Origin of the sequence: Pseudomonas eucalypticola, assembly GCF_013374995.1 — a bacterium.
Lineage (GTDB): Bacteria > Pseudomonadota > Gammaproteobacteria > Pseudomonadales > Pseudomonadaceae > Aquipseudomonas > Aquipseudomonas eucalypticola.
In genome coordinates, this window is record NZ_CP056030.1 from 4,886,961 (window position 1) to 5,000,382 (window position 113,422).

A 113,422-nucleotide genomic window follows, 5' to 3' on the forward strand; every position below is an offset into this window, starting at 1 on the left:
GCAACGGGCGTGGTCAGCAACGCCTAGGCAATCAGGCGTTGCCAGCCGCCTTCATGCGTGCGGCCTGGGTGAAATCCAGCATGCGCTTGAGGGGGCGTACCGCGTTGGGGATCAGCGCAGGGTCGACGGAAATCTCGTTACGGCCTTCGCGCAGTGCCGTGAGGGTGCGCTCCAGAGTATTCATGGCCATCCAGGGGCAGTGGGCGCAACTGCGGCACGCCGCGCCATTGCCGGCGGTAGGCGCCTCGACGAAGATTTTGTCCGGGCACAACTGCTGCATCTTGTAGAAGATGCCCCGGTCGGTGGCCACGATGAACGTCTTGTTCGGCAAGCGTTGGGCCGCGGCAATCAACTGGCTGGTGGAACCCACGGCGTCGGCCAGCTCGATGACCGACTCCGGCGACTCGGGGTGCACCAGAATGGCAGCGTCCGGGTACAGCGCCTTCATGTCTTCCAGCTGACGCCATTTGAACTCTTCGTGAACGATGCAAGCGCCGTCCCACAGCAGCATGTCGGCACCGGTCTGCTTCTGGATGTAACGGCCCAGGTGTTTGTCCGGCCCCCAGATGATGGTCTCGCCGTTGTCCATCAGGCTTTCGACGATTTCCAGTGCGCAACTGGACGTCACCACCCAGTCGGCCCGGGCCTTGACCGCCGCCGAGGTATTGGCGTAAACCACCACCGTGCGTTCGGGGTGCTGGTCGCAGAATGCCGAGAACGCTTCTACTGGGCAGCCCAGGTCCAGCGAGCAGGTGGCTTCCAGGGTCGGCATCAGGATGCGCTTTTCGGGGGTGAGGATCTTGGCGGTCTCGCCCATGAACCGCACGCCCGCCACCACCACGGTCTGGGCGGGGTGGTTCTTGCCGAAACGGGCCATTTCCAGCGAGTCGGACACGCAACCACCCGTTTCCTCGGCCAAGGCCTGGATCACCGGGTCGCAATAGAAATGCGCCACCAGTACCGCATCCTGAGCCTTGAGCTCGGCGGCAATGGCGGCACGGTAGTCGGCTTCCTGCTCGACGGTCAGCGGTTTGGGCTGTTTGGCGTCGAGGTGGGCCTGGACCAGAAGGCGTTCGGAAATCTGCGTCATGTTGGCAAGACCTGCAGGCGCTTGTGCGCGAAAGTCGAGTATACCACCCGGCTTACGCGAGCCTGGGCGTTGTTTCCCTGGTGGTACAGACCGCCAGGCCGGGGAAGGCTACAGCCATCGGAATGAATTCCAAAGATTTTTTTATGCCAGCCTGCGGCGCAGCGCCTGGAGCCCGAGAGGCGGAGATAACAGGCCCTGTGGTCAGCTGACAAATGGACGTTGCCCATTCGGCACTTTTAATCATCCAGCGGTAGCCAAGATCGTGGCGCTGCGCTAGCCTCGGTTGTAACAGGACGTTTAAAGTCAGGATACACATAGAAAACCTGGCGCCCGGCCCTCGACAGGCCAGCGGCAACCGTCCTGTTGCCTGGCGGTAGCCTGCCCGCCGTTCCGCCCTCCCTTCGCACTGCCCACCTCATCGTGTTTGCCAATGCCGCCTGGCCAGTCAGCGCCGGGCCGGTCCGTGTCCTGTCGTCTAGAGAACCGCCCCCATGGCCCACGTCCCGAGTTTTCTGTCGGTGGTGTTTGTCGTTCGCAACCATGCCGATTTTCTTGAAGCCCTGCTGCTGGACGCTACTGAAGTGGTCAGCGCCATGGTTCGCGACTACGAGTTGATCGTGGTCGACAATGCCTCCACCGATGCCAGCATTGCCGTGCTCAAGCACCTGAGCGCCGAAACGGGCATCGCCAACCTGCAGGTCTACGCGCTGACCAAGGAAGTGGACATCGACACGGCCTCCTGGGCCGGCCTGGAAAACGCCCTGGGCGACCATGTGGCGGTGATCGACCCCATGACCGATGACATCCGCTACCTGCCCAAGCTACTGGACCAAGCCCGCCAGGGCGCCGATGTGGTCTTCGTATGCAACGAACAGCGGCCGCGCCAAGGGCCACTCTATCGCCTGGCATTCCGGGTGTTCCACTGGTGTTACCACCGCTTCAACGGCATCAACCTGGCCAGGGAGGCGCCCCCCTACCGGCTGATGTCGCGGGAAGTCATCAATTTCATCCTGCAACACCCGAAGCCCGTCATCGGCTACCGCCATTTGCCGGCGACTGGCGGTTTCGCCCGCGCCAACCTGCGCTACAGCCAGCCACCCCGGCCCCAGCCGCGCAAGCGCCTGCGGGACAACATCGACCGCGGCGTAGGCCTGCTGCTGTCCACTACCCGCGGGCCCATGCGCTTGGTTACGGCGCTATCGCTATTCGGTGCAGTCATGAACTTGATGTACTGCATTTACGTGGTTGCCATCGGCGTTTTCAAGACCGACGTAGCGCCAGGCTGGATCAGCCTGTCGCTGCAGCAATCGGGGATGTTTTTCCTGATTTCGCTGGTACTGATGGTGCTGGGCGAATACCTGATGAACATGGCCAGCGCCGGCCAGCAGGGCCCGGGATATCACGTGGCCCAGGAGTTCACCAGCGCCCGCGTGACCCGCCGTGAGCGCCTCAACATCGAGGAAGCCGCGGCGCCCCCCCTTGAGACGGGTACCGTCGTGACCGGGCGGTTCTCCTGATGAGTACTCACGCGCCACCCTACGACGCAGTCATCATCGGCGGCGGTTTCTACGGCGCCGCCATTGCGGTGTACCTGGCCGCCCAGCGCGGGTTCAGGCACACACTGCTGGTAGAACGCGAGCCAGCGCTGATGCTGCGCGCGTCCTATAACAACCAGGCGCGGGTGCACAATGGCTACCACTACCCGCGCAGCTACACCACGGCGTACCGCAGCCGGGTGAACCTGCCGCGCTTTGTGCGTGACTGGCCGCTGGCGGTCAGGCAGGACTTCACCAAGCTGTATGCCATCGCGCGGCACAACTCGAAACTGACCGCCCGCCAATTCGAGCGGTTCTGCCGCGACATCGGTGCGCCGGTGCAGCAAGCGCCGGCGAGCCTGCGCGAGCTGTTCCAGGCGCGCCTGATCGAAGACGTGTTCGCCGTGCAGGAGTATGCCTTCGACAGTACCCGCCTGGCGGAGTGGGCCTTGCGCGAGCTGGACCGTTTCGCGGTGCAGGTGCATTACCGCACCCGCGCCCTGGCTGTCGATAAAACCCCGGATGGGCTGCGGGTGCAGCTGGAAAACGAGCGCGGCGATAAGACCCACGTGGACAGCCGCTACGTGTTCAATTGCAGCTACAGCGGCACCAACCAGCTAGCGGGTGACTTCCCCGGGGTGAGCACGCCGCTGAAGCAGGAAATCACCGAAATGGCGCTGATGGCCATGCCTGCCCCCTTGGCAGGCCTGGGCATCACGGTGATGGACGGGCCGTTTTTTTCCCTCATGCCCTTCCCTGCCCGGGGCCTGCATACCTTGTCCCATGTGCGCTTCACCCCACACCTGAGCTGGCAGGACAAGCCAGGGCTGGACCCGTACCGCAAATTGCGCGACTACGCGCGCGTCAGCCGGGTGGACCGCATGGTGCGCGATGTGGCCCGCTACATCCCGGCGGTAGCCGATGCCCGGCACGTGGATTCGCTGTACGAAGTCAAAACCGTGCTGCAGCGCAATGAAGCCGACGATGGTCGGCCGATTCTCTTCGAACGCCACGCCACGTTGCCCGGCTGCTTTTCGGTGCTGGGCGGCAAGATCGACAACCTCTACGACGTGCTGGAGAAACTCGATGATGAAGCACTTTGAACTGTCGAAGCTCTGCACCCTGGTAGCGCTGCTGGTACTGGCCAGCATTTTCGTGACCCTGTCGGCACGTTCGGTGTGGATGGACGAGGCGATGCTGCTCAAGAACATCATCGCCATCAGCAACCCGGCCGACTTCGCGGCGCCCCTGCCCTTCTATGACCAGGCCGAGCCGGTACTGGCGTCGGTGTTCTTCAAGCTGGTCATGACGGTGTTCCATTACGATATCCGGCCCCTGCGCCTGTCGGTGCTGGCGGTGTCATTGCTGCTGGCCATTCCCGTCGCCTTGCTGTTTCGCCCCTATCGCTGGGGCGTGTTCGTGTTCCTGCTGGCGGTGATCGGCAATTCGTTCTCCACAGCCTTCCACTTCACCGAACTCAAGTTCTACTTCCTGGAAATGAGCGGCAGCTTCATGGCTATTCTGGCCATCCGCGAAGCCGAAGACCGCGACGACATCTACTGGACGCTGCTGGTGGCCGCGCTCATCAGCCTGCTGGGCTTTTCCACGCTGATCATCGCCGGCGGCTTGCTGGCGTATGCCTGCTGGTGGTTCGTGAGCCGCGACGACGGCAGCCAGCGCCTGTACAAGGTCGGCGGTTTCGTGGTCGCCGCTGCCTGCGTGGCGCTGTCGTATGTGTGCATGAAATACCTGACCACGTACCAGATCAGCAATTACAGCACCTACGCCAGCAGCGGCCCGGCGCAGGCGCTGGAAAGCGTGTTGCACGCGCTGCTGGGCGCCTATGGCAAGGTGCTGATGGCGGTGTCGGTCGTGTCGAGCCTGATGCTGCTGGTGTACCCGCCGCGCACCTTCATCCATCGGGTCAACCAGTTTTTCTGCGTGCTGGTGGTGCTGGTACTGGTGGGCAAAGTCGCTGGCGTCTACCCCGCCACCTACCCGCGCCACGTGATCTGGATGGTGCCCCTGAGCCTGGTGATCGACACTTTCGCCATTCTCACCTTTACCCAGGGCATGAGCAAAAGTCTCAAGGTGCTGGGCTGGGCATTGCTGGCGTTGCTGGCGCTACAAGCCGCCAAGGCCGTGCACAACAACCTGGACGGCGACAACTTTCAGTACACCGACAACAACGCCCTTTACCAGTACATCTCGGCCATGCCGCCGAGCGAGATTCTGGTACACCCCAACGCCCAGCCATCGCTGGAGTATTACCAACTGCTGGACCCGGGCCTTGCCCGCCAGCACTTTTTCACCCGCCTGGACGACACCACCCGGCGCCGCGACCCCAGTCAGGAAATGGCCACCATGGCCAACGACATCGACCAACTGCTCGCCCAGCGGCCCAGCGACTCGGTGTACTTCCTGACCTCGCACCTGGACCTGCAGCCAGGGGAAACCGGGGTGGGCAACCTGATGCAGGCCGCACTGGACAAATACCGTTGTGCCTACACCTCAGAACTGAGCGTGACGGATGCCGAATTGTTGCACCTCAATTGCCGAGGCCCCCTATGACCGCGACCCGCGATGCACTGATTGGCTACACCGGTTTCGTTGGCTCCACGCTACTTCGCCAGACTACCTTCGCCGCCCACTACCGCTCCACCACCATCGGCGAGATCGATCACCTGCCCTTCGACACCCTGGTGTGTGCCGGCGCCCCCGCGCAGAAGTGGCTCGCCAACCGCGAGCCGGAAGCCGACCTGCAGGCCATCGATTCACTGATCGAACACCTGCGCACCGTGCGCTGCAAAGTATTCGTGCTGATCAGCACGGTGGACGTCTTTTCCCACCCCATCGGGGTGGATGAATACACGACCGTGGACGAAACCGGCCTGCAGCCCTACGGCCTGCACCGTCGGCGCCTGGAAAAGTTCGTGGCCGAGCATTTTCCCTGCCACCTGATCGTGCGCCTGCCCGGCCTGGTCGGCCCTGGGCTGCGAAAAAACGTATTGTTCGACCTGCTGCACGACAACAACCTGACCGCCGTCGACAGCCGCGGGGTGTTCCAGTTCTACCCCATGGTCAATCTCTGGTACGACATCCAGACCGCCTTGCAGGCTGGCCTGTCTCTGGTACACCTGTGCGCCGAGCCGCTCAGCGTCGCCCGCCTGGCCCGCCAGGGTTTTGGTCGGGAGCTGGAGAACCACCTGAGCGCCTCGCCCGCCCGCTATGACCTGCACAGCCGCTTCGCCAACCTGTACGGCGCCGCCGGCCGCTACCCTTACAGCGCGCGCGACACCCTGCTGGCGGTGCGCGCCTATGCCCAGTCTGAACCGCGGGGCATTGCCCTGCCTGTGGAGGTACACGCATGAGGCTGGCCATTTCCAATATTGCCTGGGAGCGCGCCGAGGACATGGCCGTGAGCAAGTTGCTTCAGCAACTGCAAATCGACGCGATTGATGTCGCCCCCGGCAAATACTTTCCCAACCCCGCCCAGGCCTCCGAAGCACAGATCAGCCAGGTTCGGCGCTGGTGGCGTGCACGCGGTATCGAGATTTACGGCATGCAGGCACTGCTGTTCGGCACCCGTGGCCTGAACCTGTTCGCCGGCAGTGACAGCCAGGCAGCCATGCTCGCCCACCTCGCCGCCGTGTGCCGTATCGCCGCCGGCCTGGGGGCCCGGCGCCTGGTGTTCGGCTCGCCGAAAAACCGTGATCGGGCGGGCCTGGAACCTCAGCACAGCCTGGAAGTGGCGATGCGTTTTTTCCGCCGCCTGGGAGACATCGCCCATGACCACGGCGTGGTGATCTGCCTGGAGCCGAACCCCGCCTGCTACGGCGCCAACTTCATGCTCGACAGCCACGAAACCGCTCACATGGTGCGCCTGGTCGCCCACGACGCGATCCGCATGCAGCTGGACACGGGCGCCTTGACGCTCAATGCCGAGGACCCGGCCCGGGTGCTGCACGACCACGCCGACCTGATCGGCCATGTGCATGCCAGCGAGCCGCACCTGGTGCCCCTGGGCGAAGGCGGTACCGACCATGGACGGGTGCTGAGCGCCTTGCGCGGCTACCTGCCGGAACAGGTGGTGACCATCGAGATGCTCACGCCACCTGACCAACCCACCCTCCCGGTGCTCGAACGTGCCTTGCAGGCCGCCACCCGCCATTACCGACACCATGACAGCGGAGTACGTGCATGAAATGGGCAATCCTGATCCTGGGCATTCTGTCCAACGCGTCAGCCAGCGTGCTGGTGAAAATGGCGATGATGCCCCCGCGACGCTTCCCCTCGTTGGCCGAGCCCATGGCGGCATTGGCCAACTGGCCGTTCTGGCTGGGGCTGGCATTGTACGGCGGCGCTTTCCTGCTGTATGCCGCGGCGTTGGCCCGGTTGCCGCTCAACGTTGCCCATCCGGTGCTGACCGCTGGGGCCGTGGCCACGGTCGCCCTGTCTTCGGTGCTGCTACTGCGTGAACCCTTTCACTGGACCACCGGTGCCGGGGTCTTTCTGGTTATTGCCGGCGTGGCCTTGATCACCGCCCGGGTCGCCTGAGGTATTGCCCATGACATCTGCCCAATTCGTGCCCGCCGGCCTGGCGGCACGCCAGGTTCCCAACTACGAGCTGCCCTTGTGGCTGGGCCGCCAGCGCAACTGGTGCGTAGTCATTCCGGTCATCAACGAGGGCGAACGCATCCGTCATCTGCTCGAGCGCATGGCGATCATGGCCCTGGACCATCTGGCCGATATCATCATCGTCGACGGTGGCAGCCAGGACGGCTCCCTCAATAGCGCGCTGTTGAGCAAAACCCGGGTACGCGGGTTGCTGGTCAAGACCGGCCCGGGCAAGCTCAGCGCCCAGTTGCGCTGCGCGTACGCCTTCGCCCTGGACCAGGGCTACGAAGGCGTGGTGACCATCGACGGCAACGACAAGGATGATCCGCGGGCCATTCCCGACTTCATCCAGGCCCTGCGCCGCGGCGTCGATTTCGTTCAGGCGTCGCGGTTCATCGAAGGCGGCATAGCGGAAAACACCCCGCCTTCGCGCCACTTCGCCATCCGCTATATACACGCGCCCCTGCTGAGCTGGGCGTCGGGTTTTCGCTGGAGCGACACCACCCAGGGGTACCGCGCCTATAGCCGGCGGCTATTGCTGGATCCTCAGGTGGCGATCTTCCGCGATGTGTTCATGACCTATGAGCTGCTGGCGTACCTGTCGTACCGAGCGCCTCGGCTGGGGTACCGCTGCGTCGAGCTGCCCACCGTGCGGCGCTACCCCAAGGGTGAGGTGCCCACCAAGATCAGCAGCGTGCGCGGCAACCTGGCGGTGCTGGCCGTGCTGGCACGCGCTTGCCTCGGGCGCTATGACCCGCCCGCCACTTGAGCATCATCCAGACGCTCTATCTTTCGTGTAGACATTGAAACTGTCATGATGAAAACCAAACAACTTCGTACGCAAAAATACTGAACTTTACCTACCCTGACATTACTACTGATACCCACTCTTCAAGTTACTAATACATACATAAAAAACGTGCATCGAATGCCTGGACATGGCAGGCTTCCAGTCCCTGTTTATCCAGCGTTGAATGGCTACACGCCCCGCCGGCCCTGATTCCACACCGCCTGATATTCATCGCGCCGCCCTGTATTGGTATTTCGAAGGTAGTGCCATGTTTGATGTTGTTCCCGACGTACCGCTGGTCACGGTCATCATTGCGTCTTATAACCATGCGCCTTACATCGAGGCCAGTATCAACAGTGTGCTTCGCCAGACTTACCCGCGTATTGAACTGCTGGTCATCGATGATGGTTCGTCCGACAACAGCGTGGCCCTGCTTTCGCAGCTTCAGGCCGCGCACGGTTTCGACTTGCGGGTTCAGGCCAACCAGGGCCTGTCCGCGACCCTCAATGCTGCCATTGCCCGTGCCCGGGGCACGCTGATCGTTCCGTTTGGCTCCGACGACATCATGCTGCCCCATCGCATCGCCACCCAGGTCGAGTACCTCGAGGGCAAGCCTGAAGTGGGCGTGTGCTCGGCCAACATCGAGACGATCGACCATCAGGGCAATGTCATGGGCGCCCGGGAGCAGCGCAACCGGGACCTGCCGTTTCGACGCCTGGACTTCGACGACCTCTTCCTGGGCCGCAAGCCGGGCCCCGCGGCGGCCACCCTGATGTTCCGCCGCGAGGCGCTGGACAAGGTGGGCGGCTTCGACCCCGACATCCGCCTGGAGGACATCTACATCACCCTCTCGATCCTGCGGGCCGGCTATTGCATCGATGTATTGGGCGAGGTGCTGGCCCAATACCGGGACCACCCCACCAACACCTTCAAGAACGGTCGCTTCATGGTGGAAAACGTGCTGAAGACCTATGCCCGGTTCCGCGACCACCCCGAGTACGAAGCGGTGTGCATGCGGTTTCGCAACTCGATGTTCCTCAAGTACGCCAACCGCGACAAACCACTGGCCCGCACCACCTTGCGTGACATCCCCCTGCGCCACTGGAATCGCAAGACCGTGCGGGGCTTGTGGCGTTTGCTGGCATCGCGACGTTAGCGATGGCGCGGAACCAGGCAACGACCAGCCATGGTGCGTGATCAGCACAGGCGTCGCCTCGGGCTTGAGCGTTCACTGCCTGGATCGAACAACAGCACAGGTGCTCCACGGTCCCAGTCGATATCCAGGCAAGCCGGGTGGTCCAGCTTGCCCAGTTCGTCGCGCAGCCATCGGCACTCGTCAAAGCCGCTGGGGTCTGCGCCGAGGGTGTATTCAGCTCAGGTAATGCTGGCGGGTCAGGTGCCGCACCACTACCCTGCCCCCGGGCGCCAACGTAGTACCGAACGCAGCCTTGGCGCCGCATGTGAGTTGAACGTTCAAGGCATACTCCAGCTGCCCAGGCTCGCGCTGGGGTAGCAGCTCGATCTGCAGGTTCGCCAGCAATACATGCAGATATATCGCTCACTTACATATATTGCAATGTAACTACACACTGGAATATAACAAGCGACTATCAATAAAGTGGAAAACCAGGAACACTTCAAGGTCGCGCTGGCCGCTGCTGCGGGAGGCAGGCCATACGCGGTGGCCACGAATTCAGCCAGCCCAAAAAATGCAGACACAAAAAAAGCCGGAGAGTGCTGTGCACTTTCCGGCTCTTTTCTTCTTGCATATGGTGGGTCGTGTGGGACTCGAACCTACGACCAATTGGTTAAAAGCCAACTGCTCTACCAACTGAGCTAACGACCCGCTGTGTTGCATCGCTGGCGACTGTGTGTCTGTGTCGCTGCGTTGTGGTGCGTATAATACTGATTTCTAAGGATTATTCAACACCTATTTTAAAAAAAATTCAAAAATATCGCGTCGGGTCGTTCACGCCCGCTGCGGCGAAGCCTTCTGCGCGCAGGCGGCAGCTGTCGCACTTGCGGCACGCACGGCCCTGGTCATCAGCCTGGTAGCAAGAAACGGTGAGGCTGTAGTCCACCCCCCGGGCGATACCTGCTTTGACGATGTCGGCTTTGCTGAGGTTCTGCAGCGGCGCCTTGATACTGAAGCCCTGCCCTTCCACGCCGGCCTTGGTCGCCAGGTTGGCCATGCGCTCGAAGGCTTCGACGAACTCGGGACGGCAGTCAGGGTAGCCGGAATAATCCACGGCGTTGACGCCGATGAAGATGTCGCGGGCGCCCAATACTTCGGCCCAGCCCAGCGCCAGGGACAGGAACACGGTGTTGCGTGCTGGCACGTAGGTGACCGGGATACCTTCGGTGGGGCTTTCGGGCACGTCGATGCTGCTGTCGGTCAGGGCCGAGCCGCCGATACCGTTGAGGTTCAGGCCAATGACCTTGTGTTCCACCACGCCCAGGTCGCGAGCGACGCGGGCGGCGGCGTCCAGTTCGGCGCGATGGCGCTGGCCATAGTCGAAGCTCATGGTGTAGCAGCTGTAGCCTTCGGCTTTGGCCATGGCTACGACAGTTGCCGAGTCCAGGCCGCCGGAGAGCAGGATTACCGCTTTTTTGTCAGTCATGTCTGGTGTCCTTCAGGAAGATGGGATCAGCGGCCGGGCTCGTCGTTCCACAGCAGTTTATGCAACTGCACCTGGAAGCGTACGGGCAGGTTGTCGGCAACGATCCAGTCGGCCAGGTCAGTGGCGTTGAGTTGGCCTTTGCTTGGCGAAAACAGGACATCACTGACGCGACGGTCGAGCCCGTACTGGATAAGTTTGGAAACCGACCAGTCGTAGTCATCCCGCGAGCAGATCACGAACTTGACCTGGTCGTTGGGGGTCAGCAGCTCGATGTTCTCGTAGCGGTTGCGGTGGCTTTCCTCGGACGCTGGCGTCTTGAGGTCCAGGACACGGCTGGCACGGGTATCGACCTTGGAGATATCCAGGGCGCCGCTGGTTTCCACTGACACTTCGTAGCCGGCATCACACAGGCGTGCGATCAGCGGAATGGCATTGGGCTGGGCCAGCGGCTCGCCGCCGGTGACACAGACATAGCGCGGCTTGAACTGCGCCACTTGCTCCATGAGCGAGTCCAGGGTGCGGAGGGTGCCACCGGAAAAGGCGTAGGCGCTGTCGCAATACTGGCAGCGCAGCGGGCAGCCGGTCAGGCGCACGAAAACCGTGGGCAGGCCCGCGGTACGAGTCTCCCCCTGCAACGAGTAGAAGACTTCGGTAATGCGTAATGTGTCTTGCATAGGGTCCACGGGCATGACAGCTAAACAGGCTGACCGCCTCCGTTGGGCACTTCGATGAACCCGCCAACGCGCCGTTCAGGGAAGGGTATTGAAATAAAAGGGCATCAATTCTAACGAAAAAACCCGCGGCAAGCGCGGGTTTCTTCAAATCGGCAGTGCCGATTCACATTTTCTGCAGGTCACGCTGGGCCAGTTGCGCCGCTGAGGTGCCTGGGTATTGGCTGACCACCTGCTGCAGAATGCCCTTGACCCGGTCGGTATGACCCAGGCGGCGCTCCACGTCAGCCAGCTTGTACAGCGAATCCGGCACCTTGGCGTGCTTTGGGTATAGCTGGCTGACCTTGGCAAAGGCCTGACCGGCGCCTTGCAGGTCGCCCTTCGCCAGGTTCACTTCGCCCAACCAGTATTGCGCGTTGCCGGCGTACTGGCTGTTGGGGTACTTGCGCAGAAAGGCGGCGAACGCCAGGCTGGCCTTGTCGAAGTCCTTCGCCTTGATCAGGTCGAAGGCAGCATCGTAGTACAGTTTTTCCTTGGCCGGGTCACCCGGCTCGGTGCTGGCCGCAGGCGCCTGGGCGGCTGCTGACGGAGGCACCGGAGTACCGGCGGCGTTGATATCGCCACCGGCAGTAGAATTCTCGGAAGGCGCGGCGGCTGCAGGTGCAGAGCCGGTTCCAATGCGACGATCGAGATCCTGGTAACGCTCCAGACTCTGCTGTTTAAGCTGCTGGATATCGTTTTGCTGGACTTCGACCTGTCCGCGCAGACGCGCGATGTCTTCCTGCATTTGCTGCAGTTGCATGAACAGCTGACCCTGCGCCGAAACCGGGGCTTGCGCCCCGGAGTCAGCGTAGGCGCCGCTCGTGCCATAACCCGAAGGCGGATAGCTGCTGGTCCCATTGGAACCATCACCATCAACCACAGGAACCTCGGCCCATGCCACGAGTGGCAGGGCGAGAGCCAGAATAGTTACAGCACGGCGGCACGTTCGCATATCGAATTACTTACGCAGTTCGACGCGACGGTTCTGAGCCCACGACTGCTCGTCGTTGCCGGTGGCAACTGGACGCTCTTCACCGTAGGAAACGATTTCCAGCTGAGCTGGCGATACGCCTTGCAGAACCAGGTAGCGTTGAACGGCTTTCGCACGACGCTCGCCCAGAGCCATGTTGTACTCGCGGGTACCGCGTTCGTCGGTGTTACCTTCCAGTACGACGTGAGCGCCATTGGCTTTCAGGTCTTTAGCGTGGACGTCCAGAGCGCGCATGGCTTCTGGTTTCAGGTCCGAGCTGTCGTATTCGAAGTAGAAGGTGGTGATTGCGCGCAGAGCAGCTTCTTCGCTCAGGGAGCCATCAACGGCACCGGTGTTTGCGCCGTAACCAGCGTTAGGGTCAACAGCTGCTTGACCAGCGTTGTCGCCGCCTTTCGAAGAGCAACCTACAGCTACGGCCATGGCCAGAGCCAGCGCAGCAAATTTACCAAACTTCAGCATTTCCATCGTGAAACTCCTAATGAACCCCAATGTGTTAAGTAAAACGTAAAGCGCCGCGTCAGTTCAGGTAAGGGGACCAGGACGGTTCTCTGACTTCGCCTTGAGCGGTAGGAAGCGGGAGCCTCACGCGGCCGTTTAGCGACACGAGCATCAAGACTCCCCGGCCCTGCTGGCGGGTGGCGTAGATTACCATGGTGCCGTTGGGCGCAACAGTAGGCGACTCATCAAGACTTGAATCTGTGAGGATTTTTACACTTCCGCGCTCAAGATCTTGCGAAGCGACCTTGAAGTTGGTGAAACCGTCCTGGCGATGGATCATGACCAGGGTCTTTTCATCGGCGGAAAGTTTAGGGTTGGCATTGTAGTTACCGATAAAGGTAACGCGCGTGGCACCGCCACCGCCCAGCGACTGCTTATAGATCTGTGGCTTGCCGCCGCGGTCGGAGGTGAAGTAGATAGTACGACCATCTTTACCCCAGAACGGCTCGGTATCAATGGACGGATCGTTGGTCAGGCGGGTCAGGCCACGGGACGCCAGGTCCATGACGTAGATTTCCGGGTTGCCGTCCTTGGACAGCACGAACGCCAGCTTGCTACCGTCCGGCGAGAACGCCGGCGCACCATTGAGGCCTTCGAAGTTGGTGATCTGCTGACGGGCACCGGTATCGACGTTCTGCACGAAGATGCGCGGGCGCTTCTGCTCGAACGAAACGTAGGCAATGCGCTTGGCATCCGGGGCATAGCGTGGCGACAGGATCGGCTCGCGCGATTGCAGCAGGGTCACGGCGCGGGCACCGTCGTAGTCCGAACGCTGCAGGGTGTAGCGAGTGCTGTTGGTGCTGAAGCGCTCGGCCGTTACATAAAGGAGGCGAGTGGAGAACGCGCCCTTGATGCCGGTCAGTTTCTCGAACGACTGGTCCGAGATGTAGTGCGCCATGTCGCGCAGTTGATCAACGCTACCCGAAACGCTGCCGGTCAGGACCTGCTGCTGGGTGTTGACGTTGAGCAGTGCGTACGACACCTGCAGGCGGCCGCCCGAAGGGACGATGCTGCCGACCATGATGTACTGCGCGCCCAGGGCCTGCCAGTCGCGCCATACCACTTCACCTGGCTGCGATGGGGTGCTGATCATGTTCTGCTTGTCGATCGGCGAGTAGTAACCCGAGTTGCGCAGGTCATTGCCGATGATCAGTGCCATGTCCTCGGGCAGCACGGAGCCGCCCTGGAAACCGAAGGGCACGACGGCGATCGGGGTGGCCCGATCGCTGCCGCTGGTGACCATAATGTTCTTTTCATCTGCCTGGGCAACGGCTGCGACGCAGCACAATGCAACCAGCAGTCCTCGAAGAAGGTTAATCACAAGGCAAGGTCCTCAGGGGTGAATGTCATCTTGAAATTGCGGTAAGGGTTGAAATCACTCGGTTTCAGGCCCTGCATCTCGACCAGGCGACCGATGTTCTTGACCGCAGCCACTGCTGACGCATCGAACGGGCCATCGCCACTGGACTTGGCAACGGCGACGTTGGTAATGGTGCCGTCAGGCAACATGTTGATCTGCAGTACCACTGTCATGTTCTTGCGCGCGGACGGTGGGCGAGCCCAACCTTCTGCAGCGCGGGAACGGATCAGGTCGTCGAAGTTGCCGGCGGTCTGGTCGCCCTGCTCGTCCGCCAGTGCCTGCTGGCGCTGGGGTGTATCGGAGAGCAGATCGGCCAATGCCTGCGCCTTCTTGTCTTCAGCGGCCTTGCGGGCAGCTGCCTGTGCCTTTTTCTTGGCGTCGTCGGCCGCAGCCTTCTTCGCGTCCTCGGCGGCTTTCTTTTTCGCTTCCTGGGCAGCTTCGGCTGCCTTTTTAGCATCGTCCGCGGCTTTCTTCTTCGCGTCTTCGGCTGCCTTCTTCGCCGCTTCGGCGGCTTTCTTGGCGTCCTCCTCGGCTTTTTCCTTGGCGTCTTCCTCGGCTTTCTTCTTGGCGATATCGGCCTGCTCGGCTTTCTTCGCTTCGGCGGCCTTCTTGGCGTCGTCGGCTTTCTTCGCGGCGTCGGCCGCGGCGGCCTTGGCCTGGTCGGCGGCAGCCTTCTTGGCGTCATCGGCCTTCTTGGCTTCCTGGGCCTTTTGAGCAGCTTCTTCCTGCTTTTGTTCCGCGGCCTTCTCAGCTTGCTCCTGCTTCTCCTGCTCGACCTTCTTCTGCTCCATCTGCTCGACTTCGGTCTGCTTGGCAGCCGACTTCTTGGCCTCCCCGGCAATCTTCTGATTGGTCTGAGTGGTGGCCTGGCTCTTCGACTTCAGCTGGTACAGCGTAGCCTGGACGATGGGCTTGGCAGGGGGCAGATCCGGGGTCATGGCGAAGCTGACGAACAGCATGCCAAAAATGAGGATATGCAGGGCAATGGCCCAGACACTGGGCCAGAAATAGCTTTCCGAGGCGGAGGGCTCTCGTTGTCGCATCAGGGCGCCTCGGTAATCAGGCCAACGTTACCGACACCCGCCTTCTGCAACCCGCCCATGGCGCCCATCACGGCGCCGTAGTCCACGGACTTGTCGCCACGAATGAATACCTGGGTACGTTTGCCGCCTTCGTTGCCGGCGCGGATGATCTTGGTGACGGCGTCGGTCATGGCAGGCAGGGTCATTGCCTTGTCCTGGACCTTGTCGGCGTCGACTTCGCTGCCAAGGTTCCAGTAGTAGGTCTTGTCGGCCTTGATCGAAATGGTCAGGACCTGGGTGTTGTTGTCCTGGGGCAAGGCTTCGCTGGAAACCTTGGGCAGGTCAACCTTCACGCCCTGGTTGAGCATCGGTGCGGTGACCATGAAGATAACCAGCAGTACCAACATCACGTCGATGTAGGGCACCACGTTCATCTCGGCGACCGGCTTGCGTTTCTGGCGAACTCGGGCCATGGGTAATTACCTGCTCACTCTTCGCTGGTGTGCACTTTACGGTGCAGGATGGCCTGGAACTCGTCAGCGAACGTGTAGTAGCGGCTGATCAAGGTTTCGCTGCGGGCGGCAAAGCGGTTGTAGGCGATGACCGCCGGGATGGCCGCGAACAGGCCGATGGCGGTGGCCACCAGGGCTTCGGAAATACCCGGGGCAACGGTGGCCAGGGTGGCCTGCTGGGCGCCGGCCAGGCCGCGGAAGGAGTTCATGATGCCCCACACGGTACCGAACAGGCCGATATACGGGCTCACCGAGCCGACGGTGGCCAGGAACGGCAGGGTCTGCTCCAGTTTTTCTTCCTCGCGGGAGATGGCCACGCGCATGGCACGGCCAACGCCGTCCATGACCGCGTCAGGGTCCACACCCGGCTGCTGGCGCAGGCGCGAGAATTCCTTGAAGCCGGCGCGGAAGACCTGCTCCACGCCCGAATCCGGGTCAGGGTTGCTGCCGGCCTGGCGGTAGAGCTTGGACAGGTCGATACCTGACCAGAAACGCTCCTCGAAAGTGTCCAGTGCACGGCGGCCGGCACGGATCAGTGCGCTGCGCTGAAAAATCATGACCCATGAAGTGACCGAGGCGGCCACCAGAATCAGCATCACCAGCTGCACAACCACGCTGGCATTGCTGACCAAGCTCCACATGGAGGTATGGTCGACGACGTTAGCTTCCACGCTTAATCTCCTGCTATTGAGTGTGTACCCGGGCCGTCTGCGGCAGCGAAGGCCGCGCGCAGAGCTTCGGGAATGGCCCGGGGTTTGAAAGTATCGGCGCGCACGCAGGCCACCAAAAACTGCCCTTCGCAGAGCAGCGTCATATCCGCTTCGCGCCACACCTGCTGTTTGAAGCGCAGGCTGGCACGATTCAATTCAATTACTTGCGCGGTCACCAGCAGTTCGTCGTCCAGACGCGCTGGCACCCGGTAACTCGCTTCACTGGAGTGCACCACGAACAGCAGGTTCTCGCGTGCCAGAACCGACTGCACGAAACCCAGTTCACGCAGCCTTTCGGTGCGTGCCCGCTCCATGAACTTGAGATAGTTGACGTAATAAACGACGCCGCCCGCATCGGTGTCTTCGTAATAGACGCGACAGCGATGTGCGAACGACCCAACCCCATTTTGCGCGCGCATACTCTAGTGCTTACTCCTCAGGTTGCCAATCCGCCCAGGCAACTGTTTTTTCTTCGTTTTCGCGCCGTTCAGGTGGTGCAAAACCTCGTCTGCACCCTAGGACCGCAAAAACCTCAATTAAATCGCCACCATCGGCTTATTCGTCTTCTGGATCGACGAACTGTTCCACCACTGGCAGCTCGCCGAGGCGCCCCGGCACGTTGAGGCCGAAATGCAGGTAGGCGTGGCGGGTGACCACCCTGCCCCGCGGAGTGCGCATGATATAGCCTTGCTGGATCAGGTAGGGTTCCAGCACATCCTCGATGGTGTGGCGCTCTTCGCTGATAGCCGCGGCCAGGCTGTCGACACCGACTGGCCCACCGTCGAACTTCTCGATCATGGTCAACAGCAGGCGCCGGTCCTGGTGGTCGAAGCCGCGCTCGTCGACGTCCAGCAGGTTCAACGCCAGGTCGGCGATGGGCTTGGTGATGTGCCCCTTGCCGCGCACTTCGGCGAAGTCGCGTACCCGGCGCAACAGCCGGTTGGCGATGCGCGGGGTGCCACGGGCACGGCGCGCGATCTCATAGGCGCCTTCGTCCTCGACCGGCAAACCGAGAATGGTGCCGGAGCGGCTGACGATGGTGGCCAGGTCCGCGGTGCTGTAGAACTCCAGGCGCTGGACGATGCCGAAGCGGTCACGCAGCGGGTTGGTCAGCATGCCGGCGCGGGTCGTGGCCCCCACCAGGGTGAAAGGCGGCAGGTCGAGCTTGATGGAGCGGGCGGCCGGGCCTTCACCGATCATGATGTCCAGCTGGAAGTCTTCCATGGCCGGGTACAGCACTTCCTCGACGATGGGCGACAACCGGTGGATTTCGTCGATGAACAGCACATCATGCGGTTCGAGGTTGGTCAGCAGCGCGGCCAGGTCACCTGGGCGCTCCAGCACCGGGCCCGAGGTACTCTTGATCGACACGCCCATTTCCTGGGCAATGATGTTGGCCAGGGTGGTCTTGCCCAGCCCGGGCGGGCCGAAGATGAGGGTGTGGTCCAGGGATTCGTTGCGCCCGCGCGCGGCCTGGATGAACAACTCCATCTGCTCGCGCACGGTCGGCTGGCCGATGTATTCGGCCAGGCTCAGGGGGCGAATGGCCCGGTCCTGTTGTTCTTCCCGATCACGGCCCGTGGTGGCGGCGATCAGGCGGTCGGCTTCGATCACTTAAATCATTCCCTTCAGGGCGTGGCGAATCAGCTCTTCGCTGCTCAGGCCTTTGGTCTTGATGGCCGATACCGCCTTGCTGGCTTCCTGGGGTTTGTAGCCCAGCGAAATCAAGGCGCTGACCGCGTCCGCCTCGGCGGTGGCCACGGGCGCCGCGGTATTGGGGCCGGTAGGCATCAGCTCGAACATCGCCGGCGCGGTTTCCCAGGCCTTGAAGCGGTCCTTGAGCTCGACCAGCAGGCGCTCGGCGGTTTTCTTGCCCACCCCTGGCACCTTGGTCAGGGCAGAGGCATCCTGGGCCTGCACGCAGCGCACCAGCTCATCCACATCCAGGCTGGACATCAGTGCCAGGGCCAGCTTCGGGCCTACGCCGTTGAGGCGAATGAGCTCGCGGAACAGCTCGCGCTCGCGTTTTTCAAAGAAGCCGTAGAGTAACTGAGCATCCTCGCGCACCACCAGATGGGTGTGCAAAGTCACCGGCTGGCCGACCGGCGGCAGACGGTAGAGGGTGGTCATCGGCACTTCCAGCTCGTAGCCCAGGCCGTTGACGTCGAGAATCAGGTGCGGCGGCTGCTTTTCCGCCAGGGTGCCGCGCAAACGTCCAATCACTGTCCAATCCTATAGTCGCGATACCGGCAGGCAATGCCCGCCATCATTGCAGGCCTTACGCGGCATGCAAGTCAAAAATCTTCAGCAGATGATGCCAGTCACAACCGCAGGCGCCCGCCGCGGCTGCGCGCCGTGCTCAGGCCATGGGGAATCAGGCTTGAACGCGTGTGGGCGTGGGTCAGGGCAATGGCCAGGGCATCGGAGGCGTCCATCTGCGGCTTGGCCACCAGCTTGAGCAGGTGCATGACCATCATCTGTACCTGCTCTTTGTTGGCACTACCGGTACCGGCGACGGCCTGCTTGATCTGGGTGGCGGAATACTCGGCCACTTCCAGGCCTTCCTCCATGGCCGCGACGATCGCCGCGCCACGCGCCTGCCCCAGCTTCAGCGCCGAGTCGGCGTTGCGCGCCATGAATACTTTTTCAATGCCCATGGTGACCGGGCCATAGGTCTGGACCACCTCGCGCACGCCACGAAAGATGATCTGCAAGCGCGCCTGCAGCTCACCGCCACCGGTGCGGATGCACCCCGAAGCCACGTACTCGCAGCCGCGGCCGGTGTCTCGCACCACACCATAGCCGGTGACCCGTGAACCGGGGTCGATACCAAGAATTAACGTCATAAAGCCTGCAGCATGAAGGGCCGGAAAGCAGAAACCGGAGCGGCAAAGCCGCGCCCATTGGCGCGATTCTGCTGCTCCGGCCTCAAGAGTAGAACGTGGCGCGGGATCAGCCGAGCTTTTCCATCACTTCATCCGGGATCTGCGCGTTGGAATAGACGTTCTGCACGTCGTCCAGGTCTTCGAGCATATCGATCAGGCGGATGACTTTCTCGGCGCCTTCCAGATCCAGTTCGGCGCTGGTGCTGGGCACCATGACGATTTCCGCGTCGGTGGACTTGAAGCCCGACGCTTCCAGGGCATTGCGCACCGCATAGAAGCTGGCGAACGAAGTGAACACGTCCAGGGAGCCGTCTTCATGGGTGGTGACATCATCGGCGTCGGCCTCCATGGCCGCTTCCATCAGCGCGTCTTCGTCAGTGCCGGCGGCAAAGGAAATCTGCCCCTTGCGCTCGAACAGGTAGGCCACCGAACCGTCGGTGCCCAGGTTGCCACCGGACTTGCTGAACGCGTGGCGCACGGCCGCAGCGGTGCGGTTGCGGTTGTCGGTCATGCACTCGACCATCACCGCCACGCCGCCCGGGCCGTAGCCTTCGTAGGTGAGCTCGACCATGTCATCGGTGGCGGCCGCGCCCGTACCACGGGCCACCGCGCGGTCGATGATGTCGCGGCTCATGTTAGCGCCCAGGGCCTTGTCCAGGGCCAGGCGCAGGCGCGGGTTGGAACCCGGGTCACCACCGCCCTGGCGGGCAGCGACGGTCAGTTCGCGAATCCACTTGGTGAAGATCTTGCCTCTCTTGGCATCCTGACGCTCTTTGCGGTGCTTGATGTTCGCCCACTTGGAATGGCCAGCCATAACAACTCCGTAATTCTTCTGTAAAACAATTGCAGATGTTTCTGTGGGAGCGGGCTTGCCGGCGAGCTGTTCAAGTCTCCAACACCTCGCTGGCAAGCCAGCTCCCACAAAAACAGCGTTCCCCAGGGAAATAAACCTGTCTGCCATGTGAAAAGCGCATCCGAAGATGCGCTCTGGTTCAGCTCTTACTCAGCCTTGGGCTGTTCGCGCAGGCGAATGTGCAGCTCGCGCAGTGCCTTGGCGTCCACCAGGCCTGGGGCCTGGGTCATGACACAGGCGGCGCTCTGGGTTTTCGGGAAGGCGATCACTTCGCGGATCGACTGGGCGCCGGTCATCAACATCACCAGGCGGTCGAGGCCGAAGGCCAGGCCACCGTGGGGCGGCGCGCCGTATTTCAGGGCGTCGAGCAGGAAGCCGAACTTCTCTTCCTGTTCCGCTTCGTTGATGCCCAGCAGACGGAACACCGCCTGTTGCATCTCCTTGCGGTGGATACGGATCGAACCGCCACCCAGCTCGGTGCCGTTCAACACCATGTCGTAGGCGCGCGACAGGGCGGTGGCCGGGTTGGCCTCCAGCTCTTCGGGCGAGCACTTCGGCGCGGTGAACGGGTGGTGCAGCGCGGTGAAGCTGCCGTCTTCGTTCTCCTCGAACATCGGGAAGTCGACGACCCACATCGGAGCCCACTCGCAGGTGTGCAGGTTGAAGTCGTTGCCCACCTTCAGACGCAGCGCGCCCAGGGCCTCGCTGACGATCTTGGCCTTGTCGGCACCGAAGAACACGATGTCGCCATCAACGGCGCCCACGCGGTCCAGGATAGTGTTGAGCGCGGCTTCCGGGATGTTCTTGACGATAGGCGACTGCAGGCCTTCGACGCCCTTGGCGCGTTCGTTGACCTTGATGTATGCCAGGCCCTTGGCACCGTAGATGCCGACGAACTTGGTGTAGTCGTCGATCTTGCTGCGCGGCATGCTGGCACCGCCGGGCACGCGCAGGGCGGCAACGCGGCATTTCGGGTCGTTGGCCGGGCCGCTGAACACCTTGAATTCCACGTCCTTGAGCTGGTCGGCAACGTCGACCAGTTCCAGTGGGTTACGCAGGTCCGGCTTGTCGGAACCGTAGCGGCGCATGGCTTCTTCGAAGGTCATGTGCGGGAACTCGCCGAATTCCAGGTCCAGCACTTCCTTGAACAGGTTGCGGATCATGCCTTCGGTCAGGCCCATGATGTCTTCCTCGTTGAGGAAGCTGGTCTCGATGTCGATCTGAGTGAACTCAGGCTGACGGTCGGCACGCAGGTCTTCGTCGCGGAAGCACTTGGCGATCTGGTAGTAGCGGTCGAAACCGGCCACCATCAGCAGCTGCTTGAACAGTTGCGGCGACTGCGGCAGGGCGAAGAAGCTGCCGGCGTGGGTGCGGCTCGGCACCAGGTAGTCGCGCGCCCCCTCGGGGGTGGCACGGGTCAGGATCGGCGTTTCGACGTCCAGGAAGCCGTTTTCGTCCAGGAAGCGACGGATGCTGGTGGTCATGCGCGAGCGCAGACGCAGCTTCTCGGCCATTTCCGGGCGGCGCAGGTCGATGAAGCGATAGCGCAGGCGGGTTTCTTCACCGACATCGGAGAATTCGTTCAGCGGGAACGGTGGGGTTTCCGCTTCGTTCAGCACTTCCAGCTCGTAACCCAGCACTTCGATCTGGCCGGAAGCCATGTTCGGGTTGACGGCGCCGGCAGGGCGCAGGCGCACCTTGCCGGTGACCTTGACCACGTATTCGCTGCGCACGCGGTCGGCGGCGGCGAAGGTATCGGCGCGATCCGGGTCGAAGACCACCTGGGCCAGACCTTCACGATCACGGATATCGAGGAAAATCACCCCGCCATGGTCGCGACGGCGGTGGACCCAGCCGCAAAGGGTGATTTCCTGACCGTCCAGGGTCTCGTTCAGTTGGCCGCAATAATGGCTGCGCATCATGATGGTGGTTTCGCTTCTCGTATTCGGTATTCGGAAAAAGGCTTGCTAGCCCTGGCTGGGCTAATAGTGCAAGACCCTGCGGGTGCAGTTCAACTCAATCGGCCTTGTCGCCGCCCGCCAGATTCTTTTTGCTGCCGGTCTTGAAGTCGGTCTCGTACCAGCCGGTGCCGCTCAGACGGAAGCCAGGCATGGAAAGCATCTTCTTCAGCTCGGGGGCCTCGCAGGCCGGGCAGTCGGTCAGGGGCGACGCACTGATTTTCTGGATGACTTCCATCTGGTGACCACAGGAAGCACATTGATAGTCGTACATGGGCATGGGAATGTCTCGGCAAACAAGTACACGGCACGGCCGCGCCACGCGGCAAAGCGCGGGATTATATCCTTATACCGCGCGACTTGCAGCCGTGGCGACACCCCGAATGTCGCGCCACCCGTGCCCTCGCTCAATGGGCGGTGCCTTCGCGCTGCAGCAGGTGCACCACGCAGACCACGCGAATCAGCCCGCTGAAGTTCTTGACCCCGCCGTGGCGCAGGTGCACCTCGCGATCCACGTGGGACAGTATGGCATTGACCGAGCAGCCGTTGGCCGAGGCAATGCGGTCGAGAATTTTCCAGTACACCTGTTCCAGCCGCAAGCAGGTGGCGAAGCCATTGAGCCGCACCGAGCGAGAGAGCGGCTGCGCCAGCCCCATGTTGAAATCGGCGACGAATGGGTCGTCGCAAATCTTGCCCGCCGCCGACGGCAGACGAACACTTCGAGTCATTTCTCTAGTCATGATCAGCACCACATCCTTGTGTAAAAGTGCACGTGAAAAGAACACCTGTAGTTCATCATTTCCCTGAGCCTATGAAGCCCTAACTAAATACCCACAACTAGCGGAACCGACACTTCCCTGTGTAGGAACTCATCACCATGACCCTGTATAAGTTTACCGGGGTAACCCGGCCATGCTGCTCCAACCGCGCACCGCCGGGCGTGGGCGGCGCTATTGGCAGCGTAACGATGCACCTGCCCGGGTAATGCCCCCCCTACCCTTTAATACGACCGCCTACAGCCGCAATGACTAGCGCAAACGTTTGTTTCGCAGGGGCACCGTGACCGTCCGGGCCGCTGATTTGAGTAGGCCCACGCTTTGCTGTTAAATAGAAGCCCTGCGCTGTACACACCTTTATTACGTGTGCCCGTGCAGGCTGTGCCTGCCCCGTGAACTGCGTCTCATTTTGTCCCGATGCGCACCGTGGCGCGCCAGCTCTTCCTCGTGATCCGTCTGAACGTGAGTTAAATAAAATGTTGAAAATTGTCCACCTCCTGACGGGCGCCGCAGCCTTGCTGCTGTCAGTCATACCGAGCCTGCGGGCCGAAGCGGTACCCTACCTGCAACAACCCGATGCCATTTACCTGGCATTCTTCGGCCTGCTCAACCTGATCCTTGCCCCAGTGATTCCCTACTGGAACAAAGGACCACGTCATCAACTGCAAAACCTGGTCAGCGTCCTGCTGGTTCTGGCCGTGGTGCTGCAAACCGTCACCTTGCTGGCACCTTTGGGCAACATCGCCGGTTTCGCCGCTATCCTGCCAAGCCTGGCCTGCGCCCTGGTGGCCGTGCTGCTGCACCTGGCGATCAGCTTCTATACCACCAGCCCCGCCGCCGCGGCGCCTTCGTACGACATGAGCAACCGCGATACGGGCACCGTGAAGTGGTTCAACACCTCGAAGGGCTTTGGCTTTATCTCCCGCGACTCCGGCGACGATATCTTCGTGCATTTCCGGGCCATTCGCGGTGAAGGCCATCGCGTACTGGTCGAGGGCCAACGCGTGGAATTCTCGGTCATGAACCGTGACAAGGGCCTGCAGGCCGAGGACGTGATCGCCGCTTCTCCGCGACGCTGATCCGCCCTGAAAAAAACCCGCGTTCAGCAGCAGAACGCGGGTTTTTTATTGCCCCAAACGTCAATAATGAGGGGGCGGTGCTTCCTGCTCGCTCAGGCCAAACTGCCCGACCATTTCCTCCTGGCGCTTGAGCAAGGCTGCCATCTGCAACTGCAGGCGCTCGACCTGGCGCTGCTGCTGCACCAGTTCGTCATTGAGGGTCTGGAGGGTGTCATCCTGGAAAGCCAGGCGACTTTCCAGCTCCATGACGCGGGCTTCAAGCGTCATGGTCAGCCTCCAGAAACACGAAATCACTCGTCAGTACTTCACCCAGTTGTGCGCGGACCTTGGCCAGTTGTTCCACGTCATAAGGTTTGGCAGCAACTTTTCCCCATACCGGCGCTGGCCAGGCAGCGTCATCGGTGCGCCGTACTATTACATGCATGTGCAACTGGGCAACCACATTGCCCAGGGTCGCCACGTTCATCTTATCGGCGGCATACACCTCTTTCAGAACTTGCGCCAGAAACGTGGTTTCCTGCCACAACTGAAACTGGTCGGTGTCATTGAGCTGAAACAGCTCGCTGATAGCCTCCCGGCGAGGCACCAGAATAAACCAGGGATAATTGGCATCATTGCTCAGCAGCAGCCGGCTCAGGGGAAAGTCGCCAATGACGTGAGTGTCCTGGTGCAGGCGCGAATCTAAAGAAAACACCGCGAGATCTCCGGCAAGGTGAAAATTTTTTTAGCACGACCAGCCAGGAGGCTGCATGCACATACAGGATACCCGCGATTGGTCGGCGCTTCACGGACTACCGCTGCACTGTGTCCCACAACGATGTGGTACGGGGCATCGCGACGCACCAGGATGGAGCGCGCCGCACCAAAAACAGCCGATCGCCTCGTCCTCTTCCCACCCCTGGCGCGGTCGCTTGAGCGCGGGCGGAGTGCACCGTTCGACGGGCGGATTCCCCACGGCTTCACTCAGGTTTGCCAATGTTCGACGCTCGACTAGGCTGCGAGGGGCAACCGCTACTTTTCGCACCAAAACGGCCCAGAGTGAGTAATGCCAGTGCGCCATTCATCCGCCAAGTTCCCACCTGCCCCTGCCATCGGTAACGTTCCAGCACAGCGCCAGCGAGCCACACGATCATTTTCGCAACGTCAAGTTCCCTGGCCCACCCCCATTTTCATTAGCCGCGGCCGCCCTCAGGAAAAAAAAGTGAAAACTTTGTCATGGCCTGGCACGTTTGAGCACGCTTGTTGCATTCGTACCCATCCAAGTCAGCAGGCGCCCCGGGATGGGGTGACTCACGACATATAACAGCAGCTGCACGGACGCCCGAGGTGTTTCGTCAGGCAGGAGGCTAGAACTTTTTTATCTATGCCATGCCCTTGAAAACAGCGCTGTAGTTGTGCAGCTTGTTGCACCCAAGCTGTGGTTTGCGACAGGGATGGAAGTTTTTGCGACGGGCACGTAAAGAAACTGCAAGATTGAGCTGAGAAGTATCGCCCTAAAGCGTCAGCGTGATATAAGTTGCGCCGACACAAAAAGAAAGAGCCGCCCAGATAATAATTCAGGTGGGACGGCAGTACTCTTCCTAAAAACCAAAGGAGCAAATCACGATGAAAGTGATTAAGTGGAGCGCAATCGCACTGGCAGTTACCGCGGCTAGCACGCAGCTGGCCAGCGCCGCAGCATTCGTTAGCGATCAAGCGGACTCCAAGGGCTTTGTCGAAGACAGCACCCTGAACCTGCTGCTTCGCAACTACTACTTCAACCGTAACAAAACCGGCGGCGCGGTGGATGACAAAGACTGGTCCCAGGGGATTCAGGGCGTGTTCACCTCAGGCTTTACCCAAGGCACCATCGGTGTCGGTTTTGATGCCTTTGGCTACCTGGGCCTGAAACTGGATGGTGGCGCAGGCCACTCGGGTTCCGGCAACCTGACCTACGATACGTTCGTCGATGCCGACGGCGACACCGTCCCGGGCAAGAACCATGACAGCTACGGCAAAGTCGGCGCCGCGATCAAATTCCGCGTGTCCAAGACCATGCTGAAGATTGGTGACCAGCAGCCGTCCACCGCCCCCGTATTCGCCGCAGGCGGTTCGCGCCTGACGCCGCAGACCACCAGCGGTTTCTCCCTGATGAGCAGCGAGATCAAAGGCCTGGATCTGGAAGGCGGCCACTTCTATTCGGGCACCAGCCCGAACACCACCAACCGTGACGGCGAACTGTGGGCCACCTACGCCGGTGTTGCCGCGAAATCCGCTGATTACGCCGGTGGCAAGTACGCGATCAACGATAACTTCACCGCCTCGCTGTATGGCGCGAAGCTGGAAGATATCTGGAACCAGTACTACACCAACCTGAACTACGTATTGCCGCTGACCGATACCCAGGCAGTGACATTCGACTTCAACTACTACCGCACCACCGACACGGGCAGCGCGAACGCCGGCACCATCGACAACAACACGTTCTCGCTGTCCGCCGCCTACTCGTTCCTGTCGGCGCACACCGTTACCCTGGGCTTCCAGAAAGTCAACGGCGACACCCCGTTCGACTACATCGGGTTTGGTGACAAGAACAGCGGTGGCGACTCGATCTTCCTCGCCAACTCCGTTCAGTACTCTGACTTCAACGGCCCAGGCGAGAAATCGTTCCAGGCGCGTTACGACCTGAACATGGCCACCTTCGGCGTACCTGGCCTGAGCTTCATGGCCCGTTACATCCACGGTGACGACATCGACGGCACCAAAATGGCCGCTGATAGCCCGTACGCCGCCTACGGCTACGGCGCCGACGGCAAGCACCACGAAACCAACGTCGAAGCCAAGTACGTGGTACAGGAAGGCCCAGCCAAAGACCTGTCCTTCCGTATTCGCCAAGCGTGGCACCGTGGCAACGCCGACCAGGCCGAAGGCAACATCGACGAGTTCCGCCTGATCGTCGACTACCCACTGTCGATCCTGTAACCCCAGGGTCTGCTCAGCGGTATATAAAGAAGCCCGGCCCGTGCCGGGCTTCTTCATTTCAGGGACAAGGCCCTGGCCCACATGCCCTGTACGTCGCAAGGCGTGCACCGTACAATGCCCAGCCTCTATAAAATTCAGCAACAGACACGGCCTATCATGCGCACCAGTCAATATTTGCTCGCCACTCAGAAAGAAGTCCCCAACGACGCGGTCGTCATCAGCCATCAGCTGATGCTGCGCGCCGGCATGATCCGCAAGCTTGCCTCGGGCCTGTACACCTGGCTGCCGATGGGCCTGCGCGTGATGCGCAAGGTGGAAAACATCGTGCGCGAGGAAATGAACGCCGCCGGCGCCCTGGAAGTGCTGATGCCTGGCATCCAGCCTGCCGAGCTGTGGCAGGAATCCGGCCGCTGGGAACAGTACGGCCCTGAGTTGCTGCGCCTGAAAGACCGCCACAACCGCGACTTCTGCGCGGGGCCTACCCATGAAGAAGTGATCACGGACCTGGCCCGCAATGAGTTGAACAGCTACAAACAGCTGCCCATCAACCTGTACCAGATCCAGACCAAATTCCGTGATGAGATCCGCCCACGCTTCGGCCTGATGCGTGGTCGCGAATTCATCATGAAGGACGCCTACTCCTTCCACGCCGACCAGGCCTCGCTGCAGCAGACCTACGACCGCATGCACCAGGCGTACTGCAACGTGTTCACCCGCCTGGGCCTGAAGTTCCGCCCGGTGGAAGCCGACAACGGCTCGATCGGCGGCGCTGGTTCCCACGAGTTCCATGTGCTGGCCGAGTCCGGTGAAGACGACATCGTTTTCAGCGACACCTCCGACTACGCCGCCAACATCGAGAAGGCCGAGGCCATCGCGCGCGAGAAAACCCGTGGCGCCGCCACCGAGGAACTGCGCCTGGTGGACACGCCGAACGCCAAGACCATCGCCGAGCTGGTGGAAAACTTCGGCCTGGCCATCGAAAAAACCGTCAAGACCCTGATCGTTCACGCGGCCGAAGAAGGCAAGCTGATCGCCCTGGTGATCCGCGGTGACCACGAACTGAACGAAATCAAGGCCAGCAACCACCCGCTGGTGGCCAGCCCGCTGGTCATGGCCAGCGACGCCGAGCTGCGCGACGCCATCGGCGCCGGTGCCGGTTCCCTGGGCCCGCTGAACCTGCCGCTGCCTTGCATCATCGACCGCTCGGTGGAAATGATGAGCGACTTCGGCGTGGGCGCGAACATCGACGACAAGCACTATTTCGGCGTGAACTGGGAGCGCGACCTGCCGGTACCGGAAGTCGCCGACTTGCGCAACGTGGTCGAGGGCGACCCGAGCCCCGACGGCCAAGGCACCCTGGTGATCAAGCGCGGTATCGAAGTGGGCCACATCTTCCAACTGGGCACCAAGTACAGCGAAGCGATGAAGTGCCAGGTGCTGGGCGAGAACGGCAAGCCGGTGACACTGACCATGGGCTGCTACGGCATTGGCGTGTCCCGCGTGGTAGCCGCGGCCATCGAGCAGAACAACGACGCTGGCGGCATTATCTGGAATGACACCCTGGCGCCCTTCCAGATCGCCCTGGTACCGCTGCGCTACGAAACCGAGCAAGTGCGCGAGGCCACTGACAAGCTCTATGCCGAATTGACCGCCGCCGGTTATGAAGTGTTGCTGGACGACCGCGACAAGAAGACCAGCCCGGGCATCAAGTTCGCCGACATGGAACTAATCGGTATTCCGCACCGCATCGTGGTCAGCGACCGTGGCCTGGCCGAAGGCAACCTGGAATACAAGAGCCGTACCGAAGGCGAGGCCCAGGCCATCGCCGTCGCCGACGTGCTGTCGTTCATCCAGGCACGCGTGCGTCGCTGATCAGACGCGAGAAACCATGGCCAAGCGAAGTAGCGTAAAACTGAAGGGCACCGTGCTATGCGGCGCCCTGTTGCTGGGTGGTTGCGCCAACCACATGTCCCAGCGCAGCGAGCATGACGAGCGGGTCGAGCGCAAGCTGCTCGACCACAGCCTGCAAATCGACGCGGGCACTCCGGCTTCCCTGGAGCTGCCTCAGCGGCGGGTACGCATCCACGAACAGAAGACCTTCGAGGTCACCGAGTTCGAGGTTACCCGCCGTTACGACCGTTTCACGCCCTATCAACCCTGGCGGGAGGTCTACGAGATTCCGCTGGGCGCGGTGGCGGTGGTGGCCGGCGTCGGCGCCAATGTGCTGAATGTGTTCATGTTCGGGCAGCTGCCCGACAGCGTCACCAAGGACTGGATCAGTTACGGCTTCGCCGGCCTCAACCCCTTCATGAATGTGCAATCCAACGGCCGCGCCCAGCAGAACCTTGCGGGCGTGGACCAGGCGCAGAAAGACAAGCGCGTGGAAACCACGAGCCTGCCCTGGAGCGAACAGCCTGTGGAAGTCCAGTCCGGGAAGCAGACTTACGAGCTGACCACCGACAGGAATGGCGTGCTCAAGGTCAACTTGCTGGACAGCCCGTTTGCCGACCAGGACCTGAAGAACGTCAACCAGCTGAAGATCAGCGTGGAGGATGCCGACGACAACGTTCGGGCCGATGCCACCCTGGGGGTGAGCAGCGACCTGCGCGGAAAGCTGGCGCAAGCGCGGGCCTTGATCTACGACGACCTCGAAGGTGAGGACGTGAGCCAGTGGGTGCACCGGGTCAAGCGCTTGTCGGACCTGGGCATGGAGGAAGAAGCCAGCGAGCTGGAGCAAAGCCTGATCGAGCTGACCCGCAACGACCCGGAACTGCAACAGCAATTCCTGCGCTCGCTGACCCGCGACGCTGGGCGGCTAGTGGCTGACCCGGGTATGTGACCGAAGGTTGGGCGCCTTCGCTGAAGGCCCGACCGAAGCTTCCAAAAAGGCGCTGCGTGACGCCGGGCTACGTTGTACTGAACAGCTCCAGCTGCTCATGTGCACCGCGCAGATCCTGCAAGCGCACGCCTATCCCCAACAGCCGAACCGGCTTGCCACCCCGAGCCACGGCCTGGCTCAGCAGCTGTTTGTAGCTGTCCAGATCCCGCCCCGCCCCGGCCTGCTCCAGGGTGGTCTGGCTGAAGTCGTGGAACTTGACCTTTACGAACGGCTTGCCCGGCCGGTAGCTGCTATCGATGCGGGCCATCCGGCTGGCGAGGGTCTCCATCAGCTCAGGCAGTTTAGCCAGGCAGGCAGCGATGTCCGGCAAATCGGTGTCGTAGGTGTTTTCCACACTGATGGACTGGCGGCGGCTGTCGTTGTGCACCGCCCGCTCGTCAATGCCGCGCGCCAGGCTCCACAGCCGTTCGCCGAAACTACCGAATTCCCGCACCAGCGCCAGCTTGCTCCAGTCCCGTAATTCCAGGCAGGTGCCGATGCCCAGGCGTCCCAACTTGTCGGCGGTGACCTTGCCTACCCCGTGCAGTTTGCTGACCGGCAACGCCGCGACAAATGCCTCTACCTGAGGCGGCGTGACCACGAACAAGCCATTGGGCTTGCGCCAGTCGCTGGCGATCTTGGCCAGGAACTTGTTAGGCGCTACCCCCGCCGACACCGTAATGTGCAAACGCCGCGACACCTTGCGCCGAATGTCTTCGGCAATGCGCGTGGCGCTGCCGGAAAAATGCGGGCACTCGGAGACGTCCAGATAGGCTTCGTCCAATGACAACGGTTCGATCAGGTCGGTGTATTCACGGAAGATGTTGTGAATCTCCCGTGACGCTTCTTTATAAGCGTCCATCCGAGGCTTGACGATGGTCAGGTCCGGGCACAGCTTCAAGGCATGGCGCGACGACATGGCTGAGCGCACGCCGTAGGCACGCGCTTCGTAATTGCACGTGGCAATCACGCCACGACGCTCTGCGGAGCCGCCCACTGCCAACGGCTTACCGGCGAGACTGGGGTCGTCACGCATTTCGATGGCGGCATAGAAGCAGTCACAGTCGATGTGGATGATTTTGCGCTGCGTCATGACCCTGCGGTTTCTGTCTATATAAAGAGGCGATTCGTACAAGCTCCTCGCTAGTATCGCACCCGACTGGCGAGGATGGCAGGCTTGGCGCACGCCACACATTTATTTTCTCAATCGCCGAGCAGTGGTCGATAGGGCTGAAACCCACGGCCCGCCTGCCTCGCAGCCCTTTTCACGCTCGCTAACCGCTTGAACGGCAAGACTTTTCTTGAAATTAACGTTTGACAGCCTGCGGGAATTCGGTAGAATCAACCCCACAGACGCGGGATGGAGCAGTCTGGTAGCTCGTCGGGCTCATAACCCGAAGGTCGTCGGTTCAAATCCGGCTCCCGCAACCAAACATCAAAAAAGGCCAATCGAAAGATTGGCCTTTTTTGTTTCTGCCTGTATCACCTTGGCGCTTCCGCCCAGGCCGCCCTGGCCGAAATGAAAATGTTCAACGGCTTCAAACACTTGCCGCACCTGCGACAAGTCGCCACAGCAAGAAAACAAGTGTTGACACACTCAGCATCTGCTGTAGAATCCGCCCCACACAGACGCGGGATGGAGCAGTCTGGTAGCTCGTCGGGCTCATAACCCGAAGGTCGTCGGTTCAAATCCGGCTCCCGCAACCATATACGAAAGAGGCCACTCGCAAGAGTGGCCTTTTTTCGTTTGGCCGCAGAAATAATTCGGGCACAAAGCTGCCGTATCGTGGTCCACCCTTGCGTGGCCAGGTGGAAGAAACATGAAACTTCCCCTATAGATAAAGCGTCCGAGCCCGATAAATGGTCAAACGGGTTAATATATTCCGAATTATTTTTGTATAGGGATTGGTAACTTGACTGGATACCTTCATCCTGTTGCGCACAATCCACGAGGTGATTGATGCGCCCCGACTCGCCAGAACTGCCTGATACCGTGACTGCCCCACATCCGTTGAATCCCAGCAAATTGCGCTGGCTGGAACTGCTGAGCAAGTACCGCCAACCCATCGGCCTGGTCGTGACCCTGTTGCTGTTTGGCATCGCCCTGATCGCCTGCCGCCACCTGCTCAGCGAACTGGACATCTACGCGCTGCATGACTCGGTCATGAGCACCCCCACCGCTTCACTGCTGGGCGCGCTCGCCGCCGCGGCCGCCGGTTTCGTCATATTGCTGGGTTACGAATGGTCGGCCAGCCGCTATGCCGCCGTCGACCTGCCGCGCAGAACGTTGATCCTCGGCGGTTTCACCGCCTTCGCCATTGGCAATGCCATTGGCCTGTCCCTGCTGTCCGGCGGCTCGGTGCGCTACCGCCTGTATGCCCGCCATGGCATCGGTGCCGCGGAAGTGGCACGCATGACCCTGTTTGCCAGCCTGTCCCTGGGTTGCGCGCTGCCGCCGCTCGCGGCCCTGGCTACCCTCAGCAACCTGCCTGCCGCCTCCACTGCCCTGCACATGGCACCCGGGCTGCTGGGCACCATTGCCGGCACAGTCATCGCGCTGACCGTGCTGCTGGCAGCGGGCATCTATCGGCGCCGCCTGGGGGAACAGCCCATTGCCGATAACCTGCTGGTGAAGGTCGGCCGCCGCACCTTGCGCCTGCCAGGCGTGCGCCTGACCCTGCTGCAACTGGTGATCACGGCCCTGGACGTACTGGCCGCGGCCACGGTGCTGTACCTGCTGCTGCCGGAAGCCCCACCGTTCGGCGCATTTGTCTTGGTGTACCTGCTCGCCCTGGCGGCCGGCGTACTCAGCCATGTGCCCGGCGGCGTCGGCGTGTTCGAGGCTATCCTGCTGGCGGCGTTCGCCAACGAACTGGGCGCCGCCCCCCTGGCCGCCGCGTTACTGCTGTACCGCTTGATCTACGTGATGCTGCCGCTGCTGCTGGCCTGCGTGGTGCTGCTGGCCACTGAAGCCAAGCGCTTCTTCTTTGCCCAGCAGGCCATTCGAGTGGCCTCGGGCATGGCCGCCCCGATCCTGGCGTTGCTGGTGTTCCTGTCGGGCGTGGTGCTGCTGTTCTCCGGCGCGACCCCGGAAATCGATACCCGTCTGGAGCACCTCGGCTTCCTGATTCCTCACCGCCTGATCGACGCCTCGCACTTCGGTGCCAGTCTGATCGGCGTGTTGTGCCTGCTGCTTGCCCAGGGCCTGCGTCGGCGGTTGTCCGCCGCCTGGATGCTGACCACTACCCTGCTGCTGGTGGGTGCGCTGCTGTCACTGCTCAAGGGCTTCGACTGGGAAGAGGCCAGCCTGCTGATTCTCACCGCCGCCCTGCTGGCGATCTTTCGCCGCTCGTTCTACCGCCCCAGCCGCTTGCTGGAGTTGCCCTTCTCGCCGTTCTACCTGATGGCCAGCGCTTGCGTCGTGGGGGCCTCCATCTGGTTGCTGCTGTTTGCCTACCAGGACATTCCCTACAAGCATCAGTTGTGGTGGCAGTTCACCCTCGACGCCGATGCCCCGCGGGGCCTGCGCTCGGCGCTGGGCAGCGCGGTGCTGCTGGTGATCGTCGCGCTGACCTGGCTGCTGCGCACCGCTCGCCCGGTCATCCACCTGCCCGACAGCGAAGAGCTGAGCAAGGCGGCGAAGATCCTCATGACCTCCGACCAGCCGGACGGTGGCCTGGCGCTGACGGGTGACAAGGCCCTGCTCTTCCATCCCAATGACAACGCCTTCATGATGTACGCCCGCCGCGGGCGCAGCCTGGTGGCGCTGTACGACCCCATCGGCTCTACCCAGCAGCGCGCGGAAATGATCTGGCAGTTCCGCGATCTGTGCGACTTCCACCACGCGCGCCCAGTGTTCTACCAGGTACGCGCGGAGAACCTGCCGTTCTACATGGACATCGGCCTGACGGCGATCAAGCTGGGGGAGGAAGCCCGCGTCGACCTGGTGAAGTTCGACCTGGAAGCCAAGGGCAAGGAGATGAAAGACCTGCGCTACACCTGGAACCGCGGTAGCCGCGACGGCCTGTCGCTGGAGATCTACGAAGCCGGGCAAGCGCCGCTGGAAGAGCTGAAGGTGATTTCCGATGCCTGGCTGACCGGCAAGAACGTGCGGGAAAAAGGCTTCTCCCTGGGCCGGTTCAGCCCGGAGTACCTGCAGCATTTTCGTATCGCGATCATCCATTTCGAGGGACGCCCCGTGGCGTTCGCCAACCTGCTCGAGACCCACAGCCACGAGCTGGCCAGTCTCGACCTGATGCGCGCGCACCCCGAGGCACCCAAGCTGACCATGGAGTTCATGATGGTCGGCTTGATACAACATTATAAGAGTCATGGTTACGCACGCTTCAGCCTGGGCATGGTGCCGTTGTCGGGCCTGCAGCCGCGCAAGGGCGCACCGCTGACCCAGCGCCTGGGTTCGATGGTGTTCCGCCGCGGCGAGCAGCTCTACAACTTCCAGGGCCTGAGGCGCTTCAAGGATAAATTCCAGCCCGACTGGGAACCCCGTTACATGGCCGTGCCAGCCGGACTCGATCCGCTGGTGGCACTGGCTGACACTGCCGCCCTGATCGCGGGCGGCCTGACAGGATTGGTGAAACGCTGATGATTCGACGCAACTGGCGTAAATGGCTGGCGGTCGTGGTGGTAGTGATCGCTGGCGCCGCGGCGGTCTACTGGTACATGAACCGCCCCGCCCCCGCGCCCCTTCTGGAACAAGTGAAACTGGACGACGGCAATACCGCGACCCTGGTAACGCCGGGTACGCGCATCAAGGCCCGCGTGGTGCTGTCGGTGCCGGCCGAACAGGCCCTGAGCGACAAGCAACTGACCGACCTCAGCAAGGACGGCTCGGCGCAGCTGGTGCAGGTGCTGCTGGCCAAGTCCGACTGCGACGAGCAGGAGAACGACATCAAGGCCGCGACCCAACATCTGGACGGCCCTGTCACGCTCTTCAGCGGCATCGGCTCCGGTGCTGCCGAGGCCTGGGCCTGGCTGGCCAAGCAGACCGACGACAAGGCCACGGCCGTGTCGGTGGGCTTCAGCCTGGAACAGCCCGGCTGCGCTACCCCACTGCCGAAGAAAGCCGAGCACGGCCACTGGGTCGTGGCCTGGAACGACAACCCGGATGACGCCAGCGCCTCGTTCGTGCGCGACACCCCCAATGCCGAGACAAGCATCAGCGACTACGACATCCACCTGCCTCAGGTGCTGAAGAACGAGCTGACCAAACTGCTGGTAGGCGACAGCAAGGACGCCCTGAGCATGCCCGTGGTGGAAGTGCCGGCAGGCCAGGCCACCGATACCGTGACCCTGTTCCTGTCCGGTGACGGCGGCTGGCGTGACCTGGACCGCGACGTGGCGGGCGAGATGGCGAAGATGGGCTACCCGGTGGTGGGCATCGACATGCTGCGCTACTACTGGCAGCACAAGACCCCGGAGCAGAGCGCCGAAGACCTGTCGGCCCTGATGCTGCATTACCGCCAGAAGTGGGGCACCAAGCGCTTCATCCTGGCCGGTTACTCATTTGGCGCCGACGTGCTGCCGGCGACCTACAACCGCCTGCCGGCCGATGACCAGAAACGCATCGACGGCGTCCTGCTGCTGGCCTTCGCCCGCAGTGGCAGCTTCGAGATCGAAGTGGAAGGCTGGCTCGGCAACGCCGGCAAGGAAGCGCCTACCGGCCCCGAGATCGCCAAAATGCCGCAGAACAAGATTCTGTGCGTGTATGGCGTGGAAGAGGCCGACGAGACCGGTTGCACCGACGCCAAGACCTACACCGGCGAGACCTTGAAACTGCCAGGGGGCCATCACTTCGATGAAGACTACCCGGCACTGGCCAAGAAGCTGATCGATGCCATCGAGAAGCTGCAGGGCAAGCCAGCGGTGGCCAAGGCCGACTGAGCTCAACCTGGGCAATGAAAAGCCCCCGCACCGGTGAAGGTGCGGGGGCTTTTTTGTGCCTGCCGGGATCTGCTCGGGAAAAGAGCGATGCGCAGTCTTACATCTCTACCTGGGTACCCAACTCGATCACCCGGTTCACCGGCAGCTTGAAGAACCGCAGGTTGCCGTTGGCGTTCTTGAGCATGAAGGCGAACAACCCCTCGCGCCAGCGCGCCATGCCCACCAGCTTGGACGGGATGACCGTCTCGCGGCTGAGGAAGTAGGTGGTGCGCATAGGGCTGAAGTCCAGGTCGTCCAGGTGGCACAGTTTCAGCGCCGCCGGTACGTCCGGCTCGTCCATGAAACCGTAGTGCAGGATGACGCGGAAGAAGCCCTCGCCATAGGACTCCACCTCGAACCGGCGGTTGGCCGGTACCCGCGGGTCGTCTTCGTTGACCACGGTCAGCAACACCACCTGCTCGTGCAGCACCTGGTTATGCAGCATGTTGTGCAACAACGCGTGGGGCACGGCGTCGGAGCGTGCGGTGAGGAACACCGCGGTGCCCTGCACCCGGTGCGGCGGTTGCACGCGGATACTGCTGATGAAGATCGGCAACGGCAACGCGCCCTCGTCGATGCGGTCCACCAGCAGCTGCTTGCCGCGTTTCCACGTGGTCATCAGGATGAATAGCGCACTGCCGGCCAGTACCGGAAACGCGCCGCCCTGGACGATCTTGGGCACGTTGGCTGCGAAGAACATACCGTCCACCAGCAGGCACACACTCATCACCGGCACCGCGAAGAAGGGCGGCCACTTCCACATCAGCAACATCACCGCCGACACCAGGAAGGTGGTCATCAGCATGGTGCCGGTCACGGCCACGCCGTAGGCCGAGGCCAACGCGCCCGAAGACTCGAAGCCCAGCACCAGCAGGATCACGCCACACATCAATGTCCAGTTCACCGCGCCGATGTAGATCTGCCCCTGCTCGTCGCTGGAGGTATGCTGGATATGCATGCGCGGAATGTAGCCCAACTGAATGGCTTGCTGGGTCAACGAGAAGGCGCCCGAGATCACCGCTTGCGAGGCGATGACCGTCGCCACCGTGGACAAGCCGATCAGCGGCAACAACGCCCAGCTGGGCGCCAGCAGGTAGAACGGGTTGCGGGCGGCTTCCGGGTCGGCCAGGATCAGCGCCCCCTGACCGAAGTAGTTCAGCACCAGCGCCGGCAGCACCAGGATGAACCAGGCGCGGGCGATGGGCTTGCGGCCGAAATGGCCCATGTCGGCATACAGCGCTTCGGCACCGGTCAGTGCCAGTACGACCGCGCCCAGCACCGCCACGGAAATACCGAAGTGGCTGGCGAAAAAGCGCACGCCCCACAGGGGGTTGATGGCCTTGAGCACTTCAGGCTGATGGGAAATGCCATAGGCCCCCAGGATGCCCAGCACCACGAACCAGGTCACCATCACCGGGCCGAACAGTTTGCCGATACGTGCCGTGCCGTGGCGCTGGATCAGGAACAGGCCGATCAGCACCACCAGGGCCACCGGCACCACCCAATGGCTGATGCCATCGAAGGCCAGCTCCAGGCCTTCCACCGCCGACAACACCGAGACCGCCGGGGTGATCATGCTATCGCCGTAGAACAGCGCCGCGCCGATCAGGCCGCACACCACCAGCATGCCGCTCAAGCGCGGGTAGCCCGCCGATGCCCGCCGCGCCAGGGCGGTGAGCGCCATGATACCGCCCTCCCCCTGGTTGTCGGCGCGCAGCACGAACAGCATGTATTTGATCGAGACCACCCAGATCAGCGACCAGAAGATCAGGGATAGAATGCCCAGGACGCCATCATGATTGCTGGGAATCCCATAGCCACCGGAGAACACCTCCTTGAGGGTATACAACGGGCTGGTACCGATATCGCCGTAGACTACCCCGACGGCCGCCACCAGCATCGCGATCGGCTTTGCCGCCGAATGCCCTGTGCCTGCCTGACTACTTGCCTGAACCATCAACCACTCCTACAACCTTGGACTTTGGGTGTTTCAAAATGCTGCGAGACTCAACGCGGCGAAGCATAGCGCAGCACTCGTCGTATTTCCCTCCATAAAGCTGGTCAAGTGGCTTTCTCATCGCTAGAATTGCGCACTTTTTGATCAGAGGCGCGTAAAGTGCCCGTCAGGGTTGCCACGAGCAGCTCTAATTAACACCGAGGTTAGTCATGTCCACCACTCCCGCGCCGTCCGCCCCCAAGGTAGGATTTGTGTCACTCGGGTGCCCCAAGGCCCTAGTCGACTCCGAACGCATCCTCACCCAGCTGCGCATGGAAGGCTATGAAGTCGTTCCGACCTACCAGGACGCCGACGTCGTGGTCGTCAATACGTGCGGCTTCATCGACACCGCCAAGGCCGAGTCCCTGGAAGTGATCGGCGAAGCCCTGGCCGAAAACGGCAAGGTCATCGTCACCGGCTGCATGGGCGTGGAAGAAAGCGCGATCCGCAACGTGCACCCCAGCGTGCTGGCCGTGACTGGCCCGCAGCAGTACGAGCAGGTCGTGACGGCCGTGCACGAGGTGGTTCCGCCGCGCCAGGACCACAACCCGCTGATCGACCTGGTGCCGCCACAGGGCATCAAGCTCACCCCGCGCCATTACGCCTACCTGAAGATTTCCGAAGGCTGCAACCACAGCTGCAGCTTCTGCATCATCCCCTCGATGCGCGGCAAGCTGGTCAGCCGCCCGGTGGGCGACGTGCTGAGCGAGGCCGAGCGCCTGGTCAAGGCGGGCGTCAAAGAGATTCTGGTGATTTCCCAGGACACCAGCGCCTATGGTGTCGACGTCAAGTACAAGACCGACTTCTGGAACGGCCGCCCGGTCAAGACCCGCATGCTGGAACTGTGCGAGGCCCTGAGCAGCCTGGGCGTGTGGGTGCGCCTGCACTACGTGTACCCGTACCCGAACGTCGACGACATCATTCCGCTGATGGCCGCTGGCAAACTGCTGCCGTACCTGGACATTCCGTTCCAGCACGCCAGCCCCAAAGTGCTGAAGCTGATGAAGCGTCCGGCCTTCGAAGACAAGACCCTGGCGCGCATCAAGAAATGGCGCGAGCAGTGCCCGGACCTGATCATCCGCTCCACGTTCATCGTCGGCTTCCCCGGCGAAACCGAAGAAGACTTCCAGTACCTGCTGGACTGGCTCACCGAAGCTCAGCTGGACCGCGTCGGCTGCTTCCAGTACTCGCCTGTCGAAGGCGCCCCGGCCAACGACCTGGACGCCGAAGTGGTGCCCGATGACGTCAAGCAGGACCGCTGGGACCGCTTCATGGCTCACCAGCAGGCCATCAGCGCCGCGCGCCTGCAGATGAAGATCGGTAAAGAGATCGAAGTGCTGATCGACGAAGTGGACGAACAAGGCGCCGTGGGCCGCTGCTTCTTCGACGCCCCGGAAATCGACGGCAGTGTGTTCATCGAAGGCGCCGAAGGCCTGAACCCTGGCGACAAGGTCATGTGCCGCGTGGTGGATGCCGACGAGTACGACCTGTGGGCCGAACGCCTCTAAGCGCCTTGCTGCGCTGAAAAACCTGCCCCTGCGGCAGGTTTTTTTATGCCTGCACGTTGCCCGGCGGCCGCGCCCGGTGCCTGCACCGTGCAGCCTGCTGACGCGGCCTGAGGGCCACTGCTACAGTTAAGGGAGGATCAAGGAGCGACCGACATGGGCAAACATTTGCTGGTACACACCCCCCGCGCGAACGACTACCCGGAGCTGACGCAGGTCTGGGAAGCCTCGGTGCGGGCCACGCACCATTTCCTTCCTGACAGCTACATCACCCTGCTGCGCGGCCTGGTAGAGAAACACTACCTGGATGCGGTGATGCTGATCTGCTGCAAGGACGCGCGCCAGCGCATCACCGGCTTCGCCGGGGTGGCGGCGGGCAAGGTCGAGATGTTGTTCATTCACCCCGACTTCCGCGGCCAAGGCATTGGCACGCGCCTTCTGGACTTTGCCTTCGACCACCTCAACGCCGACCAGTTGGACGTCAACGAACAGAATGAACAGGCCTTCGGCTTCTACCTCAAGCAAGGCTTTGAAGTGATAGGCCGCTCCGAAGTCGATGGCATGGGCCAGCCCTACCCGCTGCTGCACCTGCGCCGTGCCCAGCGACAATCTGCACGGGCTTAACGGGCGCAGGGCGGTTACACTAGCGCCCTTCTTTTGTCACGGCCCCTGTCATGTCTGATCCCATTCGCCTGTCCAAACGCCTCATCGAACTGGTGGGTTGCTCCCGCCGCGAGGCCGAACTGTTTATCGAAGGGGGCTGGGTGACGGTGGACGGTGAAGTCGTCGACGAACCGCAGTTCAAGGTCGACACCCAGGTGGTGGCCCTGAGCCCCGACGCCAAGGCTGAACAGCCAGAGCCAGTGACGCTGTTGCTGCACCAGCAAGCCGGCCAATCGCTGGAACAGGCCCAGGCCGACCTGGTGGCTGCCAACCTGTCGCCGGAGCACAGCTACAGCAAGCGCCCGCTCAAGGGCCACTTCCTGCGCCTGACCTGTGGTGCCGAGCTGCAGCCGGGCGCCAGTGGCCTGCAGGTATTCACCCAGGACTGGAAGATACTGCGCAAGCTGACCGCCGACGCCGCCAAGATCGAACAGGAATACGTGGTTGAAGTCAGCGGGCAAATGTCCGAGCACGGCCTCAACCGCCTGGCCCACGGCGCAACCTACAAAGGCAAGCCGCTGCCGGCGGTCAAGGCCAGCTGGCAGAACGAAACGCGCCTGCGCATCGCCATGAAGAACCCGCAGCCGGGCATCATCGCGCTACTGTGTACCAGTGTCGGCCTCACCGTGGTAGGCATGCGCCGCATCCGCGTGGGCGGCGTGTCCCTGGGCAAAGTCCCGGCGGGCCAGTGGCGCTATCTGGCCGGCAACGAAAAGTTCTGACCCTCTTATTTACGCAACACTCGGGATTTACACCATGATTCACAACGATGTACTGCGCAGCGTGCGCTACATGCTCGACATCAGCGACGCCAAAGTGGTCGACATCATCAAGCTCTCCGGCCTGGAGGTCAGCAAGGCCGATGTCATCAATTACCTGAAGAAAGATGAAGAAGAAGGCTTCGTGCACTGCCCTGACGTGGTGATGGCGCACTTCCTCGACGGCCTGGTGTTCTTCAAGCGCGGCAAGGACGACACTCGTCCGGCCCAGCCGATCGAAACGCCGGTAACCAACAACATCATCCTGAAGAAACTTCGCGTAGCGTTCGAGCTCAAGGAAGATGACATGCACGCGGTGCTCAAGGCGGCCGATTTCCCGGTCTTCAAGCCAGAGCTGAGCGCCCTGTTTCGCAAGGTCGGGCACAACAACTACCGCCCGTGCGGCGACCAGTTGCTGCGCAACTTCCTCAAGGGCTTGACCCTGCGCGTGCGCGGCTGAATCATTAAGGCCCCCTCGCCCCTGTTGTGCGACTGAGCCCATCAGGGCGAGCCCCCCCTATTTTGTCGTGTTCCGGAGTTCGACATGTTCAAGCGTCTATTGCTTATCGTTGCAGTGGCGTTCCCGCTGATTGCCACTGCCGGCCAGGCCCCCTGGTACAAATGGCAGAGCATCACCCAGAACGGCGCCATGGTCTGCTCGCAAACCAACCCTGGCGCTGGCTGGCAGCGCATGTCGGGCCCCTATGACAATGCCGGTTGCCGCTGACACCCCCCATGACTTATAGCGTTGAGCCCATCGGCTTCGTCCGTTCCTGCTTCAAGGAAAAGTTCGCCATCCCCCGCCAGCCGCAATTGGCACCCACTGCCCGGGGGGTACTGGAGCTGGTACCGCCCTTTGACCAGGGCGACGCAGTACAGGGCCTGGAGCAGGTCAGCCATGTATGGCTGCTGTTTGTGTTCCACCAGGCACTGGAAGACAAACCGCGCCTGAAGGTGCGGCCGCCACGCCTGGGTGGTAACAAAAGCATGGGGGTGTTCGCTACCCGCGCTACCCACCGGCCCAATGGCATCGGCCAGTCGGTGGTACGCCTGGAGAAGGTCGAGGCTGGCAAGTTGTGGCTGTCGGGTATCGATCTGCTGGACGGCACGCCTGTGCTGGACATCAAACCCTACGTGCCCTACGCCGACAGCCTGCCCCATGCCCGCAACGACATGGCCAGCAGTGCGCCTGTGGCGATTGCGGTCGAATGGGCGGACGCAGCCCTGGTGCAGGCCCATAGCCACGCCACGCGCCTTGCAGAACCTCTGGTGGCATTGATCGAACAGTGCCTGGCTCAAGATCCGCGCCCTGCGTATCAGGTGCCTACGCCTGCGCGGGAATATGGAGTGCGGTTCTGGGACGTGGACGTGCGCTGGCATTATCCGCGGCCCGACACCCTCCGCGTGCTGGAAGTGGTTGCCGCTGAGCCGTAGCAGCGTACCGATACAAAAAAACCGCCACGAAGGCGGTTTTTTTTATTGAGCAGCGCTTACTTCTCGACGAAGGCGCGCTCGATCAGGTAGTCACCTGGCTCACGCATGCGCGGCGAAACGGTCAGGCCGAAGCTGTTGAGCACTTCGCTGGTCTCGTCGAGCATGCTTGGGCTGCCGCACAGCATGGCGCGGTCGTCCTGCGGGTTGATCGGCGGCAGGCCGATGTCGCTGAACAGTTTGCCGCTGCGCATCAGGTCGGTCAGGCGGCCTTCGTTTTCGAACGGCTCGCGGGTCACGGTTGGGTAGTAGATCAGCTTGTCGCGCAGCGCTTCACCGAAGAACTCATTCTGCGGCAGGTGCTCGGTGATGAACTCGCGGTAGGCGACTTCGTTCACGTAACGCACGCCGTGGCACAGGATGACCTTCTCGAAACGCTCGTAGGTTTCCGGGTCCTGGATGACGCTCATGAACGGCGCCAGGCCGGTGCCGGTGCTCAGCAGATACAGGTGCTTGCCCGGCTTGAGGTCATCGAGTACCAGTGTGCCGGTGGGCTTCTTGCTGATGATGATCTCGTCGCCTTCCTTCAGGTGCTGCAACTGGGACGTCAGCGGGCCATCGGGCACCTTGATGCTGAAGAATTCCAGATGCTCTTCCCAGTTCGGGCTGGCGATGGAGTACGCGCGCATCAGCGGGCGGCCGTTGGGCTGCTGCAGGCCGATCATCACGAACTGACCGTTCTCGAAGCGCAGGCCCGGGTCGCGGGTGCACTTGAAGCTGAACAGGGTGTCATTCCAGTGGTGGACACTGAGTACACGTTCGTGGTTCATGTTGCTCATGTACGGGGGCTCCTCAGAAAACGCGTGCGCCGAACGAGAGCGCGATTGCGCAATATTCTAGCGGCAGCGACAATATCTGTTAATTGAATTATCAAGATATGGGTTATCGGTTATATCGATATGCGATTTACTCTACGTCAGCTCCAGGTTTTCGTCGCCGTGGCCCAGCAGGAGAGTGTCTCCCGTGCCGCCAGCCTGCTGGCGCTGTCGCAGTCCGCCGCCAGTACCTCCATCACCGAGCTCGAGCGCCAGTCCAGTTGCCAGCTGTTCGACCGCGCCGGCAAGCGCCTGAGCCTTAACGCCCTGGGCCATCAGTTGCTGCCCCAGGCCGTCGCGCTGCTGGACCAGGCCAAGGAAATCGAGGACCTGCTCAACGGCAAGTCCGGCTTTGGCTCGCTGGCCGTGGGTGCCACCCTGACCATCGGCAACTACCTGGCCACGTTGCTGATCGGCAGCTTCATGCAGGTGCACCCTGAAAGCCAGGTCAAGCTGCATGTCCAGAACACCGCCAACATCGTGCACCAGGTGGCCCATTACGAAATCGACCTGGGCCTGATCGAAGGCGATTGCAGCCACCCTGACATTGAAGTACAGCCATGGGTGGCCGACGAACTGGTGGTGTTCTGCGCCCCCCGGCACCCCTTGGCCACGCGCGGCCGGGCAACGCTGGAAGAACTGACCCGCGAAGCCTGGATCCTGCGCGAGCAGGGGTCCGGCACACGGCTGACGTTCGACCAGGCCATGCGCCACCATCGCTCGTCATTGAACGTGCGACTCGAACTGGAACACACCGAAGCCATCAAGCGAGCCGTGGAGTCCGGCTTGGGCATTGGCTGCATCTCACGGCTGGCGCTGCGCGATGCTTTCCGCCGCGGCAGCCTGGTCGCGGTGGAGACCCCGGACCTGGACCTGACCCGGGAGTTCTTCTTCATTTGGCACAAGCAGAAATACCAGACCCAGGCCATGCGCGAATTCCTGGAACTGTGCCGCGCGTTCACGGCAGGGGTGAAACGCAGCGACGAGATCGTGCTGCCCGCCATCCCCTGATCAGAGCAGAATAACGCCCCACACCACGGCGATCATGCACAGCACCACGAACTGGGCAGCGCTACCCATGTCCTTGGCATTCTTGGACAAGGGGTGGCGGTCCAGGGAAATACGGTCGATGGCCGCTTCCACTGCCGAGTTGAACAGTTCCACGATCAGCGCCAGCAGGCACACCGCGATCAGAATGGCGCGCTCGGCGCGGCTGACATGCACCATGAAGGCGATGGGCACCAGCACCACGTTGAGCAGCACCAGTTGGCGGAACGCTGCCTCGCCTACGAACGCGGCGCGCAGGCCGTCAAGCGAGTAGCCAGTGGCGTTGAAGATACGTTTCAGGCCGGTCTGGCCTTTATATGGGGACATGAAGAGTCAACTGTCGCAAAGTAAAAAAGGGACGCTAATGGAGTCTGGGTCAAAAAAGCGTGAAGGCACTATGCCTCAAGTCGACGAAATTGACTCAAGTTGTTGCAACAACAACGCCGCCTGTGTCCGGGTGCGTACGTTGAGCTTGCGGAAGATGGCGGTGACATGGGCCTTGATCGTGGCCTCCGACACGCTCAGCTCGTAGGCGATCTGCTTGTTCAACAAGCCCTCGCAGACCATGGTCAACACCCGGAACTGCTGCGGCGTGAGGCTGGCGAGGCCCTCGCTGGCGGCCTTGGCTTCAGCCGAAACACTGACCGCTTCGAACGCCTGCGGCGGCCACCATACCTCCCCTTCCAGCACAGTGCGTACCGCCTCCTGAATGACTTCCAGGGGGCTGGATTTGGGAATGAAACCGCTGGCGCCAAACTCGCGGGCGCGCACTACCACCGCGGCTTCTTCCTGGGCAGACACCATGACCACCGGCACCTGGGGGTATTGGCCGCGCAACAGCACCAGGCCGGAGAAGCCATAGGCACCGGGCATGTTCAGGTCCAGCAGCACCAGGTCCCAGTCGGCCTTGGTCGCCAATTGGGCTTCCAGCTCGGCGATGGTCGCCACTTCCACCAGGCGGGTATCGGGACCCAGTCCCAGGGTCACGGCCTGGCGCAAGGCGCCGCGAAAAAGAGGGTGGTCATCGGCTATCAGGATGTCGTATGTGGCCATCGATCTAATGATCCTGTTCTGTGCAGGCGCGCAGGAGTCGGCGCCTGCCGAGGCAACTCGGGCTTATTTTAACGCCAACTCACGGAAAGATTGGCGGTTGTGACCTATGGGGTGCCCGAATCGGCGCCAAGGATGCCGGGGCCTGACAGGGTGGTCAAGTTCGATGCTTTACGGCTAAAGTCGCACCCCTCGTTTCACACCGCGCCTGGCCGCCGGTTCATTGCCGTGGCCGGGCCACGCTCGTCCATTACAAGAGACCCCCCATGCGTCGCCAAGCCTTGCGTGCAGACCTGCTGATGTTGTTGACCGCCATGATCTGGGGCTCGGGCTTTGTCGCCCAGACCGCGGGCATGCACCACATCGGCCCCTTCCTTTATTCGGGCCTGCGCTTTGCGCTGGGCTCGTTGTGCCTGCTGCCACTGGTGCTGGGGAACGGCAACGCCGAAGCCCCCCGTGAGCCATTCATGACCCGCGGCTTGTGGCTGGGGGGCGTCCTGATGGGGCTGGCCCTGGCGCTGGGTATCAACCTGCAACAGGTGGGCTTGCTCTTTACCAGCGTGACCAATTCCGGCTTCATCACCGGCCTTTACGTGATTGTAGTACCGCTGCTGGGGCTGTTGCTGGGCCACAAGACCGGCACCGGCACCTGGCTGGGCGCCGCGCTGGCCGTGGTCGGCATGTTCCTGCTGAGCGTGGGCGACAACTTCCAGGTGTCGTCGGGGGACTGGTTGCAACTGGCTGGCGCGTTCGTCTGGGGTGGGCATGTGGTGCTTGTGGGCCTGTTTGCCAGCCGCCACGACCCGATTCGCCTGGCGTTCCTGCAGTTCGCCACCTGCGCGGTGGTCAGCCTGGTGCTGGCGCTGGTGATGGAACCTGTCGAGCCAGCCGCCATCATGGCCGCGGGCCCCGCCCTGCTCTACGGCGGCATCGTTGCCGTGGGCATCGGCTACACCCTGCAGGTCGTGGCGCAAAAACACGCCATTGCTTCCCACGCGGCAATCATTCTGTCACTGGAAGCAGTATTTGCCGCCATCGCGGGGGCCTGGCTGCTGGGCGAAGCGCTGCAACCGCGCGGCTACCTGGGATGCGCACTGATGCTCGCGGGCATGTTGATCGCCCAACTGTGGCCCCAGCGCCCACCCGCTGCCGTGACGGCCTAACGCACTGCAGCTGCCAGGCGAGCATGGACGTCGTCCAGGCCGCTGAGCGGGAGTTGAAACTTGGCGGCCAGGTAGTGGCCAGTGAACACATCCAGCCAGGTGTCCAGCACCGTGGCGGCCTGCTGGTCGCCCGCCAATTCCAGACACAGGGCGGCGACCTCCGCCGTGCAGAAGTGGTCGTCGCGCTTGGAGCGCCGCAGCTTGTATCGCGAAAGCTGGTCGCTGGCCAGGCTCAGTACCGGAAAGCGTTCCAGATACGGGCTTTTGCGGAACATCTTGCGCGCCTCGGTCCACGTGGCATCCAGGAGGATGAACAGCGGGCGTTTGCTTTCCAGGGGCTGGACCTCGGTCACCACACGCTGCGGCGCCACGAACTCGCCCGGAAAAACAATGTAGGGCTGCCATTGCGGGTCATTCAGCAGTGCCAGCAGTTGCTCGTCCACCGTGGTGCGTGACCAGGCGAAGGCGTGGGTATCGGCCAGCACATCGGCAATCAGCCAGCCGGTATTGGATGGCTTCAAGGGCTCCACATCATGCATCACCAGGCACACGCCCGAATGCGCCGCCACGGTGGGCCGGTATTGGCACAGGCAGTACTCGAAAATCACGCGGCAACCGGGGCAGCGCGGCGCACGGGAACCACGGGAAACGAAAGGCTTGAGGCACTGGGCCAGGCGCGCACTGCGCAGGCGGGAAACAGCATGGGGCATGGTGACAAATGGCTCGCATGGGCATGACCGGCATGGCCGCCAGCCTGAAAGACCGAGAGTTTATCAGAGCTTGCACTGCCGAACCGGCGGCTTTGCCCCTATAATCAGCGGCTTTATGAACGCACGGGCCGGTCGCTGGTCCAACAGCCAGTCACCGAATCAGGAGAGTTTCATGCTGCGCTTTATCGCCCCCCTCACCCTCGCACTGGTGCTGCCGGCAGCAGCTCAAGCTGCATCGCTGCAAGAGTTCGAGCTGGGCAAACTGCTTCAGCAGGTCGCCGAGCAGAGCAACCTGGGTACGCCGCGTGAGGTCAACGAGAACATTCTCGACCAGGGCTACACCGTGGAAGGCAGCGAGCTGGTCGACCACCTCAGCGTGCAGCAGGGTGAAGCCGAGAAAATGCGCGCCAACCCCGAGGCCGTGCGCGTGCAACTCGGCCGTAGCGTGTGCAGCAACAAAGGCTACCGCGATTTGATGAACAAAGGCGCGGCGATGCGCTACGAGTTCACCGAGAACCACACCAACCTGGCCGTCACCACCCAGCGGTACACGGCGGAGCACTGTGCACTGCTCAACGGCAAGGCGACCAAGAAGAAGTAATCATCCGGCTCGTTCGCGCCGCTGTGCATCATCGGCGCGCAAGTCGGCCAGCAGCGCCTGCATGTAGCTGGAACGGCGCTGCCCACCTTCCAGCCGACGCAAACATTCCTCTTCCAGCGTCACGTGATTGGCTTGGGCCGAACGGCTCAACATTCCAAGCAGTTCGTTGTTCAATTCCAGGCTGATTCGCTTCATCCTTGCCTCCCTGCGGACGACATTATTTCGCCATCCCTGTCTCATCAGTAAATCAGACCTTCCAGGGCGATGGATCCATTCAGACGAACGGTTTGCGGGCAATATCTTTCATCAATCCATCCCTTGCCCGCGGTGACTTCCCAGGCCCATCATCAAGCCAGCGCACACCCCCGGCAGGGTCTAGAGTTACACCATACTCCTGCGCCGCTGGGCTCGAAGAGGCCACCCCAGGGCGCCACGCTCCAGAACCACTGCCTCGACCGCCCCTCGCGGGCTTACTGCAATGTCCAGCCATTAACCTGGACAGCCAGCGACACAAGCAGTGTCGCGGCCAGCCGAACTGCTCGGCACCGGCCAAAGGCTCATATGCAGAAGGAGACGTTTGAATGCCTTACGAACCCAACGAATTCCTGTCCACCCACTTCAGCAGCAACGGCCTGGACCTTACCCGGCAAGTCGACACCCAACTGAGTATCATCGCCCCCAACAGCCCCAACCTGGCGCTCTACCGCGACATGATGCTGACCGTGCTGCGCATGGCCCAGGACGACCGCAACCGCTGGAACGCCAAGATAACCCTGCAGGCACTGCGTGAACTGGAACATGCCTTTCGCGTGCTGGAACACTTCAAGGGCCGCCGCAAAGTGACGGTCTTTGGCTCGGCGCGCACACCGCTAGAACACCCTCTATACGGCCTGGCCCGAGAACTGGGCGCCGCCCTGGCACGCTCGGACCTGATGGTGATCACCGGTGCTGGCGGCGGCATCATGGCCGCCGCCCACGAAGGCGCAGGCCTGACTCACAGCCTGGGCTTCAATATCACCCTGCCCTTCGAGCAACACGCCAATGCCACCATGGAAGGCAGCGACCAACTGCTGCCTTTTCATTTCTTCTTCATCCGCAAGCTGTTCTTCGTCAAGGAAGCCGACGCGCTGGTGCTGTGCCCTGGCGGCTTCGGCACGCTGGACGAAGCACTGGAAGTACTGACCCTTATCCAGACCGGCAAGAGCCCACTGGTGCCAGTGGTACTGCTGGACGCACCTGGCGGCAGTTTCTGGCAGGACTGCCTGGACTTCATCGGCAAACAGCTACGCGACAACCACTACATCCTGCCCACAGACTTGAAACTGCTGCGCCTGGTGTACAGCGCCGAGGAAGCCGTGGACGAGATCAACGGGTTCTACGCCAACTTCCATTCCAGCCGCTGGCTCAAGAACCTGTTCGTGATACGCCTGAAGCACGCCTTGAGCGACGACGCTCTGACGCAGCTACAGCAGGACTTCGCCGACCTGTGCCTGAGCGACACCTTTCATCAACATGCTTACGACGACGAAACCCATGAAGAGCCGCAGTTCAGCCACCTCACTCGCCTGGCCTTTACCTTCAACGGCCGTGACAACGGCCGGTTGCGTGAGTTGGTGGACTACCTGAACCAACCTGCACACTGGGGTGCGGCCCCTGCCACCAGCGTGCCGGCCACTACCAGCACGCGCCCTCGGCAACCCATGAAGGCGACCTGATCAGTCGTCGATGCTTCGGCCGCTCAACAGGCGGCCGATCATCTCCAGCGGATAGCCCCGGTAGCTCAAGAAGCGAGTCTGCTGGGCGCGGCTGCGTGGATCGGTCGGCAACTGCCCGGCAAACTTGCGCCGCCAGACATCCGCCAACTGGGCAGCCCAGTCGAAATTGCTTTCACGCAATGCCTGCTCGATATCCGCCCGTTGCAAGCCACGTTGGCCCAGTTCTTCACGGATGCGCACAGGTCCATACCCGGAGCGGGCACGGTAGTTGATAAAACTTTCGAGGTAACGGGATTCGGACAGCAGTCCCTCTTCCGTCAGACGGTCAAGTTCCTGGTCGATCATTTCGGGGCAGGCGCCGCGCTGACGCAGTTTACGCGTCAGCTCTACCCGACCGTGCTCGCGTCGCGCGAGCAGGTCCATGGCGCTCCGTCGCACGGCGACGGGGGTATCCAGTATGACGGACATGACGTACTTAGAAATCGACGTCTGCGTCTACCATTTCGTCTTCGGCATCCGCTTCAACCGCGGTTGCTTTCTTGGCATCAACGCCGCCGGTCAGCAGCTTGTCACGGATCTGCTTCTCGAGGGCCGCACCGATTTCCGGGTTATCTGCCAGGAATTTGGCCGAGTTGGCCTTGCCCTGACCGATCTTGCTGCCCTGGTAGCTGTACCAGGCACCGGCTTTTTCCAACAGGCCGTGGGCAACGCCCAGGTCGATGATTTCGCCGTTGAGGTAGATGCCCTTGCCGTAAAGGATCTGGAATTCAGCCTGACGGAAAGGCGGTGCCACCTTGTTCTTGACGATCTTCACGCGGGTTTCGCTACCGACCACTTCGTCGCCTTCCTTCACCGCGCCGGTGCGACGGATGTCCAGACGGACCGAAGCGTAGAACTTCAGTGCGTTACCACCGGTAGTGGTTTCCGGGCTGCCGAACATCACGCCGATCTTCATGCGGATCTGGTTGATGAAGATGACCAGGCAGTTGGCGTTCTTGATGTTACCGGTGATTTTGCGCAGCGCCTGGGACATCAGGCGAGCCTGCAGGCCCACGTGCATGTCCCCCATCTCGCCTTCGATCTCGGCCTTCGGTACCAGGGCTGCCACGGAGTCGACGATGATCACGTCAACGGCGTTGGAGCGCACCAGCATGTCGGTGATTTCCAGGGCCTGTTCGCCGGTGTCCGGCTGGGAGACCAGCAGGTCATCGACGTTCACGCCCAGTTTGCCGGCGTATTCAGGGTCCAGGGCGTGCTCGGCGTCGACGAACGCACAGGTAGCGCCCATCTTCTGAGCCTGGGCGATCACCGACAGGGTCAGGGTGGTCTTACCCGACGATTCCGGGCCGTAGATCTCGACGATACGGCCTTTCGGCAGGCCGCCGATGCCCAGCGCGATGTCCAGGCCCAGGGAGCCGGTGGAGATAGCAGGAATAGCCTGGCGGTCGTGGTCACCCATACGCATCACGGCACCCTTGCCGAATTGACGTTCGATCTGACCCAAGGCCGCAGCCAAGGCTTTCTTCTTGTTGTCGTCCATTAAAGTCCTCTCTAGAAATCAATTAGGCCTGATGGCCGAATAACTGTATAAGTAGCCAGTATTATTCCACAGGGATCGTTGCACGCCTACCCCCGTGATGAGATTTCTGCTGCTACAAGACGTATCAGCCCCTCTAGCGCGGCCTTTACCGTTTGTCGGCGGACCTCGTCGCGGTCGCCGGCGAACTGTTGGCGCTCGCACACCACCTGCCGCCCCTGTGCCCAGGCGAGCCACACGGTGCCCACCGGCTTGCCCGGCGTACCTCCGTCCGGCCCGGCGATGCCGCTCACGGCCACCGAAAAATGCGCGTCGCTGCGCTCCACCGCGCCCAGCGCCATGGCCTCGACCACTTCGCGACTGACCGCGCCAACCTGGGGAAACAGTGCAGGCGGTACACCCAGCTGGGCGGTTTTCTGTTTATTGGAATAGGTGATGTAGCCGGCCTCGAACCAGGCGGAACTGCCCGCAATGCGCGTGATCGCCTCGCCGATACCGCCACCGGTGCAGGACTCGGCGGTGGTGACCTGCTGGTTCAGGCGCTTGAGGCCTTCACCCAGCGACTGCGACAGTTGAGTGATCGGATCCATCGAAATGCTCCATGGCGACAGGGGGGATATGCGTTACCGTACACCACCGCCCACACGCCCGACACCCTCAGTCGCCACGCTCGGGCAAGCGCTTGCGGCGTGTGCCGCTTGCCAGGCCCAGGCGCTTGACCAACCAGCGCTCGTAGATCCCCACGGCCAGGTCCGCGCCCGCCATGGCGGTCATGCAACCCAGCGCGCTGGCCGACCACAGTGAAAGGCCCGCACCGTAGAGCAGCATGGTGCCGGCGAGACCGCAGGCCATGCACGCTCCCGAACGCATCAGCACACGCCGCAGCAGATGCCAACCCTGTGCGCCTTCCTTGTCCGCGCGCCACATTTCACCTGTCACCCCGCCGAGCAGCGCCAGCATCAGCACCAGCCACACAGGGACTTCCTGAAGAAAAGCCTGGTTCAGTTGCATGTCTTGTCCCTCCTGGCTAGACCGTTAGAGGGGAGATTATGCACTGATGCATATTTTTACAATGCGTTTTTGCATTTATTTGATGGATGGGTGGCAAGCGCCTGGATGGGTACCTTCAGGGCTCGGCAATATCAGACCATGCGCTCAGCCGCGCATCACCGCGCATACATCCCCCACCAGAACACGTGCCCCAAAATGGCAATCTGCTCATCCTGCATCTGCGCGAAGGTATAGTCCTCGTCCGGGTGTTCGTCCCGGTTGAAGCTGCGCAGCCGTATGCCAGTGGGCAAGCGGTACAACTGCTTCACCCGCAGCTGGCCATTGTGGTTGATCGCGTACAGGTCGCCGTCGACGATGTCGCCAATGCCGCGCTTGCCAGCATTCACGCCCACGGTGGCGCCGTCGCGCAGCACCGGCAGCATGCTGTTGCCGCGCACGGTCACGCATTTGGCCTGGTCGAACTGCACCCCGTTGTGACGCAGGCTGCGCTTGCCGAAGCGCAGGCTGGCACGCTCGCTTTCCTCGATGACGAACCGCCCGGAACCGGCCGCGAGTTCAACTTCGCGTAGGAAAGGAATGGAGACCTCGTCGTCTTCCACCGGGGTGTCGTCGTCCCACAGGCTGATGTCACGCAATTCGGCATGGCCACCGGCTGCCAGGCTCGCGCGCCCGCGCAGCTGGTCAGTGCTGACGCGAAAATATTCGGCCAGCTTGGCAATGTGCTTGTCGGCGGGGTCGACGATCTTGCCGCTCAGAATGCGCGACAGCGTGGACTGGGGGACTCCCGTGCGGCGGTGCAACTCCGTGGCGGAGAGGCCGTCGCGCGCGAGCAATTCCTTGAGGACGTAGGCTACGTTTCGTGTGTGCATGCCCTGCATAGTGCGCGGCCCAGCCCGGGTTTGTAAATGCTCCAGTGCATTTTTGCCTCATGGAAGGCATATTGACGCCATCGGGGGGCGGCACCGCTGAAAAAATCCCTGTAGTATTCGCCGCTTGCCTTTTGTCACACCGCCACCGCGAGCCAAGTTTCTGCATGAGTGATCTTTCCAGCCACACCCCCATGATGCAGCAGTACTGGAAGCTGAAGAACCAGCACCCGGACCAGTTGATGTTCTACCGCATGGGCGACTTCTACGAAATCTTCTACGAAGATGCGAAGAAAGCGGCCAAGTTGCTGGATATCACCCTGACCGCTCGCGGCCAGTCGGCGGGGCAGTCGATCCCCATGTGCGGTATTCCCTACCACGCCGCCGAGGGCTACCTGGCCAAGCTGGTGAAGCTCGGCGAGTCGGTGGTGATCTGCGAGCAGGTGGGTGACCCTGCCACTAGCAAAGGCCCGGTGGAACGCCAGGTGGTGCGCATCATCACCCCGGGCACGGTGAGTGACGAAGCACTGCTGGACGAACGCCGCGACAACCTGATCGCCGCCGTGCTGGGCGACGAGCGGCTGTTCGGCCTGGCGGTGCTGGACATCACCAGCGGCAACTTCAGCGTGCTGGAGATCAAGGGCTGGGAAAACCTGCTGGCGGAGCTGGAGCGTATCAACCCGGTTGAACTGCTCATCCCCGACGACTGGCCCCAGGGCCTGCCTGCGGAGAAGCGTCGTGGTTCGCGCCGTCGCGCGCCATGGGACTTCGAGCGCGACAGCGCGCACAAGAGTCTGTGCCAGCAGTTCTCCACCCAGGACCTCAAGGGCTTTGGCTGCGAGAACCTGACCCTGGCCATCGGCGCCGCCGGCTGCCTGCTGGGCTACGCCAAGGAAACCCAGCGCACCGCCCTGCCCCACCTGCGCAGCCTGCGCCATGAGCGCCTGGATGACACCGTGGTGCTGGACGGCGCCAGCCGCCGCAACCTGGAACTGGACGTGAACCTGGCCGGCGGCCGCGACAACACCTTGCAATCGGTGATCGACCGCTGCCAGACCGCCATGGGCAGCCGCCTGCTGACCCGCTGGCTGAACCGCCCGCTGCGTGACCTGAAAGTGCTCCAGGCGCGCCAGAGCTCCATCCGCTGCCTGCTGGAAGGCTACCGCTTCGAAAGCCTGCAACCGCAGCTCAAGGAAATCGGCGACATCGAGCGCATTCTGGCCCGTATCGGCCTGCGCAACGCGCGCCCGCGGGACCTGGCGCGCCTGCGCGACGCCCTGGCCGCGCTGCCGGACCTGCAAATGGCCATGGCCGACCTGGAAGCGCCGCACCTGGCGCTGCTGGCTACCATCGCTGGCACCTACCCGGAGTTGGCCGACCTGCTGGGCAAGGCCATCATCGACAACCCGCCTGCGGTGATCCGCGACGGCGGCGTGCTCAAGACCGGCTATGACAGCGAGCTGGACGAATTGCTGGCACTGAGCGAGAACGCCGGCCAGTTTTTGATTGACCTGGAAGCGCGGGAGAAGGCTCGTACGGGCCTGGCCAACCTGAAGGTCGGCTACAACCGTGTGCACGGCTATTTCATCGAACTGCCCAGCAAGCAGGCCGAGCAGGCGCCCGCCGACTATATCCGTCGCCAGACCCTCAAGGGCGCCGAGCGCTTCATCACCCCGGAACTCAAGGCGTTCGAAGACAAGGCGCTGTCGGCCAAGAGTCGCGCCCTGGCCCGGGAAAAGATGCTGTATGACGCGCTGCTGGAGAACCTGATCGGCCACCTGCCGCCCCTGCAGGACACTGCCGCGGCGCTGGCCGAGCTGGACGTGCTGAGCAACCTGGCCGAGCGCGCGCTCACCCTGGACCTCAACTGCCCGGTGTTTGTCGACGAACCCTGCATGCGCATCAACCAGGGTCGCCACCCGGTGGTCGAGCAAGTATTGACCACGCCGTTCGTCGCCAACGACCTGGACCTGGATAACAACACCCGGATGCTGGTGATCACCGGCCCGAATATGGGCGGTAAATCCACCTACATGCGCCAGACCGCACTGATCGTGCTGATGGCCCATATCGGCAGCTTCGTGCCGGCCGCCAGTTGCGAGCTGTCACCGGTGGACCGCATCTTTACCCGGATCGGCTCCAGCGACGACCTGGCCGGCGGGCGCTCGACCTTCATGGTGGAAATGAGCGAAACTGCCAACATCCTGCACAACGCCACGGACAAGAGCTTGGTGCTGATGGACGAAGTGGGCCGCGGCACCAGTACCTTTGACGGCCTGTCGCTGGCCTGGGCTGCCGCCGAGCGCCTGGCGCAACTGCGCGCCTACACGCTGTTTGCCACGCACTATTTCGAACTGACGGTGCTGCCGGAAAGCGAACCCCTGGTCGCCAACGTGCACCTGAGCGCCACCGAACACAAGGAACGCATCGTGTTCCTGCACCACGTACTGCCAGGGCCTGCCAGCCAGAGTTATGGCCTGGCCGTGGCGCAGCTGGCCGGCGTGCCGAATGCCGTCATCGCCCGTGCCAAAGAACACCTGGGCCGCCTGGAAACGGCGAGCCTGCCACACGAACCCCTCGCCAGCGCCCCGGGCCAACCCCAGGTACCGCACCAGAGCGATCTGTTCGCCAGCTTGCCGCACCCGGTGCTGGAACAACTCAGCAAGACCGACGTTGATGGCCTGACGCCACGTCAGGCAATCGAATTACTCTATACACTGAAGACACGGATCTAACGCAGCAGCGTGCAAGCTGATAGAATCGCGCGCGGTTTGGGAATGCCACGGGCTCCTAGCCTGGTCCGCCGGCTGACCAGCCCAAACCGAGCGGCCCTTGCACAGGGGCTTCGCTGCCGCCTTGAGGAGATATTTTGAAATGACCTTCGTCGTCACCGACAACTGCATCAAGTGCAAGTACACCGACTGCGTAGAAGTCTGTCCGGTGGACTGCTTTTACGAAGGCCCGAACTTCCTGGTTATTCACCCGGATGAGTGCATCGATTGCGCGCTTTGCGAGCCTGAATGCCCTGCCGTCGCGATCTTCTCTGAAGACGAAATCCCTGCCGGGATGGAGAACTTCATCGAGCTGAACGCTGAACTGGCAGAAGTCTGGCCAAACGTCACCGAGCGCAAGGACCCCCTGCCGGACGCGGCGGAGTGGGACGGCAAGACCGGCAAGATCGAGCACCTGGAACGCTGAGGCGCTGGCGATTGCCGGAAGGCCCCCTCGTGGGGCCTTTTTTGTTCGGGCTGGCTGGCAAACCTGCTTGCGCCAATAGCCCCCAGTCGAATTTCAGGCAAAAAAAAGGGGCGGTTTGACCCGCCCACCTTTTTGTCCCTATTCCCTGTATTCCTTGTCATCGTCCTGATGAATCGCTTCTTGCGATGTCCTGACCTTCTTCCTTGAAAGCCTGTGCCGAATCCTTGGCACGGGTTCGATATTAATGGAATGGGCCCGCCGTTCAAGCCGCCAAACTTTTCAGGAAAAGTCGTTACCCGGCGGAAATACCTCAGATTATCCAAGGAAAACAACAGGATACCGGCAGCGTCGGAGAACTGTTGACAGCCACGCCGCACAATCGCTTACAGAACCTGTACGCGATCACGCACAGGCACGTCAGCCGCACACATGAAAACGCCCCGAACCAGTCGGGGCGTTTTCATGTGTGCGGCCAGGCGGTTACTGGAACAGTGACTCGCTGGACAGGCCGTTCTTCTCGAGGATCTCGCGCAGCCTTTTCAGGCCCTCTACCTGGATCTGCCGTACCCGCTCCCGGGTCAGGCCAATTTCCAGGCCTACGTCCTCAAGGGTGCTGCTTTCATGGCCGCGCAGGCCGAAGCGGCGCACCACCACTTCGCGTTGCTTGTCGGTGAGTTCCGACAGCCATTGGTCGATGCTCTGGGACAGGTCGTCGTCCTGAAGCAGTTCACAGGGGTCGGTAGGGCGATCGTCCGTAAGGGTGTCCAACAGCGTCTTGTCCGAATCCGGCCCCAGGGACACGTCCACCGAGCTGACACGCTCGTTCAGGCCCAACATGCGCTTGACCTCGCCCACCGGCTTCTCCAGCAGGCTGGCGATCTCCTCCGGGGAGGGCTCGTGGTCGAGTTTCTGGGTCAGTTCACGCGCCGCCCGCAGGTAGACATTGAGTTCCTTGACGACATGAATCGGCAACCGGATGGTCCGGGTCTGGTTCATGATGGCGCGTTCGATGGTCTGGCGAATCCACCACGTGGCGTAGGTGGAAAAGCGGAAGCCGCGCTCGGGGTCGAATTTCTCCACGGCGCGAATCAGGCCCAGGTTGCCTTCCTCGATCAGGTCGAGCAGGGACAGCCCACGGTTCACGTAGCGACGCGCGATCTTCACGACCAGGCGCAGGTTGCTTTCGATCATGCGCTTGCGGCCAGCCGGATCGCCTTTTTGCGACAACCGCGCAAAATGCACTTCTTCTTCCGGAGACAGCAGGGGGGAAAAGCCGATTTCATTCAAATACAGCTGTGTCGCATCCAGCGCACGGGTGTAATCGATGTACTTGTGTTGCTTGAGCGTTGTCGATTGTTTGGCCTTGGCACGAACAGAGGGAATCGCCGGTTCTTCATCCGCCTCCGCGTCCAGGACGATGCCGGTTTCCATAAGGAGCACCTCATCGTCGATGTCAAACTCCGGCGCTTCTTTGTTGAGAGCCATTTTTTATAATCCCTTGTTGAGTTCGACCTCAAGCTCAAGCGCCGCGCATATCCTTGGCAGCGCTGAAGCCTGTCCCCGCTACGTCGCGGAACAGGCTCGGCAACACGTCATCGGCGCGGCAGGAATTGCAGCGGGTCTACAGGTTTGCCCTGGCGGCGAATTTCAAAATGAAGCTTCACCCGGTCGGTACCCGTGGAACCCATCTCGGCAATTGTCTGCCCGGCCTTGACCTGCTGCCCCTCCCGAACCAAGAGCCTGCGGTTGTGACCGTAGGCGCTGACGTAGGTATCGCTGTGCTTGATGATGATCAACTCGCCGTAGCCCCGCAAGCCACTCCCGGCGTACACCACTGAACCATCAGACGCAGCAAAAACAGGCTGTCCCAATTCCCCGGCGATATCAACGCCTTTATTCAAACTACCGTTTGAAGCAAATTTTCCAATCAGGACACCATTGGCAGGCCACGTCCACCCGCCGGCGATCTTCTCTCCGGCCGGCACCGGCACGGGCTCTGGAACCGTGGCCGGAGCGCTCTGCGCCGGAGCTTTCTGGTTCTTGTCGCCCGGCACCGGGGTAAAGATGATGGGCCGACGAGTGACGGTGAAGGAGCCACCCGTGGAGGCGGATGTCTCAGTTTTTGTAGTGGAAGTCGCTACAGTCGGGGCACGCCCATCACCGAAGCGAATGGTCTGCCCCGGATGAATGGTATAGGGCTCCGGGATGCTGTTGCGCGCCGCCAGGGCCTTGTAGTCCCAGCCGTAACGGAAGGCGATGGAGAACAGGGTGTCGCCACGCTTGACCCGGTATTGCCCCGTGGTGACCGGCTGGCGCTCGGACGCCGCCGACGCGCCGGCCGAGCCACCATTGCTGCGGTCAACGACCCGCACGCCGCCCGAAGGGCTGCTGGAGCAACCGGCCAATGTGGCTGCGAGGGCGAGGCCAATCACCAGAAGCTTGTAGCTCGATAGTCCTGCATGCTGCCGATTGACTGTGGGACTCACCCGCCGCTCCCTTGAAAATGGTGGCTGATAGAAAAATAGACTGTTGTGTCGCAATTATAACCATCCACTCGGACTTTACTGACCCATTCGCGTTACAACCTGTGAAGGCTGCGCTGTCAGACACATACCCTGCGGAAGAATTCACCCGGCGCGGGAAAACCGCTCAGGCCAGCGGCCCGTTGAGCAGCGGAACGAAGCGCACAGCACCCAGCACATGCCGGGAGAACCCGTGCTCTTCGCGCACGATCAGCATCAATTGCTGAACTTCGCCCGCCCCTACCGGTATCACCAGGCGCCCCCCCGGCGCCAACTGGTCGAGCAACGCCTGGGGCACGTCCGTGGCCACGGCCGTGACGATGATGCCATTGTAGGGCGCCAACGCTGGCCACCCCTCCCAGCCATCCCCCCAGCGGAACACCACGTTGCGCAGGTTGAGTTCCACCAGGCGCTCCTTGGCGCGGTCCTGGAGCACCTTGATGCGCTCCACGGAAAACACGCGCTCAACCAGCTGCGAGAGCACCGCGGTCTGGTAGCCGGAGCCGGTACCGATCTCCAGCACCTTGTCCAGCGGGCCGGCTTCCAGCAGCAGCTCGCTCATGCGCGCCACCATGTAAGGCTGGGAGATAGTCTGGTTATGGCCGATGGGCAATGCCGTGTCTTCGTAGGCACGGTGCGCCAGGGCCTCGTCGACGAACAGATGGCGGGGGGTTCGGCGGATCACATCCAGCACGCGGGTGTTGCTCACCCCTTCCTCGTACAAGCGCTGGATCAGCCGCTCACGGGTGCGCTGGGAGGTGAAACCGATGCCGCGCCGGGTCAGGTCGTCTTGTTCACGCATCAGCGCAGCCCCTCCAGCCAACCTTCCAGGCTGGCGAAAGCCGGGCTGAAGGTGCGATCCAGTTGCAAGGGCGTGACTGACACATACCCCTGCATGACCGCATGGAAATCGGTGCCGGGGCCGCCGTCCTCGGCGTTGCCCGCCGCGGCGATCCAGTAGCCCTCGCGGCCACGTGGGTCGACCACCCGCACCGGCGCCGCCGCACGGGCACGGTGGCCCAGGCGGGTGAGCTGAATGCCACGGATGCGGTCCAGCGGCAGGTTGGGAATGTTCACGTTCAGCACGGTGCGCGGCGGCAGGTCGAGCTGTTCGTGGGCCTGCACCAAGTGGCGGGCATACCAGGCCGCGGTGGCGAGGTTGTCCGGCTCGCGTGACAGGAACGAAAAGGCAAAGGCGGTGCGGCCCAGGAAGCGGCCCTCCAGCGCGGCGGCGACGGTACCCGAGTACAGCACGTCGTCGCCCAGGTTGGCACCCAGGTTGATACCGGACACGACCAGGTCGGCCGGGTCGGCCAGCAAGCCGTTGAGCCCCAGGTGCACGCAGTCGGTGGGGGTGCCGTTGACGCTGATGAAGCCATTGGCCAACCACTGCGGGTGCAGCGGGCGGTCCAGGGTCAGCGAACTGCTGGCCCCGCTACGGTCCTGGTCCGGGGCGATCACCGTGCATTCGGCGTAGTCGGCCAGTGCTTCGTAAAGCGCGGCCAGGCCGGGGGCGGCGACCCCATCATCGTTAGAAATCAGAATACGCATGGGCTGTCCGTGTGCCCTGCAGGCAGCAGATCGACGAGCTCGCGCACCACGACGGTGGCAAAGCATCCGGCCGGCAGGACGAATTCCAATTGCAGAATGTCAGGCTCTGGATAATGCCACGCCAAACCGCCGATGGGCAGCCGCAGGATGCGTCGTTCGTGCGCCATGCCCGCTTTTGCCAGCCATTGACCAAGCGGCGCCAGCGCTGCACCGACATTCTGTTCCAATGCATGGATGGCGCCAGCAGCCGGCGAGTCACCTTCGCCCCACATCGGGCCGGTAGGGTGCAGGTCGAGAACGGCCAGGCGCGGGTCGCTGCACTCGGCCTCACCGGCCGGGAAGAAGCTGCGGCTGTCGGTGAACGCCAGCAGGTCGCCGACCTGGGCCTGGTTCCACGTGCCATCGGCCACCCTTGCCGCCAGCACCTGGTTGAACAGGTAGCTGCGCGCCGTGGACAGCAACCGCGAGCGCACGTTGCGCTGCTCGGGCAGGGCCTGGCGCTCGGCCCACTGCCGAGCATCATGGACGTTGCCACCTTGGAAACCGAAGCGCTGGGTACCGAAGTAATTCGGTACGCCAGTCTGGCTCAATTGCTTCAGCCTGGCGTCCAGCGCCTCGCGGTCGGCCTGCAGCGCGGTCAGGCGCAGGGTGAAGCCATTGGCAGCGTGAGCGCCGCGCTGCAGCTTGCGCTTGTGCCGGGCCACCTTGAGGATGCTCAAGGTCTCGTTTTCGGCAGCACGCAAGTCAGGGTCGGCCTTGCCCGGCAGGTGCAGGCTGAACCACTGCCGGGTCAGCGCCTGGCGGTCCTTCAAGCCGGCGTAGCTGACGGTGCGCAGCGGCACGCCAGCGGCCTTGGCCAGGCGCCGGGCCGCTTCCTCGGTGTTGAGGTTGCGCTTTTCCACCCACAGCCAGAGGTGCTCGCCCTCCCCGGCCAGGGGAATATCCAGCACCTCGTCGACCTGGAAATCTTCGGCGGTGGCTTTCAGGACGGCACGGCCCAGGGCAGGCCCGGCGGCGCAGGGGCCCAGCAATTCGAATTCAGTCATGCTGGCAGCAACAAGGCCACGGCGTGAACCGCGATCCCTTCCTCACGGCCGGTGAAACCCAGCTTTTCGGTGGTGGTGGCCTTGACGTTGACCTGGTCCAGTTCGACCTGGAGGTCTTCGGCGATCAGGCTGCGCATGGCGTCGATGTGCGGCGCCATCTTCGGCGCCTGGGCCACGATGGTGGCGTCGACGTTGCCGACTTTCCAGCCTTTGGCCTGCACGATGCCGACCACGTGGCGCAACAGCACACGGCTGTCAGCCCCTTTGAACTGGGGGTCGGTGTCGGGAAAGTGCTTGCCGATGTCACCCAGGGCTGCGGCGCCGAGCAAGGCATCGCTCAAGGCATGCAGCAGCACGTCGCCATCGGAGTGGGCGAGCAGGCCGAATGTGTGAGCGATGCGAACGCCGCCCAGGGTAATGAAATCGCCGTCAGCGAAACGGTGCACATCGTAGCCGTGGCCAATACGCATAGAAAGAAACGCCCTGAATGAGACAGGGCGTGATTCTACCTGCTTTACGTAACAACGGGGCTGCAAAAAGCGGCGCCAGGCTGCCGCTGCGCGGACGCGCCCGGCCCCCGGGGCCGACCTACACCAGCGCCTTGGCGTGATAGCGCAGGTGGTCGTCGATGAAACTGGCGATGAAGTAGTAGCTGTGGTCATACCCCGGCTGCATGCGCAGTTCCAGGTCGTGGCCCGCCGCCTTCGCCGCCTGCACCAGCGCTTCGGGCTTGAGCTGGTTTTCCAGGAAATCGTCGCGGTCACCCTGGTCCACCAGCAGCGCCAATGGCGCCTTGGCTTCGCTCAGCAACACCGAGGCGTCCCACTCGCGCCAGCGCGAACGCTCTTCACCCAGGAAGCGGGAGAACGCTTTCTGGCCCCAGGGGCAATCCATGGGGTTGCTGATGGGTGAGAACGCCGACACCGAGCTGTAGCGGCCCGGGTTGCGCAGGGCGCACACCAAGGCCCCGTGCCCACCCATGGAGTGGCCGCTGATGGCACGACGGTCCGAGGCGGGGAAATGCGCCTCCACCAGCGCGGGCAGCTCGTCCACCACGTAATCGTGCATGCGGTAATGCTGGGCCCAGGGCTGCTGGGTGGCATTGAGGTAGAACCCCGCCCCCAGGCCGAAGTCCCAGGCACCGTCCGGGTCACCGGGTACGTCAGCGCCGCGGGGGCTGGTGTCGGGCGCCACGATGATCAGCCCCAGCTCGGCCGCCAGCTTGTGGGCACCGGCTTTCTGCATGAAGTTCTCATCAGTGCAGGTCAGGCCCGAGAGCCAGTACAGCACCGGTAACTTGCCGCCCTGCTCCGCCTGCGGCGGCAGGTACACCGCGAACACCATGTCACACCCCAGCACCTCGGAGCGATGGCGGTAACGCTTGTGCCAGCCACCTGCGCTTTTCTGGCAGGAAATATTGTCCAGAGTCATAGATTTTCTCCAGCGTCAGGCTTCAAGCCTCAAGCCACAAGGGGCGTGCGCCCGTTGCGGCTCCTGGCTTGCAGCTGCTCCTCAGAAATGGATGACGGAACGAATGCTCTTGCCTTCGTGCATGAGGTCGAACGCCTTGTTGATGTCTTCCAGGCCCATGGTGTGGGTGATGAAGGTATCCAGGGGGATCTCGCCCTTCTCGGCCATGTCGACGTAGCTCGGCAGCTCGGTACGGCCACGCACGCCGCCGAAAGCCGAACCGCGCCACACGCGCCCGGTGACCAGTTGGAACGGCCGGGTGGAGATTTCCTGGCCCGCACCGGCCACGCCGATGATGACGGATTCGCCCCAGCCCTTGTGGCAGCATTCCAGTGCGGCGCGCATCAGTTGCACGTTGCCGATGCACTCGAAGGAAAAGTCCACGCCGCCGTCGGTCATGTCGACGATGACTTCCTGGATCGGACGGTCGAAGTCTTTCGGGTTGACGCAGTCGGTGGCGCCCAGCTGGCGCGCGATTTCGAACTTGGCCGGGTTGATGTCGATGGCGATGATGCGGCTGGCCTTGGCCTTGACCGCACCGATCACAGCCGACAGGCCGATGCCGCCCAGGCCGAAGATGGCCACGGTGTCACCGGGCTTGACCTTGGCGGTGTTCAGCACAGCGCCGATACCGGTGGTGACGCCGCAACCCAGCAGGCAGACTTTCTCCAGCGGTGCTTCTTTCTGGATCTTGGCCACGGATATTTCGGGCAGCACGGTGTATTCCGAGAAGGTCGAGGTGCCCATGTAGTGGAACAGGGGCTTGCCGTTGTAGGAGAAACGCGAGGTGCCGTCAGGCATCAGGCCCTTGCCCTGGGTGGCGCGCACGGCCTGGCAGAGGTTGGTCTTGCCGCTCAGGCAGAATTTGCACTGCCGGCATTCGGCGGTGTACAGCGGAATCACGTGGTCGCCCACGGCAACGGAGGTCACGCCTTCGCCAATGGCTTCAACGATACCGCCCCCTTCGTGACCCAGGATCGACGGGAAGATGCCTTCCGGGTCGGCGCCGGACAAGGTGTAGGCATCGGTGTGGCAGACACCCGAGGCGACGATACGCACCAGGACTTCACCCGCCTTGGGCATGGCCACGTCGACTTCGACGATTTCCAGCGGCTTCTTGGCCTCGAATGCTACCGCGGCACGGGACTTGATCATCGCAACCTTCTCCTCAACTGTTCAGTAAGACATCCAGTGTAATTCATGCACCGATGATGAATAATCAGGACAAAGGCAAAACATTATTGCCACACAGGGACAATCCATGAGCGACAACCGCTGGGACGGCATCGATGAATTCGTCGCCGTCGCTGAATGCAGCCAATTCACGGCCGCCGCCGAGCGTCTGGGCATTTCCTCCTCGCACATCAGCCGGCAGATCGCCCGGCTGGAGGAGCGTCTGCAAACCCGCCTGCTGTACCGCAGTACCCGGCGGGTGACGCTGACCGAAGCCGGGCAGACCTTCCTGCAGCATTGCCAGCGCCTGCAGGACGGCCGCGAAGAAGCATTGCGCGCCATGGGCGACCTCAACAGCGAACCCAAGGGGCTGTTGCGCATGACCTGCGCAGTCGCCTATGGCGAGCGCTTTATCGTGCCGCTGGTGACCCGCTTCATGGGCCAGTACCCGCAGTTGCGCGTGGACATCGAACTAAGCAACCGTACCCTGGACCTGGTGCACGAGGGCCTTGACCTGGCCATTCGCCTGGGGCGCCTGCAGGATTCGCGGCAGGTGGCCTCGCGGCTGGCGCCACGGCGCATGTACCTGTGCGCCTCGCCGACCTACCTTGAGCGCTATGGTCGCCCCCACAGCCTGTCGGAGCTGGCGCGGCACAATTGCCTGATCGGCAGCACAGACCAGTGGCCGTTGCAGAATGACGGCCGTGAGCTGACCCAGCGGGTACAAGGCAACTGGCGCTGCAACAGCGGCCAGGCCGTGCTGGATGCGGCGCTGCAAGGGATGGGCTTATGCCAGCTACCTGACTATTACGTGCTGGAGCATCTGAAGACGGGCGCGCTGGTGTCGCTGCTGGAAGCCCATCAACCGCCGAATACCGCGGTGTGGGCGTTGTACCCGCAGCAACGGCATCTGTCGCCGAAGGTGAGAAAACTGGTGGATTTCCTGAAGGCAGGATTGGCGTCAAGGCCGGAGTATCAGGGTGCCTGAACAGAGCCCTGCCCACCCCGCAGGGGCTGATTGCCCCCCGCGGGACCAGGCGAAGCTCGAGAAGCCGTCACCGTGATCGTTGCGCCCAACGCTGGCGCAGCCAGTCGAGGTCTTCGGGGCGGGTGACCTTGAGGTTGTCCGAACGCCCTTCGATCAAGCGGGGGGATTGCCCCGCCCATTCCATGGCACTGGCCTCATCGGTAATCGCCACATCCGCCACCAGGCTGTCAGCCAGTGCCCGATGCAAGGCGCCCAAACGGAACATCTGCGGCGTGTAGGCCTGCCAGATGGTGCTGCGGTCAATGGTCTCGGCCACACGCCCATTGGCATCGGCGCGCTTGAGGGTGTCCTTGGCGGGCACCGCCAGCAGGCCGCCCACCGGGTCATGGGCCAGTTCGCCCAGCAGCTTGTCCAGGTCGCTGCGCGCCAGGTTCGGGCGTGCCGCATCATGCACCAGCACCCAATCGTCTTCGCTGGCACCTTGGGCGTGCAAGTGCAACAGGGCATTGAGCACCGAATCGGCACGTTCGGCGCCGCCAGGGGCACGCTGGATACGTGGGTCGCGGGAACTGGCCAGGTCAGGCCAGTAGGGGTCGTCTTCAGCCAGGCTCACTACCAGGCCTTTCAGGCCAGGGTGGTCGAGAAAGCAGTCGAGGCTGTGTTCAAGAATGGTTCGTCCGCCCAGGTGCAGGTACTGCTTGGGCCGGTCGGCTGCCATCCGGGCGCCAACGCCCGCAGCAGGAATCACTGCCCAGAAGGCAGGCGAGGAATAAGTCATTGGGCCAACTGATAAAGGGTTTCACCGTCCTTGACCATGCCCAGTTCATGGCGAGCCCGCTCTTCAACGGTCTCCATGCCCTTTTTCAGCTCGGCCACTTCCGCATCCAGCACGCGGTTGCGCTCCAGCAAGCGCTCGTTCTCGGCGTGCTGATCGGCGATCTGCTGCTCCAGGCTCGTGACCTGGGCCAGGCTGCCATTACCCACCCACAGGCGGTACTGCAGGCCACCGAGCAGCAAGAGCAGGACAAGGAACAACCAATAAGGACTGCGCATCAAGGTATCCAGTGGAAATAAACGGCCGTACTGATGGCACGAAGCCTGGCTAGGCCAGGCTTTGTGCTGTACAGCGCTTGCTTTGTACATCTAAAGCTTAGCCGCGAAACTCGGCACGGCCACGATAGACTGCCTTGGCGCCCAATTGTTCTTCAATACGCAGCAATTGGTTGTACTTCGACACGCGATCGGAGCGGCACAGCGAGCCGGTCTTGATCTGGCCAGCAGCGGTGCCCACGGCCAGGTCGGCGATGGTGGAGTCTTCGGTTTCGCCCGAACGGTGCGAAATGACCGCCGTGTAACCGGCCGCCTTGGCCATCTGGATGGCTTCCAGGGTTTCGGTCAGGGTGCCGATCTGGTTGAACTTGATCAGGATCGAGTTGCCGATGTGCTTGTCGATGCCTTCCTTGAGGATCTTGGTGTTGGTCACGAACAGGTCGTCACCGACCAGTTGCACCTTGTCACCCAGCTTCTCGGTCAGCACTTTCCAGCCAGCCCAGTCGGACTCGTCCAGGCCATCTTCGATGGAGATGATCGGGTAGCGCTCGGTCAGCCCTTTCAGGTAGTCGGCAAACCCTTCGGCGTTGAAGGTGTGACCTTCGCCAGCCAGGTTGTAGACGCCGTCTTCGTAGAATTCGCTGGCCGCGCAGTCCAGGGCCAGGGTCACGTCGGTGCCCAGGGTGTAACCGGCGTTGGCCACGGCTTCGGCGATGGCCGACAGCGCGTCTTCGTTGGATTTGAGGTTCGGCGCGAAACCGCCCTCGTCACCCACGGCGGTGTTCAGGCCACGCGCCTTCAGCACAGCCTTGAGGTGGTGGAAAATCTCGGTGCCCATGCGCAGGCCTTCGGAAAAGGTCTTGGCGCCTACCGGCTGAACCATGAATTCCTGGATGTCGACGTTGTTGTCGGCATGCTCGCCACCGTTGATGATGTTCATCATCGGTACCGGCATGGAGTAGACGCCTGGGGTGCCGTTCAGGTTGGCGATGTGCGCGTACAGCGGAATGTCCTGGTCCTGGGCAGCGGCCTTGGCGGCAGCCAGGGAAACGGCGAGGATGGCGTTGGCGCCCAGCGAAGCCTTGTTCTCGGTGCCGTCGAGCTGGATCATCGCGTGGTCCAGGGCCTTCTGGTCGGAAGGATCCTTGCCCAGCAACAAGTCACGGATGGGGCCGTTGATGTTGCCAACGGCCTTCAGCACGCCCTTGCCCATGTAACGGCTCTTGTCGCCATCACGCAGTTCGAGTGCTTCACGCGAACCGGTGGAAGCACCGGACGGCGCGCACGCGCTGCCGATGATGCCGTTGTCGAGAAGCACGTCGGCTTCCACTGTGGGATTGCCACGGGAGTCGAGAACTTCACGACCTTTGATGTCGACGATTTTTGCCATTGTTATAAGCACTCCAAATTTGACCAAAACGACACTGCTGAGGGAAATCTGTTGTGGCCGAAGGCTCAATACGGCAGGCAGGCCTTCGGTCGACAAGGCTCTGGCCCGAGCGGGCCAGAGTGAATCGAGAGGTACTTTACCGGAAAAAAGTTGTTACGCGGTTTCTACCGTCGGAAAACTTTTAACCAGATCGTCCAGGGCCTTGAGCTGGGTCAGGAACGGTTCCAGCTTGTTCAGGCGCAGCGCGCATGGGCCATCGCACTTGGCGTTGTCCGGGTCCGGGTGGGCTTCCAGAAACAGGCCCGCCAGGCCCTGGCTGAGGCCGGCCTTGGCCAGGTCGGTGACCTGGGCACGGCGGCCACCGGCCGAGTCGGAACGCCCGCCGGGCATCTGCAGGGCATGGGTCACGTCGAAGAACACCGGGTACTCGAACGCCTTCATGATGCCGAAGCCGAGCATGTCCACCACGAGGTTGTTGTAGCCGAAGCTCGAACCACGCTCGCACAGGATCAACTGGTCGTTACCCGCTTCTTCGCACTTGTTCAGGATGTGTTTCATTTCCTGAGGCGCGAGGAACTGCGCTTTCTTGATGTTGATGACCGCGCCGGTCTTGGCCATGGCCACTACCAGGTCAGTCTGACGCGACAGGAAGGCCGGCAGCTGGATGATGTCGCAGACCTCGGCGACCACGGCGGCCTGGGCCGGCTCGTGGACGTCGGTGATCAACGGCACGCCGAAGGCTTTCTTCACGTCTTCGAAGATGCGCATGCCCTCTTCCAGGCCAGGGCCGCGGAACGAGGTCACGGAAGAACGGTTGGCCTTGTCGAAGCTGGCCTTGAACACATAGGGGATACCGAGCTTCTCGGTCACCCGCACATACTCTTCGCAGACCTGCATCGCCATGTCGCGCGACTCGAGCACGTTCATGCCACCGAACAAGACGAAAGGCTTGTCGTTGGCGATCTCGATGTTACCTACACGGATGATTTTCTGCGCCATGCTGTTTCGTTCCCTGATCAGGCTTTCTTCTGGTGTTGGGCCAAGGCCGCCTTGACGAAGCCGCTGAACAGCGGGTGGCCGTCACGCGGGGTCGAGGTGAACTCGGGGTGGAACTGGCAGGCCACGAACCATGGGTGGTCCTTGGCTTCGACCACTTCCACCAGGGCGCCGTCGCCGGAGCGGCCGGACACCACCAGACCAGCTTCGATCAGCTGCGGCAGCAGGTTGTTGTTGACCTCGTAGCGGTGACGGTGACGCTCGACGATGACTTCCTTGGCGTAGCACTCGAATACCTTGGAACCGCTGACCAGCTGGCAGTCCTGCGCGCCCAGGCGCATGGTGCCGCCCAGGTCGGAGGCTTCGGTACGGGTTTCGACGGCGCCGGTGGCGTCTTCCCACTCGGTGATCAGGCCCACGACCGGGTGGCCGCTGGTGCGGTCGAACTCGGTGGAGTTGGCGTCTTTCCAGCCCATGACGTTACGGGCGAACTCGATGACCGCCACCTGCATGCCCAGGCAGATACCCAGGTAAGGCACCTTGTTCTCGCGAGCGTACTGCACGGCAGTGATCTTGCCTTCAACGCCACGCAGGCCGAAGCCGCCCGGCACCAGGATGGCATCGGCGCCTTCCAGCAGGCCGGTACCCTGGTTCTCGATGTCTTCGGAATCGATGTAGCGCAGGTTGACCTTGGTACGGTTGCTGATGCCGGCATGGCTCATGGCCTCGATCAGCGACTTGTACGCGTCCAGCAACTCCATGTACTTGCCGACCATGGCGATGGTCACTTCGTGCTCGGGGTTGAGCTTGGCGTCGACGACCTTGTCCCACTCGGACAGGTCGGCACCGCCGCACTGCAGGCCGAAGCGCTCGACGACGAAGTCATCCAGGCCCTGGGCGTGCAGCATGCCCGGGATCTTGTAGATGGTGTCAGCGTCTTCCAGGGAGATGACCGCGCGCTCTTCGACGTTGGTGAACAACGCGATCTTGCGGCGCGACGATACGTCCACGTGGTGGTCGGAACGGCAGATCAGCACGTCAGGCTGCAGGCCGATGGAGCGCAATTCCTTGACCGAGTGCTGAGTAGGCTTGGTCTTGGTCTCGCCAGCGGTGGCGATGTACGGAACCAGGGTCAGGTGCATCAGCATCGCGCGCTTGGAACCGATCTCCACACGCAGCTGGCGGATGGCTTCCAGGAACGGTTGCGACTCGATGTCACCCACGGTGCCACCGATCTCGACCATGGCCACGTCGGCGTCGCCGGCGCCCTTGATGATGCGGCGCTTGATTTCGTCGGTGATGTGCGGGATCACCTGGATGGTAGCGCCCAGGTAGTCACCACGGCGCTCCTTGCGCAGCACGTGCTCGTACACGCGGCCGGTGGTGAAGTTGTTGTTCTGGGTCATGGTCGTGCGGATGAACCGCTCGTAGTGGCCAAGGTCCAGGTCGGTCTCGGCGCCGTCGTGCGTGACGAACACTTCACCGTGCTGGAAGGGGCTCATGGTGCCCGGATCGACGTTGATGTACGGATCCAGCTTCAGCATGGTGACCTTAAGCCCCCGCGCCTCCAGGATGGCCGCCAAAGATGCCGAAGCAATGCCTTTCCCCAATGAAGAAACAACACCGCCCGTGACGAAGATGTAGCGCGTCATGAAAAACCCTAGAAGTCTGCGTTAAAGCGGTCAGAGCCGCCGGGGAAAGCGAAGGAAGGCCGAAGCCCCCGACGGCCAAAAACGGTTTGGCAATCGGCAACCGCCGTGTTTGCTGGGCAAGCACAGAAGTTGTATCAAGAAGGGAGCGTAGTCTACCGGAAACAGGCTTTCATCTCAAACGTTGTGCGTTCGTCGGTGGCAGCCAGCGCAAATCCACGCCGTTGCCGCCAATGGCTGGCAGGTTCGCCACGGCAGTCAACTGGCCATCCACGAACAGCAGGGGCAGACGCCCGCGTACGAAGGGTGGCAGGCCGGTTTCGTTAAGCAGGCGCTTGAGGTCGCGGCGGCCACGGCCAGGGGTATGCATCACCTCGCCGCCCTGGCGATAGCGCACCTGCACCCTGCCCTGCGGCGCCAGGCCGCACAGGCGCACCTGGCCGTTGCCAGGCAAATCCAGAGGCTGGGCCGGCATCGGCCAGTGCACCTGCCCCTGGGGCTCTGCCCGCCACAGCTCGCTCAACCACCACAGCCGCCCCCCCGCACGCAGCAGACGGCCATCGCCCAGGGCCCAGACGGGCGTGGCCGACGGGGCGGCGTCGCGCAGTTCCGGCCAGCTCGCCCAGTGCTGGGTGTCCGGCAAGCGGGTGAAGCCTGCCAACCAATGCTGCAATGCATTGCGCTGGCGCGCGTCGGAGAGCGCCACCAGCGGGGCCAGCTCCAGCGACGGCACGTTCAGCCAGGGGAAGGCGCCTGGCGTGGCGGCAGCGCGCAGGTCACCTTCGGCCAGCTCCGCCAGCAACCCCTGCGCCTCAGCCATGTGGCTGGCTGCACGGGCAAGGGTTTGCGCGGCCTGGGGCCAGCGCCCGGTAATCAGCGGCATCACGTCCTGGCGCAGGTAGTTGCGGGCGAAGCGGGTGTCGGTGTTGGAGGGGTCGTCCACCCAGTCAAGGTGGTGCGCCTGGGCGTAAGCCTGCAACTGCGTCCGCGAAATGTGCAGCAACGGCCGCACCAGGTGGCCCACGCCCAAGGCCCTCTGTTCTGGCATCGCCGCCAGGCCGCGCACCCCTGCACCGCGCAACAGGCGAAACAGCAGGGTTTCGGCCTGGTCATCGCGGTGCTGGCCAGTGAGCAGCACCTCCCCTGCGCCGAGCGCCTGCTCGAATGCCTGGTAGCGCGCAGTTCGCGCCGCGGCTTCAAGGCTGGCGCCAGGCGCCACCTGCACCCGCACCACCGTCAGCGGCACACCCAGGGCATCGCACAGACGTTGGCAATGCTGCGGCCAGGCATCGGCCGCGGCCTGAAGGCCGTGGTGGACGTGAATGGCGTGCAACGGGGGAAAGGTGTCGGTGCGGGCCAGGGTGGCCAGTTGGTGCAGCAGGACGGTGGAGTCGAGGCCGCCGGAAAGGGCCACATGCCAGCGTGGGGCGGTGCGCCAGGGCGCGAGGCGATGGAGCATGGCGTGGGTCATTTCAGGCTCCCCTCTTGTGGTGACCCTGACGCAGCCCCGTAGCAGCGGACCTGGCCGCGTCCTGGCCCCGCGGAGTGCCAGGCACACCGCATGAAGACTGACGCGGCCAGGTCCGCTGCTACGGGCGCGGGTGGCTTACAGGCCGTAGCTCATCAGGCGGTCATAGCGGCGCTTGAGCAGCGCGTCCATGTCCAGTTCCTTGAGCATGGCCAGTTGCGAGGCCAGTTCCTTGCGGATCAGTGCCGAAGCCGCCGCCGGGTCGCGGTGGGCGCCGCCCAGTGGCTCCTGGATGACCTTGTCGACGATGCCCAGGCCTTTGAGGCGCTCGGCCGTGATACCCATGGCCTCGGCAGCGTCCGGGGCCTTGTCGGCGGTCTTCCACAGGATCGAGGCGCAGCCTTCCGGCGAGATCACCGCATAGGTGGAGTACTGCAGCATGTTCAGCTGGTCGCACACGCCGATGGCCAGTGCGCCGCCCGAACCACCTTCACCGATCACGGTGGCGATGATCGGGGTTTTCAGGCGTGCCATGACACGCAGGTTCCAGGCGATGGCTTCGCTCTGGTTGCGCTCTTCGGCGTCGATGCCAGGGTAGGCGCCCGGGGTATCGATGAAGGTCAGGATCGGCATCTTGAACCGTTCGGCCATTTCCATCAGGCGGCACGCTTTGCGGTAGCCTTCCGGGCGCGGCATGCCGAAGTTGCGGCGAACCTTTTCACGCACTTCCCGGCCTTTCTGATGGCCGATGACCATCACGGGCTGGTCGTCCAGGCGCGCGATACCGCCGACGATGGCGGCGTCGTCGGAGAAGTGGCGGTCGCCGTGCAGCTCATCGAACTCGGTGAAAATGTGCTGGATGTAGTCCAGGGTATACGGGCGGCGCGGGTGACGCGCCATGCGCGCGATCTGCCAGCTGGTCAGGTTGCCGAAAATGCTCTCGGTCAGGGTGCTGCTCTTGTCTTGCAGGCGCGAGATCTCGTCGCTGATGTTCAGCGAGTTGTCGTTGCCGACCAGGCGCAGTTCTTCGATCTTGGCTTGCAGGTCAGCGATCGGCTGTTCGAAATCAAGAAAATTCGGGTTCATAGGCATCCGTCTTGGGTCGACGGCCAAGCGGCCGGCCGGTTGATCCGTTTAGGCGCCCTACCCTACGGGAAAGGGCGCATTGAGGTCGAGTTTAACGATCTGGGTCGAGTCTAGTCACCTTTGACTGGCTCAACGATATTGCAGGAAGACGTTCTCACGCCCGAACTGGTCACGCAGGGCTTGAATCAAACCATCACCCGGGTCGATGCGGTAGTCCTCGCCAAACTGCAGCAAGGCCTTGGCGTCGGGGCCGGTGTACTCCATGGTGATCGGGCAGGCACCGCGGTGGCGCTTGCACAGGTCGCCCAGCCAACTGAGGCGGTCGCCCTTCAGGGCGTCGGCGTGCACCTTCAGGCGCAGGCTCTCGGCCAGGTTGGTGCGCGCGTCTTCCATGGTCATCACGCGGTTGACGCGCAGGCGCAGGCCACCGGAAAAGTCGTCGTTGCTGACCTCCCCTTCCACCACCACCATGGCATCGGTCTGCAGCAGCGACTGGGCGGCCATGAAGGCATCGGCGAACAGCGACGCCTCGATACGCGCCGAGCGGTCGTCGAGGGTGATGAAGCCCATCTTGTCACCCTTCTTGTTCTTCATCACCCGCAGGTTGATGACCATGCCCGCCACCGTCTGCGCACCGCGCGCCGGCTTGAGGTCGATGATGCGCTGGCGGGCGAAGCGGCGGATCTCGCCTTCGTATTCGTCGATCGGGTGCCCGGTGAGGTACAGGCCCAGGGTTTCCTTTTCGCCGCGCAGGCGTTCCTTGAGGGTCAGTTCCTTGGCCTTGCGGTGGCTGGCATAGACGTCGGCATCCGCTTCCACGAACAACCCGCCGAACAGGTCCGAGTGGCCGCTGTCATGGGTGCGCGCGGTCTGCTCGGCGGCCTTGATGGCTTCTTCCATGGCCGCCAGCAACACCGCGCGGTTGCGGTCGATGTTGGCCAGGTAGGCCTTGGACTCATCATGAAAATACGGCCCCAGGCGGTCCAGGGCACCACTGCGGATCAGGCCGTCCAGGGTGCGCTTGTTGACGCGCTTGAGGTCGATGCGCTCGCAGAAGTCGAACAGGTCCTTGAAGGGGCCGGCCTGGCGAGCCTCGGTGATGGCTTCCACCGGGCCCTCGCCCACGCCCTTGATCGCGCCCAGGCCATAGATGATGCGGCCTTCGTCGTTCACCGTGAACTTGAACTCCGAGGCGTTCACGTCCGGCGCGTCGAGGCGCAGCCTCATGGTGCGCACTTCCTCGATCAAGGTCACGACCTTGTCGGTGTTGTGCATGTCCGCCGAGAGTACCGCGGCCATGAACGGCGCCGGGTAATGGGCCTTCAGCCAGGCGGTCTGGTACGACACCAGGCCGTAGGCGGCAGAGTGGGATTTGTTGAAGCCATAACCGGCGAACTTTTCCACCAGGTCGAAGATGTTGCCGGCCAGGTCGGCGTCAATGTTGTTGTTGGCGCACCCTTCGATGAAGCCGCCGCGCTGCTTGGCCATTTCCTCGGGCTTTTTCTTGCCCATGGCCCGGCGCAGCATGTCCGCGCCACCCAGGGTGTACCCCGCCATCACCTGGGCAATCTGCATCACCTGTTCCTGGTACAGGATGATGCCGTAGGTGGGCGCCAGTACCGGCTTGAGGCCTTCGTACTGGTAGTCCGGGTGCGGGTAGGCCAGTTCGGCACGGCCGTGCTTGCGGTTGATGAAGTCGTCCACCATGCCCGATTGCAGCGGGCCCGGGCGGAACAGCGCCACCAGTGCGATCAGGTCTTCCAGGCAGTCAGGCTTGAGCTTTTTGATCAGCTCCTTCATGCCCCGCGATTCAAGCTGGAACACCGCCGTGGTCTCGGCCTTCTGCAGCAGGCTGTAGGTCGGCTTGTCGTCCAGCGGAATGAAGGCGATGTCCAACGGCGCCTCGCCCACCTTGGCGCGGTCGCGGTTGATGGTCTTCAGTGCCCAGTCGATGATGGTCAGGGTACGCAGGCCGAGGAAGTCGAACTTCACCAGGCCGGCCGCCTCCACATCGTCCTTGTCGAACTGGGTCACCAGGCCGTCACCCTCCTCGTCGCAATAAATGGGCGAGAAGTCGGTCAGCTTGGTGGGCGCGATCACCACGCCACCGGCGTGCTTGCCGACGTTACGGGTGATGCCTTCGAGCTTGCGGGCCATTTCCCATATTTCCGCCGCTTCCTCGTCGGTCTTGAGGAAGTCGCGCAGGATTTCTTCCTGCTCGTAGGCCTTTTCCAGGGTCATGCCCACTTCGAACGGGATCATCTTCGACAGGCGGTCGGCCAGGCCGTAGGACTTGCCCTGCACCCGCGCGACGTCACGCACCACCGCCTTGGCGGCCATGGAACCGAAGGTGATGATCTGGCTCACGGCGTTGCGGCCGTATTTCTCGGCCACGTAGTCGATCACCCGGTCGCGACCGTCCATGCAGAAGTCGACGTCGAAGTCGGGCATGGAAACCCGTTCCGGGTTGAGGAAACGTTCGAACAGCAGGTCGTATTCCAGCGGGTCGAGGTCGGTGATCTTCTGCACGTAGGCCACCAGCGAGCCGGCACCCGAACCCCGGCCCGGGCCTACTGGCACACCGTTGTTCTTGGCCCACTGGATGAAGTCCATCACGATCAGGAAATAACCGGGGAACCCCATCTGGATGATGATATCCAGCTCGAAATTCAGCCGGTCCACGTAGACCTGGCGCTTGGCTTCGTAGTCTTCGGTGGTGTCGCGTGGCAGCAGCACCGACAGGCGCTCCTCCAGGCCGTCGAACGAGACCTTGCGGAAGTACTCGTCGATGGTCATGCCATCGGGAATCGGGTAGTCGGGGAGGAAGTGCTTGCCCAGCTTGACGTCGATGTTGCAGCGCTTGGCGATCTCGACGGTATTTTCCAGCGCCTCGGGCAAGTCGCTGAACAGCGCATGCATTTCCTCGGCGCTTTTCAGGTACTGCTGGTCGCTGTAGTTCTTGTTGCGGCGCGGGTCGTCCAGCGCCCGGCCTTCACCGATGCACACGCGGGTCTCGTGGGCCTCGAAGTCTTCCTGGCGAATGAAGCGCACGTCGTTGGTGGCCACCAGCGGCGCGCCGCACTTGTCGGCCAGGGCCACGGCGGCGTGCAGGTATTCTTCGTCGTTGGTGCGGTTGGTGCGCTGGATTTCCACGTAGAAGCGGCCGGGGAACACCGCCATCCACTCCTGCAGCAGCGCCTCGGCGTCCTGGGGGTTGCCACCCAGCAGCGACAGGCCGATCTCGCCCTCCTTGGCCGCGGACAGGCAAATGACGCCCTCGCTGGCCTCGGCGACCCACTCGCGTTCGATGATCACCTGGCCATTGCGCTGGCCGTCGATGAAGCCGCGGGAGATCAGCTCGGTGATATTGCGGTAGCCCTGGGCGTTCATGGCCAACAGGCTGATACGGCTCAGCGGGCCGTCGGCGTCCTTGTTCGCCAGCCACAGGTCGGCACCGCAGATCGGCTTGATGCCGCCGCCCATGGCCGTCTTGTAGAACTTGACCAGCGAGCACATGTTGTTCTGGTCGGTAACCGCCACGGCCGGCATGTTCATGCCGGTCAGGGCCTTGATCAGGGGCTTGATGCGCACCAGGCCATCGACCAGGGAATATTCGGTGTGCAGGCGAAGATGAACGAAAGAAACCGACATGGTGATCCTATGGGTGCACAAAACAACAAAAGCGGGATTGTAGCGTAATGGGCTTGGTTTGAGGGTTTGCGGTGTCGGGGGGGCTGTGCATGGCCCGGCACACACCAGAGGCAACGGCTGGGGCTGTCAGCTGTCCGCCAGATCAGCGTCCAGCATCGCCCGTGCCTCGTAAGCCTGACGGACAGGCGCAAACGAGCGCCGATGAATCGGCGTAGGCCCCAAACGCGCCAGCGCTTCCAGATGAGCGGCCGTCGGGTACCCTTTGTGCCCACCCATGCCATAGCCGGGATAGATCAGCTCAAACGCAGCCATCTCCCGGTCACGGCTCACCTTGGCCAGGATCGACGCCGCCGCGATGGCCGGCACCTTGGCATCGCCCTGCACCACGGGAGCGCTGGGCACCGCCAGTTCCGGGCAGCGGTTGCCGTCGATCAATGCCAGTTTCGGCGTCACGTGCAGCCCCTCCACCGCGCGCTGCATGGCCAGCATGGTGGCGTGCAGGATGTTCAGCTCGTCGATTTCGTCGACCTCGGCGCGCGCGATGCACCAGCTCAGGGCTTTTTCGCAGATCTCGTCGTAGAGCTTCTCGCGCTTGGCCTCGGTGAGTTTCTTGGAGTCATTGAGGCCAAGGATGGGCCGGTTCGGGTCGAGGATCACCGCCGCAGTGACCACGGCGCCGCACAGTGGGCCGCGGCCGACTTCGTCGACGCCGGCCACAAGGTCTTCGACCAGGGTGTAGTCCAGGCCCATTTGCAGTTGATTGCTCATTATTTCGCCAGCAGTGCCAGCACCCCGTCGGCGGCCTGGTTGGAGGCATCGCGACGCAAGGTGCGGTGAATGTCATCGAAGCCCTGGGTCTGCGCTTCACCCCCTTCCAGCAAGGGTAGCAAATGATCGACCAGGGCCTGGGGGGTGGCGGCGTCCTGCAGCAACTCAGGCACCAGCAGACGCTGGGCCAGCAGGTTGGGCAGGGACACGTAAGGGCTTTTCACCAGGCGCTTGAGGATCCAGTAGGTCAGGCCCGCCAGGCGATAGGCGACCACCATGGGGCGCTTGTACAACAGCGCTTCCAGGGTCGCGGTGCCGGACGCTATCAAGACTGCGTCGCAGGCCGCCAGGGCTCGATGGGACTGGCCATCCAGCAAGGTCAGCGGCAGCTCGCGGCCTGCCAGCATGACCTCCAACTGGGCACGGCGCGTGGCGTTGGCGCAAGGCAGCACGAAGCGCATATCGGGCCGTACGGCGAGCAGACGCTGGGCAGCGTCGAGGAACAGCTCGCCCAGGCGCCCTACTTCGCCCCCGCGGCTGCCAGGCATCAACGCCACCAGCGGGCCGTCACCCGGCAGGGCCAGCTCGGCACGGGCCTGAGCCTTGTCGGCGTGCAACGGGATGGTGTCGGCGAGCGGGTGGCCGACGAAGCGCACCGGCACGCCTTTCTCTTCGTAGAACCGTGCCTCGAACGGCAGCAGCGTGAGCATCAGGTCGCAACCTTCGCGAATCTTCAGCACGCGCTTCTGCCGCCAGGCCCACACGGACGGGCTGACGTAATGCACGGTCTTGATCCCGGCCTGGCGCAGTTTCAGCTCCAGGGTCAGATTGAAGTCCGGTGCGTCGATACCGATGAAGACATCGGGCTTGCGCTCGATCAGGGTCTGGATCAGTTGCTTGCGACGCCCCAGCAACTCACGCAGGCGCCCCAGCACTTCCACCAGCCCCATCACGGCCAGGCGCTCCATGGGAAACTCGGAGACCAGCCCCTGGGCTTCCATCAGTGGCCCGCCCACGCCCATGAACTCGATGTCCGGGTGCCGGGCCTTGAGCGCCTGCATCAGGCCGGCACCCAGGATGTCACCACTGGCCTCGCCTGCCACCAACGCGACGCGCAACTTGCCTGGCAACGCCATTAGCGGGTAATGCCGCGGGTCGAGGTCTGGATGGAGCGCAGGAACACGTCCACTTCCGGGTATTGGGCAGCCGGCGCGGCCAGCTCGGCGATAGCCTGCTCCACGGTCAGCCCCTGGCGGTACACCACCTTGTAGGCGCGGCGCAGGGCATGGATGACCTCGTCGCTGAAACCGCGGCGGCGCATGCCTTCGAAGTTCATGCTGCGCGCCTCGGCCGGGTTGCCGAACACTGTCACGTAGGCGGGCACGTCCTTGCCGATGGCGGTACCCATGCCGGAAAAGCTGTGGGAGCCGATGTGGCAGTACTGATGCACCAGGGTGAAACCGGAGAGGATGGCCCAGTCATCCACATGTACATGGCCGGCCAGCGCAGTGTTGTTGACCAGGATGCAGTGGTTGCCGATGACGCTGTCGTGGCCGATGTGGGCATAGGCCATGATCAGGTTATGGTCACCCAGGGTGGTTTCAGCGCGGTCCTGAACGGTGCCACGGTGAATGGTCACGCCTTCGCGAATGACGTTGTGGTCACCGATGACCAGGCGCGTGTCCTCGCCCTTGTACTTGAGGTCAGGGGTGTCTTCGCCTACCGAGGAAAACTGGTAGATGCGGTTGTGCTTACCGATTTTGGTCGGCCCCTTGAGAATCACGTGGGGGCCGATGACCGTCCCCTCGCCGATTTCCACGCCAGCGCCGATGATCGACCAAGGGCCGACCTCGACGCCGTCAGCCAGGATGGCCGAAGGGTCGATGATGGCGCGAGGGTCAATCAAACTCATAGTTTACGTTCCGCACAGATGATTTCAGCCGAGCACACCGGCTTGCCGTCCACCGAGGCCTGGCACTCGAATTTCCAGATCTGACGCTTGCAGCTGATGAACTTGGCTTCCAGGATCAGTTGGTCACCCGGCAGCACCGGCTGGCGGAAACGCAGCTTGTCCGAACCCACGAAGTAGTACAGGGTACCGTCAGCCGGCTTCACGTCCAGCATCTTGAAACCAAGAATACCAGCTGCCTGGGCCATTGCTTCGATGATCAGCACGCCCGGCATGATCGGGTGCGCTGGGAAGTGGCCGTTGAAGAATGGCTCGTTGATGCTGACATTCTTGTAGGCGCGAATGCGCTGTGCCTCGACGTCCAGCTCCACTACCCGGTCCACCAGCAGGAACGGGTAACGGTGAGGCAGGTATTCGCGAATCTCGTTGATGTCCATCATTTCGGGGGGAAGCCTGTATAAAAGATAGGGAGCGCGCGACTGACGCGCAGCACTCCTATTGCAAATCAAGGAGGCAGTTTAGCGGCTGTGCACACTTGATATGGAAATGGTATCAGCCATCAGATGATGCTTTGTCGTCCGGGGTCACGGACTGGACACGCTTTTCTACCTGTTTCAAGCGACGGAACATGTCGTCGATCTGTCGCAGGCGGGCCGCGCTCTTGCGCCACTCACCCGCTGGCTGCATCGCCGTGCCCGAGGAATACGCCCCAGGTTCGGTGATGGAATGGGTCACCATGGTCATGCCGGTAATGAACACTCCGTCACAGATGTCGATGTGGCCTACCAGGCCAACGCCGCCTGCCAGCATGCAGTTCTTGCCGATCCTGGTGCTGCCGGAAATACCGACGCACGCGGCCATGGCGGTGTTATCGCCGATCTGCACGTTGTGGGCGATCTGGATCTGGTTGTCGAGCTTGACGCCATTGCCGATGACGGTATCGGCCAGGGCACCGCGGTCCACGGCCGTATTGACGCCGATTTCCACGTCATCGCCGATGCTGACGCCGCCGATCTGGGCGATCTTGTTCCACACGCCTTTCTGGTTGGCGAAGCCGAAGCCTTCACCGCCCAGCACCGCGCCGGACTGGATGACCACACGCTTGCCGATGCGGACATCGTGGTACAGGGTCACGCGCGGGGCCAGCCAGCCACCTTCGCCGATCACGCAACGGGCACCAATGAAGCAGTGGGCACCGATGGCCGTGTCGGCACCGATCTGCGCGCCGCTCTCGATGACCGCGAAGGCACCGATGCTGGCGCTTGGGTGCACCACCGCGTCAGGCGCCACCACGGCGCTGGCATGAATGCCAGCCGCTGCCTTGGGCTTGGGGTCGAACAGGTGGGAAACCCGGGCGTAGGCCAGGTACGGGTCCGGCACAACCAATGCCGCGCCTTCATAGCCTTCCGCGTCCGCGGCCTTGAGCAGCACGGCGGCCGCCTTGCAGTCAGGCAGGAATTTGCGGTACTGGGGGTTTGCCAGGAAGCTCAACTGACCTGGGCCGGCCTCTTGAAGAGTCGCCAGCCCAGTGATGTCGGTGTCCTCGCTGCCCCGCAGGGTGGCACCGAGGAACTCGGCCAATTGGCCGAGTTTCAGGGTTGCAGTCATGATCAGCGCGCTTTGTTCATGCGCTCGATGACTTGGCGAGTGATGTCATATTGCGGTTTGACATCGATCACTGCGCCGCGCTCGAGCACCAGGTCAAAGCCGCCATTCTTGATGACTTCTTCAACGGCACCGTCCAGCTTCGGTTTCAGTTGTTTCAGCATGTCGCGGTCAGCATTGGCCTTGGCTTCGTTCAGTTCCTTGGACTGGAACTGGAAGTCGCGGGCCTTTTGCTTGAAGTCCAGTTCCAGCTTCTCGCGGTCGCCTTGTGGCAGCTTGTCGCCGCCGCTGACCAGGCGGTCCTGGATGCCCTTGGCACTGCTTTCCAGCGCCTTGAGCTTGGTCAGTTGCGGGCCGAATTTCTTCTCGGCGTCCACGGCGTATTGCTTGGCCGCGTCAGACTCCAGCAGGGCCATCTGATAGTTCAGCACGGCAATTTTCATGTCAGCGAACGCGGGGGTAGCGGTAGCGGCCAGGGTGGCAGCCAGAAGAACCATTTGAGTCAACTTACGCACGATGCACTCCTACAGAAACTGTTGTCGGTCGGGCAGACCTCAGAAGGTCTGGCCCAGGGAGAATTGGAAGATCTGGGTTTCGGAATAGTCCGGCTTCTTGATCGGCGTCGCCAGGCTGAAGCTCAGAGGACCCAGCGCGGTGACCCAGGTCACGCCCAGACCGACGGAGGCGGCCATTTGCGAGAAGTCGACGCTTTCGCAGTACTTGGACGACGAGGAGCAGTTGGTGTCGAAGGTGCTACCCATGTCCAGGAACAGCGAGGTCCGCAGGGAGCGCTGGTCTTTCACGAACGGCATCGGGAACAGGACCTCGGCACCGCCAGTGATCAGGACGTTGCCACCGAAGGCTTCCGGGTCCTGGTCAGGGTCGGCGATGGTACCCGGGTACTTGCCCGTGCTCGGCGTGCTGCGCGGGCCCAGGGTACTGTCCTTGAAGCCACGTACCGAGTTGAAACCGCCCGCGTAGTAGTTCTCGTAGAACGGCAGGCCCTTGGTATCGCCAAAGCCGTCGCCGTAACCCAGTTCAGAGTGAAGGCGCAGTGTGTAGGTATCGGTCAGCGGGGCGAACAACTGGCCACGGTAGTCGATCTTGTAGAACGACAGGTCGCTGCCAGGCGTGGTCGTCTCCAACGTCAGGCTTTGCGAGTGACCGCGAGTCGGCAGCGTCCCCTTGTTCAGGGTCGAGTCGGACCAGCCCACGGAGGCCTTCAGGTTGGTGAAGCTGTCGCCTTCCCGGTTGATGAAATCGAAAATCTCGTCAACGGTGTAGTCACCGGTGCTGATGGTGTCGCGCTGCAACGTCAGGCCGTAGGTCATGCGCGACGTTTCGCTGATCGGGTAGCCGAACGTCACACCAGCGCCGTAGCTGTCCACCGAGTAGCTGGAGATATCGACGTCGAGGTCGCTGTAGTCGGTCTTGCGGTAGAACGCGTTGTAACCCAGGCTGACACCGTCCGGCGTGAAGTACGGGTCGACGTAGCTGAAGTTGTAGCGGGTCTGGTACTCGGACTTGGTCAGGCCGATGGACACCTTGTTACCGGTACCCAGGAAGTTGCTCTGACTGATCGAACCACCCAGGATCAGGCCGGCGCTCTGGGCGAAACCGACACTGGCGGTGATCGAACCGGAGGCTTGCTCTTCCACGGAGTAGTTCACGTCGACCTGGTCATCCACGCCCGGAACGGCCGGGGTCTCGACGTTGACTTCCTTGAAGTAGCCCAGGCGCTCCAGGCGGGTCTTGGACTGGTCGATCAGGTAGGTCGACGCCCAGCCACCTTCCATCTGGCGCATTTCACGGCGCAATACCTTGTCATCGGTCTTGGTGTTGCCGCGGTAGTTGATGCGGTTCACGTAGGCGCGCTTGCCCGGGTCGACCACGAAGGTGATGTCCACGGTGTGGTCATCGTCATGGGGGGTAGGCACGCCGTTGACGTTGGCGAAGGTGTAGCCGTCGTTACCCAGGCGGCGAGTGATCAGCTCCGAGGTGGTGGTCATCAGCTTGCGCGAGAACACCTGGCCTTTCTGCACCAGCAGCAGGGCCTTGACCTGGTCTTCCGGCACCTTCAGGTCGCCGGACAGCTTGACGTCGCGAACGTTGTACTTCTGGCCTTCGTTGATGTTGACCGTGATGTAGACGCTTTTCTTGTCCGGGGTGATGGACACCTGGGTAGAGGTGATGTCCATGTTGATATAGCCGCGGTCCAGATAGTAGGAACGCAGGCGCTCAAGGTCACCCGACAGCTTCTCGCGGGCGTACTTGTCGTCGTTCTTGAAGAACGACAGCCAGTTGGTGGTCTTGAGCTGGAACTGGTCGGTCAGGTCTTCTTCGGAGAATACCGTGTTGCCCACCACGTTGATGTGCTGGATGGCAGCGACGGTACCTTCGTTGATCTTGATCTTCAGGCTGACGCGGTTACGCGGCTGCGGCACCACGTCGGCGTCCACGGTAGCCGAATAACGGCCCTGGGCCACGTACTGGCGCTGCAGTTCGTTGCGCACACCTTCGAGGGTGGCGCGCTGGAAGATCTCGCCCTCGGCCAGGCCGGACTGCTTGAGCCCCTTCATCAGGTCTTCGGTGCTGATGGCCTTGTTGCCTTCGATCTCGATGCTGGAGACCGACGGGCGCTCGACTACACTGATAACCAGGACGTTGCCGTCGCGGCCCAGCTGGATATCTTGAAAGAAACCGGTCTTGAACAGCGCGCGAGTGGAATCCACCAGGCGTCGATCATCCGCTTCGTCGCCCACGTTCAATGGCAAGGCACCAAACACGCTGCCCGCGGATACCCGCTGCAAGCCGTTGACACGAATATCAGAGATTTTGAAGGACTCGGCGTGAACTTCGGTGACCATCAATGCGGCAAGAACCGCAGTAAGCAGCAGACGTTTCATGAAGTCCTTTCTTATTCCAACTGGCAATAAGCAAACTGCCGCAAAGGCGGCAGGTTCGCAATTGAGCGAAGCTTTACAGTCGACCCAAATCGTTGATCAGGGCAAGCAACATCACCCCGACTACCAAACTGATACCGATCTGGATCCCCCAACCCTGTACCCGATCCGACACCGGGCGACCACGCACCCATTCGATCAGGTAGAACAGCAAGTGCCCCCCATCCAACACGGGGATGGGCAGCAAATTCAGAACCCCAAGGCTAATGCTCAGATAGGCGAGGAAATTCAGGAAATCCCCAACGCCCGACTGGGCTGAAGCGCCCGCCACTTTAGCAATGGTTATCGGTCCACTCAAGTTTTTTACCGAGAGCTCGCCGAACAGCATTTTCTTCAACGAATCAAGGGTCAGCACGCTCATGGTCCAGGTACGCCTGGCGCCCTCGCCAATGGCGGCGACCGGGCCGTAGCTGACTTCGCGGGTCATCTCGGCGGGCCATTGCACCGCCTTCACACCGGCGCCCAGGTAGCCCGCGGCGTCCTTGCCTTCGCCCCGCGAAGCCAAGGTAACGGGCACTTCCAATGACTGGCCATCGCGCTGCACGCGCAGGGTCACCTTGGCGTCCGGGCGCTCGCGCACCTGGTCCACCACTTGCTGCCAATCACCCAGCGCCTTGCCGTCCAGCGCCAGCAGGCGGTCGCCGGTTTTCAGACCAGCGGCCTGGGCCGGACCCTTCGGATCGAGTTCAGCCAGCACCGGCTCCAGCGCCGGGCGCCATGGCCGAATGCCCAGGGAGCGGATAGGGTCTGGTTCGTCGGTGCCCTGCAGCCAGTGGTCCAGCGCCAGGGTGTGCGGCTCGTCCGCCGAGGCGCCTTGTGGGCGCACATTAATCTGCAGCGAACCGGTTTCACCCAGGCGGCGCACCAGTTGCAGGTTCACCTGGGACCAACCGCTGGTGGCTTCGCCATCGACGGATACAATTTCAGCATTGGCTGGCAACCCGGCCAGCGCCGCGATACTGCCCGCCTCGACGCTGCCGATGACCGGGCGTACCTGCTGGCTGCCCAGCATCGCCAGCACCCAGAAGAAAAACAGTGCCAACAGAAAGTTGGCCACCGGGCCCGCGGCCACGATGGCGATGCGTTGCCCCACGCGCTTGCGGTTGAAGGCCTGGTCCAGCTGCTCGACCGGCACGTCGCCCTCACGCTCGTCGAGCATCTTCACGTAGCCGCCCAACGGGATGGCCGCCACCACGTACTCGGTGCCCTGGCGATCATGCCAGCGCACCAGCGGCATGCCAAAGCCCACGGAAAACCGCAGCACCTTCACGCCACAGCGCCGCGCGACCCAGAAATGGCCGAATTCGTGAAAAGTGACCAGTACACCCAATGCCACCAGGGTACCGACAATCATGTAGAGCGCACTCATAACTCTCTCCGAATAGCGTCGCGGCGCGGATCAAGGGGTGCGCAGGCACACCGCGCGATCAGCGCCCGTGGCGATTCAACCATTGCCCGGCCAGCTCCCTTGCCCGTGTGTCGGCGGCAAACACCGCGTCCAGCGCGTCCAGCGCAACGACAGGCTCCAGGCTCACGACATCCTCGATCATACGCGCGATCTCCGGATAACGGATGCGCCGCTCGAGAAATGCCGCCACCGCCACTTCGTTGGCGGCATTGAGCATCGTCGGCGCGCTGTTGCCGGCCTCCGCGGCCTGGCGAGCCAGGCGCAGGCAAGGAAACCGCAGCTCGTCCGGCGCCTCGAAATCCAGGCGCCCTACCGCAAACAGGTCCAGCGGCGCCACCCCGGAGTCGATACGCTCAGGCCACGAGAGGGCGTGAGCGATGGGGGTGCGCATGTCCGGGTTGCCCATCTGGGCCAGCACCGAACCGTCGACATAATCGACCATGGAGTGAATCACACTTTGGCGATGCACCACCACCTCGACCTGATGGGGCCGAGCGTCGAACAGCCAGCACGCCTCGATCAGTTCCAGGCCCTTGTTCATCATGCTGGCCGAGTCGACCGAGATCTTGCGGCCCATGGACCAATTGGGGTGCGCGCAGGCCTGCTCCGGCGTGACCTGTTCCAGTTGTGCCAACGGCGTCTCGCGGAACGGGCCACCACTGGCGGTCAGCAGGATTCGACGCACACCCACCCGGCCCAGCCCCGGGGAAAAATCACGGGGCAGGCACTGGAAAATGGCATTGTGCTCGCTGTCGATAGGCAGTAACAACGCGCCACTGCGGCGTACAGCTTCCATGAACAGCGCGCCGGACATCACCAGCGCTTCCTTGTTGGCCAGCAACACCTTCTTGCCGGCTTCCACGGCCGCCAGGGTCGGGCGCAGGCCCGCCGCGCCGACGATGGCCGCCATCACGGCGTCCACGCTCGGGTCGGCCGCCACCTGGCACAGCCCCTCCTCACCCACCAGCACTTCGGCAGCCAGGCCCGCGGCCCGCAGGCCAGCCTGCATGCGCTGAGCGCCAGCGGCGTCAGGCACCACCACGCACTGAGGCCGGTGCTTGACACACAAGGCGAGCAACTCGTCCAGGCGCGAGAAGCCGCTGAGGGCAAACACCTGGTAGCGGTCGGGGTGACGCGCGATGACGTCCAGGGTGCTCAGGCCGATGGAGCCCGTGGCACCCAATACGGTGATCCGTTGAGGCTTGCTCACAGCGCGCTCCAGTTGGCCGCCCACAACAGCACCGCGAACACCGGGATGGCGGCGGTGAGGCTGTCGATACGGTCGAGGATACCGCCATGGCCAGGCAGCAGGTTGCTGCTGTCCTTGATGCCAGCACGGCGCTTGAACATGCTTTCGGTCAGGTCACCCACCACCGACAGCGCCACCACGATGGCGGCGCCAACCAGGCACAGCAGGGTTTCGCCAAACCCCCACTGGCGGACCTGGCCCACCACCAGGGTAATGACCAGGCTCACGGCCATGCCGCCATAGAAGCCCGCCCAGCTCTTGCCGGGGCTGACCTGCGGGGCCAGTTTGCGCTTGCCGAAGGCCCGGCCGGAGAAGTAGGCACCGATGTCGGCAGCCCACACCAGCACCATCACCGCCAGGATCAGCCAGTTACCCTGGCCCTGCGCCTTGATCAGCACCAGGCCCTGCCAGGCCGGCAGCAGAATGAGCAGGCCGATCAGCAGCTTGCAGGCCACACTGGCCCAATGCTCGCTGGTACCTGGGAAGGTCAGCACCAGGTAGGTGGCCACCCCCCACCAGATCAGCGCCGCCGCCAGCACGAAAGGTGCCAGGGCAGGCGACAGGTACAGGAAGAACAAGGCGGCCGCCACCACGGCGGCGAAGGCCACGCGCGCAGGCTGGGCTTCGAAACCGGCCAGACGGGCCCACTCCCAACCACCGAGGGTCACCACCAGGCCGATGAACAGGGCAAACGCGCCTCCGTCGAGCAGGAAGAAACCGCACAGGGCGATCGGCAACAGGATCAGCGCTGTCATGATGCGTTGTTTAAGCATTAAGCACGGGCTCCGGCTTCCACCTGCTCGCTGGTCTTACCGAAGCGGCGCTGGCGCGAAGCGAAATCGGCCAGCGCAGTGCGCATGGCGTCGTGTTTGAAGTCCGGCCAGAACAGGTCGGAGAAATACAGCTCGGCGTAGGCCAGCTGCCAAAGCAGGAAGTTGCTGATGCGCCGCTCGCCACCGGTGCGGATGCACAGGTCGGGCAACGGCAAGTCGCCCGTGGCCAGGCAGGTTTGCAGCAACTCGGGGGTGATATCGTCCGGGCGCAAATGCCCGGCCTGGACTTCGCGCGCCAGCCGCTGGGCAGCCTGGGCGATGTCCCACTGGCCGCCGTAATTGGCGGCGATCTGCAGCACGAAGCGGTCGCTGCCAGCGGTCAACGCCTCGGCTTCACGCATGGACGCCTGCAGCTCAGGGTGAAAGCGCGAGCGATCACCGATGATCCGCAGGCTGATGCGGTTCTCATTCAGCCGCCGTGCCTCGCGGCGCAATGCCGTGAGGAACAGCTCCATCAGCGCCCCGACCTCTTCGGCCGGCCGCTGCCAGTTTTCACTGGAGAAGGCGAAGAGCGTCAGGACCTCGACCTTGGCCTCAGCACACACCTCGATGACCGCACGAACGGCGTCCACGCCAGCCTTGTGCCCGGCGATACCGGGCAGCAAGCGCTTTTTCGCCCAGCGATTATTCCCATCCATGATGATCGCAACGTGTCGCGGTACCGAGGCCGGCACAGTCAGCTTGGTCTTTTCCATGGAAACGCGCAGACCCTTCTTATACAGCCATCAAATCGGCTTCTTTCTGCTTCACGGCCACTTCGATTTCGGCCACGAATTTGTCCGTCAGCTTCTGGATGTCGTCAGCGGCGCGGCGCTCTTCGTCTTCGCTGATTTCCTTTTCCTTGACCAGGTCTTTCAGCTGGCCCAGGGCGTCGCGACGAATGTTGCGCACGGCAACACGGCCGTCTTCAGCGGCTTCACGCGCCTGCTTGGTGAAGCCCTTGCGGGTTTCCTCGGTCAGTGCCGGCATGGTGATCAGCAGCAGTTCACCCAGGTTGGTCGGGTTGAAACCCAGGCCCGAGCTCTGGATGGCCTTGTCGACGGCCGACAGCATGTTGCGTTCGAACGCCACGACCTGCAGGGTACGCGAGTCTTTCACGGTCACGTTGGCGACCTGGTTCAGGGGGGTGTCGGCACCATAGTAAGGCACCATCACGCCGCCCAGGATGCTGGGGTGGGCCTGACCGGTACGGATGCGGCTGAACGCGTGGGCCAGCGACTCCAGGGATTTCTGCATGCGCTCTTGCGCGTCTTTCTTGATTTCGTTGATCATTCTTCGCCTTCCTCGATCAGAGTTCCTTCAGCGCCGCCCACTACGATATTCAGCAGAGCGCCAGGCTTGTTCATGTTAAACACCCGCAACGGCATGTTGTGGTCACGGCACAGGCAGATGGCGGTCAGGTCCATCACGCCCAGCTTGCGGTCCAGCACTTCATCGTACGTCAGGCGGTCAAATTTCTCAGCATGCGGATCCTTGAATGGATCGGCAGTGTACACACCATCGACCTTCGTTGCCTTCAGCACCACGTCTGCACCGATTTCGATGGCGCGCAGGCATGCGGCGGAGTCGGTGGTGAAGAACGGGTTGCCGGTACCGGCAGCGAAAATGACCACGTCACCGGACTTGAGCAGGCGGTCGGCCTTGCGGCGGTCGTAGTGGTCGGTGACGCCGACCATGGTGATGGCGGACATGACGATGGCAGGAATGTTGGAACGCTCCAGGGCGTCACGCATTGCCAGGGCGTTCATTACAGTCGCCAGCATACCCATGTGGTCGCCGGTGACGCGGTCCATGCCGGCTTCGCTCAGGGCGGCACCACGGAACAGGTTGCCCCCGCCGATGACCAGGCCTACCTGAACACCGATACCCACCAGTTGGCCAACTTCCAGGGCCATGCGATCCAGCACCTTCGGGTCGATCCCGAAGTCTTCCGAGCCCATCAGGGCCTCGCCGCTAAGTTTGAGCAAAATGCGTTTATAGCGAGGTTGACGACCACTCACCTGCTGAGCCATTGCGAATCTCTCCTGCGGCGTTAAAAAATTCTGGGCGGGCTGTTTGCAGCCTGCGCTAACTCTAGCTTGGCACCGCTGCGGCGCCATCGGAAGCAGCCTTGTAAGCCACGATTCCGTCTTTCATTTTGACAAAGAGGCTGCGCGCGTGAGCGGGCAGCCTCTTTGGGGCGACAGTGGTTAGACCGTCTTACTGCTTGGCAGCAGCCAGCTGGGCGGCAACTTCTTCAGCGAAGTTGTCGACTGGCTTCTCGATGCCTTCACCGACTTTGAAGTAGGTGAACGAAACGATTTCAGCGCCGCCTTTCTTGGCCAGTTCGCCAACCTTGATCTCAGGGTTCTTGACGAACGCCTGCTCGACCAGGGAAGCCTCGGCCAGGAACTTCTTGATACGACCGTCGATCATGTTGGCAACGATGTTCTCAGGCTTGCCTTTGATCTTGTCTTCGTTCAGCTGCAGGAACACGGCTTTTTCGCGCTCGATGGCTTCGGCCGAAACTTCCGACGGCAGCAGGAACTCAGGGTTGCTGGCGGCCACGTGCATGGCGATGTCTTTGGCCAGCTCGGCGTTGCCGCCTTTCAGGGCAACCACGACACCGATCTTGTTACCGTGCAGGTAAGCGTCGACCACGTCACCTTCTACGCGAACAAGGCGGCGGATGTTGACGTTTTCGCCAACTTTGGCAACCAGGGCTTCGCGCGCGGCTTCCTGAGCGGCGATCAGCGGGGCTGCGTCGGTCAGTTTGTCTTCCAGGGCTTTTTCAACGCTGGCGGTGACGAAGTTCTTGAAGTCGTCCTGCAGGGCCAGGAAGTCGGTCTGCGAGTTGACTTCCAGGATGACGGCGGACTTGTTGTCAGCAGCAACCTTGACAGCAATGGCGCCTTCGGCGGCAACGTTGCCAGCCTTCTTGGCGGCCTTGATGGCGCCCGAGGCACGCATGTCGTCGATCGCTTTCTCGATGTCGCCGCCAGCCTTGGTCAGGGCTTTCTTGCAGTCCATCATGCCTTCGCCGGTACGCTCGCGCAGTTCTTTGACCAACGCTGCAGTAATTTCTGCCATTTCAAAATCCTCTTGGATAGGTTTTCAACCATTCCACCCGATTGGCACGGGCGCTCAATTCGTGAAGCTTGCCAGCTACTGCGTTAAAAAAATGCAATGACTACACCGGCAAGGTTCTCAAGGTGGCAAAAAGGGGGCCTAGCCCCCTTTTTGCGTACCGAGTAAACGCTGGGCGTCTAGACTCAGCCTTCTACCGCTGCAGCAGGTGCGTCCTGGACGTACTCTTCGGTACCGCCAGCAACGTGGTTGCGGCCACGGATAACGGCGTCAGCCATCGAACCCATGTACAGCTGGATAGCGCGGATGGCGTCATCGTTACCTGGGATGATGTAGTCGACGCCTTCTGGGCTGGAGTTGGTATCGACTACGCCGATGACCGGGATACCCAGCTTGTTGGCTTCGGTGATCGCGATGCGCTCGTGATCAACGTCGATGACGAACAGTGCGTCAGGCAGACCGCCCATGTCCTTGATACCACCCAGGGAGCGATCCAGTTTTTCCAGATCACGGGTGCGCATCAGGGCTTCTTTCTTGGTCAGCTTGGCGAAGGTGCCATCTTCGGCCTGGGTTTCCAGGTCGCGCAGACGCTTGATCGAAGCACGGATGGTTTTGAAGTTGGTCAGCATGCCGCCCAACCAGCGGTGGTCGACGTACGGCGAGCCGCAACGTGCTGCTTCTTCAGCAACGATCTTGCCAGCCGAACGCTTGGTGCCGACGAACAGGATCTTGTTCTTGCCCTGGGCCAGGCGCTCTACGAACGTCAGAGCGTCGTTGAACATTGGCAGGGTTTTTTCCAGGTTGATGATGTGAATCTTGTTGCGCGCGCCGAAAATGTACTTGCCCATTTTCGGGTTCCAGTAACGGGTCTGGTGGCCGAAGTGCACACCGGCCTTCAGCATATCGCGCATATTGACTTGGGACATGATAGTTCCTTGATAAGTCGGGTTAGGCCTCCACGTACCCCAATGACCAACCAGCAGCTAGAGCTGAAGGCACCCAGGTCATCGTGCCGATACGTGTGTGGGTTTGGTGCTTTCGGGGCTATCCCCGGAAAGCGGCGCATTTTATACCACAGAACCTTTGCCAGCGAAACCCGAATTCACGTTGTCGATCAACGACTTTTGCGTGCGGGCTTGATTCGCGCAACAATGGCCCTATGAACTCTATATAGAGAAGCGATGCCTGGCGACAGTTCCCGCTGCCGGCCGTCTGGTAGAATCGTTTCATTTCGTGTTTGCCTGCGCCATGGAGCGCCGAGAGAGCCTGTATGACCGTCACCATCAAAACCCCCGAGGACATCGAGCACATGCGCGTTGCCGGCCGCCTGGCCGCGCAAGTGCTGGAAATGATCGAACCGCACGTCAAGCCCGGCGTGACCACCGAGGAACTGGACCGCCTGTGCCACGACTTCATCGTCAATGAGCAGAAGGCCATCCCCGCCCCGCTGAACTACAAGGGCTTTCCCAAGTCGATCTGCACCTCGATCAACCACGTGGTGTGCCACGGTATTCCCGGTGACAAGGTGCTGAAGGACGGCGACACCCTGAACATCGACGTCACCGTGATCAAGGATGGCTACCACGGCGACACCAGCCGCATGTTCCACGTGGGCACCGTGCCAGCTTGGGCCGAGCGCCTGTCCAAGGTGACCCAGGAATGCCTGTACAAGGCCATCGAACTGGTGAAGCCGGGCTGCCGCCTGGGCGACATCGGTGAAGTGATCCAGAAGCACGCCGAAAAGAACGGTTTTTCGGTGGTACGCGAGTTCTGCGGCCATGGCATCGGCAAGGTGTTTCACGAAGAGCCGCAGATCCTGCACTACGGCCGTGCTGGCACCGGCATGGAGCTCAAGGAAGGCATGACCTTCACCATCGAGCCCATGATCAACCAGGGCAAGGCCGACACCAAGGTGCTGGGCGACGGCTGGACGGCCATCACCAAGGACCGCAAGCTGTCGGCCCAGTGGGAACACACCCTGGTGGTGACGGCCACGGGCTATGAGATCTTTACCTTGCGGGCGGACGATACCATTGCGCGGGTTTCCGCTTAGGGCTTGATCGAGGGGGTGGGCCCGGGCTTGCCCGGGAACGCCTCACCACACAGCCACAGCCAAGAATAGCCTCACCCCCCAACACAGTTCAGGAAGGCCCATTCGATGCCCCAGGTGGATCCGGAGTTGTTCGATCGCGGCCAGTTCCAGGCGGAACTGGCCCTCAAGGCGAGCCCTATCGCCGCCTTCAAGAAAGCCATTCGCCAGGCCCGCGAGGTGCTGGACGGGCGCTTTCGCAGCGGACGCGACATTCGCCGGCTGATCGAGGACCGCGCCTGGTTCGTCGACAATATCCTGCAACAGGCCTGGAATCAGTTCGATTGGAGCGAGGAAGCCGATATCGCCCTGGTGGCGGTGGGTGGCTATGGCCGGGGCGAGTTGCACCCCTACTCCGATATCGACCTGCTGATCCTGCTGGAAAGCTCGGACCACGAGATCTTCCGCGACTCCATCGAGCGTTTTCTCACCCTGCTGTGGGACATTGGCCTGGAAGTGGGCCAGAGCGTGCGCTCCATCGAAGAGTGCGCCGAGCAGGCCCGCGGTGACCTGACCATCATCACCAACCTGATGGAAAGCCGCACCGTGGCCGGCCCCGAGCGCCTGCGCAAGCGCATGCTGGACGTCACCAGCACCGCGCACATGTGGCCCAGCAAGGAATTCTTCCTGGCCAAGCGCGCCGAGCAGAAAGCCCGGCACCACAAGTACAACGACACCGAATACAACCTGGAACCCAACGTCAAGGGATCCCCAGGCGGCCTGCGTGATATCCAGACCATTCTCTGGGTGGCCCGGCGCCAATACGGCACCCTCAACCTGCATGCCCTGGCGGGTGAAGGCTTCCTGCTGGAAAACGAGAACAACCTGCTGGCCAGTTCCCAGGAGTTCCTGTGGAAAGTGCGCTACGCCCTGCACATGCTGGCCGGGCGCGCCGAGGACCGCTTGCTGTTCGACCACCAGCGCAGCATCGCCGGGCTGCTGGGTTTCAAGGACAGCGACGCGAAGCTGGCCATCGAGCGCTTCATGCAGAAGTATTACCGTGTGGTGATGAGCATCGCCGAGCTCAGTGACCTGATCATCCAGCACTTCGAAGAAGTGATCCTGGCCGACGACGTGGGCAGCGTCACCCTACCGGTCAACTCGCGCTTCCAGTTGCATGACGGCTACATCGAGGCCACCCACGCCAACGTGTTCAAGCGCACGCCGTTCGCCATGCTGGAAATCTTCGTGCTGATGGCGCAGAACCCCGAGATCAAGGGCGTGCGCGCGGACACCATTCGCCTGTTGCGCGAACACCGCCACCTGATCGACGACGATTTCCGCAATGACATTCGCAACACCAGCCTGTTCATCGAGCTGTTCAAGTGCGAAATCGGCATACACCGCAACCTGCGGCGCATGAACCGCTATGGCATTCTGGGCCGTTACCTGCCCGAATTCGGTCACATCGTGGGGCAAATGCAGCATGACCTGTTCCACATCTACACCGTGGACGCCCACACGCTGAACCTGATCAAGCACCTGCGCAAATTGCAGTACACGCCGGTGTCCGAGAAATTCCCGCTGGCCAGCAAGCTCATGGGCCAGTTGCCCAAGCCGGAGCTGATCTACCTGGCCGGCCTGTACCACGACATCGGCAAGGGCCGCCATGGCGACCACTCGGACCTGGGCGCCATCGACGCCGAGGCCTTCTGCCAGCGCCATCAGTTGCCCGTGTGGGACAGCCGCCTGATCGTCTGGCTGGTGCAGAACCACCTGGTGATGTCCACCACCGCCCAGCGCAAGGACCTGTCCGACCCGCAGGTAATCCACGACTTCGCGCAACTGGTAGGTGACCAGACGCACCTGGACTACCTGTATGTGCTGACCGTGGCCGACATCAACGCCACCAACCCCAGCCTGTGGAACAGCTGGCGCGCCAGCCTGCTGCGCCAGCTGTTCACCGAGACCAAGCGCGCCCTGCGCCGTGGCCTGGAGAACCCGCTGGACCGCGAAGAGCAGATCCGCCAGACCCAGAGCGCCGCCCTGGACATCCTGGTGCGCGCCGGTACCGACCCCGACGACGTCGAGCAACTGTGGTCGCAACTGGGCGATGACTATTTCCTGCGCCACACCGCCGGCGACGTGGCCTGGCACAGCGACGCCATTCTGCAGCAGCCGGTGGACGGCGGGCCGCTGGTGCTGATCAAGGAAACCACCCAGCGCGAGTTCGAGGGTGGCACGCAGATCTTCATCTACGCGCCTGACCAGCACGACTTCTTCGCCGTGACCGTGGCCGCCATGGACCAGCTCAACCTGAACATCCATGACGCGCGCATCATCACCTCCAGCAGCCAGTTCACCCTCGACACCTACATCGTGCTGGACAACGACGGCGGCTCCATCGGCGACAACCCGGTGCGGGTCAAAGCCATCCGCGAAGGCCTCACCGAGGCCCTGCGCAACCCGGATGACTACCCCACCATCATCCAGCGCCGGGTGCCGCGCCAGCTCAAGCATTTCGCCTTCGCGCCGCAAGTCACCATCCACAATGACGCCCAGCGCCCGGTGACCATCCTGGAGCTCAGCGCCCCGGACCGCCCTGGCTTGCTGGCGCGCATCGGCAAGATTTTCCTGGAGTTCGACCTGTCACTGCAGAACGCCAAGATCGCCACCCTCGGCGAACGGGTGGAAGACGTGTTCTTCATCACCGACGCCGACAACCACCCGCTTTCCGACCCGCAACTGTGCAGCCGCCTGCAGGATGCCATCGTCGACCAACTGAGTGTCAGCCAGCCGCAGGGCGTCGAGCTGTCGCGCCTGAGCATTTAGAGGAACATTCGTGAACAACGCTTTGAACCAGCTGCAGCCCTACCCGTTCGAGAAACTGCGCAAGCTGCTGGGCGCCGTGACGCCAGCGGCCGACAAGCGCCCTATCGCCCTGTCGATCGGCGAGCCCAAGCACCGCTCGCCCAGCTTCGTCGCCGAAGCGCTGAGCGCCAACCTTGACCAGATGGCTGTGTACCCCACCACCCTGGGCATTCCGGCGCTGCGCGAAGCCATTGGCAAATGGTGTGAGCGCCGTTTCAATGTGCCGGCCGGCTGGATCGACCCGGCGCGCCACGTGCTGCCGGTCAATGGCACGCGCGAGGCATTGTTTGCCTTTACCCAGACAGTGGTGGAGCGCAGCGATGATGGCCTGGTGATCAGCCCCAACCCGTTCTACCAGATCTATGAAGGCGCGGCGCTGCTGGCCGGGGCCACCCCCCACTACCTGCCGTGCCTGGACAGCAACGGCTTCAACCCGGACTTCGACGCCGTGTCGGCCGAGACCTGGAAACGCTGCCAGATCCTGTTCCTGTGTTCGCCCGGCAACCCCACCGGCGCGCTGGTGCCGATGGACACCCTGAAGAAGCTGATTGCCCTGGCCGACGAACACGACTTCGTCATCGCGGCCGACGAGTGCTACAGCGAGCTGTACTTCGACGAACAGAGCCCGCCCCCAGGCCTGTTGAGCGCGTGCGCGGAGCTGGGCCGCAGCGACTTCAAGCGGTGCGTGGTGTTCCACAGCCTGTCCAAGCGCTCCAACCTGCCCGGCCTGCGTTCCGGCTTCGTGGCCGGTGACGCCGACATCCTCAAGGCGTTCCTGCTGTACCGCACCTACCACGGCTGCGCCATGCCCGTGCAGACCCAGCTGGCCAGCATCGCCGCCTGGAACGATGAAGTGCATGTACGCGCCAACCGCGCGCTGTACCGCGAAAAGTTCGACGCGGTGCTGGCGATTCTTGCGCCAGTGCTGGATGTGCAGCGCCCCGATGGCAGTTTTTACCTGTGGCCGAAAGTGCCGATGGACGATGCCCTGTTCTGCCAGCAGCTGTTCGAACAGCAACATGTGACCGTGGTGCCGGGTTCGTACCTGTCCCGTGAGGTCGACGGCGTCAACCCGGGTGCGGGCCGGGTGCGCATGGCCCTGGTCGCGCCGCTGGCCGAGTGCGTGGAAGCCGCTGAACGCATCCGCGACTTTCTCAGCCAGCGCTGATCACACCGCTACCTCCACACGCCCCGCCCTGGGGGCGCGTGCCGCAGCTCAGGCTCAACGGCCGTGCCCCAGGTTTGCCTCATTCAGGTCCAGCTCACTGAGGATCTCGCGCAGCACCTCATCGCCGATGTGGTGATGGCGGCGCAGGTCATACAGCTCCAGGCGCTGGGCTCGCAAGCCACGAATGCGCAGGCGACGTTCCAGCTGGTCCAATTGCTGGGCCTGCACCTGGGCCTCGGCGGAGTCGTTGTAGGTGTCCAGCTGGTGCCGGTACTCGGCCATGATCTGCGCTTTCAATTCCGCCGCCAGCGCCGCCTGTGCAGCATCGGCTGGCGGAGCGGCGGGCTCGCTGACCTCCTCTGCCTCCAACGCACGGATCGCCGCCTCGGCGGTGCGCCGCCACACTTCACGCACTTCCTTGCGCAGCGCCTCGTCGGAACTGCGCTCTACCCCCCGCAACAACAGCGGCAAGGCAATGCACGCCGCCAGCAACGACAGCAGGATCACCCCCGCAGCAATGAAGATCAGCAGGTCGCGTTCGGGAAAATCCTGCCCAGCGCTCAGCAGCAGGGGCACCGACATCACGCCCGCCAGCGTCACCGCCCCACGCACGCCGCCCACCGTCAGCAACCAGCAGGACCGCGCGGTGGGGACCAGGGTGATGGTGTCCTTGCCCCGCCAGCGGCGCAGCCTGCCGATGAAACGCCAGGTGCTCTGCACCCACACGAACCGCAGCACCACCAGCACGAGGAAAATGCACACCACGTCGAACAGGCGATAGGCCAGGGTTGGCCACAACGACGCCTCGTGGCTGGTCACCGCCTTGATGATGTCCGGCAGCTGCAGGCCCAGCAGCAGGAAGATCAAGCCATTGAAAGCGAACTCCAGCAGCGACCACACACTGCGGTTCAACAACCGGGTGCTGGTCTGGCGGGGCAACAGGTCAAGCCAGCTCTGCATCATGCCCGCCGCCACGGCCGCGAGAATGCCCGAGGCCCCCAGGCGCTCGGCCAGTACATAGGCCGCGAACGGCAGCAGCAACATGAACACCACATGGGTGGCAGGGTCATCCCAGCCGCGGGCGATCATCCAGCGGCGCAGGCGCCCCACCAGCCAGCTGAGGGCCACGCCCAGGGCCAGGCCGCCGATAGCCACCAGCACGAAGGTCACGCTGGCTTCGGCCAGGGAGAAGTAGCCGGTGACCGCCGCCGCCAGCGCGAACTTGAAGGTCACCAGGCCCGAGGCATCGTTCATCAGCGCCTCGCCCTGCAAAATCCGCATCAACGGTGTGGGCAACTTGTCTTGGGCGATGGCTGACACCGCCACTGCATCGGTGGGCGACAGCACGGCGGCCAGTGCGAAGGCCACCGGCAGCGCAATGCTCGGCAACAGCCAATGGATGAAGTAGCCGGCGCCGACCACAGTGAACAGCACCAGGCCCACCGCCAGCATCAGGATCGAGCCCCGGAGCCGCCACAGGTCGCGCTTGGGCATGCGCCAGCCGTCAGCGAACAGCAACGGTGGCAGGAACAGAAACAGGAACAGCTCAGGGTCCAGTGCCACATGCAGGCCCAGGCTCGGCCAGGCCAGAATGGCCCCGGCGGCGATCTGCACCAACGGCAATGGAATCGGTATCACCCGCGCCACCAGCCTTGAGATGCCCACCAGCATCAATAGAATCAGCACGGTATAAGCGGTTTGCATAGGGCAGCATTCTCCTTCATCGGTCGGTGCATCTTACCGGCCCAGGCCGCGCGCCGCGCCTGCACATTGGTCGCACCAGCCACGGGACGGACATCTTCTGTCGTCCCTTGGCGAGCAACAGTCATGGCGCCGAAAGAATCGATGCCGCATAATTCGTCGATTCGTTTCCAGGAGACCGCTGAGCCAGGCCCCGTTCATCCGGGCCGCTCCCTTTGAAACCATGGCTTACACACTTTTCGGCATCAAGGCCTGCGACACCATGAAGAAGGCCCGCACCTGGCTCGACGAGCATGGCGCCGGCTACGACTTCCATGATTACAAGACCCAGGGCATCGACCGTGAGCACCTGGAACAATGGTGCAACGAACACGGCTGGGAAGTCGTGCTCAACCGCGCTGGCACCACCTTCCGCAAGCTCGCTGACGAGCAGAAGGCCAATCTGGACCAGGCGAAGGCCATCGAACTGATGCTCGCCCAGCCTTCCATGATCAAGCGCCCGGTGCTGGACCTTGGCGACCGGACCCTCGTGGGCTTCAAGCCCGATATCTATGCGGCGGCCGTCCAGCAATAATGCTGGCAACAGGGCCCCATTCATTTGCAAAGAGGTAACTGCATGTCCACTACTCTGTTCAGCCTGGCCTTCGGCGTCGGCACCCAGAATCGCAACGGCGCCTGGCTGGAAGTGTTCTACGCCCAACCGCTGGTTTCCCCTTCTGCCGAACTGATCGCTGCCATCACCCCTGTACTGGGCTACACCGGCGGCAACCAGGCCATCACGTTCACCACCGCCCAGGCTTCGCAACTGGCCGAAGCGGTGAAGGGCATCGACGCCGCCCAGGCCGCGCTGCTGACCCGCCTGGCCGAAAGCCACAAGCCGCTGGTGGCCACCTTGCTGGCCGAAGACGCCGCCCTGGCCTCCACCCCCGAGGCTTACCTCAAGCTGCACCTGCTGTCGCACCGCCTGGTAAAACCCCATGGCGTGAGCCTGGCCGGTATCTTCCCGCTGCTGCCAAACGTGGCCTGGACCAGCCAGGGCGCCGTCGACCTGGCCGAACTGGCCGAGCTGCAACTGGAAGCGCGCCTCAAGGGCGAGCTGCTGGAAGTGTTCTCGGTGGACAAGTTCCCGAAAATGACCGACTACGTGGTACCCGCCGGCGTGCGCATCGCCGATGCTGCCCGTGTGCGCCTGGGCGCCTACATTGGCGAAGGCACCACCATCATGCACGAAGGCTTCGTCAACTTTAACGCCGGTACCGAAGGCCCGGGCATGATCGAAGGCCGGGTATCGGCCGGCGTATTCGTGGGCAAAGGCTCGGACCTGGGTGGCGGCTGCTCGACCATGGGCACCCTGTCGGGCGGCGGCAACATCGTCATCAAGGTTGGCGAAGGCTGCCTGATCGGCGCCAACGCCGGTATCGGCATCCCGCTGGGCGACCGCAACACCGTGGAAGCGGGCCTGTACATCACCGCCGGCACCAAAGTGGCGCTGCTGGACGAGCAGAACCAGTTGGTCAAAGTGGTCAAGGCCCGTGACCTGGCTGGCCAGACCGACCTGCTGTTCCGTCGCAATTCGGAAACCGGCACAGTGGAATGCAAGACCCACAAGTCGGCCATCGAGCTGAACGAAGCGCTGCACGCTCACAACTAAGCGGCACCGCGCGGGCCCGGCTGCACGCCGGGCCTGCCTGCCCAGAGCCCCTTATCATGTTCCAGCCCTCACCCTGGCGCGCCGATTTCCCGGCCATCGCCGCCCTGCAACGCCAGCACCAGACATACCTGGACAATGCGGCGACCACTCAGAAACCCCAGGCCCTGCTCGATGCACTGGCCCACTATTACCAACACGGCGCCGCCAACGTGCACCGTGCCCAGCACCTGCCCGGCGCACTGGCGACCCAGGCCTTCGAGGCCAGCCGCGAGAAAGTCGCGCAGTGGCTCAATGCTGCCAGCCCCAGCCAGGTGATCTTCACCCATGGCGCCACCAGCGCCCTCAACCTGTTGGCCTATGGCCTTCAAGGCCAATTCCAGGCAGGCGATGAAATAGCCGTCAGCGCCCTGGAGCACCATGCCAACCTGCTGCCCTGGCAACAACTGGCGCTGCGCGCTGGCCTGAAGCTGGTGGTGCTGCCCCTGACCGCCGCCGGCCTGATTGACCTGGAGGCCGCGCGCCAGCTGATCGGCCCGCGTACGCGGCTGCTGGCGGTGAGCCAGTTGTCCAACGTGCTCGGCGCCTGGCAGCCACTGGAAGCCTTGCTGGCCTTGGCCAAGGCCCACGGCGCCCTGACCGTGGTCGACGGTGCGCAGGGCGTGGTCCATGGCCGCCACGACGTGCAGCGACTGGGCTGCGACTTCTACGTATTTTCCAGCCACAAGCTGTACGGCCCGGACGGTGTCGGCGTGCTCTATGGGCGCAGCGAGGCCCTGGGCAAACTGGCCCACTGGCAATTCGGCGGGGAAATGGTACACGTTGCCGACTACCACAGCGCCAGTTTCCACCCGGCCCCCCTGGGCTTCGAGGCGGGCACGCCGCCAGTGGCCGGGGTGATTGGCCTGGGGGCCACCCTGGACTACCTGGCCAGCCTGGACCAGGCGGCGGTCATTGCCCATGAACAGGCCCTGCACGGTCTGTTACTGCGCGGGCTGCACGACCGCGAAGGCGTGCGCCTGCTGGGCGAGCCGAAACTGGCCCTGGCCAGCTTCGTGGTCGAGGGCGTGCACAATGCCGACCTCGCCCACCTGTTGACCGAGCAGGGCATCGCCGTACGCGCCGGCCATCACTGCGCCATGCCCTTGCTCAAGGGCTTGGGGCTGGCGGGAGCCATCCGCGTGTCGCTGGGGCTCTATAACGACAGCGATGACCTGCAGCGCTTTTTCGAGGCGCTGGACAAGGCACTGGAGATGCTGCGATGAGCCTGTCGACACACGCCGCCGAGGCGCTGCACGCGTTCGAACAGGCCGCAGGCTGGGAACAGCGGGCGCGGCTGTTGATGCAATGGGGAGAGCGACTGCCCCCCCTGAGTGACGTAGAAAGGAGCCCCGAGCACCTGGTGCACGGCTGCGAAAGTCAGGTGTGGTTGATCGCCAGCCAGGCAGACGGCCACTGGCAGTTTCGCGCCAACAGCGATGCGCGGATGATCCGCGGGTTGCTGGCATTGCTGCTGGTGCGTGTCGAAGGCCTGGGTGCCGATGAGCTGATGGCCATCGACCTGCCGGCATGGTTCAACCAGCTGGGCCTGGGGCGGCAACTGTCGCCGTCGCGCAGCAACGGGTTGAACGCGGTGCTCAAGCGCATGGCTGAGCTCGCGGGCCAAGCCCGGGGGTGAGTCAGCCGCGCTCCGATGGCCGGCGGGTGCCCGCCACCAGCTTGTCCACCGCGCGCGCGGCGGCCACCATGCCGAAGGTGGCCGTGACCATCATCACCGCGCCAAAGCCACCGGCGCAGTCCAGCTTGACCCCCTCGCCCACGAACGCCTTTGACAGGCACACCCCGCCATCGGCCTTGGGGTAGCGCAACTGTTCGGTGGAATACACGCACGGCACGCTGTAATGGCGCGACGTGTTGCGTGAAAAACCGTAGTCGCGGCGCAGAGTGGACCGCACATTGGCGGCCAACGGGTCATTGTAGGTGCGGTTCAGGTCCACCACCTGGATCTGTGTGGGGTCTACCTGGCCACCCGCGCCGCCGGTGGTGATGATGCCGATCTTGCGCCGCTTGCACCAGGCGATCAGCGCCGCCTTGGCGTTGACGCTGTCGATGCAGTCGATAACGTAATCCAGGTCGGCGGTGATGTACTCGGCCATGGTGTCACGGGTGACGAAGTCGGCCACCGCATGCACGGTGCACGCCGGGTTGATGGCTCGCAGACGTTCGGCCATGACCTCGACCTTGGGCTTGCCAACGTTGCCGTCCAGCGCATGTAGCTGGCGGTTGGTGTTGCTGACGCATACATCGTCCAGGTCAAACAGCGATATCTCCCCCACACCACTGCGGGCCATGGCTTCGGCCGCCCAGGAACCCACGCCGCCAATGCCGACAACGGCCACATGGGCGGCGCGCAAGCGCTGCATCCCCTCGCGGCCGTACAGCCGGGCAATACCTTCGAAACGTGGATCGTCTGTGCTCATGGACCTGGACCTCAAAAACCGGCGCGCATTATAGGCCTGTCGACCGCCGAGTTCACCTTCGTCGGTCTTTTTTGCGGTCTGCTAAGGAAATGGACTACACATTAGAGGGAAGAACTTAAAATGACATTTTCACTCTAATCGTATGTTTTCGGACAATTCCTATACACACTTGTAAGGTGCAGAGTAGGATGCGCGCCGATTCGGCGCCTGTCGCCGGCACTCCCCGTTCCCCCGTCTCGGAACCAGAACCCCCTATGTCATCGCGTAAATTTGGTCTCAACCTGGTGATAGTCGTCGCGATCGCGGCACTCTTCACCGGTTTCTGGGCGCTGATCAACCGCCCGGTCAGCGCCCCCGACTGGCCTGAACAAATCTCCGGTTTCTCCTACTCGCCGTTCCGCCTGGGCCAAAGCCCGCAGAAAGAGCAGTACCCCACTGACGACGAAATGCGCCAGGACCTGGAGCAACTGAGCAAGCTCACCGACAGCATCCGTATCTACTCGGTAGACGGCACCCAGGCGGATATCCCCAAGATCGCCGAGGAATTCGGCCTGCGGGTGACGGTGGGCGTGTGGATCAGCCCGGACCTGGAGCGTAACGAGCGGGAAATTGCCAAGGCCATCGAACTGGCCAACACCACCCGCAGTGTCGTACGCGTGGTAGTGGGCAACGAGGCGCTGTTCCGCAAGGAGGTCACGGTCAAGGACCTGGAAGCCTATCTGGACCGCGTCCGCGCGGCCGTCAAGGTACCGGTGACCACCTCCGAACAATGGCACATCTGGGAGCACAACCCGTCGCTGGCCAAGCACGTGGACCTGATCGCCGCGCACATCCTGCCGTACTGGGAATTCATCCCGGTGGACAAGGCCGAGCAGTTCGTCCTGGACCGCGCCCGCGAACTCAAGCACCTGTTCCCGAAAAAGCCGTTGCTGTTGTCTGAGGTGGGCTGGCCGAGCAACGGGCGCATGCGCGGTGGCGCCGACGCGACCCAGGCCGACCAGGCCATTTACCTGCGCACGCTGGTCAATAAGCTCAACCGCCAGGGCTACAACTACTTCGTGATCGAAGCCTACGACCAGCCGTGGAAGGCCAGTGACGAGGGCTCGGTGGGCGCCTACTGGGGCGTGTACAACGCCCAGCGCCAGCAGAAGTTCAACTTCGAAGGGCCGGTGGTGGCCATTCCCCAATGGCGCGTACTGGCCGTGGGTTCGGTGGTGCTGGCCATGCTCTCGCTGGCCCTGCTGCTGATCGATGGCTCGGCCCTGCGCCAGCGGGGCCGTACTTTCCTGACCTTCATTGCCTTCCTGTGCGGTTCGGTGCTGGTATGGATCGGCTACGACTACAGCCAGCAATACAGCACCTGGTTCAGCCTCACCGTGGGCTTCCTCCTGGCCCTGGGAGCGCTGGGGGTGTTCATCGTGCTGCTCACCGAGGCCCATGAACTAGCCGAAGCCGTATGGATTCACAAGCGCCGGCGCGAATTCCTGCCCGTGGAAGGTGACTCCACCTACCGGCCGAAGGTGTCCATTCATGTGCCGTGCTACAACGAGCCACCGGATATGGTCAAACAGACCCTGGACGCGCTCGCGGCATTGGACTATCCGGACTACGAAGTCCTGATCATCGACAACAACACCAAGGACCCGGCGGTGTGGGAACCGGTTCAGGCCTACTGCCAGACGCTGGGCCCGCGCTTCAAGTTCTTCCACGTCGCACCGCTGGCCGGTTTCAAGGGCGGTGCGCTGAACTACCTGATTCCGCACACCGCGCCAGACGCCGAAGTGATCGCCGTGATCGACTCCGACTACTGCGTGGACAAGAACTGGCTCAAGCACATGGTGCCGCACTTCGCCGACCCGAAGATCGCCGTGGTGCAATCGCCCCAGGACTACCGCGACCAGAACGAGAGTACCTTCAAGAAACTCTGCTATTCGGAATACAAGGGCTTCTTCCACATCGGCATGGTGACCCGCAACGACCGCGACGCGATCATTCAGCACGGCACCATGACCATGACCCGCCGCTCGGTACTCGAAGAGCTGGGCTGGGCGGACTGGTGCATCTGTGAAGACGCTGAACTGGGCCTGCGCGTGTTCGAGAAAGGCTACTCGGCTGCGTACTACCACAACAGCTACGGCAAGGGCCTGATGCCCGACACATTCATCGACTTCAAGAAGCAGCGCTTTCGCTGGGCCTACGGTGCCATCCAGATCATCAAGCGCCACACCGCCAGCCTGCTGCGCGGCAAGGACACCGAACTGACCCGTGGGCAGCGCTACCACTTCCTGGCCGGCTGGCTGCCGTGGGTCGCCGACGGCATGAACATTTTCTTCACCGTGGGCGCACTGCTGTGGTCGGCGGCCATGATCATCGTGCCGCAACGGGTCGACCCGCCCCTGTTGATCTTCGCCATCCCGCCCTTGGCGCTGTTCGTCTTCAAGGTGGGCAAGATCGTGTTCCTGTACCGCCGCGCGGTGGGTGTGAACCTCAAGGACGCCTTTGCCGCCGCGCTGGCGGGTCTGGCGCTGTCGCACACCATTGCCAAGGCCGTGCTGTACGGGTTCTTCACCACCAGCATCCCGTTCTTCCGTACACCGAAAAACGCCGACAGCCACGGTTTGCTGGTAGCCATTTCCGAAGCCCGGGAAGAACTGTTCATCATGCTGCTGCTGTGGGGCGCCGCCTCGGGTATCTGCCTGGTGCAGGGCCTGCCCAGCAATGACATGCGCCTGTGGGTGACCATGTTGCTGGTGCAGTCGCTACCTTACCTGGCCTCGCTGATCATGGCCTTCCTGTCGTCGCTGCCCAAACCGGCGCCAGCGCCGGAACCCGCCACCGCCCAGTAACCCGTGAAGCCCGCGCAAGCGGGCTTTCGGTGGGTGCCAAACGTTGCAATGCAACCCACAATAACGTCCTGTTTGAATCATTTTATACCTTAGTTGCAACGACTATTACGCCGGTATAAAAACCCTTGTGCCAGAGGGTATTCAAACATGAACTTACCGCACGCCGACAATAATGAAAAAACATTCGCGGACTACTGGAACGGAAAAAAATCCTTCCCCCCCGCCTGGCCAGCGAAAGTGTCAGGCTTTTCCTACGCTCCGTTCAAAGCCGGGCAAACGCCTGGCACGGCCAAGACAGTGCCTGAAGAAGGAATCCGTGATGACCTGAAGTTATTGCAACAATTCACCGATCATGTCCGCTGCTATTCAAGCACCGGTGCAAACAAGGCCATCGCTGAAATCGCCGTATCACTGGGCATCACAGTGACCCTCGGCATCTGGATCGGCGAAGACCTGGAGCAGAACGAAGCGGAACTGGCCGCTGGCATCGCACTGGCCAACAGCACCCTCAGCGTGGTGCGCGTGATCGTCGGTAACGAGTCGCTGTTCAAACGACTGATATCGCCCGAACAGATGATCCACTATCTGGACCGCGTCAGGCAGGCTGTACAGGTACCGGTCACGACAGCGGAGCCCTGGCATCTATGGTCCGTGTACCCAGAACTTATCGAGCACGTCGACCTTATTGCCGCCCATGTGCTGCCTTACTGGGAATTCATCGAAGCCCGGGATGCCTGCCCCATCATCCTGGCGCGGGCTGCCCAATTGCAGGCGCTGTACCCTCGAAAGAAAATTCTGTTGGCTGAAGTAGGCTGGCCTAGCCAGGGCCACCTCATAGGCGGTAAACCCACAACTCCTTCTGAGCAGGCAATACTGCTGAGGTCATTGACCCATGCCCTGAACGACCAGGCGATCGACTATTTTCTCATCGAAGCCTTCGACCAGCCTTGGAAAATCGACGAGGGTAACTCGGGGCCCCACTGGGGCATTTTCGACGGCACCCGTCGACCGAAATTTCCGTTCCAGGGGCCCGTCGATAACCGCACACGCTGGAGGAACCTGTTTCCACTGCTTGTTAGCCGGATGGCGTTACGCAAGCGTGGCTGGCTGTTTCTGGCGGTTGTGGGCATGGCGGCGCTGGTGTTCGCCGGCGCAGGCGTCGTGATGGGCGCCGCGCAGGCATTTACACCCTATGCTCTGGGAGCAGCGGCCCTGTGGACAGCGTTGATCGGCGTCGCGCTGTTTTCCCAAGCCCATGAAATGGCAGAAGCTGCCTGGTCACTGCATCACCGTCGCGTGTTCTACCCGGTGACCTACCCCCGCGCCTATCGCCCGAAAGTGTCCATACATGTGCCCTGTCACAATGAACCGGCCGCCATGGTCATGCAGACCTTGGACGCACTGGCGCAATTGGACTATCCCGATTACGAAGTGCTGGTGATCGATAACAACACCCCACTGGCCGCGACCTGGCTGCCGGTACAAGCTCACTGCCGGGCTCTCGGCCAGCGCTTCAGGTTTTATCATGTTTCCAATTTGCAAGGGTTCAAGGCCGGCGCCCTGAATTACGCGTTGGCACTAACGGCCGCTGACGCAGAACTGGTGGCGGTGATCGATTCGGACTATTGCGTGCACCGTGACTGGCTCAAACAACTGGCACCGCTGATGCTGGATCCGCACCTGGGGTTCATTCAGTCGCCGCAAGACTACCGGGACCACCACATAAATCTCTACAACCAGATTTGTTATGACGAATACCGTACGTTCTTCCATGTCGGAATGGTCATCCGCAATAACTACGATGCCATCATTCAACATGGCACCATGACCATCATCCGAAAGTCGGTACTGGATCAATTGAAATGGTCGCCCTGGTGCATTTGTGAAGATGCGGAACTGGGCCTGAATATCCTGAGCCATGGTTATTCCAGTGCCTACTGCACCGATAGCTACGGCCGAGGGCTTATCCCCCATACCTTCGAAGACTTTCAAAAACAGCGATTTCGCTGGGCGTACGGCGCGGTGCAAATCCTCAGGCACCATCGGCGGGCGCTGGTGCGGCCCGGGAAACTGAGTATTGCCCAACGCTACCACTTTGTCGTGGGCTGGCTACCCTGGCTCGGCAATGGCATCGCGCTGCCACTGACCCTGGCTAGCCTTGCGTGGTCGGTGTTGATGGTGGTGGCGCCCACCCAGCGCCCTGCCCCCTGGTTGCTGACCCTTCCGATACTGGCGCTAACCCTCTTCAAACTGGTCAAGATAGCGTTCATCTACCTGCGCGTCATGGGGCTGCATTTCAAACACGCATTGCTTGCCACCGTCGGCGGCATGGCCCTTCACCACACCATTGCCAAAGCCGTGATTTACGGCGCCATCAGCGAGCACATGCCATTCGTGCGCACGCCCAAATACCCCAAGTCCCAAGGCTGGCGCCGTTCGCTGCACAGCGTGCGCGATGAGTTGGCTTTGGCGGTCGCCCTGATGGCAGCAGGGGGTGGCATCCAAACACGTCACGGCTTCGCCTCGTTCGACCTGCTGCTGTGGCAACTCCTGCTGCTGGCTGAATCGCTGCCGTACCTAGCCGCGCTGTTCATGGCGTTCCTGGGGTGGCATTGCAACGCGGCCGACACCGTGAACGCGCCAGGACCGCTGGCGGAGAGCAGCCCGCCCCCCAGCTCAGAGCGAGAAATTTCCTAGGACAAATCACAAAATCAAACAGAACCGTCTGATAGGGCCGCCCAAGTCACATCCTTAAACTTTCTCTCGTTGGAGTCACCCAGGGAATCCCCTGAGGACTTCAGTCAACACTTAACCAAGAGAAAGGAACACGTTCATGATTCGCACTCCAAAAAGCCTCATCGCCGTTTGCCTGCTGGCTGCCAGCTCCGCCGCCATGGCGGCTACCACCGCCGAACTGACCGTCAAGGGCCAGGTCGTTCCGACCGCTTGCGAACCCTCCTTCGCCAACGCTGGCGTGGTGGAATATCAACTGTCCCACGCCGACCTGAACCCCGACGCTACCCTGCCTACCACCGTGGCACCGAAGAACCTGGCCTTCACCATCCAGTGCACCAGCGCCACGCCAGTAGCCACCACCTGGGTCGACAACAAGCCTGAGCACAACGACAACCCATCCCATGTCAACTACTTCGGTTTCGGCAAGGATGCCAACGGCGATGCCATCGGCCGCCTGTGGGTACAGCACCCTGGCAGCAAGGCGTTGGGCGACGGCAAGCCAGTGGACGTGATCCACAGCACCGACAAGACCACCTGGACCAAGAACAACTACGGTCAGGTGAGCAAGCAGCACTTCACTTCGTTCGCCGCCGAAGGTGAAACCACCCCAGGTGCCTACAGCGTCTACAGCGGCAACCTGCAGCTCAAGCCGACCATTCGCGCCACCGAGCAGATGGACATGTCCAGCGCGCTGGAAATCGACAGCAGCCTGACCATGGAAGTCGTTTACCTGTAAACGGCAACCCGGGCGCCATGACCCCGCATGGCGCCCGTTTCACCCTCGCACGCCCCCATTTTTTTCCATCAGAGCTCCCGATGAACCTGCCCAAACCCTTTCTGCGGCTGGTAGTGCCCGTGCTCGCCCTCGGTTTAGCCGCCCAGGCCATGGCCGCCGGGATGGTGCCCGACACTACCGTGCTGCGCGTCAACGCAGCGGATGGCGAAGCCAGCCTGAATGTCACCAACACCGACCAGGCCGCCGCCCTGCTGTACACCTCACTGACCGACCTTGAGCAACAGCCCCAGGCCTACCTGCTGGCCAGCCCTCCCGTTACCCGGGTAGAGGCTGGGGAGAAACAGCTGGTGCGCTTTATGCTGAAACCGGGGCAGACCATCACCGAGCAGCACATGCTGCGGGTGATCTTCGAAGGCATCCCCGAACGTCGGCTGGGCAACCCCAGCGACCTGAACGTCACCGTACGCCAGAATTTGCCCGTGATCCTGCATCCCAAGGGCCTGGCCGAAGACCCGCAGCCCTGGAAGCGCCTGGCTTGGCGCCAGGACGCCAGCACGATCACGCTGAGCAACGACAGCCCCTATGTGGTCCGCCTGAGCCAGCACGTCACGCTGCTGCCGGACAAGATCAACCTGGCTTTGCCACATACCTACGTGCTGCCGCGCAGCCACCTGGTGATTGACCTGCCCGCGCCGCTGAAACCCGGCCAGCCGCGCTCAGTGCGCCTGCACCCGGCCAGCCCTTACGGCTTTCAGGGCAAGCCTTACGAAGCGCCGCTGACCTGCGCGCCCGACGCACAAGGCTGCCTGCAATGAACCCGGCCACCCCTCGGCCATGTTGGCCACTGTATTGGGCGATGAGCGCCTGTATCCTGCCGTTGCCCAGCCATGCCGCCACCGCCGGCTTCGACGCGCAAACCCTGAAGCAACGGGGCATCGACCCAAGCCTGAGCCAGTATTTCGCCCAGGCGCCACGCTTTGCACCCGGTGTGCGTCGGGTCAACCTCACCCTGAACGGCAAGGCCCTGGGTGCAGTCGACACGCGCTTCGACGATCAGGGCCAGCTCTGCTTCGACGCCCAACTGCTCGCCAAGGCCGGCCTGCGCACCCCGTCCCAGGCGACGCCTGGCAGCGGTTGCCATGACTACCTGGTGGCGTTCCCGCGCACGGTGGTCAAACTTCGCCCTGAACGCCAACAGGTCGACCTGCTGGCCAGCGATGACAGCCTCGAGCGCGCGCCCACGCGTACGGCACCGTTCCAGGGCGGTGGCAGTGCCGCCACGCTCAACTACGAGCTGTATGGCGCCGCCAACCAGTTCCTGGGCCACTCCAGCCACTACACGGCCGCCAATGCCGAACTGGGGGTCAACCTGGGCGACTGGCTGGTGCGCAGCCGCCACAGCTACAGTGCCTTCAATGACCGTGCTCATACCGAGAACCTTTATACCTACGCCCAGAAGACCCTGGTCGAACAGGGCAGCATCCTCCAGCTGGGCGAACTGAACATCAGCCACTCGGTACTGCCCGGCGCGCCCATCACCGGCCTGCAATGGGTACCGGAAGCCGCGCTGCAACGTCGCGGGCACAGCGGCGTGCAGGTGCAGGGGTTCGCCCAGGACAACGCCCGGGTCGAAGTCCGCCAGGCCGGCGCCTTGATTCATGATCAGATGGTGCCCGCCGGTCCCTTCGAATTGCGCGACCTGGCGCTGTTCAACAGCAGCAGCGACCTGGACGTGCGAGTGATCGAAACCAGTGGCCGCGAGCAACGCTTCAGTGTACCGGCCATCAACCTGGGCACCGCGACCCGGGTGGCAGGCGGGTTTTCGTTCGCCCTGGGCAAGGTGCGTACCTTCCACTCCGACGACCTCAACGCCCCGCTGATGGCCACGGCCTCCAACGGCTGGTTGCTGGGCGAACGCTACCGCTTCGCCCTGGGCGGCACGCTGGGCGACCATGACTACCGCGCCACCGGCATGACCCTGGACACCGGTTTCGGCCCCGACATCTCGCTGGGCCTGGGCACCCTGCTGTCCCACGGCGGCCCCCAGGGCACCAGCGGCGCCCAGTTCAACGGGCAACTCTCGGTAAAATGGCCCCACGGGCTGTCCACCGGGCTGAACCTGAGCCGCGAGACACCCGGCTACCGTGACCTGTCCGACACCCTGGCCCGGCGCTACGACGAACGCCAGTACTACCGCAGCAGCCGCGACCAGTTCGGGCTGTCGGTGAGCTGGTTCAACCCGACGTTCGGCGCGCTGTCGGCCACTTACGCCAGCGCGGTGCAGTTCAACGGTCAGCGCAGCGACTTCATCACCGGCAGTTGGAACCGCAACGTCGGCCAGGTGAACCTGGGGCTGCGCGTGGAACACAACACCCGGCAACTACGCCGCTACCGCGCCGATCACGAGCGCTTCGACCGCCAGGAGCAATCGGCGGTGTACCTCACCGCCAGCCTGCCGCTGGGCAGCGGCAGCCGCCTGCGCAGTTATGCCGGCCGCCGTGGGGAACGCAACACCTATGGCAGCACCCTCAACAGCCAGCTCAGCGACCGCGTGCAGACCAGTTTGAGCGCCGAGTACGAAGCGCCGGATGCCCGCCAGTCACTCAGCGCCGGGCTCAACCTGCTGACCGACAGCGCCCGCACGCAACTCTCGGTGACCCAGGGCAACGAAGGCCGGCGGGGCGCCAGCCTCCAGGCCAGCGGCGCGGTGGCCGTGCACGGTGACGGCGTGACCTTCTCGCCGTACGCCATCGGGGACACCTTCGCCATCGCCCGCGTGGGCGATGTGGCCGGCATCAAGTTGCAGACACCCAGCGGCCCGGTATGGACCGACCGCTCGGGGCAAGCGGTGGTCGCGCAACTGCCGGCCTATCAGCCCAGCCAGGTGGAAGTCGCCACCCGCAGCCTGCCAAGGGCGGTGGACGTGGTCAACGGCCACCAAGCGATCACGGCCGGGCGTGGCTCGGTGCACCGTCTGGGCTTCTCCGTGGTGCACAACCGCCGCGTACTGTTGACCCTGGACGCCGCCAGCCGCGCGCGCTTGAACAAGGGCGACAGCGTGGTCGACGCGCAAGGTCAGTTCGTGACTGCCGTGCTGGATGGCGGCCAGGTATTCCTGGAAAACGCCGACGCCCAGGGCTTGAGCGTGTCACGCCAGGGCCAACGGCTATGCACACTGGGCTTCGACCTGCCCGCGCAGCCCGATCTGGACAGCCCCTACGAACAGTTGGACGCCCATTGCCCGTCAACCTGAGGCTTACACGATGAATCGACTGAACCTTGCCCTGGGCCTCGCCCTGGCCTGCACTGCCGCCGGCACCCAGGCAGCCGAGCCCTGCCGCATCGCGCTGGACCAGCCAGAGCTCGACTACGGGGTGCTGCAACTGCCCACCGGAAGCCGCCTGGACAGTTTCCAACAGGCCCATGCGCTGCCCGAGCGCACTGTACGGGTTCGCATCAGTTGTCCCGTGCCCGGGCCACTGGCCGTGGACCTGACAGGGGCCAGCGCGGGCGGCCAGGCGCGCTTCGCCGAGGCAGGCCACCTGCGCCTGCAACTGACCCAGGCCACCGTCGACGGTGCGGTGGTGGACCTGGCCAACGTCAACCAGGGCCCGACCGGGCAACGCGAGCTGGAGGTGCAACCCGGCCAGCGGATCGTGCCCGTCAACGCCGGCCAGCCGGTACTGGGCAGCGAGTGGGCGATGACCCTGCTCGTCACCCCGAGCCTGCCGCTGGGGGAACTGCGCCGCGCGGACGAAACCCAGTTGCAGGGCAGCCTGGCCCTGCAACTGGCCGAGTAGCGCACCGGCAAGGGCCGAATGGCGAAAGGGCCGTACACTGGGGGCAATTTGCTTTACCATTACGGCCCTTCATTGCCCGTTCTGTATCCGGAGTCTTTCATGACGGCCCACGCCGACCTTTCGCCCACGCTGCAACTCGCTTGCGACCTGATCCGCCGCCCTTCGGTGACCCCTGTGGACGCCGATTGCCAGAAGCTGATGATGCAGCGCCTGGGGGATGCCGGCTTTACGCTCGAACCCATGCGGATCGAAGACGTCGACAACTTCTGGGCCAGCCACGGCACCCAGGAAGGCCCGGTGCTGTGCTTCGCCGGCCACACCGACGTGGTGCCCACCGGCCCGGTCGCGGCCTGGCAGAATGACCCCTTCGACGCCCTGATCGACGCCGACGGCATGCTGTGCGGCCGTGGCGCCGCCGACATGAAAGGCAGCCTGGCGGCCATGCTGGTGGCGGCCGAGCGTTTCGTCGGCGACTACCCCGACCATCGCGGCAGCGTCACCTTCCTGATCACCAGTGACGAAGAGGGCCCTGCCCATCACGGCACCAAGGCCGTGGTCGAGCGCCTGGCCGCGCGCAACGAGCGCCTGGACTGGTGCATCGTCGGCGAACCCTCGAGCACCCGCCTGGTGGGCGATGTGGTGAAGAACGGCCGTCGTGGTTCCCTGGGCGCCACCCTGACCGTGCGCGGCAAGCAAGGGCACGTGGCCTACCCGCACCTGGCTCGCAACCCCATTCACCTAGCAGCCCCGGCCCTGGCGGAACTGGCGGCCGAACATTGGGATGACGGCAACGCCTTCTTCCCGCCGACCAGCTTCCAGGTCTCGAACCTGAATGCGGGCACGGGCGCCACCAACGTGATTCCCGGCGAACTGACCGCGGTGTTCAACTTCCGCTTCTCCACCGAATCCACGGTGGAAGGGCTCAAGGCCCGGGTCGCGGCGATCCTCGACAAACACGAACTGGACTGGCACGTGGACTGGGCGCTGTCGGGCCTGCCGTTCCTCACCGAGCCCGGGGCATTGCTGGACGCGGTGTCGGCCAGCATCAAGGCCGTCACCGGCCGTGACACCCAGGCCTCCACCAGCGGCGGTACCTCCGATGGCCGCTTCATCGCCACCCTGGGCACCCAGGTGGTCGAACTGGGCCCGGTCAACGCTACGATTCACCAGGTCAACGAGCGCGTGCTGGCCAGCGACCTCGACGTGTTGACCGAGATCTACTACCAGACCCTGGTGAAGCTGCTCGCATGATGCTCACCTGCCCCATTTGCAACGCTGGCCTGGCCAAGGCCGGCAACGGCGTGGTGTGCCCCGCCGGGCACAGCTTCGACCGCGCCCGCCAGGGTTACCTGAACCTGTTGCCGGTGCAGCACAAGAACAGCCGCGACCCGGGTGACAACCAGGCCATGGTCGAGGCCCGCCGCGACTTCCTCAACGCCGGTCACTACGCCCCCGTGGCCCAGCGCCTGGCGGAACTGGCGGCCGAGCGCCAGCCCGGGCGCTGGCTCGACATCGGCTGCGGCGAAGGCTATTACACCGCGCAGATCGCCGAAGCCCTGCCCCGGGCCGACGGCTACGCCCTGGACATCTCCCGCGAAGCCGTGAAGCGCGCGTGCAAGCGCAACCCGGCAGTCACCTGGCTGGTGGCAAG

Annotated in this window: 107 protein-coding genes and 3 tRNA genes (2 of these 110 only partly in view); 45 read left to right on the top strand and 65 right to left on the bottom strand. The window is 62.7% G+C overall.

The genetic code is table 11. From position 1 onward, the window contains the following. A protein-coding gene (locus tag HWQ56_RS21680) for an OpgC family protein (protein WP_176571758.1) crosses the window boundary here: on the top strand, nucleotides 1–27 show its 3' end. 1,113 nt of this gene lie to the left of the window's left edge; only the last 27 of its 1,140 coding nucleotides appear in the window; the start codon falls outside the window, past its left edge; its stop codon occupies nucleotides 25–27. Nucleotides 28–31: 4 nt separating this feature from the next. On the opposite strand, the gene nadA is transcribed toward HWQ56_RS21680, so the two are convergent. Next, nucleotides 32–1,090, bottom strand: coding sequence for a quinolinate synthase NadA (gene nadA, locus HWQ56_RS21685; RefSeq protein WP_158158102.1), 1,059 nt, complete (start codon nucleotides 1,088–1,090; stop codon nucleotides 32–34). Between the two features lie 491 nt (nucleotides 1,091–1,581). Between nadA and HWQ56_RS21690 the strand changes: the two genes are divergently transcribed. From HWQ56_RS21690 to HWQ56_RS21725, 8 genes are all read left to right on the top strand, one after another. Beyond that, a complete protein-coding gene (locus HWQ56_RS21690; RefSeq protein ID WP_176571759.1) occupies nucleotides 1,582–2,607 on the top strand; it encodes a glycosyltransferase in 1,026 nt (341 codons plus the stop codon). Then, nucleotides 2,607–3,728, top strand: a complete 1,122-nt coding sequence (locus HWQ56_RS21695) for an NAD(P)/FAD-dependent oxidoreductase (RefSeq protein ID WP_158158104.1) — start codon at nucleotides 2,607–2,609, stop codon at nucleotides 3,726–3,728. The genes HWQ56_RS21690 and HWQ56_RS21695 overlap by 1 nt, the downstream gene beginning before the upstream one ends. Next, the gene (locus HWQ56_RS21700) at nucleotides 3,712–5,196 is read left to right on the top strand and encodes a hypothetical protein (protein ID WP_158158105.1); all 1,485 of its coding nucleotides are present in this window, start codon (nucleotides 3,712–3,714) and stop codon (nucleotides 5,194–5,196) included. The genes HWQ56_RS21695 and HWQ56_RS21700 overlap by 17 nt, the downstream gene beginning before the upstream one ends. After that, a complete protein-coding gene (locus HWQ56_RS21705; RefSeq protein WP_158158106.1) occupies nucleotides 5,193–5,996 on the top strand; it encodes an NAD-dependent epimerase/dehydratase family protein in 804 nt (267 codons plus the stop codon). The genes HWQ56_RS21700 and HWQ56_RS21705 overlap by 4 nt, the downstream gene beginning before the upstream one ends. Next, nucleotides 5,993–6,829, top strand: a complete 837-nt coding sequence (locus tag HWQ56_RS21710) for a sugar phosphate isomerase/epimerase family protein (RefSeq protein ID WP_158158107.1) — start codon at nucleotides 5,993–5,995, stop codon at nucleotides 6,827–6,829. Before HWQ56_RS21705 ends, HWQ56_RS21710 begins: the two co-directional genes overlap by 4 nt. Beyond that, a complete protein-coding gene (locus HWQ56_RS21715) occupies nucleotides 6,826–7,182 on the top strand; it encodes a multidrug transporter (protein WP_158158108.1) in 357 nt (118 codons plus the stop codon). Before HWQ56_RS21710 ends, HWQ56_RS21715 begins: the two co-directional genes overlap by 4 nt. 10 nt (nucleotides 7,183–7,192) lie before the next feature. Further along, nucleotides 7,193–8,011 (top strand): glycosyltransferase family 2 protein, encoded by an 819-nt coding sequence (locus HWQ56_RS21720; protein WP_176571760.1) that lies wholly within the window; start codon nucleotides 7,193–7,195, stop codon nucleotides 8,009–8,011. A gap of 289 nt (nucleotides 8,012–8,300) precedes the next feature. Continuing rightward, nucleotides 8,301–9,188, top strand: coding sequence for a glycosyltransferase family 2 protein (locus HWQ56_RS21725; RefSeq protein ID WP_158158110.1), 888 nt, complete (start codon nucleotides 8,301–8,303; stop codon nucleotides 9,186–9,188). 614 nt (nucleotides 9,189–9,802) lie between these two features. Here HWQ56_RS21725 and HWQ56_RS21730 read toward each other — a convergent pair. The 17 genes from HWQ56_RS21730 to HWQ56_RS21810 form a co-directional block, all read right to left on the bottom strand. After that, nucleotides 9,803–9,878, bottom strand: a tRNA-Lys gene (locus tag HWQ56_RS21730). Nucleotides 9,879–9,978: 100 nt separating this feature from the next. Beyond that, entirely contained in the window at nucleotides 9,979–10,653 is a 675-nt protein-coding gene (gene queC, locus HWQ56_RS21735) for a 7-cyano-7-deazaguanine synthase QueC (RefSeq protein WP_158157000.1), read from the bottom strand. Between the two features lie 26 nt (nucleotides 10,654–10,679). After that, the gene (queE, locus tag HWQ56_RS21740; RefSeq protein WP_158156998.1) at nucleotides 10,680–11,327 is read right to left on the bottom strand and encodes a 7-carboxy-7-deazaguanine synthase QueE; all 648 of its coding nucleotides are present in this window, start codon (nucleotides 11,325–11,327) and stop codon (nucleotides 10,680–10,682) included. A 163-nt stretch (nucleotides 11,328–11,490) separates the two neighbouring features. Then, nucleotides 11,491–12,318, bottom strand: coding sequence for a tol-pal system protein YbgF (ybgF, locus tag HWQ56_RS21745; protein WP_176571761.1), 828 nt, complete (start codon nucleotides 12,316–12,318; stop codon nucleotides 11,491–11,493). 6 nt (nucleotides 12,319–12,324) lie between these two features. Continuing rightward, nucleotides 12,325–12,822: a peptidoglycan-associated lipoprotein Pal gene (gene pal, locus HWQ56_RS21750; RefSeq protein WP_027978757.1), complete on the bottom strand. Its 498-nt coding sequence runs from the start codon at nucleotides 12,820–12,822 to the stop codon at nucleotides 12,325–12,327. A 52-nt stretch (nucleotides 12,823–12,874) separates the two neighbouring features. Next, complete coding sequence (gene tolB, locus HWQ56_RS21755) at nucleotides 12,875–14,176, bottom strand: Tol-Pal system beta propeller repeat protein TolB (protein ID WP_158156994.1); 1,302 nt, start codon at nucleotides 14,174–14,176, stop codon at nucleotides 12,875–12,877. Further along, on the bottom strand, nucleotides 14,173–15,261 hold the full coding sequence (tolA, locus tag HWQ56_RS21760) for a cell envelope integrity protein TolA (RefSeq protein ID WP_158157002.1): 1,089 nt from the start codon (nucleotides 15,259–15,261) through the stop codon (nucleotides 14,173–14,175). Before tolA ends, tolB begins: the two co-directional genes overlap by 4 nt. After that, complete coding sequence (gene tolR / locus HWQ56_RS21765) at nucleotides 15,258–15,710, bottom strand: protein TolR (protein WP_008366529.1); 453 nt, start codon at nucleotides 15,708–15,710, stop codon at nucleotides 15,258–15,260. The genes tolA and tolR overlap by 4 nt, the downstream gene beginning before the upstream one ends. 14 nt (nucleotides 15,711–15,724) lie before the next feature. Continuing rightward, nucleotides 15,725–16,420, bottom strand: a complete 696-nt coding sequence (tolQ, locus tag HWQ56_RS21770; RefSeq protein WP_027978760.1) for a protein TolQ — start codon at nucleotides 16,418–16,420, stop codon at nucleotides 15,725–15,727. 2 nt (nucleotides 16,421–16,422) lie between these two features. Further along, the gene (ybgC, locus tag HWQ56_RS21775; RefSeq protein ID WP_158156992.1) at nucleotides 16,423–16,878 is read right to left on the bottom strand and encodes a tol-pal system-associated acyl-CoA thioesterase; all 456 of its coding nucleotides are present in this window, start codon (nucleotides 16,876–16,878) and stop codon (nucleotides 16,423–16,425) included. 136 nt (nucleotides 16,879–17,014) lie between these two features. Next, nucleotides 17,015–18,073: a Holliday junction branch migration DNA helicase RuvB gene (gene ruvB / locus HWQ56_RS21780; protein ID WP_158156990.1), complete on the bottom strand. Its 1,059-nt coding sequence runs from the start codon at nucleotides 18,071–18,073 to the stop codon at nucleotides 17,015–17,017. Then, nucleotides 18,074–18,682: a Holliday junction branch migration protein RuvA gene (gene ruvA / locus HWQ56_RS21785; RefSeq protein ID WP_158156988.1), complete on the bottom strand. Its 609-nt coding sequence runs from the start codon at nucleotides 18,680–18,682 to the stop codon at nucleotides 18,074–18,076. 98 nt (nucleotides 18,683–18,780) lie between these two features. Then, on the bottom strand, nucleotides 18,781–19,305 hold the full coding sequence (gene ruvC / locus HWQ56_RS21790; RefSeq protein ID WP_176571762.1) for a crossover junction endodeoxyribonuclease RuvC: 525 nt from the start codon (nucleotides 19,303–19,305) through the stop codon (nucleotides 18,781–18,783). 106 nt (nucleotides 19,306–19,411) lie between these two features. Then, the gene (locus HWQ56_RS21795; RefSeq protein ID WP_158156984.1) at nucleotides 19,412–20,158 is read right to left on the bottom strand and encodes a YebC/PmpR family DNA-binding transcriptional regulator; all 747 of its coding nucleotides are present in this window, start codon (nucleotides 20,156–20,158) and stop codon (nucleotides 19,412–19,414) included. A 185-nt stretch (nucleotides 20,159–20,343) separates the two neighbouring features. After that, nucleotides 20,344–22,119, bottom strand: a complete 1,776-nt coding sequence (aspS, locus tag HWQ56_RS21800; RefSeq protein WP_158156982.1) for an aspartate--tRNA ligase — start codon at nucleotides 22,117–22,119, stop codon at nucleotides 20,344–20,346. Nucleotides 22,120–22,213: 94 nt separating this feature from the next. Beyond that, a complete protein-coding gene (locus HWQ56_RS21805) occupies nucleotides 22,214–22,435 on the bottom strand; it encodes an FmdB family zinc ribbon protein (protein ID WP_158156980.1) in 222 nt (73 codons plus the stop codon). Nucleotides 22,436–22,562: 127 nt separating this feature from the next. Beyond that, nucleotides 22,563–22,883 carry a ribbon-helix-helix domain-containing protein gene (locus tag HWQ56_RS21810; RefSeq protein ID WP_233270900.1) on the bottom strand — a complete coding sequence of 107 codons (321 nt, stop codon included), beginning with the start codon at nucleotides 22,881–22,883 and terminating at the stop codon, nucleotides 22,563–22,565. Nucleotides 22,884–23,407: 524 nt separating this feature from the next. On the opposite strand from HWQ56_RS21810, the gene HWQ56_RS29300 reads away from it, so the two are divergent. Further along, entirely contained in the window at nucleotides 23,408–24,010 is a 603-nt protein-coding gene (locus HWQ56_RS29300) for a cold-shock protein (protein ID WP_158156976.1), read from the top strand. A 60-nt stretch (nucleotides 24,011–24,070) separates the two neighbouring features. On the opposite strand, the gene HWQ56_RS21820 is transcribed toward HWQ56_RS29300, so the two are convergent. Next, on the bottom strand, nucleotides 24,071–24,277 hold the full coding sequence (locus HWQ56_RS21820) for a SlyX family protein (RefSeq protein WP_158156974.1): 207 nt from the start codon (nucleotides 24,275–24,277) through the stop codon (nucleotides 24,071–24,073). Beyond that, nucleotides 24,267–24,704, bottom strand: a complete 438-nt coding sequence (locus HWQ56_RS21825) for an HIT domain-containing protein (RefSeq protein WP_176571763.1) — start codon at nucleotides 24,702–24,704, stop codon at nucleotides 24,267–24,269. Before HWQ56_RS21825 ends, HWQ56_RS21820 begins: the two co-directional genes overlap by 11 nt. Nucleotides 24,705–25,615: 911 nt before the next feature. Between HWQ56_RS21825 and HWQ56_RS21830 the strand changes: the two genes are divergently transcribed. From HWQ56_RS21830 to HWQ56_RS21840, 3 genes are all read left to right on the top strand, one after another. After that, nucleotides 25,616–26,971 carry an OprD family porin gene (locus HWQ56_RS21830; RefSeq protein ID WP_158156970.1) on the top strand — a complete coding sequence of 452 codons (1,356 nt, stop codon included), beginning with the start codon at nucleotides 25,616–25,618 and terminating at the stop codon, nucleotides 26,969–26,971. A 156-nt stretch (nucleotides 26,972–27,127) separates the two neighbouring features. Beyond that, nucleotides 27,128–28,843, top strand: coding sequence for a proline--tRNA ligase (locus HWQ56_RS21835; protein ID WP_158156968.1), 1,716 nt, complete (start codon nucleotides 27,128–27,130; stop codon nucleotides 28,841–28,843). 16 nt (nucleotides 28,844–28,859) lie between these two features. Further along, entirely contained in the window at nucleotides 28,860–29,810 is a 951-nt protein-coding gene (locus HWQ56_RS21840) for a hypothetical protein (protein ID WP_158156966.1), read from the top strand. Between the two features lie 67 nt (nucleotides 29,811–29,877). On the opposite strand, the gene dinB is transcribed toward HWQ56_RS21840, so the two are convergent. Continuing rightward, nucleotides 29,878–30,942, bottom strand: coding sequence for a DNA polymerase IV (dinB, locus tag HWQ56_RS21845; RefSeq protein ID WP_158156964.1), 1,065 nt, complete (start codon nucleotides 30,940–30,942; stop codon nucleotides 29,878–29,880). 261 nt (nucleotides 30,943–31,203) lie between these two features. On the opposite strand from dinB, the gene HWQ56_RS21850 reads away from it, so the two are divergent. The 4 genes from HWQ56_RS21850 (at nucleotide 31,204) to HWQ56_RS21865 (ending at nucleotide 35,750) form a co-directional block, all read left to right on the top strand. Further along, nucleotides 31,204–31,280: transfer RNA gene (locus tag HWQ56_RS21850), tRNA-Met, on the top strand. A 199-nt stretch (nucleotides 31,281–31,479) separates the two neighbouring features. Beyond that, nucleotides 31,480–31,556: transfer RNA gene (locus tag HWQ56_RS21855), tRNA-Met, on the top strand. A gap of 253 nt (nucleotides 31,557–31,809) precedes the next feature. Continuing rightward, the gene (gene mprF, locus HWQ56_RS21860; protein WP_158153530.1) at nucleotides 31,810–34,452 is read left to right on the top strand and encodes a bifunctional lysylphosphatidylglycerol flippase/synthetase MprF; all 2,643 of its coding nucleotides are present in this window, start codon (nucleotides 31,810–31,812) and stop codon (nucleotides 34,450–34,452) included. Continuing rightward, entirely contained in the window at nucleotides 34,452–35,750 is a 1,299-nt protein-coding gene (locus HWQ56_RS21865; RefSeq protein WP_158153531.1) for a virulence factor family protein, read from the top strand. Before mprF ends, HWQ56_RS21865 begins: the two co-directional genes overlap by 1 nt. 97 nt (nucleotides 35,751–35,847) lie before the next feature. Here HWQ56_RS21865 and HWQ56_RS21870 read toward each other — a convergent pair whose 3' ends face one another. Continuing rightward, a complete protein-coding gene (locus HWQ56_RS21870; protein WP_176571764.1) occupies nucleotides 35,848–37,746 on the bottom strand; it encodes a potassium transporter Kup in 1,899 nt (632 codons plus the stop codon). A gap of 209 nt (nucleotides 37,747–37,955) precedes the next feature. Here HWQ56_RS21870 and rimO point away from each other — a divergent pair, with 209 nt between their 5' ends. The 6 genes from rimO to tsaA all read left to right on the top strand — a co-directional run bounded on the left by rimO (nucleotide 37,956) and on the right by tsaA (nucleotide 42,145). Beyond that, nucleotides 37,956–39,293, top strand: a complete 1,338-nt coding sequence (rimO, locus tag HWQ56_RS21875; protein WP_158153533.1) for a 30S ribosomal protein S12 methylthiotransferase RimO — start codon at nucleotides 37,956–37,958, stop codon at nucleotides 39,291–39,293. Nucleotides 39,294–39,446: 153 nt separating this feature from the next. Then, nucleotides 39,447–39,914 (top strand): GNAT family N-acetyltransferase, encoded by a 468-nt coding sequence (locus tag HWQ56_RS21880; RefSeq protein WP_176571765.1) that lies wholly within the window; start codon nucleotides 39,447–39,449, stop codon nucleotides 39,912–39,914. A 50-nt stretch (nucleotides 39,915–39,964) separates the two neighbouring features. Then, nucleotides 39,965–40,675 carry an rRNA pseudouridine synthase gene (locus HWQ56_RS21885; RefSeq protein ID WP_176571766.1) on the top strand — a complete coding sequence of 237 codons (711 nt, stop codon included), beginning with the start codon at nucleotides 39,965–39,967 and terminating at the stop codon, nucleotides 40,673–40,675. Between the two features lie 34 nt (nucleotides 40,676–40,709). Next, nucleotides 40,710–41,171, top strand: coding sequence for a YehS family protein (locus HWQ56_RS21890; protein WP_176571767.1), 462 nt, complete (start codon nucleotides 40,710–40,712; stop codon nucleotides 41,169–41,171). A gap of 84 nt (nucleotides 41,172–41,255) precedes the next feature. Further along, complete coding sequence (locus HWQ56_RS21895) at nucleotides 41,256–41,438, top strand: hypothetical protein (protein ID WP_158153537.1); 183 nt, start codon at nucleotides 41,256–41,258, stop codon at nucleotides 41,436–41,438. An 8-nt stretch (nucleotides 41,439–41,446) separates the two neighbouring features. Next, a complete protein-coding gene (tsaA, locus tag HWQ56_RS21900) occupies nucleotides 41,447–42,145 on the top strand; it encodes a tRNA (N6-threonylcarbamoyladenosine(37)-N6)-methyltransferase TrmO (RefSeq protein WP_176571768.1) in 699 nt (232 codons plus the stop codon). A 56-nt stretch (nucleotides 42,146–42,201) separates the two neighbouring features. Here tsaA and fpr read toward each other — a convergent pair whose 3' ends face one another. Continuing rightward, nucleotides 42,202–42,981, bottom strand: a complete 780-nt coding sequence (gene fpr, locus HWQ56_RS21905; protein WP_002554680.1) for a ferredoxin-NADP reductase — start codon at nucleotides 42,979–42,981, stop codon at nucleotides 42,202–42,204. Between the two features lie 120 nt (nucleotides 42,982–43,101). On the opposite strand from fpr, the gene HWQ56_RS21910 reads away from it, so the two are divergent. Next, complete coding sequence (locus HWQ56_RS21910; protein ID WP_158153539.1) at nucleotides 43,102–44,028, top strand: LysR family transcriptional regulator; 927 nt, start codon at nucleotides 43,102–43,104, stop codon at nucleotides 44,026–44,028. Here HWQ56_RS21910 and HWQ56_RS21915 read toward each other — a convergent pair whose 3' ends face one another. Further along, complete coding sequence (locus HWQ56_RS21915; RefSeq protein ID WP_158153540.1) at nucleotides 44,029–44,391, bottom strand: diacylglycerol kinase; 363 nt, start codon at nucleotides 44,389–44,391, stop codon at nucleotides 44,029–44,031. Nucleotides 44,392–44,466: 75 nt separating this feature from the next. Next, the gene (erdR, locus tag HWQ56_RS21920; RefSeq protein WP_158153541.1) at nucleotides 44,467–45,117 is read right to left on the bottom strand and encodes a response regulator transcription factor ErdR; all 651 of its coding nucleotides are present in this window, start codon (nucleotides 45,115–45,117) and stop codon (nucleotides 44,467–44,469) included. Between the two features lie 263 nt (nucleotides 45,118–45,380). On the opposite strand from erdR, the gene HWQ56_RS21925 reads away from it, so the two are divergent. After that, entirely contained in the window at nucleotides 45,381–46,277 is an 897-nt protein-coding gene (locus tag HWQ56_RS21925) for a DMT family transporter (RefSeq protein ID WP_176571769.1), read from the top strand. On the opposite strand, the gene HWQ56_RS21930 is transcribed toward HWQ56_RS21925, so the two are convergent. Then, nucleotides 46,274–46,987 carry a tRNA-uridine aminocarboxypropyltransferase gene (locus tag HWQ56_RS21930; RefSeq protein WP_176571770.1) on the bottom strand — a complete coding sequence of 238 codons (714 nt, stop codon included), beginning with the start codon at nucleotides 46,985–46,987 and terminating at the stop codon, nucleotides 46,274–46,276. The two genes, HWQ56_RS21925 and HWQ56_RS21930, sit on opposite strands and share 4 nt — an antisense overlap. A 172-nt stretch (nucleotides 46,988–47,159) precedes the next feature. On the opposite strand from HWQ56_RS21930, the gene HWQ56_RS21935 reads away from it, so the two are divergent. Continuing rightward, nucleotides 47,160–47,588 (top strand): PA3611 family quorum-sensing-regulated virulence factor, encoded by a 429-nt coding sequence (locus tag HWQ56_RS21935; RefSeq protein WP_158153544.1) that lies wholly within the window; start codon nucleotides 47,160–47,162, stop codon nucleotides 47,586–47,588. On the opposite strand, the gene HWQ56_RS21940 is transcribed toward HWQ56_RS21935, so the two are convergent. After that, nucleotides 47,589–47,783, bottom strand: coding sequence for a hypothetical protein (locus HWQ56_RS21940; protein WP_158153545.1), 195 nt, complete (start codon nucleotides 47,781–47,783; stop codon nucleotides 47,589–47,591). Nucleotides 47,784–48,169: 386 nt separating this feature from the next. On the opposite strand from HWQ56_RS21940, the gene HWQ56_RS21945 reads away from it, so the two are divergent. Then, nucleotides 48,170–49,303 carry an LOG family protein gene (locus tag HWQ56_RS21945; RefSeq protein WP_176571771.1) on the top strand — a complete coding sequence of 378 codons (1,134 nt, stop codon included), beginning with the start codon at nucleotides 48,170–48,172 and terminating at the stop codon, nucleotides 49,301–49,303. On the opposite strand, the gene recX is transcribed toward HWQ56_RS21945, so the two are convergent. From recX to HWQ56_RS21970, 5 genes are all read right to left on the bottom strand, one after another. Next, nucleotides 49,304–49,771, bottom strand: coding sequence for a recombination regulator RecX (gene recX, locus HWQ56_RS21950; protein WP_158153547.1), 468 nt, complete (start codon nucleotides 49,769–49,771; stop codon nucleotides 49,304–49,306). 7 nt (nucleotides 49,772–49,778) lie between these two features. Then, nucleotides 49,779–50,843 carry a recombinase RecA gene (gene recA / locus HWQ56_RS21955; protein ID WP_158153548.1) on the bottom strand — a complete coding sequence of 355 codons (1,065 nt, stop codon included), beginning with the start codon at nucleotides 50,841–50,843 and terminating at the stop codon, nucleotides 49,779–49,781. Nucleotides 50,844–50,929: 86 nt separating this feature from the next. Further along, complete coding sequence (locus HWQ56_RS21960; RefSeq protein WP_158153549.1) at nucleotides 50,930–51,430, bottom strand: CinA family protein; 501 nt, start codon at nucleotides 51,428–51,430, stop codon at nucleotides 50,930–50,932. Nucleotides 51,431–51,497: 67 nt separating this feature from the next. Next, nucleotides 51,498–51,851, bottom strand: coding sequence for a phage holin family protein (locus tag HWQ56_RS21965; RefSeq protein WP_158153550.1), 354 nt, complete (start codon nucleotides 51,849–51,851; stop codon nucleotides 51,498–51,500). A gap of 155 nt (nucleotides 51,852–52,006) precedes the next feature. Continuing rightward, the gene (locus tag HWQ56_RS21970; RefSeq protein WP_176571772.1) at nucleotides 52,007–52,720 is read right to left on the bottom strand and encodes a LexA family transcriptional regulator; all 714 of its coding nucleotides are present in this window, start codon (nucleotides 52,718–52,720) and stop codon (nucleotides 52,007–52,009) included. A 164-nt stretch (nucleotides 52,721–52,884) separates the two neighbouring features. On the opposite strand from HWQ56_RS21970, the gene mutS reads away from it, so the two are divergent. Both mutS and fdxA read left to right on the top strand, forming a co-directional pair. After that, a complete protein-coding gene (mutS, locus tag HWQ56_RS21975; protein WP_158153552.1) occupies nucleotides 52,885–55,452 on the top strand; it encodes a DNA mismatch repair protein MutS in 2,568 nt (855 codons plus the stop codon). Nucleotides 55,453–55,591: 139 nt separating this feature from the next. Then, nucleotides 55,592–55,915: a ferredoxin FdxA gene (gene fdxA / locus HWQ56_RS21980; protein WP_158153553.1), complete on the top strand. Its 324-nt coding sequence runs from the start codon at nucleotides 55,592–55,594 to the stop codon at nucleotides 55,913–55,915. A 480-nt stretch (nucleotides 55,916–56,395) separates the two neighbouring features. On the opposite strand, the gene rpoS is transcribed toward fdxA, so the two are convergent. From rpoS to HWQ56_RS22020, 8 genes are all read right to left on the bottom strand, one after another. After that, nucleotides 56,396–57,400 (bottom strand): RNA polymerase sigma factor RpoS, encoded by a 1,005-nt coding sequence (gene rpoS / locus HWQ56_RS21985; RefSeq protein ID WP_158153554.1) that lies wholly within the window; start codon nucleotides 57,398–57,400, stop codon nucleotides 56,396–56,398. 107 nt (nucleotides 57,401–57,507) lie between these two features. After that, entirely contained in the window at nucleotides 57,508–58,401 is an 894-nt protein-coding gene (locus tag HWQ56_RS21990) for a peptidoglycan DD-metalloendopeptidase family protein (protein ID WP_176571773.1), read from the bottom strand. A gap of 163 nt (nucleotides 58,402–58,564) precedes the next feature. Further along, nucleotides 58,565–59,239 (bottom strand): protein-L-isoaspartate(D-aspartate) O-methyltransferase, encoded by a 675-nt coding sequence (locus HWQ56_RS21995; RefSeq protein ID WP_176571774.1) that lies wholly within the window; start codon nucleotides 59,237–59,239, stop codon nucleotides 58,565–58,567. Then, entirely contained in the window at nucleotides 59,239–59,988 is a 750-nt protein-coding gene (gene surE, locus HWQ56_RS22000; RefSeq protein WP_158153556.1) for a 5'/3'-nucleotidase SurE, read from the bottom strand. Before surE ends, HWQ56_RS21995 begins: the two co-directional genes overlap by 1 nt. Next, the gene (gene truD / locus HWQ56_RS22005) at nucleotides 59,976–61,034 is read right to left on the bottom strand and encodes a tRNA pseudouridine(13) synthase TruD (RefSeq protein WP_176571775.1); all 1,059 of its coding nucleotides are present in this window, start codon (nucleotides 61,032–61,034) and stop codon (nucleotides 59,976–59,978) included. The genes surE and truD overlap by 13 nt, the downstream gene beginning before the upstream one ends. Beyond that, the gene (gene ispF / locus HWQ56_RS22010) at nucleotides 61,031–61,504 is read right to left on the bottom strand and encodes a 2-C-methyl-D-erythritol 2,4-cyclodiphosphate synthase (protein WP_158153558.1); all 474 of its coding nucleotides are present in this window, start codon (nucleotides 61,502–61,504) and stop codon (nucleotides 61,031–61,033) included. The genes truD and ispF overlap by 4 nt, the downstream gene beginning before the upstream one ends. Before the next feature lie 118 nt (nucleotides 61,505–61,622). Next, nucleotides 61,623–62,465: an S-formylglutathione hydrolase gene (gene fghA, locus HWQ56_RS22015; protein ID WP_158153559.1), complete on the bottom strand. Its 843-nt coding sequence runs from the start codon at nucleotides 62,463–62,465 to the stop codon at nucleotides 61,623–61,625. Between the two features lie 81 nt (nucleotides 62,466–62,546). Further along, nucleotides 62,547–63,659, bottom strand: a complete 1,113-nt coding sequence (locus tag HWQ56_RS22020; RefSeq protein WP_158153560.1) for an S-(hydroxymethyl)glutathione dehydrogenase/class III alcohol dehydrogenase — start codon at nucleotides 63,657–63,659, stop codon at nucleotides 62,547–62,549. A gap of 106 nt (nucleotides 63,660–63,765) precedes the next feature. On the opposite strand from HWQ56_RS22020, the gene HWQ56_RS22025 reads away from it, so the two are divergent. After that, entirely contained in the window at nucleotides 63,766–64,665 is a 900-nt protein-coding gene (locus HWQ56_RS22025) for a LysR substrate-binding domain-containing protein (RefSeq protein ID WP_158153561.1), read from the top strand. Nucleotides 64,666–64,732: 67 nt separating this feature from the next. On the opposite strand, the gene ispD is transcribed toward HWQ56_RS22025, so the two are convergent. From ispD to rpsB, 23 genes are all read right to left on the bottom strand, one after another. Next, nucleotides 64,733–65,443, bottom strand: a complete 711-nt coding sequence (gene ispD, locus HWQ56_RS22030; protein ID WP_176571776.1) for a 2-C-methyl-D-erythritol 4-phosphate cytidylyltransferase — start codon at nucleotides 65,441–65,443, stop codon at nucleotides 64,733–64,735. Continuing rightward, on the bottom strand, nucleotides 65,440–65,718 hold the full coding sequence (gene ftsB, locus HWQ56_RS22035; RefSeq protein WP_158153563.1) for a cell division protein FtsB: 279 nt from the start codon (nucleotides 65,716–65,718) through the stop codon (nucleotides 65,440–65,442). The genes ispD and ftsB overlap by 4 nt, the downstream gene beginning before the upstream one ends. A 97-nt stretch (nucleotides 65,719–65,815) precedes the next feature. Next, on the bottom strand, nucleotides 65,816–67,105 hold the full coding sequence (gene eno / locus HWQ56_RS22040; RefSeq protein WP_158153564.1) for a phosphopyruvate hydratase: 1,290 nt from the start codon (nucleotides 67,103–67,105) through the stop codon (nucleotides 65,816–65,818). A 153-nt stretch (nucleotides 67,106–67,258) separates the two neighbouring features. Next, nucleotides 67,259–68,104, bottom strand: coding sequence for a 3-deoxy-8-phosphooctulonate synthase (kdsA, locus tag HWQ56_RS22045; protein ID WP_158153565.1), 846 nt, complete (start codon nucleotides 68,102–68,104; stop codon nucleotides 67,259–67,261). Nucleotides 68,105–68,121: 17 nt separating this feature from the next. Continuing rightward, nucleotides 68,122–69,753, bottom strand: a complete 1,632-nt coding sequence (locus HWQ56_RS22050) for a CTP synthase (protein WP_158153566.1) — start codon at nucleotides 69,751–69,753, stop codon at nucleotides 68,122–68,124. 169 nt (nucleotides 69,754–69,922) lie between these two features. Continuing rightward, complete coding sequence (tilS, locus tag HWQ56_RS22055) at nucleotides 69,923–71,209, bottom strand: tRNA lysidine(34) synthetase TilS (protein WP_233270820.1); 1,287 nt, start codon at nucleotides 71,207–71,209, stop codon at nucleotides 69,923–69,925. 147 nt (nucleotides 71,210–71,356) lie between these two features. Next, nucleotides 71,357–72,304, bottom strand: coding sequence for an acetyl-CoA carboxylase carboxyltransferase subunit alpha (locus HWQ56_RS22060; protein WP_158153568.1), 948 nt, complete (start codon nucleotides 72,302–72,304; stop codon nucleotides 71,357–71,359). A 129-nt stretch (nucleotides 72,305–72,433) separates the two neighbouring features. Then, nucleotides 72,434–75,955, bottom strand: a complete 3,522-nt coding sequence (dnaE, locus tag HWQ56_RS22065; RefSeq protein WP_176571777.1) for a DNA polymerase III subunit alpha — start codon at nucleotides 75,953–75,955, stop codon at nucleotides 72,434–72,436. 126 nt (nucleotides 75,956–76,081) lie between these two features. Then, nucleotides 76,082–76,711 carry a ribonuclease HII gene (gene rnhB, locus HWQ56_RS22070; RefSeq protein ID WP_176572464.1) on the bottom strand — a complete coding sequence of 210 codons (630 nt, stop codon included), beginning with the start codon at nucleotides 76,709–76,711 and terminating at the stop codon, nucleotides 76,082–76,084. An 11-nt stretch (nucleotides 76,712–76,722) separates the two neighbouring features. Then, on the bottom strand, nucleotides 76,723–77,853 hold the full coding sequence (gene lpxB / locus HWQ56_RS22075; RefSeq protein WP_176572465.1) for a lipid-A-disaccharide synthase: 1,131 nt from the start codon (nucleotides 77,851–77,853) through the stop codon (nucleotides 76,723–76,725). Between the two features lie 5 nt (nucleotides 77,854–77,858). Further along, nucleotides 77,859–78,635, bottom strand: coding sequence for an acyl-ACP--UDP-N-acetylglucosamine O-acyltransferase (gene lpxA / locus HWQ56_RS22080; protein WP_158156847.1), 777 nt, complete (start codon nucleotides 78,633–78,635; stop codon nucleotides 77,859–77,861). Then, nucleotides 78,632–79,072: a 3-hydroxyacyl-ACP dehydratase FabZ gene (gene fabZ, locus HWQ56_RS22085; RefSeq protein ID WP_010224833.1), complete on the bottom strand. Its 441-nt coding sequence runs from the start codon at nucleotides 79,070–79,072 to the stop codon at nucleotides 78,632–78,634. Before fabZ ends, lpxA begins: the two co-directional genes overlap by 4 nt. Nucleotides 79,073–79,184: 112 nt before the next feature. Continuing rightward, nucleotides 79,185–80,240: a UDP-3-O-(3-hydroxymyristoyl)glucosamine N-acyltransferase gene (lpxD, locus tag HWQ56_RS22090; protein WP_425331913.1), complete on the bottom strand. Its 1,056-nt coding sequence runs from the start codon at nucleotides 80,238–80,240 to the stop codon at nucleotides 79,185–79,187. Between the two features lie 2 nt (nucleotides 80,241–80,242). Beyond that, nucleotides 80,243–80,752: an OmpH family outer membrane protein gene (locus HWQ56_RS22095; RefSeq protein ID WP_158156852.1), complete on the bottom strand. Its 510-nt coding sequence runs from the start codon at nucleotides 80,750–80,752 to the stop codon at nucleotides 80,243–80,245. Between the two features lie 39 nt (nucleotides 80,753–80,791). Next, nucleotides 80,792–83,143 (bottom strand): outer membrane protein assembly factor BamA, encoded by a 2,352-nt coding sequence (bamA, locus tag HWQ56_RS22100; RefSeq protein WP_158156854.1) that lies wholly within the window; start codon nucleotides 83,141–83,143, stop codon nucleotides 80,792–80,794. A 73-nt stretch (nucleotides 83,144–83,216) separates the two neighbouring features. Beyond that, nucleotides 83,217–84,569, bottom strand: coding sequence for a sigma E protease regulator RseP (rseP, locus tag HWQ56_RS22105; RefSeq protein ID WP_158156856.1), 1,353 nt, complete (start codon nucleotides 84,567–84,569; stop codon nucleotides 83,217–83,219). 58 nt (nucleotides 84,570–84,627) lie between these two features. Then, entirely contained in the window at nucleotides 84,628–85,818 is a 1,191-nt protein-coding gene (gene ispC / locus HWQ56_RS22110) for a 1-deoxy-D-xylulose-5-phosphate reductoisomerase (protein ID WP_158156858.1), read from the bottom strand. Continuing rightward, entirely contained in the window at nucleotides 85,815–86,630 is an 816-nt protein-coding gene (locus HWQ56_RS22115) for a phosphatidate cytidylyltransferase (RefSeq protein WP_176571778.1), read from the bottom strand. Before HWQ56_RS22115 ends, ispC begins: the two co-directional genes overlap by 4 nt. Next, entirely contained in the window at nucleotides 86,630–87,385 is a 756-nt protein-coding gene (gene uppS, locus HWQ56_RS22120) for a polyprenyl diphosphate synthase (RefSeq protein WP_158156861.1), read from the bottom strand. Before uppS ends, HWQ56_RS22115 begins: the two co-directional genes overlap by 1 nt. A gap of 19 nt (nucleotides 87,386–87,404) precedes the next feature. Continuing rightward, a complete protein-coding gene (gene frr, locus HWQ56_RS22125; RefSeq protein ID WP_158156863.1) occupies nucleotides 87,405–87,962 on the bottom strand; it encodes a ribosome recycling factor in 558 nt (185 codons plus the stop codon). Next, nucleotides 87,959–88,702, bottom strand: coding sequence for a UMP kinase (pyrH, locus tag HWQ56_RS22130; RefSeq protein WP_008366369.1), 744 nt, complete (start codon nucleotides 88,700–88,702; stop codon nucleotides 87,959–87,961). The genes frr and pyrH overlap by 4 nt, the downstream gene beginning before the upstream one ends. 187 nt (nucleotides 88,703–88,889) lie before the next feature. Further along, nucleotides 88,890–89,759, bottom strand: a complete 870-nt coding sequence (gene tsf / locus HWQ56_RS22135; protein WP_176571779.1) for a translation elongation factor Ts — start codon at nucleotides 89,757–89,759, stop codon at nucleotides 88,890–88,892. 182 nt (nucleotides 89,760–89,941) lie between these two features. Next, nucleotides 89,942–90,682 (bottom strand): 30S ribosomal protein S2, encoded by a 741-nt coding sequence (gene rpsB / locus HWQ56_RS22140; protein WP_176571780.1) that lies wholly within the window; start codon nucleotides 90,680–90,682, stop codon nucleotides 89,942–89,944. A 344-nt stretch (nucleotides 90,683–91,026) separates the two neighbouring features. On the opposite strand from rpsB, the gene map reads away from it, so the two are divergent. The 3 genes from map to dapC all read left to right on the top strand — a co-directional run bounded on the left by map (nucleotide 91,027) and on the right by dapC (nucleotide 95,824). Further along, a complete protein-coding gene (map, locus tag HWQ56_RS22145; RefSeq protein ID WP_158156869.1) occupies nucleotides 91,027–91,809 on the top strand; it encodes a type I methionyl aminopeptidase in 783 nt (260 codons plus the stop codon). 105 nt (nucleotides 91,810–91,914) lie between these two features. Then, nucleotides 91,915–94,617 carry a [protein-PII] uridylyltransferase gene (locus HWQ56_RS22150; RefSeq protein ID WP_158156871.1) on the top strand — a complete coding sequence of 901 codons (2,703 nt, stop codon included), beginning with the start codon at nucleotides 91,915–91,917 and terminating at the stop codon, nucleotides 94,615–94,617. Nucleotides 94,618–94,627: 10 nt separating this feature from the next. Beyond that, nucleotides 94,628–95,824, top strand: a complete 1,197-nt coding sequence (dapC, locus tag HWQ56_RS22155) for a succinyldiaminopimelate transaminase (protein ID WP_176571781.1) — start codon at nucleotides 94,628–94,630, stop codon at nucleotides 95,822–95,824. A gap of 54 nt (nucleotides 95,825–95,878) precedes the next feature. Here dapC and HWQ56_RS22160 read toward each other — a convergent pair whose 3' ends face one another. Further along, nucleotides 95,879–97,528, bottom strand: a complete 1,650-nt coding sequence (locus tag HWQ56_RS22160; RefSeq protein ID WP_158156875.1) for a Na+/H+ antiporter — start codon at nucleotides 97,526–97,528, stop codon at nucleotides 95,879–95,881. 220 nt (nucleotides 97,529–97,748) lie between these two features. On the opposite strand from HWQ56_RS22160, the gene HWQ56_RS22165 reads away from it, so the two are divergent. Genes HWQ56_RS22165 through HWQ56_RS22180 form a run of 4 tightly spaced genes read left to right on the top strand, consistent with a single transcriptional unit; the run spans nucleotide 97,749 to nucleotide 100,851 of the window. After that, complete coding sequence (locus HWQ56_RS22165; RefSeq protein WP_158156877.1) at nucleotides 97,749–98,099, top strand: ArsC family reductase; 351 nt, start codon at nucleotides 97,749–97,751, stop codon at nucleotides 98,097–98,099. A 42-nt stretch (nucleotides 98,100–98,141) separates the two neighbouring features. Next, complete coding sequence (gene dapD, locus HWQ56_RS22170) at nucleotides 98,142–99,176, top strand: 2,3,4,5-tetrahydropyridine-2,6-dicarboxylate N-succinyltransferase (protein WP_158156879.1); 1,035 nt, start codon at nucleotides 98,142–98,144, stop codon at nucleotides 99,174–99,176. Nucleotides 99,177–99,232: 56 nt separating this feature from the next. Continuing rightward, complete coding sequence (locus HWQ56_RS22175) at nucleotides 99,233–100,438, top strand: cysteine desulfurase (RefSeq protein WP_158156881.1); 1,206 nt, start codon at nucleotides 99,233–99,235, stop codon at nucleotides 100,436–100,438. Beyond that, nucleotides 100,435–100,851 (top strand): SufE family protein, encoded by a 417-nt coding sequence (locus HWQ56_RS22180; protein WP_176571782.1) that lies wholly within the window; start codon nucleotides 100,435–100,437, stop codon nucleotides 100,849–100,851. The genes HWQ56_RS22175 and HWQ56_RS22180 overlap by 4 nt, the downstream gene beginning before the upstream one ends. A gap of 1 nt (nucleotide 100,852) precedes the next feature. On the opposite strand, the gene tcdA is transcribed toward HWQ56_RS22180, so the two are convergent. Then, entirely contained in the window at nucleotides 100,853–101,653 is an 801-nt protein-coding gene (gene tcdA / locus HWQ56_RS22185) for a tRNA cyclic N6-threonylcarbamoyladenosine(37) synthase TcdA (protein ID WP_176571783.1), read from the bottom strand. 254 nt (nucleotides 101,654–101,907) lie between these two features. Between tcdA and HWQ56_RS22190 the strand changes: the two genes are divergently transcribed. The 8 genes from HWQ56_RS22190 to HWQ56_RS22225 form a co-directional block, all read left to right on the top strand. Further along, a complete protein-coding gene (locus HWQ56_RS22190) occupies nucleotides 101,908–104,499 on the top strand; it encodes a glycosyltransferase (protein WP_176571784.1) in 2,592 nt (863 codons plus the stop codon). Between the two features lie 147 nt (nucleotides 104,500–104,646). Then, a complete protein-coding gene (locus tag HWQ56_RS22195; RefSeq protein WP_176571785.1) occupies nucleotides 104,647–107,196 on the top strand; it encodes a glycosyltransferase in 2,550 nt (849 codons plus the stop codon). Nucleotides 107,197–107,332: 136 nt separating this feature from the next. Next, nucleotides 107,333–107,971, top strand: a complete 639-nt coding sequence (locus HWQ56_RS22200) for a DUF1120 domain-containing protein (protein WP_158156888.1) — start codon at nucleotides 107,333–107,335, stop codon at nucleotides 107,969–107,971. Between the two features lie 80 nt (nucleotides 107,972–108,051). Beyond that, complete coding sequence (locus tag HWQ56_RS22205) at nucleotides 108,052–108,786, top strand: fimbria/pilus chaperone family protein (protein WP_176571786.1); 735 nt, start codon at nucleotides 108,052–108,054, stop codon at nucleotides 108,784–108,786. 41 nt (nucleotides 108,787–108,827) lie between these two features. Then, the gene (locus HWQ56_RS22210) at nucleotides 108,828–111,224 is read left to right on the top strand and encodes a fimbria/pilus outer membrane usher protein (protein WP_176571787.1); all 2,397 of its coding nucleotides are present in this window, start codon (nucleotides 108,828–108,830) and stop codon (nucleotides 111,222–111,224) included. A gap of 10 nt (nucleotides 111,225–111,234) precedes the next feature. Beyond that, nucleotides 111,235–111,771: a DUF1120 domain-containing protein gene (locus HWQ56_RS22215; RefSeq protein WP_158156894.1), complete on the top strand. Its 537-nt coding sequence runs from the start codon at nucleotides 111,235–111,237 to the stop codon at nucleotides 111,769–111,771. A gap of 99 nt (nucleotides 111,772–111,870) precedes the next feature. Beyond that, nucleotides 111,871–113,022 carry a succinyl-diaminopimelate desuccinylase gene (gene dapE / locus HWQ56_RS22220; protein ID WP_158156896.1) on the top strand — a complete coding sequence of 384 codons (1,152 nt, stop codon included), beginning with the start codon at nucleotides 111,871–111,873 and terminating at the stop codon, nucleotides 113,020–113,022. Then, nucleotides 113,022–113,422, top strand: partial view of a putative RNA methyltransferase gene (locus HWQ56_RS22225; protein WP_158156914.1) — the 5' end (the start) only. 412 nt of this gene lie beyond the right edge of the window; only the first 401 of its 813 coding nucleotides appear in the window; the start codon lies at nucleotides 113,022–113,024; its stop codon lies beyond the right edge, outside the window. Before dapE ends, HWQ56_RS22225 begins: the two co-directional genes overlap by 1 nt.

Bases quoted from the DNA above. Each gene is read 5' to 3' on its own strand.
- nadA (WP_158158102.1), bottom strand. From the start codon at position 1,090: ATGACGCAGATTTCCGAACGCCTTCTGGTCCAGGCCCACCTCGACGCC.
- HWQ56_RS21690 (WP_176571759.1), top strand. From the start codon at position 1,582: ATGGCCCACGTCCCGAGTTTTCTGTCGGTGGTGTTTGTCGTTCGCAAC.
- HWQ56_RS21695 (WP_158158104.1), top strand. From the start codon at position 2,607: ATGAGTACTCACGCGCCACCCTACGACGCAGTCATCATCGGCGGCGGT.
- HWQ56_RS21700 (WP_158158105.1), top strand. From the start codon at position 3,712: ATGATGAAGCACTTTGAACTGTCGAAGCTCTGCACCCTGGTAGCGCTG.
- HWQ56_RS21705 (WP_158158106.1), top strand. From the start codon at position 5,193: ATGACCGCGACCCGCGATGCACTGATTGGCTACACCGGTTTCGTTGGC.
- HWQ56_RS21710 (WP_158158107.1), top strand. From the start codon at position 5,993: ATGAGGCTGGCCATTTCCAATATTGCCTGGGAGCGCGCCGAGGACATG.
- HWQ56_RS21715 (WP_158158108.1), top strand. From the start codon at position 6,826: ATGAAATGGGCAATCCTGATCCTGGGCATTCTGTCCAACGCGTCAGCC.
- HWQ56_RS21720 (WP_176571760.1), top strand. From the start codon at position 7,193: ATGACATCTGCCCAATTCGTGCCCGCCGGCCTGGCGGCACGCCAGGTT.
- HWQ56_RS21725 (WP_158158110.1), top strand. From the start codon at position 8,301: ATGTTTGATGTTGTTCCCGACGTACCGCTGGTCACGGTCATCATTGCG.
- queC (WP_158157000.1), bottom strand. From the start codon at position 10,653: ATGACTGACAAAAAAGCGGTAATCCTGCTCTCCGGCGGCCTGGACTCG.
- queE (WP_158156998.1), bottom strand. From the start codon at position 11,327: ATGCAAGACACATTACGCATTACCGAAGTCTTCTACTCGTTGCAGGGG.
- ybgF (WP_176571761.1), bottom strand. From the start codon at position 12,318: ATGCGAACGTGCCGCCGTGCTGTAACTATTCTGGCTCTCGCCCTGCCA.
- pal (WP_027978757.1), bottom strand. From the start codon at position 12,822: ATGGAAATGCTGAAGTTTGGTAAATTTGCTGCGCTGGCTCTGGCCATG.
- tolR (WP_008366529.1), bottom strand. From the start codon at position 15,710: ATGGCCCGAGTTCGCCAGAAACGCAAGCCGGTCGCCGAGATGAACGTG.
- ybgC (WP_158156992.1), bottom strand. From the start codon at position 16,878: ATGCGCGCGCAAAATGGGGTTGGGTCGTTCGCACATCGCTGTCGCGTC.
- ruvC (WP_176571762.1), bottom strand. From the start codon at position 19,305: ATGACGTTAATTCTTGGTATCGACCCCGGTTCACGGGTCACCGGCTAT.
- HWQ56_RS21795 (WP_158156984.1), bottom strand. From the start codon at position 20,158: ATGGCTGGCCATTCCAAGTGGGCGAACATCAAGCACCGCAAAGAGCGT.
- aspS (WP_158156982.1), bottom strand. From the start codon at position 22,119: ATGATGCGCAGCCATTATTGCGGCCAACTGAACGAGACCCTGGACGGT.
- HWQ56_RS21805 (WP_158156980.1), bottom strand. From the start codon at position 22,435: ATGCCCATGTACGACTATCAATGTGCTTCCTGTGGTCACCAGATGGAA.
- HWQ56_RS21810 (WP_233270900.1), bottom strand. From the start codon at position 22,883: ATGACTCGAAGTGTTCGTCTGCCGTCGGCGGCGGGCAAGATTTGCGAC.
- HWQ56_RS29300 (WP_158156976.1), top strand. From the start codon at position 23,408: ATGTTGAAAATTGTCCACCTCCTGACGGGCGCCGCAGCCTTGCTGCTG.
- HWQ56_RS21820 (WP_158156974.1), bottom strand. From the start codon at position 24,277: ATGACGCTTGAAGCCCGCGTCATGGAGCTGGAAAGTCGCCTGGCTTTC.
- HWQ56_RS21830 (WP_158156970.1), top strand. From the start codon at position 25,616: ATGAAAGTGATTAAGTGGAGCGCAATCGCACTGGCAGTTACCGCGGCT.
- HWQ56_RS21835 (WP_158156968.1), top strand. From the start codon at position 27,128: ATGCGCACCAGTCAATATTTGCTCGCCACTCAGAAAGAAGTCCCCAAC.
- HWQ56_RS21840 (WP_158156966.1), top strand. From the start codon at position 28,860: ATGGCCAAGCGAAGTAGCGTAAAACTGAAGGGCACCGTGCTATGCGGC.
- dinB (WP_158156964.1), bottom strand. From the start codon at position 30,942: ATGACGCAGCGCAAAATCATCCACATCGACTGTGACTGCTTCTATGCC.
- mprF (WP_158153530.1), top strand. From the start codon at position 31,810: ATGCGCCCCGACTCGCCAGAACTGCCTGATACCGTGACTGCCCCACAT.
- HWQ56_RS21865 (WP_158153531.1), top strand. From the start codon at position 34,452: ATGATTCGACGCAACTGGCGTAAATGGCTGGCGGTCGTGGTGGTAGTG.
- HWQ56_RS21870 (WP_176571764.1), bottom strand. From the start codon at position 37,746: ATGGTTCAGGCAAGTAGTCAGGCAGGCACAGGGCATTCGGCGGCAAAG.
- rimO (WP_158153533.1), top strand. From the start codon at position 37,956: ATGTCCACCACTCCCGCGCCGTCCGCCCCCAAGGTAGGATTTGTGTCA.
- HWQ56_RS21880 (WP_176571765.1), top strand. From the start codon at position 39,447: ATGGGCAAACATTTGCTGGTACACACCCCCCGCGCGAACGACTACCCG.
- HWQ56_RS21885 (WP_176571766.1), top strand. From the start codon at position 39,965: ATGTCTGATCCCATTCGCCTGTCCAAACGCCTCATCGAACTGGTGGGT.
- HWQ56_RS21890 (WP_176571767.1), top strand. From the start codon at position 40,710: ATGATTCACAACGATGTACTGCGCAGCGTGCGCTACATGCTCGACATC.
- HWQ56_RS21895 (WP_158153537.1), top strand. From the start codon at position 41,256: ATGTTCAAGCGTCTATTGCTTATCGTTGCAGTGGCGTTCCCGCTGATT.
- tsaA (WP_176571768.1), top strand. From the start codon at position 41,447: ATGACTTATAGCGTTGAGCCCATCGGCTTCGTCCGTTCCTGCTTCAAG.
- fpr (WP_002554680.1), bottom strand. From the start codon at position 42,981: ATGAGCAACATGAACCACGAACGTGTACTCAGTGTCCACCACTGGAAT.
- HWQ56_RS21910 (WP_158153539.1), top strand. From the start codon at position 43,102: ATGCGATTTACTCTACGTCAGCTCCAGGTTTTCGTCGCCGTGGCCCAG.
- HWQ56_RS21915 (WP_158153540.1), bottom strand. From the start codon at position 44,391: ATGTCCCCATATAAAGGCCAGACCGGCCTGAAACGTATCTTCAACGCC.
- erdR (WP_158153541.1), bottom strand. From the start codon at position 45,117: ATGGCCACATACGACATCCTGATAGCCGATGACCACCCTCTTTTTCGC.
- HWQ56_RS21925 (WP_176571769.1), top strand. From the start codon at position 45,381: ATGCGTCGCCAAGCCTTGCGTGCAGACCTGCTGATGTTGTTGACCGCC.
- HWQ56_RS21930 (WP_176571770.1), bottom strand. From the start codon at position 46,987: ATGCCCCATGCTGTTTCCCGCCTGCGCAGTGCGCGCCTGGCCCAGTGC.
- HWQ56_RS21935 (WP_158153544.1), top strand. From the start codon at position 47,160: ATGCTGCGCTTTATCGCCCCCCTCACCCTCGCACTGGTGCTGCCGGCA.
- HWQ56_RS21940 (WP_158153545.1), bottom strand. From the start codon at position 47,783: ATGAAGCGAATCAGCCTGGAATTGAACAACGAACTGCTTGGAATGTTG.
- HWQ56_RS21945 (WP_176571771.1), top strand. From the start codon at position 48,170: ATGCCTTACGAACCCAACGAATTCCTGTCCACCCACTTCAGCAGCAAC.
- recX (WP_158153547.1), bottom strand. From the start codon at position 49,771: ATGTCCGTCATACTGGATACCCCCGTCGCCGTGCGACGGAGCGCCATG.
- recA (WP_158153548.1), bottom strand. From the start codon at position 50,843: ATGGACGACAACAAGAAGAAAGCCTTGGCTGCGGCCTTGGGTCAGATC.
- HWQ56_RS21960 (WP_158153549.1), bottom strand. From the start codon at position 51,430: ATGGATCCGATCACTCAACTGTCGCAGTCGCTGGGTGAAGGCCTCAAG.
- HWQ56_RS21965 (WP_158153550.1), bottom strand. From the start codon at position 51,851: ATGCAACTGAACCAGGCTTTTCTTCAGGAAGTCCCTGTGTGGCTGGTG.
- HWQ56_RS21970 (WP_176571772.1), bottom strand. From the start codon at position 52,720: ATGCACACACGAAACGTAGCCTACGTCCTCAAGGAATTGCTCGCGCGC.
- mutS (WP_158153552.1), top strand. From the start codon at position 52,885: ATGAGTGATCTTTCCAGCCACACCCCCATGATGCAGCAGTACTGGAAG.
- fdxA (WP_158153553.1), top strand. From the start codon at position 55,592: ATGACCTTCGTCGTCACCGACAACTGCATCAAGTGCAAGTACACCGAC.
- rpoS (WP_158153554.1), bottom strand. From the start codon at position 57,400: ATGGCTCTCAACAAAGAAGCGCCGGAGTTTGACATCGACGATGAGGTG.
- HWQ56_RS21995 (WP_176571774.1), bottom strand. From the start codon at position 59,239: ATGCGTGAACAAGACGACCTGACCCGGCGCGGCATCGGTTTCACCTCC.
- surE (WP_158153556.1), bottom strand. From the start codon at position 59,988: ATGCGTATTCTGATTTCTAACGATGATGGGGTCGCCGCCCCCGGCCTG.
- truD (WP_176571775.1), bottom strand. From the start codon at position 61,034: ATGACTGAATTCGAATTGCTGGGCCCCTGCGCCGCCGGGCCTGCCCTG.
- ispF (WP_158153558.1), bottom strand. From the start codon at position 61,504: ATGCGTATTGGCCACGGCTACGATGTGCACCGTTTCGCTGACGGCGAT.
- fghA (WP_158153559.1), bottom strand. From the start codon at position 62,465: ATGACTCTGGACAATATTTCCTGCCAGAAAAGCGCAGGTGGCTGGCAC.
- HWQ56_RS22020 (WP_158153560.1), bottom strand. From the start codon at position 63,659: ATGATCAAGTCCCGTGCCGCGGTAGCATTCGAGGCCAAGAAGCCGCTG.
- HWQ56_RS22025 (WP_158153561.1), top strand. From the start codon at position 63,766: ATGAGCGACAACCGCTGGGACGGCATCGATGAATTCGTCGCCGTCGCT.
- ispD (WP_176571776.1), bottom strand. From the start codon at position 65,443: ATGACTTATTCCTCGCCTGCCTTCTGGGCAGTGATTCCTGCTGCGGGC.
- ftsB (WP_158153563.1), bottom strand. From the start codon at position 65,718: ATGCGCAGTCCTTATTGGTTGTTCCTTGTCCTGCTCTTGCTGCTCGGT.
- eno (WP_158153564.1), bottom strand. From the start codon at position 67,105: ATGGCAAAAATCGTCGACATCAAAGGTCGTGAAGTTCTCGACTCCCGT.
- kdsA (WP_158153565.1), bottom strand. From the start codon at position 68,104: ATGGCGCAGAAAATCATCCGTGTAGGTAACATCGAGATCGCCAACGAC.
- HWQ56_RS22050 (WP_158153566.1), bottom strand. From the start codon at position 69,753: ATGACGCGCTACATCTTCGTCACGGGCGGTGTTGTTTCTTCATTGGGG.
- tilS (WP_233270820.1), bottom strand. From the start codon at position 71,209: ATGCTCCATCGCCTCGCGCCCTGGCGCACCGCCCCACGCTGGCATGTG.
- HWQ56_RS22060 (WP_158153568.1), bottom strand. From the start codon at position 72,304: ATGAACCCGAATTTTCTTGATTTCGAACAGCCGATCGCTGACCTGCAA.
- dnaE (WP_176571777.1), bottom strand. From the start codon at position 75,955: ATGTCGGTTTCTTTCGTTCATCTTCGCCTGCACACCGAATATTCCCTG.
- lpxA (WP_158156847.1), bottom strand. From the start codon at position 78,635: ATGAGTTTGATTGACCCTCGCGCCATCATCGACCCTTCGGCCATCCTG.
- fabZ (WP_010224833.1), bottom strand. From the start codon at position 79,072: ATGATGGACATCAACGAGATTCGCGAATACCTGCCTCACCGTTACCCG.
- lpxD (WP_425331913.1), bottom strand. From the start codon at position 80,240: ATGACTGCAACCCTGAAACTCGGCCAATTGGCCGAGTTCCTCGGTGCC.
- bamA (WP_158156854.1), bottom strand. From the start codon at position 83,143: ATGAAACGTCTGCTGCTTACTGCGGTTCTTGCCGCATTGATGGTCACC.
- rseP (WP_158156856.1), bottom strand. From the start codon at position 84,569: ATGAGTGCGCTCTACATGATTGTCGGTACCCTGGTGGCATTGGGTGTA.
- HWQ56_RS22115 (WP_176571778.1), bottom strand. From the start codon at position 86,630: ATGCTTAAACAACGCATCATGACAGCGCTGATCCTGTTGCCGATCGCC.
- uppS (WP_158156861.1), bottom strand. From the start codon at position 87,385: ATGGAAAAGACCAAGCTGACTGTGCCGGCCTCGGTACCGCGACACGTT.
- frr (WP_158156863.1), bottom strand. From the start codon at position 87,962: ATGATCAACGAAATCAAGAAAGACGCGCAAGAGCGCATGCAGAAATCC.
- pyrH (WP_008366369.1), bottom strand. From the start codon at position 88,702: ATGGCTCAGCAGGTGAGTGGTCGTCAACCTCGCTATAAACGCATTTTG.
- tsf (WP_176571779.1), bottom strand. From the start codon at position 89,759: ATGGCAGAAATTACTGCAGCGTTGGTCAAAGAACTGCGCGAGCGTACC.
- rpsB (WP_176571780.1), bottom strand. From the start codon at position 90,682: ATGTCCCAAGTCAATATGCGCGATATGCTGAAGGCCGGTGTGCACTTC.
- map (WP_158156869.1), top strand. From the start codon at position 91,027: ATGACCGTCACCATCAAAACCCCCGAGGACATCGAGCACATGCGCGTT.
- HWQ56_RS22150 (WP_158156871.1), top strand. From the start codon at position 91,915: ATGCCCCAGGTGGATCCGGAGTTGTTCGATCGCGGCCAGTTCCAGGCG.
- HWQ56_RS22160 (WP_158156875.1), bottom strand. From the start codon at position 97,528: ATGCAAACCGCTTATACCGTGCTGATTCTATTGATGCTGGTGGGCATC.
- HWQ56_RS22165 (WP_158156877.1), top strand. From the start codon at position 97,749: ATGGCTTACACACTTTTCGGCATCAAGGCCTGCGACACCATGAAGAAG.
- dapD (WP_158156879.1), top strand. From the start codon at position 98,142: ATGTCCACTACTCTGTTCAGCCTGGCCTTCGGCGTCGGCACCCAGAAT.
- HWQ56_RS22175 (WP_158156881.1), top strand. From the start codon at position 99,233: ATGTTCCAGCCCTCACCCTGGCGCGCCGATTTCCCGGCCATCGCCGCC.
- HWQ56_RS22180 (WP_176571782.1), top strand. From the start codon at position 100,435: ATGAGCCTGTCGACACACGCCGCCGAGGCGCTGCACGCGTTCGAACAG.
- tcdA (WP_176571783.1), bottom strand. From the start codon at position 101,653: ATGAGCACAGACGATCCACGTTTCGAAGGTATTGCCCGGCTGTACGGC.
- HWQ56_RS22190 (WP_176571784.1), top strand. From the start codon at position 101,908: ATGTCATCGCGTAAATTTGGTCTCAACCTGGTGATAGTCGTCGCGATC.
- HWQ56_RS22195 (WP_176571785.1), top strand. From the start codon at position 104,647: ATGAACTTACCGCACGCCGACAATAATGAAAAAACATTCGCGGACTAC.
- HWQ56_RS22200 (WP_158156888.1), top strand. From the start codon at position 107,333: ATGATTCGCACTCCAAAAAGCCTCATCGCCGTTTGCCTGCTGGCTGCC.
- HWQ56_RS22205 (WP_176571786.1), top strand. From the start codon at position 108,052: ATGAACCTGCCCAAACCCTTTCTGCGGCTGGTAGTGCCCGTGCTCGCC.
- HWQ56_RS22210 (WP_176571787.1), top strand. From the start codon at position 108,828: ATGAGCGCCTGTATCCTGCCGTTGCCCAGCCATGCCGCCACCGCCGGC.
- HWQ56_RS22215 (WP_158156894.1), top strand. From the start codon at position 111,235: ATGAATCGACTGAACCTTGCCCTGGGCCTCGCCCTGGCCTGCACTGCC.
- dapE (WP_158156896.1), top strand. From the start codon at position 111,871: ATGACGGCCCACGCCGACCTTTCGCCCACGCTGCAACTCGCTTGCGAC.